At 60.5% G+C, this 115343-nt stretch carries 99 protein-coding genes and 1 riboswitch (1 of these 100 running past the window's edge); of the genes, 44 read left to right on the plus strand and 55 right to left on the minus strand.

Annotated features, from left to right (window positions below; translation table 11 throughout):
• Positions 1-179 (plus strand): winged helix-turn-helix domain-containing protein (locus AB4Y97_RS09055; RefSeq protein ID WP_441998885.1); only part of this gene is annotated, 179 nt, incomplete at its 5' end.
• Positions 180-970: 791 nt separating this feature from the next.
• Here AB4Y97_RS09055 and AB4Y97_RS09060 read toward each other — a convergent pair.
• Both AB4Y97_RS09060 and AB4Y97_RS09065 read right to left on the minus strand, forming a co-directional pair.
• Positions 971-1222: a BON domain-containing protein gene (locus AB4Y97_RS09060; RefSeq protein WP_441998707.1), complete on the minus strand. Its 252-nt coding sequence runs from the start codon at positions 1220-1222 to the stop codon at positions 971-973.
• A gap of 95 nt (positions 1223-1317) precedes the next feature.
• Complete coding sequence (locus AB4Y97_RS09065) at positions 1318-2157, minus strand: universal stress protein (protein WP_441998708.1); 840 nt, start codon at positions 2155-2157, stop codon at positions 1318-1320.
• Between the two features lie 612 nt (positions 2158-2769).
• Between AB4Y97_RS09065 and AB4Y97_RS09070 the strand changes: the two genes are divergently transcribed.
• Positions 2770-5037 (plus strand): PAS domain S-box protein, encoded by a 2268-nt coding sequence (locus AB4Y97_RS09070; protein WP_441998709.1) that lies wholly within the window; start codon positions 2770-2772, stop codon positions 5035-5037.
• Here AB4Y97_RS09070 and AB4Y97_RS09075 read toward each other — a convergent pair.
• On the minus strand, positions 5034-5768 hold the full coding sequence (locus AB4Y97_RS09075; protein ID WP_441998710.1) for a response regulator: 735 nt from the start codon (positions 5766-5768) through the stop codon (positions 5034-5036). The two genes, AB4Y97_RS09070 and AB4Y97_RS09075, sit on opposite strands and share 4 nt — an antisense overlap.
• 140 nt (positions 5769-5908) lie before the next feature.
• Between AB4Y97_RS09075 and AB4Y97_RS09080 the strand changes: the two genes are divergently transcribed.
• Positions 5909-6676, plus strand: a complete 768-nt coding sequence (locus tag AB4Y97_RS09080) for a helix-turn-helix domain-containing protein (RefSeq protein WP_441998711.1) — start codon at positions 5909-5911, stop codon at positions 6674-6676.
• 267 nt (positions 6677-6943) lie between these two features.
• Here AB4Y97_RS09080 and AB4Y97_RS09085 read toward each other — a convergent pair whose 3' ends face one another.
• The 6 genes from AB4Y97_RS09085 to AB4Y97_RS09110 are packed head-to-tail and all read right to left on the minus strand — an operon-like array spanning position 6944 to position 13531.
• Entirely contained in the window at positions 6944-7891 is a 948-nt protein-coding gene (locus tag AB4Y97_RS09085; RefSeq protein ID WP_441998712.1) for a carbohydrate kinase family protein, read from the minus strand.
• Positions 7879-8973 (minus strand): ABC transporter ATP-binding protein, encoded by a 1095-nt coding sequence (locus AB4Y97_RS09090; RefSeq protein WP_441998713.1) that lies wholly within the window; start codon positions 8971-8973, stop codon positions 7879-7881. The genes AB4Y97_RS09085 and AB4Y97_RS09090 overlap by 13 nt, the downstream gene beginning before the upstream one ends.
• On the minus strand, positions 8973-10490 hold the full coding sequence (argH, locus tag AB4Y97_RS09095) for an argininosuccinate lyase (protein WP_441998714.1): 1518 nt from the start codon (positions 10488-10490) through the stop codon (positions 8973-8975). Before argH ends, AB4Y97_RS09090 begins: the two co-directional genes overlap by 1 nt.
• Positions 10491-10492: 2 nt before the next feature.
• Positions 10493-11350 carry a carbohydrate ABC transporter permease gene (locus AB4Y97_RS09100; protein WP_441998715.1) on the minus strand — a complete coding sequence of 286 codons (858 nt, stop codon included), beginning with the start codon at positions 11348-11350 and terminating at the stop codon, positions 10493-10495.
• 2 nt (positions 11351-11352) lie between these two features.
• Positions 11353-12273, minus strand: coding sequence for a carbohydrate ABC transporter permease (locus tag AB4Y97_RS09105; RefSeq protein WP_441998716.1), 921 nt, complete (start codon positions 12271-12273; stop codon positions 11353-11355).
• 7 nt (positions 12274-12280) lie between these two features.
• Positions 12281-13531: an extracellular solute-binding protein gene (locus AB4Y97_RS09110; RefSeq protein WP_441998717.1), complete on the minus strand. Its 1251-nt coding sequence runs from the start codon at positions 13529-13531 to the stop codon at positions 12281-12283.
• A gap of 185 nt (positions 13532-13716) precedes the next feature.
• Here AB4Y97_RS09110 and AB4Y97_RS09115 point away from each other — a divergent pair, with 185 nt between their 5' ends.
• Entirely contained in the window at positions 13717-14943 is a 1227-nt protein-coding gene (locus AB4Y97_RS09115) for an ROK family protein (protein ID WP_441998718.1), read from the plus strand.
• A 26-nt stretch (positions 14944-14969) separates the two neighbouring features.
• Positions 14970-17381 carry a PIG-L family deacetylase gene (locus AB4Y97_RS09120; RefSeq protein ID WP_441998719.1) on the plus strand — a complete coding sequence of 804 codons (2412 nt, stop codon included), beginning with the start codon at positions 14970-14972 and terminating at the stop codon, positions 17379-17381.
• Positions 17382-17512: 131 nt separating this feature from the next.
• Here AB4Y97_RS09120 and AB4Y97_RS09125 read toward each other — a convergent pair whose 3' ends face one another.
• From AB4Y97_RS09125 to argE, 6 genes are all read right to left on the minus strand, one after another.
• On the minus strand, positions 17513-18517 hold the full coding sequence (locus AB4Y97_RS09125) for an ABC transporter ATP-binding protein (RefSeq protein ID WP_441998720.1): 1005 nt from the start codon (positions 18515-18517) through the stop codon (positions 17513-17515).
• Positions 18514-19506: an ABC transporter ATP-binding protein gene (locus AB4Y97_RS09130; RefSeq protein WP_441998721.1), complete on the minus strand. Its 993-nt coding sequence runs from the start codon at positions 19504-19506 to the stop codon at positions 18514-18516. Before AB4Y97_RS09130 ends, AB4Y97_RS09125 begins: the two co-directional genes overlap by 4 nt.
• A 14-nt stretch (positions 19507-19520) precedes the next feature.
• The gene (locus AB4Y97_RS09135) at positions 19521-20483 is read right to left on the minus strand and encodes an ABC transporter permease (protein ID WP_441998722.1); all 963 of its coding nucleotides are present in this window, start codon (positions 20481-20483) and stop codon (positions 19521-19523) included.
• A gap of 5 nt (positions 20484-20488) precedes the next feature.
• Positions 20489-21469, minus strand: coding sequence for an ABC transporter permease (locus AB4Y97_RS09140; protein WP_441998723.1), 981 nt, complete (start codon positions 21467-21469; stop codon positions 20489-20491).
• A 119-nt stretch (positions 21470-21588) separates the two neighbouring features.
• A complete protein-coding gene (locus tag AB4Y97_RS09145; RefSeq protein WP_441998724.1) occupies positions 21589-23184 on the minus strand; it encodes an ABC transporter substrate-binding protein in 1596 nt (531 codons plus the stop codon).
• Positions 23185-23339: 155 nt separating this feature from the next.
• On the minus strand, positions 23340-24494 hold the full coding sequence (gene argE / locus AB4Y97_RS09150; RefSeq protein WP_441998725.1) for an acetylornithine deacetylase: 1155 nt from the start codon (positions 24492-24494) through the stop codon (positions 23340-23342).
• 144 nt (positions 24495-24638) lie between these two features.
• Here argE and AB4Y97_RS09155 point away from each other — a divergent pair, with 144 nt between their 5' ends.
• The 4 genes from AB4Y97_RS09155 to AB4Y97_RS09170 all read left to right on the plus strand — a co-directional run bounded on the left by AB4Y97_RS09155 (position 24639) and on the right by AB4Y97_RS09170 (position 27791).
• On the plus strand, positions 24639-25019 hold the full coding sequence (locus AB4Y97_RS09155) for a RidA family protein (RefSeq protein WP_441998726.1): 381 nt from the start codon (positions 24639-24641) through the stop codon (positions 25017-25019).
• A 13-nt stretch (positions 25020-25032) separates the two neighbouring features.
• Positions 25033-26004: a threonine ammonia-lyase gene (locus AB4Y97_RS09160; RefSeq protein ID WP_441998727.1), complete on the plus strand. Its 972-nt coding sequence runs from the start codon at positions 25033-25035 to the stop codon at positions 26002-26004.
• 80 nt (positions 26005-26084) lie between these two features.
• On the plus strand, positions 26085-26849 hold the full coding sequence (locus AB4Y97_RS09165) for an LOG family protein (protein WP_441998728.1): 765 nt from the start codon (positions 26085-26087) through the stop codon (positions 26847-26849).
• A gap of 102 nt (positions 26850-26951) precedes the next feature.
• Positions 26952-27791 carry a universal stress protein gene (locus tag AB4Y97_RS09170; RefSeq protein ID WP_441998729.1) on the plus strand — a complete coding sequence of 280 codons (840 nt, stop codon included), beginning with the start codon at positions 26952-26954 and terminating at the stop codon, positions 27789-27791.
• A gap of 85 nt (positions 27792-27876) precedes the next feature.
• On the opposite strand, the gene AB4Y97_RS09175 is transcribed toward AB4Y97_RS09170, so the two are convergent.
• The 12 genes from AB4Y97_RS09175 to AB4Y97_RS09230 form a co-directional block, all read right to left on the minus strand.
• The gene (locus AB4Y97_RS09175) at positions 27877-28155 is read right to left on the minus strand and encodes a c-type cytochrome (protein ID WP_441998886.1); all 279 of its coding nucleotides are present in this window, start codon (positions 28153-28155) and stop codon (positions 27877-27879) included.
• Positions 28156-28190: 35 nt separating this feature from the next.
• Entirely contained in the window at positions 28191-28595 is a 405-nt protein-coding gene (locus tag AB4Y97_RS09180) for a hypothetical protein (protein ID WP_441998730.1), read from the minus strand.
• Positions 28596-29110: 515 nt separating this feature from the next.
• On the minus strand, positions 29111-29881 hold the full coding sequence (locus AB4Y97_RS09185; protein WP_441998731.1) for an SDR family oxidoreductase: 771 nt from the start codon (positions 29879-29881) through the stop codon (positions 29111-29113).
• Between the two features lie 4 nt (positions 29882-29885).
• Positions 29886-30812 carry a dihydrodipicolinate synthase family protein gene (locus AB4Y97_RS09190; protein ID WP_441998732.1) on the minus strand — a complete coding sequence of 309 codons (927 nt, stop codon included), beginning with the start codon at positions 30810-30812 and terminating at the stop codon, positions 29886-29888.
• Between the two features lie 365 nt (positions 30813-31177).
• Complete coding sequence (locus tag AB4Y97_RS09195; protein ID WP_441998733.1) at positions 31178-31813, minus strand: nucleotidyltransferase family protein; 636 nt, start codon at positions 31811-31813, stop codon at positions 31178-31180.
• Between the two features lie 4 nt (positions 31814-31817).
• Complete coding sequence (locus AB4Y97_RS09200; RefSeq protein WP_441998734.1) at positions 31818-32864, minus strand: XdhC family protein; 1047 nt, start codon at positions 32862-32864, stop codon at positions 31818-31820.
• 21 nt (positions 32865-32885) lie between these two features.
• Positions 32886-35180: a xanthine dehydrogenase family protein molybdopterin-binding subunit gene (locus AB4Y97_RS09205; RefSeq protein ID WP_441998735.1), complete on the minus strand. Its 2295-nt coding sequence runs from the start codon at positions 35178-35180 to the stop codon at positions 32886-32888.
• A complete protein-coding gene (locus AB4Y97_RS09210; protein ID WP_441998736.1) occupies positions 35177-36196 on the minus strand; it encodes an FAD binding domain-containing protein in 1020 nt (339 codons plus the stop codon). Before AB4Y97_RS09210 ends, AB4Y97_RS09205 begins: the two co-directional genes overlap by 4 nt.
• Positions 36193-36732, minus strand: a complete 540-nt coding sequence (locus tag AB4Y97_RS09215) for a (2Fe-2S)-binding protein (RefSeq protein WP_441998737.1) — start codon at positions 36730-36732, stop codon at positions 36193-36195. Before AB4Y97_RS09215 ends, AB4Y97_RS09210 begins: the two co-directional genes overlap by 4 nt.
• A 235-nt stretch (positions 36733-36967) precedes the next feature.
• Positions 36968-37270 (minus strand): plasmid stabilization protein, encoded by a 303-nt coding sequence (locus tag AB4Y97_RS09220; RefSeq protein ID WP_441998738.1) that lies wholly within the window; start codon positions 37268-37270, stop codon positions 36968-36970.
• Between the two features lie 198 nt (positions 37271-37468).
• Positions 37469-40246: a phosphoenolpyruvate carboxylase gene (gene ppc, locus AB4Y97_RS09225; RefSeq protein WP_441998739.1), complete on the minus strand. Its 2778-nt coding sequence runs from the start codon at positions 40244-40246 to the stop codon at positions 37469-37471.
• A gap of 53 nt (positions 40247-40299) precedes the next feature.
• Positions 40300-41649, minus strand: a complete 1350-nt coding sequence (locus tag AB4Y97_RS09230; RefSeq protein ID WP_441998740.1) for an Hsp70 family protein — start codon at positions 41647-41649, stop codon at positions 40300-40302.
• A 174-nt stretch (positions 41650-41823) separates the two neighbouring features.
• Between AB4Y97_RS09230 and AB4Y97_RS09235 the strand changes: the two genes are divergently transcribed.
• The gene (locus tag AB4Y97_RS09235; protein ID WP_441998741.1) at positions 41824-44190 is read left to right on the plus strand and encodes a Tex family protein; all 2367 of its coding nucleotides are present in this window, start codon (positions 41824-41826) and stop codon (positions 44188-44190) included.
• Positions 44191-44443: 253 nt separating this feature from the next.
• On the opposite strand, the gene AB4Y97_RS09240 is transcribed toward AB4Y97_RS09235, so the two are convergent.
• The 3 genes from AB4Y97_RS09240 to solA all read right to left on the minus strand — a co-directional run bounded on the left by AB4Y97_RS09240 (position 44444) and on the right by solA (position 48507).
• On the minus strand, positions 44444-45049 hold the full coding sequence (locus AB4Y97_RS09240; protein ID WP_441998742.1) for a cysteine hydrolase family protein: 606 nt from the start codon (positions 45047-45049) through the stop codon (positions 44444-44446).
• Between the two features lie 105 nt (positions 45050-45154).
• Complete coding sequence (locus tag AB4Y97_RS09245) at positions 45155-46939, minus strand: HWE histidine kinase domain-containing protein (protein WP_441998743.1); 1785 nt, start codon at positions 46937-46939, stop codon at positions 45155-45157.
• Between the two features lie 371 nt (positions 46940-47310).
• The gene (gene solA, locus AB4Y97_RS09250) at positions 47311-48507 is read right to left on the minus strand and encodes an N-methyl-L-tryptophan oxidase (protein WP_441998744.1); all 1197 of its coding nucleotides are present in this window, start codon (positions 48505-48507) and stop codon (positions 47311-47313) included.
• A 143-nt stretch (positions 48508-48650) separates the two neighbouring features.
• A riboswitch (TPP riboswitch) is annotated at positions 48651-48758 on the plus strand.
• A 68-nt stretch (positions 48759-48826) separates the two neighbouring features.
• Between solA and thiB the strand changes: the two genes are divergently transcribed.
• From thiB to AB4Y97_RS09275, 5 genes are all read left to right on the plus strand, one after another.
• On the plus strand, positions 48827-49831 hold the full coding sequence (gene thiB, locus AB4Y97_RS09255) for a thiamine ABC transporter substrate binding subunit (protein WP_441998745.1): 1005 nt from the start codon (positions 48827-48829) through the stop codon (positions 49829-49831).
• A gap of 43 nt (positions 49832-49874) precedes the next feature.
• Positions 49875-51416 carry an ABC transporter permease subunit gene (locus AB4Y97_RS09260; RefSeq protein WP_441998746.1) on the plus strand — a complete coding sequence of 514 codons (1542 nt, stop codon included), beginning with the start codon at positions 49875-49877 and terminating at the stop codon, positions 51414-51416.
• Positions 51403-52104 (plus strand): thiamine ABC transporter ATP-binding protein, encoded by a 702-nt coding sequence (locus AB4Y97_RS09265; protein WP_441998747.1) that lies wholly within the window; start codon positions 51403-51405, stop codon positions 52102-52104. The genes AB4Y97_RS09260 and AB4Y97_RS09265 overlap by 14 nt, the downstream gene beginning before the upstream one ends.
• Positions 52105-52336: 232 nt before the next feature.
• The gene (locus AB4Y97_RS09270; protein WP_441998748.1) at positions 52337-54628 is read left to right on the plus strand and encodes a putative bifunctional diguanylate cyclase/phosphodiesterase; all 2292 of its coding nucleotides are present in this window, start codon (positions 52337-52339) and stop codon (positions 54626-54628) included.
• Positions 54629-54826: 198 nt separating this feature from the next.
• Positions 54827-55120, plus strand: a complete 294-nt coding sequence (locus tag AB4Y97_RS09275) for a DUF2218 domain-containing protein (protein WP_441998749.1) — start codon at positions 54827-54829, stop codon at positions 55118-55120.
• Positions 55121-55153: 33 nt separating this feature from the next.
• On the opposite strand, the gene AB4Y97_RS09280 is transcribed toward AB4Y97_RS09275, so the two are convergent.
• From AB4Y97_RS09280 to AB4Y97_RS09295, 4 genes are all read right to left on the minus strand, one after another.
• Positions 55154-56251 (minus strand): ABC transporter ATP-binding protein, encoded by a 1098-nt coding sequence (locus AB4Y97_RS09280; RefSeq protein ID WP_441998750.1) that lies wholly within the window; start codon positions 56249-56251, stop codon positions 55154-55156.
• A 29-nt stretch (positions 56252-56280) separates the two neighbouring features.
• Positions 56281-57114 carry a carbohydrate ABC transporter permease gene (locus AB4Y97_RS09285; RefSeq protein WP_441998751.1) on the minus strand — a complete coding sequence of 278 codons (834 nt, stop codon included), beginning with the start codon at positions 57112-57114 and terminating at the stop codon, positions 56281-56283.
• A 7-nt stretch (positions 57115-57121) separates the two neighbouring features.
• Positions 57122-58018 (minus strand): carbohydrate ABC transporter permease, encoded by an 897-nt coding sequence (locus tag AB4Y97_RS09290; RefSeq protein ID WP_441998887.1) that lies wholly within the window; start codon positions 58016-58018, stop codon positions 57122-57124.
• A gap of 136 nt (positions 58019-58154) precedes the next feature.
• Positions 58155-59444 carry an ABC transporter substrate-binding protein gene (locus AB4Y97_RS09295; RefSeq protein ID WP_441998752.1) on the minus strand — a complete coding sequence of 430 codons (1290 nt, stop codon included), beginning with the start codon at positions 59442-59444 and terminating at the stop codon, positions 58155-58157.
• Between the two features lie 386 nt (positions 59445-59830).
• Here AB4Y97_RS09295 and AB4Y97_RS09300 point away from each other — a divergent pair, with 386 nt between their 5' ends.
• The 5 genes from AB4Y97_RS09300 to AB4Y97_RS09320 are packed head-to-tail and all read left to right on the plus strand — an operon-like array spanning position 59831 to position 64752.
• Positions 59831-60712 (plus strand): BadF/BadG/BcrA/BcrD ATPase family protein, encoded by an 882-nt coding sequence (locus tag AB4Y97_RS09300; RefSeq protein ID WP_441998753.1) that lies wholly within the window; start codon positions 59831-59833, stop codon positions 60710-60712.
• On the plus strand, positions 60709-61491 hold the full coding sequence (locus AB4Y97_RS09305; RefSeq protein WP_441998754.1) for a GntR family transcriptional regulator: 783 nt from the start codon (positions 60709-60711) through the stop codon (positions 61489-61491). Before AB4Y97_RS09300 ends, AB4Y97_RS09305 begins: the two co-directional genes overlap by 4 nt.
• Positions 61481-62536 (plus strand): SIS domain-containing protein, encoded by a 1056-nt coding sequence (locus AB4Y97_RS09310; RefSeq protein ID WP_441998755.1) that lies wholly within the window; start codon positions 61481-61483, stop codon positions 62534-62536. Before AB4Y97_RS09305 ends, AB4Y97_RS09310 begins: the two co-directional genes overlap by 11 nt.
• Positions 62536-63663 (plus strand): N-acetylglucosamine-6-phosphate deacetylase, encoded by a 1128-nt coding sequence (gene nagA, locus AB4Y97_RS09315; protein WP_441998756.1) that lies wholly within the window; start codon positions 62536-62538, stop codon positions 63661-63663. The genes AB4Y97_RS09310 and nagA overlap by 1 nt, the downstream gene beginning before the upstream one ends.
• Positions 63664-63684: 21 nt before the next feature.
• The gene (locus tag AB4Y97_RS09320; protein WP_441998757.1) at positions 63685-64752 is read left to right on the plus strand and encodes a Gfo/Idh/MocA family protein; all 1068 of its coding nucleotides are present in this window, start codon (positions 63685-63687) and stop codon (positions 64750-64752) included.
• A 3-nt stretch (positions 64753-64755) separates the two neighbouring features.
• Here AB4Y97_RS09320 and AB4Y97_RS09325 read toward each other — a convergent pair whose 3' ends face one another.
• From AB4Y97_RS09325 to AB4Y97_RS09340, 4 genes are all read right to left on the minus strand, one after another.
• Complete coding sequence (locus tag AB4Y97_RS09325; protein ID WP_441998758.1) at positions 64756-65196, minus strand: GNAT family N-acetyltransferase; 441 nt, start codon at positions 65194-65196, stop codon at positions 64756-64758.
• The gene (locus tag AB4Y97_RS09330; protein ID WP_441998759.1) at positions 65196-66020 is read right to left on the minus strand and encodes an ABC transporter permease; all 825 of its coding nucleotides are present in this window, start codon (positions 66018-66020) and stop codon (positions 65196-65198) included. Before AB4Y97_RS09330 ends, AB4Y97_RS09325 begins: the two co-directional genes overlap by 1 nt.
• A 3-nt stretch (positions 66021-66023) precedes the next feature.
• Positions 66024-66971 (minus strand): ABC transporter permease, encoded by a 948-nt coding sequence (locus tag AB4Y97_RS09335; RefSeq protein WP_441998760.1) that lies wholly within the window; start codon positions 66969-66971, stop codon positions 66024-66026.
• A 185-nt stretch (positions 66972-67156) separates the two neighbouring features.
• Entirely contained in the window at positions 67157-68656 is a 1500-nt protein-coding gene (locus AB4Y97_RS09340) for an ABC transporter substrate-binding protein (RefSeq protein WP_441998761.1), read from the minus strand.
• Positions 68657-68850: 194 nt separating this feature from the next.
• Between AB4Y97_RS09340 and AB4Y97_RS09345 the strand changes: the two genes are divergently transcribed.
• From AB4Y97_RS09345 to AB4Y97_RS09375, 7 genes are all read left to right on the plus strand, one after another.
• Positions 68851-69114: a hypothetical protein gene (locus AB4Y97_RS09345; protein ID WP_441998762.1), complete on the plus strand. Its 264-nt coding sequence runs from the start codon at positions 68851-68853 to the stop codon at positions 69112-69114.
• A gap of 13 nt (positions 69115-69127) precedes the next feature.
• The gene (locus AB4Y97_RS09350; RefSeq protein WP_441998763.1) at positions 69128-70171 is read left to right on the plus strand and encodes a serine hydrolase domain-containing protein; all 1044 of its coding nucleotides are present in this window, start codon (positions 69128-69130) and stop codon (positions 70169-70171) included.
• 75 nt (positions 70172-70246) lie between these two features.
• On the plus strand, positions 70247-71173 hold the full coding sequence (locus AB4Y97_RS09355) for an N-acetylmuramic acid 6-phosphate etherase (protein WP_441998764.1): 927 nt from the start codon (positions 70247-70249) through the stop codon (positions 71171-71173).
• A gap of 21 nt (positions 71174-71194) precedes the next feature.
• Positions 71195-72097, plus strand: a complete 903-nt coding sequence (locus tag AB4Y97_RS09360) for an N-acetylglucosamine kinase (protein WP_441998765.1) — start codon at positions 71195-71197, stop codon at positions 72095-72097.
• Positions 72098-72358: 261 nt separating this feature from the next.
• Positions 72359-72907: a bestrophin-like domain gene (locus AB4Y97_RS09365; protein WP_441998766.1), complete on the plus strand. Its 549-nt coding sequence runs from the start codon at positions 72359-72361 to the stop codon at positions 72905-72907.
• A 177-nt stretch (positions 72908-73084) separates the two neighbouring features.
• Complete coding sequence (locus AB4Y97_RS09370) at positions 73085-74035, plus strand: sugar kinase (RefSeq protein ID WP_441998767.1); 951 nt, start codon at positions 73085-73087, stop codon at positions 74033-74035.
• A 73-nt stretch (positions 74036-74108) separates the two neighbouring features.
• Positions 74109-75581 carry a sensor histidine kinase gene (locus AB4Y97_RS09375; RefSeq protein ID WP_441998768.1) on the plus strand — a complete coding sequence of 491 codons (1473 nt, stop codon included), beginning with the start codon at positions 74109-74111 and terminating at the stop codon, positions 75579-75581.
• Between the two features lie 16 nt (positions 75582-75597).
• Here the strand turns inward: AB4Y97_RS09375 and AB4Y97_RS09380 are convergent, their stop codons facing one another.
• The 11 genes from AB4Y97_RS09380 to AB4Y97_RS09430 all read right to left on the minus strand — a co-directional run bounded on the left by AB4Y97_RS09380 (position 75598) and on the right by AB4Y97_RS09430 (position 90390).
• Positions 75598-77178, minus strand: coding sequence for a peptide chain release factor 3 (locus AB4Y97_RS09380; protein WP_441998769.1), 1581 nt, complete (start codon positions 77176-77178; stop codon positions 75598-75600).
• Positions 77179-77517: 339 nt separating this feature from the next.
• Positions 77518-78633, minus strand: coding sequence for a deacylase (locus AB4Y97_RS09385; protein WP_441998770.1), 1116 nt, complete (start codon positions 78631-78633; stop codon positions 77518-77520).
• Between the two features lie 94 nt (positions 78634-78727).
• Positions 78728-79708, minus strand: a complete 981-nt coding sequence (locus AB4Y97_RS09390; protein WP_441998888.1) for a glucokinase — start codon at positions 79706-79708, stop codon at positions 78728-78730.
• A 63-nt stretch (positions 79709-79771) separates the two neighbouring features.
• The gene (locus tag AB4Y97_RS09395) at positions 79772-81580 is read right to left on the minus strand and encodes a glycoside hydrolase family 15 protein (protein WP_441998771.1); all 1809 of its coding nucleotides are present in this window, start codon (positions 81578-81580) and stop codon (positions 79772-79774) included.
• A 4-nt stretch (positions 81581-81584) separates the two neighbouring features.
• Complete coding sequence (gene otsB / locus AB4Y97_RS09400; protein WP_441998772.1) at positions 81585-82349, minus strand: trehalose-phosphatase; 765 nt, start codon at positions 82347-82349, stop codon at positions 81585-81587.
• A 522-nt stretch (positions 82350-82871) separates the two neighbouring features.
• Positions 82872-84197 carry an HlyD family type I secretion periplasmic adaptor subunit gene (locus AB4Y97_RS09405; protein ID WP_441998773.1) on the minus strand — a complete coding sequence of 442 codons (1326 nt, stop codon included), beginning with the start codon at positions 84195-84197 and terminating at the stop codon, positions 82872-82874.
• Position 84198: 1 nt separating this feature from the next.
• Positions 84199-85971, minus strand: coding sequence for a type I secretion system permease/ATPase (locus AB4Y97_RS09410; protein WP_441998774.1), 1773 nt, complete (start codon positions 85969-85971; stop codon positions 84199-84201).
• Positions 85972-86484: 513 nt separating this feature from the next.
• Positions 86485-86616, minus strand: coding sequence for a hypothetical protein (locus AB4Y97_RS09415; RefSeq protein WP_441998775.1), 132 nt, complete (start codon positions 86614-86616; stop codon positions 86485-86487).
• A 1-nt stretch (position 86617) separates the two neighbouring features.
• Positions 86618-87667: a cytochrome d ubiquinol oxidase subunit II gene (gene cydB, locus AB4Y97_RS09420; protein WP_441998776.1), complete on the minus strand. Its 1050-nt coding sequence runs from the start codon at positions 87665-87667 to the stop codon at positions 86618-86620.
• A gap of 9 nt (positions 87668-87676) precedes the next feature.
• On the minus strand, positions 87677-89110 hold the full coding sequence (locus AB4Y97_RS09425) for a cytochrome ubiquinol oxidase subunit I (protein WP_441998777.1): 1434 nt from the start codon (positions 89108-89110) through the stop codon (positions 87677-87679).
• A gap of 107 nt (positions 89111-89217) precedes the next feature.
• On the minus strand, positions 89218-90390 hold the full coding sequence (locus tag AB4Y97_RS09430) for a DNA topoisomerase IB (protein ID WP_441998778.1): 1173 nt from the start codon (positions 90388-90390) through the stop codon (positions 89218-89220).
• 330 nt (positions 90391-90720) lie between these two features.
• On the opposite strand from AB4Y97_RS09430, the gene AB4Y97_RS09435 reads away from it, so the two are divergent.
• The 6 genes from AB4Y97_RS09435 to AB4Y97_RS09460 all read left to right on the plus strand — a co-directional run bounded on the left by AB4Y97_RS09435 (position 90721) and on the right by AB4Y97_RS09460 (position 97902).
• The gene (locus AB4Y97_RS09435) at positions 90721-91887 is read left to right on the plus strand and encodes a glycosyltransferase family 4 protein (RefSeq protein ID WP_441998779.1); all 1167 of its coding nucleotides are present in this window, start codon (positions 90721-90723) and stop codon (positions 91885-91887) included.
• Complete coding sequence (locus tag AB4Y97_RS09440) at positions 91884-92537, plus strand: class I SAM-dependent methyltransferase (RefSeq protein WP_441998780.1); 654 nt, start codon at positions 91884-91886, stop codon at positions 92535-92537. The genes AB4Y97_RS09435 and AB4Y97_RS09440 overlap by 4 nt, the downstream gene beginning before the upstream one ends.
• Before the next feature lie 192 nt (positions 92538-92729).
• Positions 92730-94019 (plus strand): flavodoxin-dependent (E)-4-hydroxy-3-methylbut-2-enyl-diphosphate synthase, encoded by a 1290-nt coding sequence (gene ispG / locus AB4Y97_RS09445; protein WP_441998781.1) that lies wholly within the window; start codon positions 92730-92732, stop codon positions 94017-94019.
• A 193-nt stretch (positions 94020-94212) separates the two neighbouring features.
• A complete protein-coding gene (locus AB4Y97_RS09450; protein WP_441998782.1) occupies positions 94213-96141 on the plus strand; it encodes a potassium transporter Kup in 1929 nt (642 codons plus the stop codon).
• A 107-nt stretch (positions 96142-96248) separates the two neighbouring features.
• Entirely contained in the window at positions 96249-96803 is a 555-nt protein-coding gene (locus tag AB4Y97_RS09455) for a GNAT family N-acetyltransferase (protein ID WP_441998783.1), read from the plus strand.
• A gap of 181 nt (positions 96804-96984) precedes the next feature.
• The gene (locus AB4Y97_RS09460) at positions 96985-97902 is read left to right on the plus strand and encodes a DMT family transporter (RefSeq protein ID WP_441998784.1); all 918 of its coding nucleotides are present in this window, start codon (positions 96985-96987) and stop codon (positions 97900-97902) included.
• 62 nt (positions 97903-97964) lie between these two features.
• Here AB4Y97_RS09460 and AB4Y97_RS09465 read toward each other — a convergent pair whose 3' ends face one another.
• Entirely contained in the window at positions 97965-98891 is a 927-nt protein-coding gene (locus tag AB4Y97_RS09465; RefSeq protein ID WP_441998785.1) for a polyprenyl synthetase family protein, read from the minus strand.
• Between AB4Y97_RS09465 and mtgA the strand changes: the two genes are divergently transcribed.
• The 3 genes from mtgA to AB4Y97_RS09480 all read left to right on the plus strand — a co-directional run bounded on the left by mtgA (position 98878) and on the right by AB4Y97_RS09480 (position 101927).
• Positions 98878-99669, plus strand: a complete 792-nt coding sequence (gene mtgA, locus AB4Y97_RS09470) for a monofunctional biosynthetic peptidoglycan transglycosylase (RefSeq protein WP_441998786.1) — start codon at positions 98878-98880, stop codon at positions 99667-99669. The two genes, AB4Y97_RS09465 and mtgA, sit on opposite strands and share 14 nt — an antisense overlap.
• A 226-nt stretch (positions 99670-99895) precedes the next feature.
• On the plus strand, positions 99896-100081 hold the full coding sequence (rpmF, locus tag AB4Y97_RS09475; RefSeq protein WP_441998787.1) for a 50S ribosomal protein L32: 186 nt from the start codon (positions 99896-99898) through the stop codon (positions 100079-100081).
• A 211-nt stretch (positions 100082-100292) separates the two neighbouring features.
• Positions 100293-101927, plus strand: coding sequence for an EAL domain-containing protein (locus tag AB4Y97_RS09480; protein WP_441998788.1), 1635 nt, complete (start codon positions 100293-100295; stop codon positions 101925-101927).
• Positions 101928-101959: 32 nt separating this feature from the next.
• Here AB4Y97_RS09480 and phaR read toward each other — a convergent pair whose 3' ends face one another.
• Complete coding sequence (gene phaR / locus AB4Y97_RS09485; protein WP_441998789.1) at positions 101960-102535, minus strand: polyhydroxyalkanoate synthesis repressor PhaR; 576 nt, start codon at positions 102533-102535, stop codon at positions 101960-101962.
• 249 nt (positions 102536-102784) lie between these two features.
• Here phaR and AB4Y97_RS09490 point away from each other — a divergent pair, with 249 nt between their 5' ends.
• From AB4Y97_RS09490 to yddG, 3 genes are all read left to right on the plus strand, one after another.
• Positions 102785-103963 carry an acetyl-CoA C-acetyltransferase gene (locus AB4Y97_RS09490; protein WP_441998790.1) on the plus strand — a complete coding sequence of 393 codons (1179 nt, stop codon included), beginning with the start codon at positions 102785-102787 and terminating at the stop codon, positions 103961-103963.
• Positions 103964-104139: 176 nt separating this feature from the next.
• On the plus strand, positions 104140-104865 hold the full coding sequence (gene phbB / locus AB4Y97_RS09495) for an acetoacetyl-CoA reductase (RefSeq protein WP_441998791.1): 726 nt from the start codon (positions 104140-104142) through the stop codon (positions 104863-104865).
• A gap of 134 nt (positions 104866-104999) precedes the next feature.
• Complete coding sequence (gene yddG, locus AB4Y97_RS09500; RefSeq protein WP_441998792.1) at positions 105000-105872, plus strand: aromatic amino acid exporter YddG; 873 nt, start codon at positions 105000-105002, stop codon at positions 105870-105872.
• On the opposite strand, the gene AB4Y97_RS09505 is transcribed toward yddG, so the two are convergent.
• Both AB4Y97_RS09505 and gloB read right to left on the minus strand, forming a co-directional pair.
• On the minus strand, positions 105847-106605 hold the full coding sequence (locus tag AB4Y97_RS09505) for a GNAT family N-acetyltransferase (protein WP_441998793.1): 759 nt from the start codon (positions 106603-106605) through the stop codon (positions 105847-105849). The two genes, yddG and AB4Y97_RS09505, sit on opposite strands and share 26 nt — an antisense overlap.
• Positions 106606-106715: 110 nt before the next feature.
• A complete protein-coding gene (gene gloB, locus AB4Y97_RS09510; protein WP_441998794.1) occupies positions 106716-107483 on the minus strand; it encodes a hydroxyacylglutathione hydrolase in 768 nt (255 codons plus the stop codon).
• Positions 107484-107601: 118 nt separating this feature from the next.
• Between gloB and AB4Y97_RS09515 the strand changes: the two genes are divergently transcribed.
• The gene (locus tag AB4Y97_RS09515; RefSeq protein ID WP_441998795.1) at positions 107602-108351 is read left to right on the plus strand and encodes a class I SAM-dependent methyltransferase; all 750 of its coding nucleotides are present in this window, start codon (positions 107602-107604) and stop codon (positions 108349-108351) included.
• Here AB4Y97_RS09515 and AB4Y97_RS09520 read toward each other — a convergent pair.
• Positions 108336-108917: a TetR/AcrR family transcriptional regulator gene (locus AB4Y97_RS09520; RefSeq protein ID WP_441998796.1), complete on the minus strand. Its 582-nt coding sequence runs from the start codon at positions 108915-108917 to the stop codon at positions 108336-108338. The genes AB4Y97_RS09515 and AB4Y97_RS09520 overlap by 16 nt on opposite strands.
• 71 nt (positions 108918-108988) lie before the next feature.
• On the opposite strand from AB4Y97_RS09520, the gene AB4Y97_RS09525 reads away from it, so the two are divergent.
• The 4 genes from AB4Y97_RS09525 to AB4Y97_RS09540 all read left to right on the plus strand — a co-directional run bounded on the left by AB4Y97_RS09525 (position 108989) and on the right by AB4Y97_RS09540 (position 113811).
• Positions 108989-109390, plus strand: a complete 402-nt coding sequence (locus AB4Y97_RS09525; RefSeq protein WP_441998797.1) for a DUF2306 domain-containing protein — start codon at positions 108989-108991, stop codon at positions 109388-109390.
• A gap of 102 nt (positions 109391-109492) precedes the next feature.
• Positions 109493-110446: an acetyl-CoA carboxylase carboxyltransferase subunit alpha gene (locus AB4Y97_RS09530; protein WP_441998798.1), complete on the plus strand. Its 954-nt coding sequence runs from the start codon at positions 109493-109495 to the stop codon at positions 110444-110446.
• Positions 110447-110611: 165 nt separating this feature from the next.
• Positions 110612-111907, plus strand: a complete 1296-nt coding sequence (locus tag AB4Y97_RS09535) for a L,D-transpeptidase family protein (protein ID WP_441998799.1) — start codon at positions 110612-110614, stop codon at positions 111905-111907.
• 350 nt (positions 111908-112257) lie between these two features.
• A complete protein-coding gene (locus tag AB4Y97_RS09540; protein WP_441998800.1) occupies positions 112258-113811 on the plus strand; it encodes a P-loop ATPase, Sll1717 family in 1554 nt (517 codons plus the stop codon).
• 96 nt (positions 113812-113907) lie between these two features.
• Here AB4Y97_RS09540 and secA read toward each other — a convergent pair whose 3' ends face one another.
• On the minus strand, positions 113908-115343 hold the 3' portion of the coding sequence (secA, locus tag AB4Y97_RS09545; RefSeq protein WP_441998801.1) for a preprotein translocase subunit SecA. It continues 1378 nt past the right edge of the window; only the last 1436 of its 2814 coding nucleotides appear in the window; its start codon lies off the right edge, out of view; its stop codon occupies positions 113908-113910.

Here is a 115343-nt window from a genome sequence, read left to right on the forward strand (position 1 = left end):
GACGTCTGACCAAGACCCAGATCTTCAACGCCATCTACGGCCTCTACAGCAACGAGGTCGAGGAGAGCGTCGTCGAGGGCCATGTCAGCAAGCTGCGCAAGAAGCTCCGCGCCCGCCTCGGATACGATCCCATCGAAGCTAAACGCTATGTTGGTTATAAGTATGTCGGACAAACCTGACAGCGCTGTATTGCTCTTGGAGATGCGTACTCTAAAAACGGCGTGATCCTTGAACACAAATCCTCGCGCCCATGGAAGAAAGTAGTCAGAGCGTCGGCACGGTTTCGGTAGAGCGCGATCAACGTCATTTAAAGCCAAGCAGGCTCATCGATAATCCAGCAACGAACAGCGAACAGAACACGTTACATCATCGGCAAGGAAACTTGCGCAGCAACAGTATTCGCCCGAGAGCCGCAACCCTTCCGCAAGAGCGTGTACGCAGAGTAGCGAGAAATTTCTTACCCCAAGAAGATGAGCCTCCCTGCATCGGCATAGCCTCATTCCGTGAGACAATTCTCGGTAAAATCACGGCCTTGTTCGGCCCTATTTGCGGACCTCCCAGGACCTACCAATCCATGCAGTGTCAACCAACCTGTCGTCAATCGCCTTCACTCCCCGGCTGACCATGGAGCACGCTCGATCACGACGCGCTCATAATAATCATGTACTTTTCCTTCGAGGGCGACTTTATCAGCATCTACGATTACCTGAATTGCGCTTGTCTCGATTTCAACGCTACCCTTCAGGACTTGTAAAGTTTTTTACCTTATGTCCGAAGTCTGGGTATATGCCTTGACCTCAATGAGGTTTGAGACCCACCGATTCCGGAGAGTTTCTTCACAGCCGTCTCATCCGCCAGTTTTTGATATTGCCAATCAACCACTCTTGATAGGGTTATCCAGCCCTTTTTGTACCTTAACGTTAAGGAGATCGCTGGAAACTCGTGCATTCCAGGCGATGACGCTTGGTGCTCACTTAGCAATCTCGTCATCCGATGTTTCCTTATCGTTTGGATACCGTACTTCGATCTCTCGAGCGAAGGCGCGTACGCCGCACACACGTCGCACAGCGTGCTCGATTGCAACCTTTTCTGCATAGCTTTTCACATGACCGCTACGGATTACGATTCCTTCGTCGACGGCAATTCTGATGCTGGCAGCATCGATGCTCGGTTCAAACTTAAGCTCGTCTATGCCAAGTTTGCGCAGGAGCTTGCCATCCATGGAATCCTCGCTCGCTGGTAACATTCGCAATAAAACTCGAATACTTCATGACGATGAAACGGCCCTCAAGCTGTGCCTATCATCCTCTGTACCCATCAATGTGCCATGAGAAGGGGAAATGGCGATTGGTGCAGCAGCTCGCGCGTCACACCGCCGAGGGCCCATTCCCGTAGCCGGGAATGTCCATAGCCGCCTGCCACGATGAGATCAGCTTCCTGACTTTGAGCTTCATTCAAGATGGCGTTGGCGACGTTACTATTATTGCTGCGCAGATTGTGGAGGCTGACTTTCACACCATGTCGATCAAGATGACTGGTTAAATCCGCACCAGGCTTTCTCTCTTCATCCGAGGGAGCCTCCTCGCTGACGGTTACTAATGCGACCTCCCGAGCTTTCCTCAGGAAAGGCATCGCTTCATCGACCGCATGCGCCGCCTCGCGGCTAGAATTCCAGGCAACTAGAATACGATCGAAACCATCGCTTGCGGGCCGCATGTCAGGGACGAGAAGAATGCTTCGCCCCGACCCGAAAAGAACACCTTGCATCAATTCAGGCCAACGGCTGATCCCATTGGGTCCAAAGGGCCGAAGCAAAACAGCGATATCAGCCCACCGCGCCTCTACAGTAGCCACGTTCGCAATCTCATCTGCAAACACATCAAAACGGCGGATTTCATGAGGCGCTTCTAATTTATCAAGCTTGACCTTGAGGCTATGCTCAAGGCGATCTCCCTCCTTTCGCGCTTGCTTCATAATCTCAGCATAGAACTCGGCGCCACCATAACCCGTTTCGACAGGAGCGACCGTGTAGGGCAGAGTATTCAAGAAAAGGCCCGTAATATAGGCCTTAAAAAGCTTGGCAAGCATATAAGAATAAGCGATCCTCGTCTCATCATCCGGCGTCCCATCGAGATGAACGAGAATATCTTTGATCATATCGGTCCTCGCGACCTCTCCCGGGCCAATATTCTCGTCCTGCCCTTCCAATTTGTTTCATTCATCTTACGGATCCCGGGACGAGCGCCGAGCGTACCCCCTTCATGATATTGTTGGCCTCGGCAATGTAATCCGATATAGCGGCCTGGGCGAACGTCGTTTGTTTCTGAAGCGTCACCAGCATTGTTTGGCATCTGGCAAGCGCAGAGGGATGATTGGCTTGGACCTGCAATCGGCGACTTGCGAAGGACAACTTTTCGCTTGTCACGATAAGCGAGAGGTCGATTGTCGATCTCCATGCTTTTGTAAAAGCCTTTAATTCGTCAGAGTTCGGGCGATGTGAGACAATTTTCTGGGATGTCATAGCCTACCCTCGACGCGATTGGCGGTCAGGCATGATCGACAGGCCATCGTTCAAGACATTGACAAATATCAGTTTCTTCCACGCCACCGCCCTACAGATAGCGATACTCGCAAGACTTTTTCTGATCAAAATCATTTTCCTTTGGCTCTGAGAATGTCTATTCTTCCGCTTCCTCTTTAATAGAGGACACGAAGTAGTTAATCGCATGACGCGTCAATGAGGAAGCTTTTCTATAAGCGGGTCTGCCTATGAAGGCCTCTGTAATTCTTCCAAAGATAGGCGCAAAAGCAGATCGCTTATTGCCGATCACCTTTGCCTTAGTCGCAATATTTTTTGTCTTCGACACCCTGCTGCCGGCAGAATTAGCAGCCGGTTTCCTTTACATCCCCATTGTTCTCCTGAGCTTTTGGATCGAACAAAAACGTTCAATCCTCATCATTGCAGCGCTCACAACACTGCTCGCCGTCGTTGGGTATATCGCATCGCCGCCAAGCCCCGGCTATGGCGATTTCTTCACGATTCTGAATCGCGGCTTGGCAATTGCAATCATCTGGTGGGCCGCCCTTCTTGCCTTAGCCCACAGAGAGGCAAGGCGCGCTCTTGTAGCAAGCGAGCAGGATCTTCTGGATGCGCAGAGACTCGCCCGCCTCGGGCGCCTTGAGATCCGCGATAAAGCAGGCGCCACAGGCTTCCTCTCAAAAGAAACGTTGGATGTGCTGGGAATACCCAACGATGGCTATGCCATACCCTGGCAGGGCTTTCTGGATAATTATGTCCATGAGGACGACCGATCCCAGGTGAAGGCACTAGTCTCCAGAGCCTATCAGCACGGTCTCTCATTCGAATTTGAGTTTAGGATCGTTCAGTCGAATGGATCAATGCGCAAGATCAGATGCATCGGAGAACGGAGAAGCGAAAGCACCATACGCGTCGTAGCGACTCTCTTTGACATGACGGCTCTCAGATCCGCAGAGGAATTGGCCCTTCAAAAGGAGATGCGCCTCCGGTCCATTCTGGAGACTATACCCGAGGCCCTAGTGACGATCGGCGAGACAGGATGCATCGAATCCTTCAGTCGATCGGCGGAAGAACTTTTCGGCTATAAAGCTAGCGAGGTTTTAGGAGAAAATGTCAGAATGCTTATGCCCGCTCCTCGTAATGAGCAGCATGATCAGTATATTCAACGCGTCCTGACGACGCGCAATCCAAAGATTATCGGAATCGGCACGTTAGTCATGGGACTTCGCCGAGATGGCACAACCTTTCCCATGGATCTTGCTGTCGGCGAGGCAATGGTTGGAGGTCAACGCATCTTTACTTGCTTCATCCGCGATCTTACCAGCCGACAAAAGATCGAGCAGGAGTTGCGCCAATCCCAAAAGATGGAAGCTATCGGTCAACTGACCGGCGGTATCGCGCACGATTTCAATAATCTACTGACTGTAGCAATCGGCAACCTCGAAATGATCGAGGCCTCCCCCAACCTGGGAGCAGAGGATCGAGCGATCCTATCCGAAGTTCAGGATGCTGCTCAGCAAGGGGCCAACCTCACTGAGCGTCTATTAGCCTTTGGTCGTCGGCAACCACTCAACCCAATCTTGGTCGATATTGGTGAGCTCGTTTCCGATTTTTCACGCCTTTTACGCAGAACCCTTGGCGAAGCGATAGACATGCGATTGATAGTCAGCGGAGATAGATATTTCGCTTTCGTCGACAGTGTGCAATTCCAAAACGCCCTTCTCAACCTCGCTCTCAATGCCCGAGATGCCATGCCTCAAGGAGGGTCGCTCACGCTCGAAGTATCGTACGCTGAAATCGAAGAGGATTATGCTCAAATATATCCTGAAGCCAAAGCTGGTCGTTTTGTGCTTTTGAGCGTGACCGATACCGGTATCGGGATGTCACAGGAGGTGAAGCAGAAGGCTTTTGAACCTTTCTTCACGACGAAGCCAATCGGAACTGGAACCGGACTAGGCCTCTGCATGGTCTACGGTTTCATCAAACAGTCGGGTGGGCTGATTCATCTCTATAGCGAGACTGGAAAGGGCACGACAGTTCAAGTCTTCCTGCCTCTTGCGGAGAATGAGAAGCTGGAGGACGAAGTCGATCCGATTCTCACATCGCAGGACTTTCCCGCACGCGGCGAGACAATTCTCCTGACAGAAGACGATGCACAGGTTCGCCGTGTCACGGTCGCGCGCCTCAAAGCCCTAGGATATACCGTTGTTGAGGCCGCAAATGGGCTTGAGGCTTTAAAAATCCTGAAAGGGAACCAGCACATCGACCTACTCTTTACCGATATCGTGATGTCTGAAGGCATGACAGGCGGCGAACTCGCACAGGTGGTTAGGCGGGCCTATCCAAAGATTCGCATTCTTCTGACTACAGGCTATACCGAGCCGGACATCATCAAGCAGGAAATCATCGGCGGATCATTGTGGCTGAAGAAGCCCTATACGGCGCTTGATCTAGCCCGCAAAACTCGAGAGGCTCTGGGCGACGGAGTACGGGCTTAAGGTTCGATATCCCCCGTAAAAACATAGCCTACATTACGGACGGACTTGATGAAGATCGGGTGTCGAGGATCGATCTCTATCTTCTTTCGCAATCGCGCCACTTGGGCATCAATTGTCCGATCAAGGGCATCATGGGCTCGCCCTCGCGTCAAGTTCATCAAGCGGTCACGGTGCAGGACACGCCCGGAATGACTAATCAAGATTTGAAGAAGCTCAAACTCGCCCGTCGTCAAAGCAACGTTCTGGCCAGTAGGTGTAGTCAATTGGCGGCGCTGAAGATCAAATTGCCACCCTTCGAAGCGAATGATTGGACGTTCCGCCTTTTCATGATCGCGCACCGCACGTGCTTGTTGAACGCGGCGCAGGACGCTGCGGATACGAGCGAGAACTTCGCGAAGGTGGAAGGGTTTCGCGACATAGTCATCGGCCCCAACTTCGAGGCCGACCACCCTGTCGACCATATCACTGCGTCCTGTAAGCATCACGATTCCGATGTGCGGGTAGTCCCTCCGAATATCGCGAGCAAGAACGAGGCCGTCCTCCCGCGGGAGAATGAGATCGAGAAGGATGAGATCTATGGCCTCTTTGGCGAGCACATCCTTCATGACATCGCCATTCTCAGCCAAGCTAACGCGAAATCCCTCCCCTGAGAGGTATCGGGCAAGCATAGTCCTAATCCTGGCGTCATCATCGACAACGAGAATATGCGACTCATTCGGCCCTGTAGCCATCACACAATCCGCTTAAAGGCTAAGCTTAGGTGCTATTACAAACCGTCATATAACGTATCTAAACATTACTGCCACAACACGAAGCTGCAAAGTTTATCAGCCAATGCATAGGGCTTTCCTTGCCCTTAAGGAGAGCTGATATGTCTTTCTCGGTCGCTACGACGGGCAGAATGGAATCCCTCGCGGAGCTTTTCACATCTCGGGCAACAGATTCATGCCACCCCGGACAAGCCATATTCTGGGAAGGAGATCCCGCTACAGGCACCTTCCGAATCCACGAAGGCGTGCTTCGCCTTTACAGAATTCTACCTGATGGATGCCGTGCGGTCACTGGATTCGCCTTTGCCGGAGATGTTCTTGGCATCGCTTTCCATGACAGATATTCCTATACTGCCGAGGCCGTAACCAATGTTCGATACTCTCGTTTTTCGCGCGAGCGTTTGCGAAAGCTCGCCTCCGAGTCCCCTGCCCTTCAGCACGAACTTTTCGAAGTGGTCGCAGATGAGCTAAGCGCTGCGCAAGAGCAAATGATTCTGCTCGGGCAGAAGAGTTCAGAGGAGCGCGTCGCCAGCTTCTTGCTGAAAAATGGCCTGAGAGTATATGGGAGCGATAAGAAAACGATTGACTTCGAACTGCCGATGACGCGCCTCGACATGGCTGATTATCTGGGCCTCACGATTGAAACTGTATGCCGCTCTCTAACGAAACTGAAACAAGCGAAGTTAGTATCCTTCCGGGGACGTCACCGGGTCACCTTGCATAAGTTGGCGGAATTGGCGCGCTTCGCCGGCGAGGAGGAGCTGGAAATTCTGAGGGACCCTGATCATCATGACCCTGTTGTGAGGTCTGAGCCGATGCCCTTACCATTCCAGAACGATAAGTCTGGCCGGATGCACCTTGTGATCTGACGTGTATCTCGATAGCGGCAAAGGCCTTCCTAAAGCAAAGCTGCAAGCAGTTGAAGGAAAGAAAGGAGGATGAGCTCAATCTAAATTCTGATTGTCAGGCGTGCCGTTTCTTGGATGAGTTATTCTGCAACGCATCGTTTTGCTCTCTGATTTAGTCTGGCAATGATATTGAAAGTTCAGCGAGAAATCCTCGCTCTTAAAGAACGGTCAGCGCCAAGACCTAGAGCAACAATCAGAGCTTTGTGTAGGGCCACTCTGTATCGTTTCTTACAAAAAGTGAGCTTTCTGCAACGTACTGCCTGTAGCAGCGCTCAGCGCTCTCAATGCTGTCGTGCCCCCCGCCGCTTGCACGGATAGGCTGCCCGCGGCAATGGCTGCGGCGAGAGAGGCACGATCGCTCTCCCCCTTCAACCAATGGTGAAGAAAGCCCGCATTGAATGCATCGCCCGCACCCGTCGTATCAACAACGCGGACCTGCGGAGCAGGGAGCGAGATATGTCCGCCGGCTCTGGCAAGAGTAGCCCCCGCAGATCCTCTCTTCAGGACCATAATTGGAAAATATTGGGATAAATATGCGAGCGCTTGGTCTATGTCGCTCGTGCGAGCGACGGCTTTCGCCTCTTCAACATTAGGCAAGAAAAGATCGATCCCGCGGCAGTTTTCGAGAAAACCGGGGTCGTGAATCAGCGTATCGTCCCAACTGGGGTCCAGTGAAATCGTCAGGCCTTTGGCCTTGGCCTGATCCACGAGTCCAGGGATTTCGGCCAACGTCGCATATTCTGCAATATGGATATGCCGGGCCTCTGGTGATGAAAGTGCGGCCTTGAGTGTTGCGGGGCGCCCATGTCCTGCGCGTCGAGATAGGAAAGCCCGATCCTGAGACTGGACGATGGCGACCGTCAACTGCGGGCCCGCATCAGCAGAGCGTTCGGCAAAAGCGAGTCCAACACCGCTCTCTACGAGTTCGCCTTCCATACCGAGCGACAAAGGGTCCGTACCCAAGCGCGTCACAAGTGACGCCGAACGCCCCAGGCTGACAAGATGGGCAGCCGTGATGAAGGCACCACCACCTGGAACTACGGCGACATTGTCCGCAAATAATTCACGACCAAGGACAGGAAGTCCGCCTAAGCCTGTGAAAACTAAATCGCAATAAGTGCGCCCGAGGCACAGAACATTATTTTTGTACTCGGGTGTGATCGTTACATCCGGCATAGGGCCCGTTCGGATTTAGCGTCAAACAAATAAAGGCTGCCAGGCGATGCATGAACCGAGATTTGCTCGCTCACTTTTGGGATCGTCTTGCCGGGTGCACTAGCAATAATGGACGTACCACCGACATCGAGATGAACCAGCGTCTCAGAGCCAAGGGGCTCGACAACAGCAACTTGACCCTTCAGGGTCAGTCCGCCCTCACCCGCCAGACCGACAACGAGATCGTGCGGACGGACGCCCACAAGAACGTCAGCTCCGATCATGCCCGCAGGGTTGGACGTTGCAAGGGATACAGTCGCGCCCACTCCCTTGAGTTCGGCGCTGTAGTGCCCAGCCCTTTCTGCAAGCCGGGCGGACAGGATATTCATGGTCGGACTTCCAATGAAACGCGCGGTGAAGACGTCGGCCGGATTATCGTAGAGCTCCATGGGCGTGCCGACCTGGAGAATACGCCCGTCTCGCATGACAACGATTCGGTCGGCCATGGTCATGGCTTCAACTTGGTCGTGCGTAACGAATACGATGGTAGTCCCAAGCCTCTGATGCAGCTTCTTGATCTCAAGACGCATCTGAGTGCGTAGCTGTGCATCCAGATTCGAGAGAGGCTCATCGAACAGAAAGGCCGCCGGATTGCGCACCATGGCACGGCCGATGGCAACACGCTGACGCTGCCCACCCGACAACTGCGATGGGCGCCGGTCAAGTAGGCTTTCAAGTCCGAGGATCCGCGCCGTTTCTGCGATCCGCTTCTTTTTCTCAACCTCCGGAAGTTTCGAGGTATAGAGCCCGAAGCCAATATTTTGCGCCACACTCATATGCGGATAAATGGCGTAATTTTGGAACACCATGGCGATGTTCCTGTCTTTGGGCTCGGCCTCATTGACCACGCGACCATCGATCTTGATCGTGCCTCCGGAAATATCTTCCAACCCCGCGATCATACGCAGCGTCGTCGATTTGCCGCAGCCCGATGGGCCGACGAGCACGACGAACTCACCGTCGCTGACATGCAGATCAATGCCGTGAACGACAGTGGCCTTGCCATATTGTTTAACGAGGCCGTCAAGGGCAATGGTTGCCATCAGGCTTCTCCCAGAAGCGAACGGAATTTCGAGTCGAGTTCGGACGATGCAGTTACTTCTCGCGCAGCCGTGGCACGCGCTTGATCCGTCAAAGCGTCAAGCTGATCGCGATACCCTTGAAGGGCTTCGCTCAATACTTGCGGCGCAGGTCCGCCAAAACGATTTCGAACTGCGATGAAATGCTCAGGCGCAACCATTTCGACAAAGGTCGCTTCATCAATGCTCGTCTGCCTGCCTGTCGCGTAAGCGAAGGCCTTCAGGAAAGTCGCATAGCCATCTTTGGCGAGGTCACCCTGCACGGCGACGACTGCTCGCGCAACGGCTGCTGCAATCTCATGCGCCTCGCGGAAGGAAAGTCCTTCGCGACGGACAAGGCTGTCGGCAAGCTCCGTGACAGTAATGCAGCTTCGCCGGATATTCTCCCTCACTCGGGTGTCATCGATGCGGATTTCCGACATCAAGGCGGCGAGGAGGTCGAGAACGCGACCTGCGGAGACAAAGGCCTCGTAGCCCATGGCTTGGGTCTCGCCTTCGCTGTCGTTCATGTCTGTGAATGGCGTATTATGCATGATGTCAAGCATCGCCCGCGCACGGCCGAAAGTCTGCGATGCCAGATGGCGCAAATGCTCGATGGGAACTGGATTCCGCTTTTGCGGCATGATTGAAGAGATCTGCACGAAAGCATTCGGCACGTAGATCTGGCCGACCTCGAAACTCGTCCAGAATTGCAGATCCTGGATTGGACGCCCGAGATGCAGGAACATGAGTTCGATGGCGCCATAGGTCGCTGTGACGTAATCAACCGCCGCGATGCAACTATAGGAATTCTGCAACGGTGCCGAAAAGCCTAGCAGCGCCGCCATGCGTTCCCGGTTGATGGGAAAACCGGAGGTGGTGATCGCCGCCGCTCCCATGGGAGAGCGATCGACGATCTCACGGGCCTGAACAAGGCGCTCGATATCCCGCAGCAGAACCTCGATCATCGCGCCAAGATAATGACCGAATGTCGTGGGTTGGGCCGGCTGGCCGTGCGTATAGGCAACAATCAGCGTCGCCTTCTCACGGGCCGCGACCTTGATTAGCGTATCGGCAAGATGGCGGACCTTTATGAGCAGGGTATCGATGCGCTCCTTCAGGCCGAGTTTGAACAGCGTATGATCGATATCGTTGCGGGACCGCGCCGTATGAAGGCGCCCAGCGATATCGGGGCCGAGCCTGCGCTTTAATTCCTTCTCAATGAGAAAGAAAAAGTCTTCGACCTCACCGGTATAGGTGAGTTCCGAAACGTCTATCTCCACATCAATCGCTTCCAACGCTCGAGCGATAGCTCCAGCCTGCTTGCGATCGAGAATCCCGCTCTCGGTGAGCATGACCAAATGCGCGCGATCGATACGGCGAAAGCCGTCCACGTGATGCGCCTTTGCTCCATCGAAGAGAGGTCGCAGCACCGTCTCCTTGTAGACGGGATCTGGGAAGACGCTTTTATCGTCGAGACGAGGGTCATTGACTTTGGACATGATCAACCCTTGAGGCCCGCGAGCATGACTCCACGAACGATATAGCGCTGGAGGAGAAGGAAGACGAACAATGTCGGGATCGTCGCAAGACTCGCACCCGTCATAATCATTTCCCACTGGATCGCCTGCTCTACCGCGAAGCTGGAGAGTCCAACCGGCAACGTGTAAAGCTCGCGGCTGTTGGTAACGATGAGAGGCCAGAAAAAGGCAGTCCAGTTGCCGAGAAAGGTGAAGATCGCCAGCGCCGACAAAGCAGGCGTGACGAGAGGCATTGCCACGCGCCACCAGATCGTGAACTCGTTCAAGCCATCGACACGCGCTGCCTCCAGAAACTCATCCGGCACGGTTTCGAAAAACTGCTTCATCAGGAAAGTGCCGAACGCCGTCATCATGCCGGGGAACATGATGCCCCAATAGGAGTCGATCCAGCCGAAATTGCTCGCCATGAGGTACCATGGAATGACGAGCATCTCGGTCGGGATCATCAGCGTCGACAAGATGGCGATGAAGACGAGGTAGCGGCCCCGAAAGTGAAACTTCGCCAACGTATAACCGACAAGCGAGTCAAAAAAGACATTTGACAGGGTCACACAAACAGCGACCACAAGCGAGTTCATGAACCAGCGCAGAAAACGTCCATCCGAGAGGACAGCCTTATAGTTGTCGAGAGATGGCGATTCCGGAATGAGACGCAGGTCATAGACCTGCGAAGCGTCCTTCAACGAGGTCGACAACATGAAGAGGATCGGGGCCACCATGACGACGCCACCGAGGAAGAGCAGCGTCCAAGCAATGATGCGTCCCGGGCGAGCGGGTAGGCTCTGCCCCACACTCCGCGATGGAAGAGTAGCTGTCGTCATCGTCAGCGGTCCTTGAGCAAGCGAAGCTGAATAAGCGAGACGACGAGCAGGATCAGGAACAGGACTACTGTCTGCGCGGCCGCATAACCCATCTCCAGCGATTTGAAGGCTGTCTGATAGATCATCAACACGATTGGCTTCGTTGTATTGAGTGGCCCACCAGGGTCGTTGAAGGTCATATTATAGACCTGGTCAAAGATCCTTAAGAACCCAATGGACGAGAAGACCACGAGGAAGACGATCGTGGGTTTCAGAAGCGGAATGGTAATCTTCCGCAGGATCGCGAATTCCGACAATCCATCGATGCGTGCCGCCTCGTAATAGGACGACGGAATGGCCCTTAGGCCAGCCATGAAAATGATGACCTGAAAACCAAGCCCTGCCCACACGGCGGGAGCCAGGATTGCAGGCAGCGCTTGCGCTGTAGAGCGCAGGAACGGCTGTTGCGGCAGGCCCAGCCATGTGAACAGGCCGTTGATCACGCCGATAGGAATCGGCTGATAGAACCATCGCCAAACCCAGGCCATAGCGGCCGCGGTCGTCAGAAAAGGCAAGAAGTAAAGCGCACGGATGAAGCCATGCATGAACGTGACGCGGTCGAGATAATAAGCAACCACGAAGGAAATCAGCAGGCTAATCGGCGTGCCTATGACGAGATAGGCAGCCGTGTTGCGGAAGACCTGCCAGAACAGCGGATCTTGCGCAAGGCGAATATAGTTAGCGAGGCCGACAAACGATGCCGGCCTCAGCAGGTTCCAGTCCGTAAAGGACAGCGCAAACGCTTCGAGCGTGGGCCAGAAGCGAATGACACTATAGAAGACGATCGGCACCGCCAGGAAAGACCAAGCCCAGAGCACCCGTTTGTGGCGGAGACTCAACCCATCCCAGGCGCGACTGGATCTCACAGACGATGCCGTCACCATCACATCCTCACTTCGCGGCGCGATCGATGATCGCCTGCTCCGCCTTCGCCGCCTCGGCGAGTGACGCCTTCGGATCCTGATTTTGGATCAGAACGCGATTGACCATGTCGATGGCGACCTGACGCTGAGCGGCCTCGTCCACAAAAAGAGTGGTGTGCGCATATTCAAGGCCTTTGAGGAAGGGACCGTAGATTGGGTGAGCCAGGTTGGCCTGCGTCAAGGCAGCCGAACGCCGGGCTGGGAGTTCACCGACCGTCTGCATCCACAGCTCCATCGCCTCAGGCGAGCTGACATAGGTCAGGAACTTCTTCGCCGCCTCGAGCTTTTCGCCCGTTACCCTGCTGGTGATGGCATTGGCGAAATAGCTCGCGTAGTTGCTGCGCACGCCGTTCGCTGCGGGGAGCTCCGTCACGCCCCACTCGAACGTTTTGATCGAAGAAAACGCACCAAGGCGGAACGTGCCGTCGATCGTCATCGCGGCCAGACCACCTTTGAAGGCGGCCTGCGCCTCATCCATGAAGCCGACCTGACCGACCTTTTGCTTCTTCTGGAGGTCCACATAGAATTGCAGTGCCTTCAGGCCGGCTTCATCGTCATACGCAACCTTGCGGTCGTTGTTGGTGTAGGGAACACCACCGTTCTGACGGATAAGAACCTCGCGCCACCATTGATGATCCTGGCCGGCCATATCCATGGCAAAGCCTTCGGAGAGAATGTTGCCGGCAGCATCACGCTTCACGGTCTTTTCAGCGGCGGCAACGAATTCTTCGATTGTCTGCGGCGGCTTGTTCGGATCGAGTCCGGCGGCCTGGAATGCCTTCTTGTTATAGAACAACGCGAGGGAACGAACCGCCGTCGGCAGGCCGTAATATTCGCCGTTGCGCTTCATGGCGGTGACGATCGGGAAGAATTCTGCCTCGATCTTTTCATGCGGAAACGCATCTTTAGGCAGAGGCTGGATGAGCTTGCCTGCCAGGAAGCCGTCAACCCACCCGTAGAAGAGTTGCACCACATCCGGACCCTGGCCGGCGGTAACGGCCGCGGCAACCTTGGTCTGATACTCCGCATAAGGGAAGGTCGTGTGCTTCACCTTGATATCAGGATTGGCCGCCTGGAATTTCTGGATCAGCTGATCCATGGCCTTGACGCGAGTGTCGAAGACATACTGCCAATATTCGATCTCGACGGCGCTTGCGGCGTTAGCAGCCAGGAAGCTGAAGCCGAAGGCAAGACCAGCGATCATTTTTCGTAAGCGCATGAACGACCCTCCATTTTGCCAGCCGATTGGTTTTTCCCGGCTTGGCGAAAGTTCCCATTGTCCAGAGCGCGACCGAACCCGCTCATCGAAACAAGCTCGCTTGGCGAAAGGATGCTGTCAATAAAATAATTCACTTGAGTTATTCGCAGGTCCTGGGCATCGTCTGGGCGGGAGATAGATTTCAGATGCCGCGACAGAAGCCCTTGCCGCCATCGAAAGTTGCAATCGGCAATAATCCCGAGCGCAACCGCATGCATAATCGCCGAGTTGTGCTGGATGCCGTGCGCCTGCATGGGCCTCTCGGTAGGACGGCTATCGCGCGCTTGGCACACCTGACGCCGCAAGCTGTTTCCAACATCGTCGGCGAACTTCTCGCGGAAGGGCTCCTGCTTGAACGCGGAAGGCTGCGTTCAGGGCGTGGCCTTCCGCCGATTCAAGTCGCGGTCAATCCCGATGGCGGCATGACTGTCGGCATTGAGATCGCAGCCGACCACCTCGTTACGGTTCTCGTCGACCTTACCGGCCGCGTCCGCACCCATCAAACGATTCCCCTAGAGGATACACATCCGGATCACATCATTCCTCTCCTTAAAGTAGAGATCGACAAAGTCTGCAATTCTGTTCCCGGCTCATCCGAAAGATTGCTCGGGATCGGTGTCGTGATGCCGGGGCCGTTTGAGATCGACGGAATGAGCTCGGTGGGGCCGACAACGCTGCCCGGATGGTCGGGCCTGGATGCGTCGGCATTGCTGAGCGCAGCGACAGGCAAGCCCATTCTGGTCGAGAATGACGCGACAGCTGCCGCTGTCGGCGAGCGCCTGCATGGCGTTGCAAGAAACCTCAAGAATTTCTGCCTCGTCTATTTCGGCGCGGGTCTTGGCCTTGGCATCGTCACCGACGGACGTCCTTTGCGCGGCGCCTTCGGCAATGCCGGTGAGATCGGTCACTTCATCGTCACGCCGGGCGGCAAGCCATGCGCCTGCGGCAATCGCGGCTGTCTCGAGCGCTACGCCTCCCTCCATACTCTTAAGGAGCGCATGGCGGCGGAAGGGATTGTCTATCAGAGTCCAACAGATCTCGAGACGCTTCATGCAGCGCAACATCCAATCCTGCGCGAATGGATCAACGAGGCAGCCGCCCATCTGTCTCCCGTCGTCGGGATGCTCGAAAATCTTCTCGATCCTGAGAGTGTCATCTTCGGCGGCGCTTTGCCGGATGCACTTCTCAGTGACTTGATCAAGGCTCTGAACCCGCTGCCTCTATCTGTCGCGAGCCGTCGCCAGCGGATGGTGCCGCGCGTTATCCAGGGAACGACCGGCCTTCTGACCGCAGCGCTAGGCGCCGCCGCCCTGCCGCTTCTCGAAACCATGACGCCAAAGCTCGATACGGCTCCCGCCAAAGCGAGTGGATGATAACCCATACACGAGAGGATGTTTGCATGTTGCGACACCATGAGCGCATCGCAAGAGAGATAGCCGATCCAGCTCTTGTGCGGCTTCATCGCAAGCTCGAAAGGTTATCATCCGTTCTCACCGTTATGAACACCGGTGCCCATCCGGATGATGAAGCAAACGGCATGCTTGCCGCCCTGCGCTTCGGTCTCGGCATGCGCGTCATCGTTGCCTGCTCGACGCGCGGCGAAGGAGGCCAGAATGCCGTCGGGCCCGAGCGCGGAGCAGCGCTCGGCGTGCTCCGTACTCGAGAGATGGAAGTTGCCGCAAAAATTCTCGATGCAGATGTCGTCTGGCTTGGGCATGGGCCGGAAGACCCGGTACACGATTTCGGCTTCTCGAAGAACGGAGACGACACGCTTGCTCGTTGGGGCGAAGATCGCATCGTCGAGCGCTTGGTGCGCGCCTATCGGCAAGAGCGCCCGGATATCGTCATTCCAACTTTCCTCGATGTGCCCGGCCAGCATGGCCATCACCAGGCCATGACGAGAGCTGCGAGAATTGCGGTTGAACGCGCAGCTGATCCTCATGCCTATCCTCAACACCTCGCCGAAGGCTTGAAGCCATGGCGCGTTGCCAAGTTCTACCTTCCCGCCTGGTCCGGCGGCGGAGCAACTTATGACGACGAAGTTCCTCCTCCGGAGCCGACGCTCGTCATTCGGGCTTCAGGCGACGACCTTGCAACCGGTACGCCGTTCGCCAGAATCGGCGAATGGTCGCGCGCTGCTCATCTTTCTCAAGGCATGGGGATCTGGTTGGACAATCCCAAGCGGGTCTGGCCGCTCCACCTTCTCACGAAGGCTAATGGCCCGGCAAAGCATGAAGACGACATCCTCGACGGACTGGATGCGACCATTGGTGCATTGGCGTCATCGGAGGGGCTCTCTCCGAAGGCCTCGGATCTGCTCATCTCGGCACAGCACGACATCAAGCGGGCGCAATCAGCCTTTCCTGATCCGCAAAGTATTCTGGATGCCGCACTTGCGGCCGCTCGCGCTATTAGCGGTGCTCTCGCGGAATGTTCCGGCGCGGTTCGCGATGCGATCGAGCATCGCCTGACACACAAACTTCGTGAACTCGATGCCGTTATACTCGAAGTGCGGGGCGTCCAGGTGCGTGCGTGGACAGAACCAGCTGTCGCGGCTCCTGGCGAAAGGGCCGTGCTGCATGTCACTGTCGATAACTTGGATGGAGACATTGCTATCGAGCCCGTCCTTTCATCCAAGATATCTGTCTCCGGCAGAACGATATCCGGAAACCTTGTCCGTTTTGAACTCGATGTCGCGGAGGACGCTTACTTTACGGCTCCTTATCCGCCACGATACAGCTCCGCCGGCGGAAACGGCGAAGTTGCGATTGCCGTCGAAGCAGAGATGAAGGGGCAAAAAATTCGCGCCTTGGTCGATCTGGAAGAGCCACTTCGTATCGCCCCCCAACATTCCGTTTCCATCGATCCTGAAGTTTTCGTAATCGGCGTGGATAACGCCGACAGCACCTTAAGCGCCAAGGTCAGCATTGAAGGAAGCATGGCTCAAGATCTGGTGACATTTGGGACTGCTCCTCCCGGTTGGGTAGTCACGTACGATGGCAACCATGTCAACATCGAGCCGCCGAGCAATTGCGCACCCGGTCTTTATCGGATCGAGCCGAGCATCAACGAACTTCCGGCATATCGATCGACCCTGATTGCGTATCCTCACATTGGTCGAACTGCGTATCTCAGCCGTGAAGTCTTGAGTATCCTTGCCCTCGACTTGAAGCGTCCCCTTGAGGTGCGCATCGGTTATGTGGGCAGTGGAAACGACCGGGTCGGGCTTTGGCTTGCACGGCTCGGCTTTCCTGTCACGGAGTTGGATACAGAAGCTCTTCGCGGGGATCTGTCTCGCTTCACGACGATCGTCGTTGGCATCTTTGCCTTCGGCAGGCGGCAGGATCTCGCAAGCGCGACCCCGAACCTTCACCGCTTCGTCGATAAAGGCGGACATCTGGTGACACTTTACCATAAGCCGTCGGACGGTTGGGATCCAGCAACGACACCGCCAAGACACATCGAAATCGGTTCTCCATCCGTGCGCTGGCGCGTTACAAACCCGAACGCGCCTGTTGCCATTCTGGATCCGGACCATTCCATCCTTGCCGGTCCCAATAGGATTGGCCTGGAAGACTGGGCGGGATGGGACAAGGAACGCGGAATCTACTTCGCCTCGCGATGGGACGATGCTTATGTGCCGCTTATTGGCATAAGCGATCCGGGCGAAGCTTCTCTTTCAGGTGGATTGCTTTCAGGCAAGATCGGCCAAGGTCGGCATACCCATGTCAGTCTCGTGCTGCACCATCAGCTCGACAAGCTCGTACCAGGCGCGTTTCGCCTTCTCGCCAATCTCGTCCAACCTGCATAGGACTGATACCGGAAACGGAGGGAAGGTAACTCTTTCCCTCCATGATCTGTCATGAGACTCAGAGTGCGATCTGGAACTTTGGAGCGTCACTCAACCGCTCTCTCGCAATCACGAGACCGATCTGCATTAATCTAGGCGGCAACTGGGGATACCAGCCTTCCCTCCTGAACGGCGAAACATGCGACACCTCCGATCAAAGGAGGAATCTCCTTTCGACAGCGATCAGTTGCGAAGGGACACCGGGGATTAAAAGTGCATCCGGTCGGCGGCGTGATAGGATTTGGAATTTCGCCACTGACCGGGACCCTCTGCCGGCCAGTCATGCCCATATCGGGCACCGCATCCAGAAGCATGTGCGTATAGGGATGCTTCGGATTGGAAAAGAGCTCACGTCCGCCCGAAATCTCCACGATACGCCCGAGATACATGACGCCGATACGGGTCGCCATATGTCGCACTACGGCGAGATTGTGGCTGATGAAGAGGTAAGTCAGTCCGAATTGATCCTGCAGGTCGCGCATCAGATTGAGAATCTGCGCCTGCACGGAAACATCGAGTGCGGATGTTGGCTCATCACAGACAATGAACTCGGCATTGGAGGCAAGAGCACGGGCAATCGCGATCCGTTGACGCTGGCCGCCTGAAAATTCGTGCGGGAACTTGACTCCATCGGCGGGATGCAAGCCCACTAATGACAGAAGCTCGCCGACGCGCGCGCGAACACCGCTCTCGTCGTCAATGAGCCTGAAGGCGCGGACAGGTTCCGCCACGATATCCATTACTCGCCAACGTGGATTGAGACTGGCATAGGGGTCCTGAAAGATCATCTGGATGCGCCGCCGCAACCGCTGACGTTCGCCGGACGCCGCACGGCCTACCATCGGCACGCCGTCGATCGTCACACTCCCCTCACTTGGGGGAAGGAGGCCGACGACCATGCGCGCGACCGTCGATTTTCCAGAACCCGATTCCCCTACCAAAGCGAAGGTTTCGCCTTTGGCGATATCGAACGAAACACCGTCGACGGCCTTCAGGATTTGCTTCTCACCCCCCTCGAGGACACGGTTGAGCCAAGGCTTTGAGACATCGAAGACGCGACGAAGGTTCTTGATCTCGGCGTAAGGTTTTTCTGTCACGCAACAACCTCAGCTTTAGCGGGAGCCTGATCGTAGAGGTGGCAGGCGACGGGATGAATGTCGCGCGCAATTGCCTCCGGACGTTCCACGCGGCACCTATCGAACGCGAAGGAGCAACGCGGAGTGAAGGAGCACCCGGAAGGGATGGCGGAAAGCCGGGGCATGGCACCCGGAATCTGCTCGAGTCTATTCGTATCACTCTGGAGCGAAGGTATGGCGCCCATCAGGCCCCTCGCATAAGGATGAAGTGGATGCTGCACCACTTCCTGCACCGGGCCGATCTCTACGATGCGCCCCGCATACATGACTGCAACCCGGTCCGCTGTCTCAGCGATGACACCCATGTCGTGCGTAACAAGCATGATGGCCGTGCCATGCTCGCGCCCGAGACGCTTCAATAGAGATATGATCTGCGCCTGAACCGAAACGTCGAGTGCCGTCGTCGGTTCGTCCGCGATGATGAGTTCAGGCTCTGCGCAAAGGGCGAGTGCGATGACGACACGCTGACGCATCCCGCCGGAAAACTCATGCGGATAGCTGTCGACCCGTCGCTCTGGTGCAGGGATGCCAACCTCAGCCAAAAGATCGATGGCGCGCTTGCGAGCCCCCGATGCCGTCAAGCTCGTATGGGTACGGATCGTCTCGACTAGCTGCTCACCGATGCGATAAAGGGGGTTGAGGCTCGTCAACGGATCCTGAAAGATCATGCCGATCCGCTTGCCGCGGATCCTGCGCATTTCCTGGGGTGGAAGATTGTCGATACGCTGCCCCGAGAGCAGGATTTCCCCACCGGCGAGGCGGCCGGGAGGATCGATAAGGCCAATCACGGCAGAGCCCGTCACCGACTTTCCGGCACCGGATTCACCAACCACGCCGAGAACTTCACCTCGTGCAATATCGAAGGAGATGCCATCGATCGCCTTGAGATTGCCGCGTCTGGTGACAAACTCGACCTTGAGATCGCGGACGGAGAGAACGGGTCGGATCATGTTTTTCTCTCCCTTCATCGCAGTTTCGGATTGAGCGCATCGCGCAACCAATCCCCCAACAGGTTGATGGCCAACACCAGCACGGCAAGGGAAAACCCGGGAAAAGCGACAATCCACCATTCACCGGAAAACAGGTAATTGTTGCCGATCCGGATCAGCGTTCCAAGCGAGGGCATCGTCTCGGGCATGCCTGTTCCTAGGAAGGACAGAGTCGCTTCGGTGATAATCGCCAGGGCAAGGTTGATGGTCGCAATGACGAGAACGGGCCCTGTCACATTCGGCAGAATGTGCTTGAGCATGATGACAGGCGCCGGCAGGCCGATGAGCTTTGCCGCTGCGATATAATCCTTGTTCTTTTCGACCAGAACCGAGCCCCGAACGGTGCGGGCATACTGCACCCAAAAACTCAGTCCGATGGAAAAGACGAGAACGGAAAGAATGGTGGCTGCATCGAGACCGCTGCCCAGAATGGATTTCACGACACCATCGACAAGAAGCGCAATCAGGATGGCCGGGAAGGTGAGCTGCACATCGGCGATACGCATGATGATGGTGTCGATTACGCCACCAAAATATCCGGCCACAAGACCGAGCGTGATGCCGAGTGCCGCCGAGAAGGCGACTCCGAGAAAACCGACGAGAAGCGAGACCCGCAAACCGTAGAGAATGGCAGAGAAGATATCCCGCCCTTGTTCGTCCGTGCCAAGGACGAAGGGGACTTGCCCTTCGGCCTCCCAGAGAGGAGGCAGACGGCTGTTCAGTAATTCGAGCTGCGCGGGATCAAAAGGGTTCTGCGGCGAGAGGACGCCTGCCAGGATCGCAGCAATCAGGAAGATGGCGGTCAGCAAGGCAGCCACCATGGTCAATTTTGAGCGCTTGAAACTGGCCCAGATATCACTATCGAAAAACCGCTCCGCCCAAGAAACATATTCGGTCTTTACGGCGGAAGACACTTGCGAGGAATCCGTCACGTGCATCTCCCTCAAGCCGGCTGTCGGATGGTCGCGCGCAGGCGCGGGTCGACCACGGTATAGAGAATATCAACGGCGAGATTGATGATCACGAAGATCAACGCCACAAGCATGAGATAGGCCGCCATGATCGGAATATCGACATTTTGCACGGCCTGCACGAACAGAAGCCCCATTCCCGGCCATTGGAAAACGGTTTCCGTAATGATCGAGAAGGCGATCACGGAGCCGAGCTGAAGGCCTACGATGGTGATGACGGGGATAAGAGTGTTCTTGAGCGCATGTCCGAAGTGGATGGCGCGTGTCGTCAATCCACGTGCGCGGGCGAACTTGATGTAGTCGGTCCGTAGCACCTCCAGCATCTCCGCGCGCACGATGCGCATGATCAGGGTCATCTGGAACAGGCCGAGTGTGATGGAAGGCATGATCAGGGCCATCAGGCCCGACCCTGTTAGAAACCCGGTTGACCACCAGCCGATGCGAACGGTATCTCCACGCCCATAGGAGGGCAGCCATCCTAACGTCACAGCAAAGAGGTAGATCAGCAAAATGCCGATCAAAAATGTCGGCAGAGAAATCCCGATGAGGGAAATGGTTTGAAAGAGCTTGGCGAGCATGCTTTCCCGCCTCAGGCCTGAATAGACCCCCATCAGGATTCCAAACACGATGGCGAAAACGGTCGCGCAGAAAGCCAGCTCGAGAGTCGCAGGCATGCGCTCAGCAAGGAGATCCGAAACAGGCTGGCGAAACTGATAGGAAACGCCGAAATCCCCTTGAGCGGCGCGCACGAGGTAACGGGCGAACTGAAGGGGGACCGGATCATTGAGGCCAAGCGAACGGCGCACTTCCTCGCGCTGCGCGGCAGGCGTGTCAAGCGACACGATCTGGTTCACCGGGTCTCCGGCAAAACGAAACATCGAAAAAGCGATGATTCCGACGGCTAACAAGACACCAAGGGCCTGAAAAGCGCGACGAATAATAAAAGCAAGCATAAAGCGAACCCATGATCCAGCTATGCCACGTGGCAGGACATGTCCCGTTCAGGCACATTCGAGGAGGGCATCCCGGATACCGCTGACGCGGTATCCGGGAGCTTGCGGATCAGACGGCGTTACTCTTTCTGCGCCCAATAGAGCAGTACCGAGTTATCGGCACGCTGGCTGAGCTTGACCTTCTTCGATACGCCCCAGGCCAGCGACTGCTGATGCAAGGGAATGTAGCCATATTCGCTGGCCGTGAGCTGGAAAGCTTCCTTGATCAACTGATCGCGCTTGGCCTTGTCGTTCTCGACGAGAATCTTGTCCGTCAACTCGTCATGCTTCTTGTTGCAGTAATTGCCGAGATTCGACTCGCCACGCGACGAGCTCGGATTGTCGCGGCAACCTTCAATGTCGAACAACACATTGTGGCTGTCGAAAGTGCCCGGGGTCCAGCCGAGAAGGTAGAATGACGTCTGATAGTTCCCGGACTTCAACACCTTGGCGAAATACTGCGCCTTGGGCTGCGCCATGAGGTTGATCTTCACCCCGACGCGAGCCAGCATGCCGACGACGGCTTGGCAGATCGCCTCGTCATTGACGTAACGATCGTTCGGGCAATCCATGCCGACCTCGAAGCCGTTTGGATATCCGGCCTCTGCCAGAAGCTTCTTGGCGCCGTCCGGATCATATTTCGGACGCTGGAAGTCCTTGGAGAACGTGAAGAGCTCCGGCGCGATCATGAGCGCCGATGGCGTAGAAAGTCCCCGCATGACCCGCGACTTGATTGTCTCGATGTCGATTGCCTTGAAGAAGGCTTCACGAACCTTGGCATCCTTGAATGGGTTCTTGCCCTTCACGTTGGAGAACAACAATTCGTCTCGGGTCTGATCGAAGCCCAGAAAGATGGTACGCAACTCCGGCCCCGTGAGGACCTGGGCATTCGCGCTGCTGTTGACACGCTGGATATCCTGCAACGGAACCGGTTCGATGACATCCACCTCGCCCGACAGGAGAGCCGCAACGCGGGTCGCATCCGACTTGATTGGGGTGAAGACGATTTCATCGAGATTGTGCTCGGCTTTGCCCCACCAATCCGTGTTCTTCTTGAACACCGTTTTGACGCCGGGCTGGTGGCTCTCGATCTTGAACGGGCCCGTGCCGTTTGCATTAAGCGCAGAATAGCTCGGCGAAGTCGCGGCGGCCGGTGTCGGCCCGGCGGTGTTGTTCGCCTCGGCCCATTCCTTATCCATGATGTACCAGGTATCCCACTGGTAGTTCAGGATCGGGTTCGGCGTCTTGAGCTTCACATCGACCGTGTAATCGTCGACTTTCACGAACTCGGCATCGGTCGGCACACGGGTCTGGAAATTGGACCCCTCGGCCCTGACACGCTTGGCGGAGAAGACCACATCGTCGGCGGTGAAGGGATTGCCGTTGTGGAACTTGACTCCCTTGCGCAGGAAGAACCGCCAGGTCAGACCGTCGCTGCTCACTTCCCATTTTTCGGCAAGCCCCGGCTGGACCGCAAGATCCTTGCCGCGCTTCGTCAGACCCTCATAGATATGACCAAGATGAGCGTTCGTGGTCGTTTCGTTGAGGGTGTAGGGATCGAGCGACTTGAGGTCGCCCTGGTTGGCATAACGGAGGGTCACAGCCATCGCCGGCAAGGCCGTGCCGACAAGGAAGGCTGCGGCCGCGGCCGCAAGAACTTTGGTTCGGATGGTCATCTTTCGTTGTTCTCCACTGGAAGTCCCGCGTCGTTGCGCGATGTTTTTCTAGCCGGAAGCCCCGCTTTTCACGGTTATTGCCTCCTCGGGCGCCGAGGTTAGACAGGGAATGGCCTCATGGTCTAGCCCTATATTTTAGCTGCACGGCCGCTCGATCAGGCGGCAAGGTCGGCGATGAGGCGACGCAGGAGGCGCTCTCCGGCCTCGAATTCACTCACTTCGATATACTCGTCAGGTTGGTGCGCCTGGGCGATGTCGCCCGGCCCGCAGACCACGGTCGACCAGCCGTTTTTCTGGAAAAGCCCGGCTTCCGTCCCATAGGCGACCACATGCGTTCCATTATCGCCGGTCAGCCGCCGCATGAGACGTTCCGCCGATCCGTCCTCCTCCGGACGCAAGCCCGGAACGTCGGAGACCAGCTCCACAACGATCCCGGTCTCGGGAAGGACCGCTTTCATGCGCGGCTCGATTACCTCGGCGATGTAGGCCTTGTACTGCTCCAGATAATCCATTGGACTTTCCGTCGGAATCGCTCGGACATCCGTGTAGAACCACGCCGATGACGCAACAATGTTCGCCGCATTACCACCTTCCATCATGCCGCAATGGAGCGTGGTATAGGGTGGCTCAAAGGGATTATTGAGATCGGCTGCCCGCCGATTTTTTTCCATCGCGTCCTCCAGCCATACGACGAGACGGGCGGCGTTCATGACGGCGCTGACGCCTTTATCGATGCGGCTGGAATGGACGGCATATCCCTTCACATGGGTGCGCAGCTGAACGGATGCCTTGTGGCCCGTCACAACGGCATGGCGCGTCGGTTCGCCGACAACCACCGCTGCAGGCGTCGGGATCGTCTCCGCCATGGCGCGTACCATCGATGGGGCGCCCCGGCAGGCCAGCTCCTCGTCGTAGGACAATGCGATATGAATCGGGCGCTTCAAACCCGCCTGCACCATCTCAGGAACGAGGGCAAGAGCGAGCGCATCGAACCCCTTCATATCCGTCGTCCCGCGCCCGTAGAGGCGGCCACCCCGCTCTGTCAGGGTCCAAGGATCGCTCGTCCAGGCTTGCCCTTCGACGGGAACCACATCGGTATGCCCTGAGAGTACGACGCCACCCTCCACACGCGGCCCGATGGTTGCGTAGAGATTGGCCTTGTCGCCTTCGGGACTGTGCACGAGATGACTTTCAATCCCATGGCTTTTCAGCCAATCTCGGGAAAAATGAATGATGTCGAGATTACTGACGGTCGAAACGCTCGGGAAGGCGACCAGGCGCGCAAGCATTTCGCGAGAGGACAGGGACATCGAGCAGGCTCCTTCAATCTGAGCCAGCATCCAGCCCCGCACGGCAAGAGGTCAAGCAGCAATTGGATGCGCGCAAAGTCCATTGGATCAATTGACGGAAGCCTCCTCATCCCGGCATGATCGGGCAATTCCCCGATTCAAATCATGACATTCGATACAATTCTCACCCCCCATGCCCTGCGCCCTCTTGGGCCCTACTCCCAGGCCACGAAGGCTGGCGGCCTGGTTTTCGTCGCGGGTCAATTGCCCCTCGACAGGAACGGCGCCCTGGTCGGAAAGGGTGATATCAAGGCTCAGACCCAAGCCGTTCTTGCTAATATAGCGGCTGTTCTGGATGCGGCGGGGAGCTCTCTCGACAAGGTCGTGAAGACCACCGTTTTCCTCACGAATCTCGATCATTTCACCGCCATGAACGAGGTCTATGCCTCTACTTTTGCCCCCCCCTTTCCAGCGCGCTCAACCGTCGAGATCGGGCGGCTGCCGAACGATATGCTGATCGAGATCGAGTGCATCGCGCTCGCCTGACAAGGACTCTTCCATGACTTCTTTCGATGTGACACTCGCCGATATCGAGGCTGCTCAACGCCGCATTGCGGGACGCATAAGGCGAACACCGGCCTTCGGGAGCCCGGACATATCTGCCCGCCTTGGCCGCCGTACGGCCATAAAGCTGGAGGCACTGCAGATAGCCGGCTCGTTCAAGGTACGCGGTGTATTCAACAAGGTCATGACCTTGAACGACGCCGAACGCAGGCGCGGTCTTGTGACTGTCTCGGGTGGCAATCATGCCATCGCCGTGGCGAAGGTGGCTGGAACGCTCGGGATCGATGCGCTTGTTCTGATGCCGAAGGTGACACCGCGCTTCAACGTCGACCTGACGACGAAGTTCGGTGCCCGTATCGAACTCTGCGATGATGCGGCCGAGGCTTTTGCCAAGGCAGAAGCCTATGCCGGCAAAGGTATGCTGTTCGTCCATCCCTATGACGATCCGGCGATCATCGCCGGGCACGGCACGCTCGGCCTTGAGTTTCTGGAAGATGTGCCTGACCTCACGCATGTCTTCGTATCGATCGGCGGCGGCGGGTTCATGGCCGGCGCTGCGGCAGCATTGAAGGCAAAGCGTCCGGACCTGACGGTATACGGTGTTGAAACGGTGGGCGCACCGACCATGACCGAGGCGTTGAAGGCGAACGAGCCCGTAACGATCCGCGCTACGTCGATTGCACGCACCCTTGGAGCCCCCTTCGTCACGAAACGTACCCTCGCGGCTGCAAAACAGTTTCTGAAGCAAGTGGTTCTGGTGGAAGACAAGCCGGCGATCGCGGATCTGAACTGGCTTCTTCAGACGGAAAAGCTGCTGTGCGAGCCGGCCGCAGCTTGCGTTCTCACCGCGGCAGTGCAAATCGCGCCGTCCCTGCCGGAGGATGCCGTCATTGGCCTCGTGCTTTGTGGCTCGAACGTCTCACTCGACGATCTCGACGCATGGCGTCGGGAATTCGCTCTTTCATGACTGCATCCCAAAACGATATGCGACAGGGCCCATTGCCAGGGGAGAGGACAAAATCGGGCCTCTGCAAGGAGTTTCAGTCCATGAAGGAAGACAAGCCATCGAACGCAGCGCAGCTCGCGTCGCCGTCGTATCGGCTTCCCGCCCTTGACCAGGATTTCCTCCTGGGCGACTCGATGCGCGGCGTTCGGTTCGAGCTGGAATATGCCAAACCGGAACAATATCTGCGTTCCTGGGGCGTGCGCTCCACCATCGTGGTTTTCGGAAGCGCCCGCGTTCAGGAGCACGGGCCAGGACGGCAGGCCTTCTGGTATGGCGAGGCGCGTTCTTTCGGTGCCATCGCCTCGATGCGGGGCGGCGCGATGGCGGAGGGAAACGGCATCCGTGACAATGTGATCGCAACGGGCGGGGGACCGGGCTTGATGGAAGCCGCCAATAGAGGGGCTGCGGATGTCGGGGCTCCCTCAATCGGCTTCAATATCACCTTGCCGAAAGAACAGGGGCCGAACGCATATTCCACGCCGGAACTTACCTTCCGGTTTCATTATTTCGCGATGCGTAAGATGCATCTGGCCATGCGGGCGAACGCCCTCGTGGTTTTTCCGGGCGGATTCGGCACTCTGGACGAAATGTTCGAGATCCTAAACCTGCGCCAGACCGGCAAGGCTCCAGCTCTGCCAATCGTTCTCTTCGACGAAGCATATTGGCGCAGCGTCATCAATTTCGACGCCCTTGTGGAAAGTGGAATGGTCGATCCCATCGACCAGGATCTCTTGCAGTTTGCCGAAAGCGCCGAGGAAATCTGGACAAAGCTTGTGAGCGGCGGCCTCGTGGCCCATCGCGGCTGATCCTATGGGCATTTTTTCAAAATCTTTGAGTAGAATCAAAGACAGGATAGAATAAACTGGACTAATGGCCCCCTTGAATGAAGCTCAATCAAGGAGACAGGCATGACGGTTCAAGACATCAAGAACATATTGATCGGCTTCTCTCCCGAGCAGGAGATGCCCTCTCATGCACTTCGATATGGTCTCTCTCTGGCACGGCAGGCCGAAGCGCACGCGTCCATTTGCGCTCTGTCGCTGGAAATGACGCTAACTCACGCTTTCGTCAGTAGCGTCGCAGCGGGCCTCGTGGCCGACGAGAACCGCCGCCTTCGCGAAGCGGCCCATGCCGCCGCCGAGCAGGTTCGCCAGGATGCCCTTGCCCAGGGATTATCATGCTCTGCCGAAGTGGTTCAGGAACATTATTCAATCCTGACGATCTCCTTCACCAAACGGGCCCGGATTCATGACGTTACGATTTTCGGCGCCGAGCCGGACGCCCTGAGCCTGAGACGCGGCCTGCTTGAAGAACCTCTCTTCAATGGCGGAAGACCCCTGCTCGTCATTCCACAAAGCATCGATACGTTTCGCGCAAGGACGATCATCGTGGCTTGGGACGGTAGCGCCAAGGCGGCTCGCGCGGTGAATGATGCGCTTCCCTTCCTGAAGACCGCCGAGCACGTGGAAATCCTCGGCGTTCTGGGTGAGAAGGATATTTCCAGATCCGTCCACGGTGCAGAGCTCGCGCCCCATCTTTCCCGCCATGGCGTCAACTGTACCGTCAAGGATCTGGTCGCTTCGAACGGGGATGCCGCCGAAACACTCCGATCCCAGGCGCTTCTGCTCAAGGCAGACATGCTCGTCATGGGCTCCTTCGTCCATTCCCGGTTGCGACAGCTGGTGCTTGGCGGCGTGACCCAGTCGATGCTGAAAAACTGCCCTGTTCCACTCCTTCTCTCCTATTGAGAGGGGGAGAACCGGCATATTGGTGCGAGTATCAAGGTGTAGCGGAAGGGGCCGTGACTTCATCCCTGCCTTGCCTGAGCCCCCGTTACTGAATCGACTTGAGATAAGCGATCAGATCATTGATCTGGGCGGCGTCGAGTTGGAATTCCGGCATCGAAGGATGGCCCGTGGTAATTCCTTCCGCAAAGGCCTCAGCCAAGTCCTCCACCGGATATCGAGCCTGCAATGTCCGGAACGGCGGCGCTTCCGCCAGGGGGCTCTCGCCGTAGCGCCCGATGGCATGGCACTGGGAGCAGTTGGTCTGCGCAAAAATGAATCCACGTTGTATGCGCCCTTCTTGAGAGAAGGACGTATGACTCATCATGGTCACGAAACAGAGAACGACCGCGCGCAACATCGTCAGGCGCCCGGCGCTGTTCCGGCCAGTTTGACTTCCTGAACCGTCACGACCTGAAAAGTATGGAGCTTGTCATCCTCATCCTGGATGGAGACATATTCCCCGGGAATGAAGCGATGTTTGCTGAGCCGATACCCTGCTTCATCATCGCTGCTGCGGTTGGGATCATAGTCAATCATCCAAGTGGCCCCGCCGGAGCCGCCAGGGCGATGGACAAGGATGCCGTGCCGATCGACGTCGCTTCCCCAGAACCGTCGTACCCGACAGTGATTTCGCCTGCTGCGCCACTCGACAGGATCCAACAGCCCATTCTGGTCGAGCGGGGCGATGATCTCATAACCATGTCGCGCGCTGCCCTCCGGATATTCGCTACAGCGAGCGAGGTGAAGCGTAATGCGATGAAGCAATTGACCCTCCAGGACAGACCCTAGAAAAGGAATGCGCAGCCGGAAGCTTAACGAGGCACCGCTCCATTGCCTTGATCTTAATCAAAATCGATACGGCCTATAACGCTGTCCGAGACTAGCCCGGAGGTTGTTCCGGTCCACTCGAGGCGCGATGCAGACGTCGAGCGATCCCAGGCTTTTGCACGCTTGTCCGGAGCCTGCTCGACGGCTTCGTTGATGTCGAGGGTCAGCTTTGAAAAATCGTTGTGCCAGTTCTGCCGCCTAGTGCTCGCGGGCAATGGACGGCAGGACTGGCACCTTGTAGGACTTTCTTGGATCTTTCTTGGTGCGCCTATATCGAAACCTTGCGGGCAACTGAGCGCTGAATGGAGCGTTGACAGGGGGCGCCCTCGCCTATCCGTTATCCGACCAGGACGCTTTACTTGCTGACGACGAAGGATATCTGCAAATTGGCAGCGGCCGGGTAACGTATAGCCAGGGTGATGTCTCGTTTGCCCCACCCTGGCTGATGGCCATCAGGTGCAGGAAATCTGCCCGCCATCGACGCGCAGGATCGAACCTGTCACGAAGGCAGCCTTCTCACTGGCAAGGAAGACCGCCGCTGCGCCGAATTCCTCGATCTCTCCATAACGTCCGGCCGGGATGCCCGCACGCGCGGCGGCCGCTACGTCCTCGACAGAACGGCCGGTCCGCTCCGCATTGGCGGCATCGAGCTGCTTCAATCGGTCGGTGGCGATACGGCCCGGTGCGATGGCATTGACGGTTACGCCGGAAGAGGCAACCTCGGCGGCCAGGGTCTTGCCCCAGCCGACCAGCGCAGGCCGGATCGCGTTGGAGATCGCAAGGTTCGGGATCGGCTGAATCACCCCCGACGAGATCACCGAGATGATGCGGCCAAACTTGCGTTCGACCATGCCCGGCAACAGGTGATCCGCCAAACGCACGAGATTGACGAACATCGCCTCGAACGAGTTACGCCATTGCTCGGACGAAACGCCCTGCGCCTTACCGGGCGGCGGGCCGCCACTGTTCAGAACGAGGATGTCGACCCCGCCGAGCGCGGCCGTCACTTCCTTGGCCAGCGCATCGATCTGATCAGGCTTGCCCGTGTCGCAGATGAAAGGAAGGGCGCCGATCTTGTCGGCCGCCGTCTTCGAGCCTTCCATGGTGCGGCTTGCGATGGCGACGCGAGCGCCCTCTTCCGCAAGTCCCTGAGCGATGCCGAAGCCCAATCCTTTGCTTGCACCGAGAACGAGCGCACGCTTCCCCTTTAGACCTGTTTCCATGATGTCAGGCTCCCTCTTGCGAGCGCTCGATGCGCTCCATCATCCAATTGATATCGGCAATCGTTTCCGGGCTCAGTTTCGGACCGGGCTTGCGCAGCGTGTCCGACGCGATGATGCCGCGCCGCTTCAGGACATACTTGCGCACGGCAAGTCCGAGATTGGGCTGTGTTTCATAACGCACAAGCGGTAGGTGCCGATCGAAGAGATCATGAGCTTCCTTGCGCTTGCCCTGCTTGATGAGATTGACGACGCCGACAAGCATTTCCGGATAAGCGTAACCCGTCATCGCCCCGTCGGCGCCGCGCTCCACCTCGAATGGCAGGAACAGGCCGCCATTGCCGCAAAGGATGGACACCCGGCGCGACTGGCCCTCATCGCTGGCGCGGCGCAGGGTCGTGATCTTGTCGAGGCCAGGCCAGTCCTCATGCTTGAGCATGACGCAGGAAGGATTCTGCTCGATGATCCGCATGATCACCTTCGGCGTCATGACGACATTCGTCACGAGCGGGTAATCCTGAATGACGAAAGGCACATCCGGGCCGATGGCCTCGACCGCATCGGCATAATAGGACACGATCTGATCGTCGGTCCGAAGATTCGAGGGCGGTGCGATCATGACGCCGGCGGCCCCAGCATTCATCACCTTGGCGGACAGCGCCGACATGGCGGCAAAGCCGGCCGCCGACACGCCGACGATCACAGGCACGCGCCCCGCAACGGTCGAGATGACCTGCTTGGCGAAAGCCAGCGATTCTTCGGCGGCCAGCTTCGGCGCTTCGCCCATGATGCCGAGGATCGTAAGGCCTGTGGCGCCGGCCTTCAGAAACGCTTCCACCATGATGTCGGTCGAAGCAGTATCCAGGCGCCCGCTATCATCAAAAGGTGTGGGGCAGATCACATAGACGCCGGCTGCGGAACTTGTGAGCAACATGTCCTCCATGACAGGATGTTTAGGATAGAAGGTCGAGTTATAGCGCCCCTCTCCCCGAATGGGCGAGACGATGGGTGTAGCCCGCATCTCTCTTCAGCGTAACGCAGGCCTTATGCTCAAGGGAGCTCATTGCTGCATTCGTCGTTTTCGGTTTGGGATAGCCGATTGCCGTCTCTGATAGTGCTTTCCGCATATCATGCGCCGAATGGGCCGCACAAGGCAAAGCGGAAGTCTCTATGGCATGGGAAACACTCCCGGCCTTATGGGGCCTGCGATTACATCGTCGTAACATATAACGATAAATAGTATTTTGTTTCTAGTCTCGGGATTCGACAAGGAAACTCACCGCGAATTGCGTGATCGCTCTATGTGACGGGCCTCGAAGGCAAATCCATATCTGCGCCAGCCCTTCCCAAATCCTCCGGGACATCGATATCCAGAAGCACACCGGGATCTCCCGTTGGGATCGCCGCAACAGATGGGCCGAGCTGATCGAGAATTTTCCTGGCTCCAACGTCGCCCGTGAGAGCTGCCATCTGGGAGAACACAAGACGGGATATGAGCACGGGATGCCCGCGCCTTCCTGCATGAACGGGGGCGGCAGCCAGGATGCCGGGGGATGACAGGCTATCGGCGAGGACTGGGAGGATCGTCGCTGGGATGAGCGGCATGTCCCCGAGGAAAATGAAGGCGCCGTCCGACGTTTCAGGTAACGCATCAAGACCTGCGCGAAGGGAGGCGGCAAGACCTTCATGGTGATCGAACGCATGGACAATGCACAGCCTGGTTTGCTGATCGCAGCTCTCGACGAAAGCGCGTGCGGCTGCGGCAACATCGTCCGCATCTGCGCCGGTAACGAGCGTTACGCTTTTGACAGGAGCGTGAATGGCGGTTTTAAGAGCTCCATTGAGAAGGACTCCACCTTTCCAGGGCGCGAGGAGCTTGCGTCCGCCGAACCGGGATCCTGCGCCACCCGCCAGCACGAGGGCATGAAGCTCCATCGGGTCAGGCCGCCGCTTGGTCCGGCAGCGACTGCATTGCCCGGACGGCATTGGCGCTCTGGATAACTTCAGCAATCACGCTGATTGCGATTTCCCAAGGCGCATATCCGCCAATATCCAAGCCGATGGGAGCTTTGAGACGAGATAAGTTTTCGGACGAGATGCCCGCTTCTGCAAGGTGTGCAAATATTCGAGGGAGCCGTCGGCTGCTGCCCAGAAGACCGATATAGCCTGCTCTCGATGAAAGAGCGGCAACAAGGGCTTCATGATCGTCGTCCTCCTGATGCATGGCTACAGCCACTGCCGTCCAGGGATCCAGTCCGATCCGTTGCAGAGCCTTAGATGGTGTCTGGCGCAGATAACGGACCCCTAAAAGAGGCAGCGTTGGGGGCCCCTTCGGCCGAACGAGCAGCACCTCCATGCCGACCTGTTGCGCCAGCGTCGCCATGGCTAAAGCGGTCGGATCATGCCCGAGAACGACTAAGCGTTGGCGAGGTTCGAACCAGCGATAAACGACTTCGCTTTGTGCGTATTGGCCAGCTTTCTCTCCTGCGCTTCGGGCAGAGAAACAGGCTGACTGGAAAATGTCGCCCAGGTCGTACGAGGATCCCGCCTGCGATAGGCACGTACGGATATTTCCATCGCTCACCCACAGGGCAGTTTCGCGGTGCGCTGACAGTTCGAGTAGACGATGTGCCGCCTGATCATCGGCCCGAACGCGTTCGACAAGCAGCTCTAGGCGCCCGCCACAAGGCAGGCGAATATCGACAGGTCCACCTTGCCCGTAAACCAATCGGCGCGGCTGACCGTCGCCCAAGACAGCGAGCGCATGATGGGTTACATCCGTCTCAATGCACCCACCGGAAAGATAGCCCGAGATGCTATTTCTCGTGACAAGCATCTGCGCCCCAAGACCACGCGGAGAGCCTCCGATCGCTCCGTAAAGTGTAACGAGTACCGCGTCTTCACCGGCTTGCAGCGCCGACGCAAGCATCGGGCGCATATCGCCGCTCAGTCCGAAATCCGGCCAGTCAGCCTTGGCGATCTCCAACGCTGATTCCATCATGTTGCCTCAGAGAAGGTCTTCGATCCTGATAGGCAGTTCGCGGATTCGCCGCCCCGTTGCATGGTAGACCGCGTTGGCGACAGCTGCGTTGGTGCCGACATTGCCCAGTTCTCCAAGGCCCTTGATGCCAAGCGCGTTCACCTTGCTGTCCTCCTCCGGAACGAAAATAACTTCGACATCGCGAATGTCGGCATTCACGGGGATCAGGTATTCTGCAAGATCGTCATTGACATAACGGGCCGTACGTCTGTCGATCTCCGTTGCCTCGTGAAGAGCCGAGCCAACGCCCCAGATCAGGCCGCCGAGAAGCTGGCTGCGGGCTGTCGTCGGGCTGATGATGCGCCCGGCGGCAAAAGCTCCGACAAGACGCGGAACGCGGATCTCGCGGGTGCGCTTGTGGATACGCACCTCCACGAATTCGGCGCCGAGAGCATATTGAACATGGTCGCCGGCCGATGTGCCGGGCGTCATGACGGGTATCCCTTTGGACAGCAACGTATGCCCCAGCAATTTGATCGCTCCCGAGGCCACTTCAGGGGTATATTTCGAATGCGCTTCGACAGGCCCGAAACCGAGACGCGCGAGCGCATCCTTCAGCGGCTCCTTCTTTCCCTCATCTGTGACGAGCATGCCGTGGCTCAAATGGATCGAGGCCGGATCGACACCCCGCATCGGGCCGTCGGAGTGCACCGCCGCCTGCGCCAGACGCTCCCGAATATCCTCGCAAGCCTCGGCGACGGAATTGCAGATGCTTGCCGTCGCATTGGAGCCTCCTGCAACCGGCGCGGGCGGGAGAGTGCTGTCACCCAACTCGACATTGACGTCTTCCAGTGCAACACCAAGGAACTCCGCCGCCGTGAGGGCAATCGCCGTATAGGCGCCAGTACCGATATCATGGCCTGCTGTTTGAACGCGCACGGTCCCGTTCGGAGCGAGGGTCACACGCGCTTCCGAAGGGGCGACATTCGTTGGATAGCAAGCTGTCGCGCAGCCCCATCCGATGAGCCAGTCGCCATCCTGCATCGAGCCCGGTTCAGGTTTGCGCTTCGACCAGCCGAAAGCCTCGGCAGCCTTGTCGTAACAGGCCATCAGGGAGCGACTCGAATAAGGCTTCTGATTGACCGGATTGACCTTGGTGTCATTGATGCGTCGAAGTTCGACCGGATCCAGGGCGAGCGCGACGGCGAGCTCATCCATGGCGCTTTCCAGGGCGAACATATAGGGCACTTCAGGGGGCGAGCGCATGAATCCCGGCGTACTGCGATCCGCGTGTACCACATTGACCTTGGTATAAACGTTCGGGCAGGCGTAAAGCAAAGACGTGGTTTCCGTACCTGCGACCTTGTAGGAATCAGGACGGGAGGAAACCTCCCAGCCTTCATGCGACAGGGATGTCAGCTTGCCGGCTCGATCGGCACCGAGTTTCATATGATGCTGAGTCTCCGCGCGATAGCTCGACACTGTATATCCCTGCTCGCGCGTCGCCACGAGTTTGACCGGCCTGTTGAGGCGTTTGGCGGCAAGTGCGATGAGGGCCGTGCGCGGCGTGACTGCCGCTTTGGACCCAAAAGCGCCACCAACGAAAGGCGATACTGCACGAACCCTATCCGGATTGATGCCGAGCTGTTTGGCAACGCCGTTTTTCAGCCCATAGACATACTGGCTCGGCTCGTAGACTGTCAGCTGATCGCCGGACCAGACGCAGGTCGTCGTGAACAACTCGATAGAGTTATGGTGTTGTGTAGGCGTCGTGTAATAGACATCGACCTTGACGGCAGCTTCCTCGAAAGCTTTATCCGCATTGCCGACCTTCGGATTTGAACTCGAAAGCGGGTTGGATATCTGGCGCGGTTGCGGCCTGCGCTCGTCAAATCCGGGTGTGGCCTTGCGTTCCACATAATCGACCCGGACCTTGTACGCCGCTTCGCGCGCCGCCTCATAGGTTTCCGCAATGACGATGGCAATGATCTGGCCCTCGTGCCAGATCTTGGGTGAATCCATCGGCATGATCGTCGTGGACGCATGGCCCCCGTTGGAGAAGAAACGTGCCTTGCGCAGTTTTCCCTTGGTATTCTCGTAGGTGAGAATGTCGAGAACCCCATCGACCGCCTGCGCGTCCTCAAGATGAAATTCCTTGATCCGTCCACGCGCAATCGAGCTTGTGACTAGGAAGGCATAGGCCATGTCTTCGAGCGGCACGTCGGAAGGATAGCATGCAGCACCCGTCACCTTCAGCCGGCCGTCGATGCGCGGCACCGGCTTTCCGATCATGCCGCCTTCAATTCGGGTGGGAGCGTTCATGAGCGGACCTCCAGCGATGCCGCAGCAAGAAGGGCGCGGACAATCGTGTTCCGCCCAAGCTCGGGTTTGAAATCATTGTGAGCATGCGTTCGAGCGGAGGCGAAGGCGGCCTCAGCGGCGGCAGTCGCATTGGCTTCATCGAGGGCTTTGCCCATGAGGAAAGCTTCTGCTTCTCCGGCGCGCCAAGGAACGGTGGCGACGCCGCCGAGGGCGATCCTCACATCGCGCACCATCTCATCCTTGAGATCGAGAGCCACGGCCGCAGATGCCAAGGCGAATTCATAGGATTCACGGTCACGCACCTTCAGATAAAGCGAACGCCGCGCCCAAGGCCTTGCCGGGATGTTGAATCCGGTGATGATTTCGCCGGGCCTGAGCGTGGTCTCGATATGCGGCGTATCGCCCGGAAGCCGGTGGAGCTGATGGAACGGCATGCTGTGCTTGCCGTCAGGTCCCATGATCTGCAGGGTGGCATCAAGCACCATGAGAGCCTGCGCAAAATCTCCGGGATAGGTCGCAATGCAGTGATCGCTGACGCCGAGCACCGCATGATTACGGTTGCTTCCTTCCATGGCCGCACAGCCGCTGCCGGGATCGCGCTTGTTGCAGGCTTGCCAGGATACGTCCCGGAAATAATGGCAGCGGGTTCGCTGCAGCACGTTTCCGCCAAGGCTTGCCATGTTGCGCAATTGCGCGCTCGCCCCGAGCTTGAGGGCCTGTGCGATCACTGGATACTCCCGCTCGACATTGGGATGATGCGCTACGGCACTCATGCGGGCGAGTGCCCCTAGGCGAAGCCCGTTGCCATCAAGGGTGATTTCGGAAAGCGACTTTTCGAGAGGATTGATATCGATCAGCCGATCCGGGCTCATCACGTCGATCTTCATGAGATCGAGCAGGGTCGTGCCACCGGCGAGAAATTGAATCGGAGCACGGATATGTGCATCAGCCTGAACCGAGGCGCTTTTGACTGCGCTTTCCAGATCGCGGGCGCGCTCATAAGCAAAGGGCCTCATGAACGCTCTCCCTTCATCTCATCCCTGGTCTGCCTGACGGCTGCGACGATATTCGGATAAGCAGCGCAACGGCAGAGATTGCCGCTCATATATTCACGAATATCATCATCCGTTTCCGCCAACCCCTCGGTCACGCAGGCGACGGCGGACATGATCTGGCCGGGCGTGCAATAGCCGCACTGGAAGGCATCGTGATCCATGAAGGCCTGCTGCATGGGATGGAGTCTTCCCTCGTCAGGCGCCAGCCCTTCGATGGTGGTGACGGCCTTGCCCTCGACGGTGGCGGCAAGCGTCAAGCAGGACAAAACACGCTGCCCGTCCACATGAACGGTGCAGGCGCCACATTGTCCATGATCGCAGCCCTTCTTGGAGCCGGTGAGCGACAGATGCTCCCGAAGAGCGTCGAGCAGCGTTACTCTCGGATCGACGGATAGCCTATGATCGCGTCCGTTGACGGAGAGGACGATGTCAAGCGTTCCAGAAGTGGTTTTGCGCCGGGAGGAAACCGGCGTTTTCAGAGGTGAATATGCATCCATTCTTGTTCCCCAGATTCCTGAAGGGATTAGGGAGGGCTGCAGAAAATCCGGTGCGCGAGCTAATAGAGCCGAGCCTTGCCACCTTCGAATAATGATAACCAAGGGAACTGAGCGAGGTTCCTATGCGCAGCCGTGAATAATCGGTCGTCAGCCACCGGCCAGCATTTCACTTCCTGGACCGTACGGATGCGGCCGATCATGATATCGGCCACATCACAATGAGACGGTCCTTCGATCAACTCGCCTTGCGCTTTCGGGTCTCTGCGGCCTTCTTGGCTGAGGCAGAGCGTGCTGCAGCCGGGCGGGCCGCAGAAGCGGCACCGCCACGCTTGCCGCCGAGCTTCGAGGATGTATGGGTATCCTCCTTACCGCGCCCCGAGCCACTCTTGTTGCCGCCGCCAGTCTCCTTGTTGACGGTCGCCCAGGCGCGCCGTTCGGCTTCTTTTTCGGAAACGCCTCGGCTCTCATAGGAATCTTCGATATGTTCGGCTTGGCGCTTCTGCTTGTCGGTATAAGCCGACTTGCCACCACGAGGCATCTCGTTCTCCTTGTCTGCTCAGGTCCTGAGAAGCCATAATCGATATGGCCTCTGAACGCCTAAACCGAGCGGGACCAGTTTGGTTCCGGGGAGGGCCCCAAACTCCATGTCCGATCATGATTTCTTGAGACAGGTCGCACTCGATTCTGATGCGGCATGGCTATCCGGCAAATCTGGAGCGCCTTACCGGGTCGCGCTCTAGCCACTGTTGCGCAGGCCTGCGGCAATGCCGTTGATCGACAGATGGATGCCCTGCACGACGCGTTCGTCCGCATCGCCCGCGCGATGGCGTTTCAGCAGCTCGATCTGGAGGTGATTCAGCGGGTCGAGATAGGGGAAGCGGTTGCGGATCGAGCGCGCTAGCAGCGGATTGCGGTCGAGCATCGTATTCTGCCCGGTAATCGCCAGAAGCTTAGCGATGGAATCCTCCCATTCTCGCCGAAGACGTGGGAAGATCGCCTCACGCAGGCCCTCATCCTCCACCAGCTTGGCATAGCGGGAGGCGATGGCGATGTTGCTCTTGGCGAGCACCATGTCCATGTTCGACAGAAGCGCCTCGAAAAAAGGCCATTCGCGATACATTTCCTGCAGCAGTGCGAGGCCCGTATCGGGATGCGCCTTAAGCCAGGCATTCACCGCGGAACCGAAGCCATACCATCCCGGCAGCATCAGGCGACACTGGGCCCAGCCGAAGACCCACGGAATGGCGCGCAGATCCTCGATACGGCGGGAATTGGTGCGCGAGGCGGGACGGCTTCCGATGTTCAGATGGGCGATTTCGCCGATGACGGTCGATTCCCAGAAATAGCGCTCGAAGCCTTCGGTCTCGTAGACGAGGTTGCGATAGGCCTTGTAGGCACTGTCGGAAAGCTCCTCCATCGCCTTGAGATATTCCTCGCGCGGCGCGGGCGAGCCGGTATGCAGGAGGGACGCCTCAAGCGTTGCCGCCGCCAGAATTTCGAGATTGCGGCGTCCGAGATCGGGATTGGAATATTTGCCTGCGATCACCTCGCCTTGTTCGGTGATACGGATCGCGCCTTGCACTGCGCCGCCCGGCTGGGCCAAAATAGCCTGATAACTCGGCCCGCCGCCACGTCCGACGGAGCCGCCGCGGCCATGGAACAGGCGCAAGGCTACGCCGTGGCGTTTGAAGACCTCGATGAGCTCGATCTCGGCCTTGTAAAGTTCCCAGCCCGAGGTGAGGAAGCCGCCGTCCTTATTGCTGTCGGAATACCCCAGCATCACTTCCTGCGCCTGATCGCGGCTGCGCAGAAAGCGCATGTAATCCGGCATGGAGAAGAGTTCGTCCATCACGCGGCTACACTGGCGCAGGTCGCCGATGGTTTCGAAAAGCGGGATGATATTGACGCTCATCTCGCCGTCACGCGGGCGCAGCAGGCCGACCTCCTTGAGAAGCAGCGCTACTTCCAGGATGTCCGACGGGGTGCTCGCTTTGGAGATGACGTAGTTCGGCACGGCAGCCCTGCCATAGCGCTTGTGCGCTTCGGCCGCCTCATGAACGATGGCGAGTTCGGAAGCCGTCTCCTGCGAGTAATCGAGATAGGGCGAAGTCAGCGGACGCGGCGTGCGAAGCTCCTCCAGGAGCAGGGCAATGCGGCCTTCTTCCGACAACCCGGCATATCCGATGCCGGGACTGGCCTTTTCGAAAAGCTCGCCGACGACGCGCTCGTGGACATCGGAATTCTGGCGCAGGTCGAGGCTCGCGAGGTGGAAGCCGAACACGTCGACGGCGCGACGCAGCTTGCGCAACCGTCCGCGCGCGAGCGTCCCCGAGCCGTTCGACATGAGCGAGCGGTGCAGGGTCGAAAGGTCTCCCTCGAGTTCATCCACACCCGCATAAGCGGGCGCTTCGCCGACCGCGTGGCGCGCAACCTCGCCATGGCCGAGGGCCGTGGCGGTGGCGGCAAGCCGCGCATAGATGCCCGAGATCGCCCGGCGATAGGGCTCGTCCTGCCGGTGAGGCGAGAGATCGGGGGAGATGTCGGCAAGCTTCTGAAGCTGCTCGGACACGCTGACATAGCGCCCATCCAAGGATAGTTCGCTGCCGAGCAGATTGATTTCTTCGAGATAGAAGCCGAGCGCCTGTCGGCTCTGAAGCAGAAGCGCCTGGCGCAGGGCATCTGCTGTGACGAAGGGATTGCCATCCCGGTCGCCGCCGATCCAGCTTCCCATGCGAAGGAAGGAGGGTAGTTCCAGCGTCGTCCAGAGGGGATCCATGACTGCCAGCTGATCCTCCAGGGAGGCGTAGAAGCGCGGCAACTCCTGGAAGAAAGTGTAGTCGTAATAGGAGAGGCCGTTCATGACCTCGTCGATGACCTTGAGCCGGTTGCGGCGCAGGATACTGGTTTGCCACAGGGTGAGGATCGCCCGGCGCAGGGCCTCTTCGCTCGTGGCTATCTCCTCCGGAGTCAGCCGCTGTCGGTCGCGCTGAGCCAGAATCTGCGCGACCTCCATTTCCCGGTCGATGGTGCTTTTTCGGCGTACCTCAGTGGGATGAGCGGTGAGAACCGGACAGACCAGGGCGGAGCTGAAGAAGCGCTGGAGATCGCTTTGCGTGACGCCCGCCTCCCGAGCAAGCTTCAAGGCCCGCGCAATCGTGCCCTCGCGTGGCGCGGAGGCCGCCATGGCATGGGCGCGGGAACGGCGCACATGGTGCTGGTCCTCTGCAATGTTGGCAAGGTGCGAGAAATAGCTGTAGGCCCGGATGATCTGGTTCGTCCGCCCGTGCGAGAGGCTGTTCAGGGTCGTCTCCAACTCCCGCCGAGCTGCCTCGTCCTCATCCCGGTGGAAGCGGATCGAGGTCTGGCGGATGCGCTCGACGATCTCGAACGCCGCCTCGCCCTCCTGTTCGCGGATCGTGTCCCCGAGGAGACGACCGAGAAGCCGGATATCGTCGCGGAGCGGAAGATCCTTGTCGGGGGTAACGTCGAGATAGGTCGCGGACACGGCAAGCACTCGCTTCGTTTCAGCTTTTTGCTGCACCTGCGAATAAAACGCCTCGTCGGGCCTCACGGCAAGAGCAATGTTGCAGCCCTGTCCGGATCGGCCTCCGCGATGGCCCAGCGCCCCGGATCCTCCGCCTGGCCGATCAGGGCCAAGCCATAGGCGATGGATTCGAACTGATCCGCCGAGGTCAGGCGGCTTTCGCCAAAACGATCCAGGAACAGGCGGCGGATGGCGGGAACGAAAGATGTCCCGCCTGTCAGGAACACCTTATCGATATCATCCGGCCCAACACCCGCCTTGGCGAGCGCCCGATCGATCGTCTCGGCGATCCGCGCTACGTCGTCGCCGATCCAGCCCTCGAATTGCCGTTGCGTAATATCGCCCCGAATGTCGACACCCTCGCCGTGGAAATGGAACTCGGTCTCGTCCTGGGAGGACAAAGCCACCTTCGTGGAAGACACGGAGCGATAGAGAGCAAAACCAAGGTCGTACTCGACGATATCGATGAATTTCTCCAATGGCTCCGGATCGAGAGCGACGCGGGCAAGTTCCCGCAGTTCTTTGAGATCGCCACTACCTTTCATCATCGCCAACTGATTCCAGCGGGCGAAATTGGCGTAATAGTGATTCGGGACCGAGAGGATCTTTCCCATCGAGCGATAGCTTCCACCCTTCCCCAGGCGCGGAGAAACGACGTGATCGACGATGCGGTAGTCGAAGGCGTCGCCGGCAATGCCGATACCCGCATGGCCCAAGGGCTCCGCCCGGAGAATGCCACCCGAGCGCGAGAACCGCATGACGGAGAAATCGCTGGTGCCGCCGCCGAAATCGGCCACGAGCACAGTGGCATCACGCTTAAGCTGTCGGGCGTAGAAGAATGCGGCGCCGACAGGCTCGTAGACGTAATGGGCGTGTTCCGCCCCCAATTTGCCGAAGGCCGCCCGGTAGCGGCGCATGGCGAGTTCGTCGTTCGGGTTGAACCCGGCGAACTGGACGGGTCGGCCGATCACCACATTCCTGGCCGATAGGTCCATCTGCGCGCCGCCATGTCGCAGGAGCGTGCGTACGAACGCGCTCAACAGGTCTTCGAAACGATACCGGTCGCGGAAAATTCGGGTTTCCTGGAAGGTTGCACTTGCGGCGAAGGTCTTGAAGGACTGGATGAAGCGGTGCGCGGTCAATCCTTCAAGAAACTGTTCGATGGCCCAGGGACCACCTTCCACATGGGTGCGCAATCCGTTGCCGTGGCGCTCGTCCCAGAAACAAAGGGCGGTCACGTAGACCTTGAGCTTCGCGCCCCCATGCTCGAAGGTCAGCGCCTCGACCCGTCCTGTGGCGTCGGCAATGGCAACGACCGTATTGCTCGTGCCGAAATCGATGCCGATGGAAATGTTTTGGGAAGCAAGAGACATAGCGAACCCGGGCGGTCTGGCGGACAGGGCCGGACGGTCTATCCTCCAAGTCCCCAGAGGCCAAGCAGAATCTCATTTACCCAACGGAATCCCACCCCATCGCGAAGCGCCGCAAGTTGACCAGAGGATGCGCGGCACCGTAGAAGCCGCGCCTTGTCCCACTCGGAGAGATTCATGCAATCCATCGGTCAGCGCATCGCGAACGAGTTGAACGTTCAGGAATGGCAGGTGAAGGCAGCCGTCGACCTGCTTGATGGCGGCGCGACCGTGCCCTTCATCGCGCGCTACCGAAAGGAAGTTACCGGCACCCTCGACGACGCCCAGCTGCGCACCCTGGAGGAGCGCCTGCGGTATCTGCGTGAGCTGGAAGACCGCCGGAAGGCGATTTTCGACAGCATTCGCGAGCAGGGCAAGCTGACGGACGAGTTGGCGGCTCAGCTCAACAGCGCGGATACGAAAGCCCGCCTCGAAGACCTGTACCTCCCCTACAAGCCGAAACGCCGCACCAAGGCCCAGATCGCAAAGGAAGCGGGACTGGAACCGCTGGCCGACCTGCTGCTCGGCGATCCCAGCCGCGATCCGAAGGAATCCGCAGCCGCCTTCGTCAACGCCGAGAAGGAGATTGCGACATCCGAAGCAGCTCTCGAAGGCGCTCGCGCCATCCTGGGGGAGCGTTTTTCCGAGAATGCCGAGCTTGTCGGAACCCTGCGCGAGACCTACTGGCAGCGCGGTCGTCTGACCTCGACCGTGCGGGAGGGCAAGAAAACCGATGGCGCGAAATTCGCTGATTACTTCGATTTTGCTGAGCCCCTGACCAAGCTTCCCTCGCACCGGATTCTCGCCCTGTTCCGTGGCGAGAAGGAAGAAGTTCTCGACCTGCGGATGGAGGAGGACAAGGACAACAACGAAACAGGTTATGTCAGCCCTTATGAGGGCCGCACGGCTTTGGCTTTCGGCATTTCCGATAAGGGCCGCGCCGGCGACCGCTGGCTTCTCGACACGGTGCGCTGGGCGTGGCGCACGAAACTGCGCTTCTCGATCGAGCTCGACATGAAGATGCGCCTTTGGCAACTGGCCGAGGACGAAGCAGTGAAGGTATTCGCGGGCAATCTGCGCGACCTCCTGCTGGCCGCGCCGGCAGGCACACGTCCGACACTCGGCCTCGATCCCGGCTATCGCACCGGCGTCAAGGTCGCGGTGGTGGATGCCACCGGAAAGGTCGTCGCGACCGACACGATCTATCCGCACGAGCCGAAGCGGCAATGGGATGAATCCATCGCCGTACTGGCAAGGCTCTGCCGCGTCCACAAGGTCGAACTCGTCGCCATCGGGAATGGCACGGCCAGCCGCGAGACCGACAAGCTCGCGGCCGAGCTCGTGTCGAAATATCCCGATCTCAAGCTGACGAAGATCATGGTCTCGGAGGCGGGCGCATCGGTCTATTCGGCCTCGGCCTATGCGAGCCAGGAATTGCCGGATCTCGATGTTTCGCTGCGCGGCGCTGTATCGATCGCGCGTCGCCTGCAGGATCCGCTGGCGGAACTCGTGAAGATCGATCCGAAATCCATCGGCGTCGGCCAATACCAGCACGACCTTGCCGAGCACAAGCTGTCGCGCTCCCTCGACGCGGTGGTGGAGGATTGCGTGAACGCGGTCGGCGTCGATCTCAACACCGCCTCCGCTCCACTCTTGTCCCGTGTCTCGGGCCTTGGCGAATGGGTGGCGCAGAACATCGTGTCCCACCGCAACGCCAATGGCCCGTTCCGGACCCGCAAGACCCTGAGCAACGTCATGGGCCTGGGGCCGAAGACCTTCGAACAGGCGGCGGGCTTCCTGCGCATTCCAAATGGCGACGACCCTCTCGATGCTTCGGGTGTCCATCCGGAAACCTATCCAGTCGTGCGCCGGATTCTTGAAGCGACGAAAAGCGACATCAAGGTCGTGATCGGCAACAGCTCCATCCTGAAGACGCTCAGGCCCGACAGTTTCACCGACGACAAGTTCGGCCTGCCGACCGTGAAGGATATCCTGAGTGAACTGGAAAAGCCGGGCCGTGACCCGCGTCCGGAATTCAAGACTGCAACCTTCATGGATGGTGTCGAAAAGATTGACGACTTGAAGCCTGGCATGATGCTGGAAGGCGTCGTGACGAACGTGGCGGCTTTCGGCGCCTTCGTCGATGTGGGCGTCCATCAGGACGGGCTCGTCCACATCTCGGCCCTGTCCGATACCTTCGTGAAGGATCCGCGCGCGGTCGTGAAACCGGGCGATATCGTGCGCGTCAAGGTGCTTGAAGTCGATAAGGCCCGCAAGCGTATCTCGCTGACGATGCGCATGAACGATCCGGTGGAGAAGAACCCGCCCCCTCGCGGCATGGATAACCGCACGTCCTTCGAGAAGCCGCGCCCTGCGCCAGGATCGGACAGGAAGCCATCCGGCAACGGGGCAAAGGATTCCGGCGGAGCCCTCGCGGATGCCTTGCGGCGCGCGGGCCTGTCGCATGCTCCGGGCGGCGACAAGGGCAAAAATCCGCGCGGCTAGAGCATCGGACCCAAAAGTGGAGTCCACTTTTGGGTCCGATGCTCATTTCCTTAAGCGGCGCATCGTTGTATGCGAAAAACCGGGTCCACTTTTCCGCACGATGCGCCAGACCAATGTCCTCAAAATGGGCAAAAATGGGCACCGACTTTGCGCGAGAGGATGCTGCAAATAAGAATCTGGAATCTGATCGCTTCGATGCTTTGCGATCAGGCCCCTATTCATCTCAGCTCCTGCTGCGTACGGAGAGAAGTGCTCATTTCCTCCAGGATGAGAGAACGGTCTCGCTGTCCGATGTCTCGATCTGCTGACTGAAGCGCTTGCTGTAGAGTGACAGCAAGCTGTCATGCCCTTCGTCCGACGAACTGCACAGGCCGTCGGCCACGATGATCACCCTGTAACCATAATCGACGGCGCCGAGCACGGTTGCGAGCACGCACACATCCGTTTCCGATCCTGTCACGACGAGCGTATCGGCTTCACGATTGCGTAAATGATCTGCGAGCTTGTGCCCCGCGAATGCGGAATAGACGGGCTTGTCAATGACGGTGGCAGGAGGAGTCAGTCTCGCCAGGGGCGGCATCAGCTCTAAAAGACCGGGGTCGAGATATTCGCGGGTCGTCTCACGCCAGCGCTCATAATAGAGGCGCCAAGTGCCCGGCATGTCCTCCGGACGCTCGGGCGTGATGAAACGCGTAAAAACCGTCCGCTCTGGGAAGCGTTCGGCGATCCGTGTCACCGTCGGCAACACGCGCTCCATCCAGGGTGTCGGCCAAGGCCCGTCAGACGAGAAGAGACGTTGCATGTCGATGCAAAGATGGACCGTCCTCTCGGTCAAGGGGCCATGCAGCAACGCAGACATAGAAAACTCCCAATGCGTTCTTCAGAACGAGCAAGGAGCCCCTCTGTTCCGAACGAGCATGTGCCTCGCTCGCAATAGATGGAGAGCTATGCAAAAGATGGAGAGCTAAGCAAAGCTGATGGTCGTATCCAGATTTTCTTGGGCCTCTTGGGCCACGGAAAGAGGAAGGCTGATCGTGCAGAGCAGGCCGGCGGGGCGATAATCCAATACCACCTCCCCTGCTAATTCCCGCGACAGCCCCCGTTCGATCAGCCGCGATCCAAAGCCCTTGTGCGTCGGCGGACTGACATGAGGACCGCCTTCCTCGCGCCAGCTCAGAATCAGAAGCTGCTCGCCTTCTCGCTCGAGAAAATCCCAATGAATGAGCACACGCCCGCCGTCCGAAGAAAACGCGCCATATTTGACGGCGTTGGTGGAGAGCTCATGAAGAGCCATTGCGAGAGGCAGGGCAACCCTGGGCGGAAGCTGCAACGCCGGTCCTGCGATCGTGAATCGCTCGGCCTGATCGCGTCGGTAGGGTGCCATTGCTTCCTCCGCGATATCGCGAAGATTGACGCCTTCCCAATTTTCCCGCGTCAGCACGTCATGCGTCTTCGACAGAGCAAACAGGCGTGCCTCGAACGTTTCTCGGGCTATCCTCGGTTCTCCGGCCTTGAAGCTTTGGGCGGCAATGGACTGGACTGTCGCCAGCGTGTTCTTCACCCGATGGTTGAGTTCATTGATCAGGAGCCGGCGGCGCGCATCCGATTTGGCTCTCTCCACGGCTGCCCATGTCCGTTCGGCCACATCGCGGCAGAGCTCGATTTCGGCCTGCGTCCAACGGCGTGGCGTTTTGCTGTGAATGTAAAGATCGGCGCGCAACTGTCCTTCCTTGACCAGAGGCACGGAGATGGAGGCGCTTCTCTCGAGAGCCGCGTATGTTGCGTGGTACCCTTCAGCCCTGGGGTCAGAAAAGGCATCGTCGAACACGACCGTTCGGCCCGACTTCAGATCCGCGCAGAAATGAGGACCGAACGATGCCAGAGAATACCGACCCGAAACGTCCGGCATGTCGTCCATATGCCAATCGACCAATGTCGATAGAACCATCGTGGCGTCGTACACGTCCCCATAACCGACGCGAGTCACTCCCAGATGCCGGCCAAGGGTCTCCGCTACGGTCATCAGGATTTCATCGGGGCGTCCCAGATCCCTGATTTTGTCGCTCAAGGACAGAAGGAAGCGCTCGCGCACCTCGCTGTCCTTGCTGGATGTGATGTCGAGATTGACGATCACAGTCCGGACAGGCTTAGCGTCACTGTCAGGAAGGGATTGTCCCCGCATGAGCAGCCACCGCACGGACCCGTCTTCCCGCACAATCCGATACTCGGCCGTCAGAGGTTCGAGCGTGCGGGAGAAGCGCCGCACCTCGTTCTCCATCTGCGCTCTGTCATCCGGGTGAATGAGGTGAAGCCAGATCAGGAATGGATTGGCATCGTTCGCTTCAGGATCGAGCCCAGTCAGGCGAAACATCTGAGGCGACCAGGAAATCTTGCCGGTGAGGTGATCCCAGTCCCAGATGCCGAGGCCCGCGACGTCCTGGGCGATCTGAAGTCGCTCCTCCCCTTCCCGCAGCACCCGTAGGACGCTCTCGCGCTCCGCTTCGCGAAGGCTGAGCTTGGTCGCCATATCGTTGAACGCGATGCTCAGATGGCCGATCGGCGTATGGGGATTGACCACCTTGACCCGAGTCTGGAGATCGCCCTGCCGCCACCGGTCCACAGCTTGGTTGAACGCAGCGAGGGGCCGCTGCGCGGAGGCTCGGCCTGCAAGCCAGGCAACGGCGATGGCGAGGCAGCCAATAAATACGTAAAAGAACGCCTGACCACTCTGTATCGGCAGCTCCTCCATAAACTGAACCTGCGATGCCCCTAGCGCCAAATGCCTGCCACCGAAGGATCGATTATAACGAGATCGTTCATCTGAGAACAAGGCAACATGGGCGCCTCGATTCAGGTTTATGGCTTATAGTCAGGATCGCGCCTGCCCATTGTGCCGGATTTCCTGCGAGGCATCCCTATGAGAGGCCATGCCCTGCCGAGGCGAGATATCGACAATCGCGCAAACAACCGCTACAAGTTGCAGAAGACATAACGGCTAGCGCGAAGATAGCATCCGCTCAATGGCAACCTCAGGCTTCGAGGGACAGTATGACCACGAAGAGAAAGGAGCGGGTAGATCAATCACGGCCTTGGCACTGAATTCTCGTTCGCTCTTGGACCTCATGACAGGGCTATGGACGGTTCGAACCGCGAGAGAGCGAATGTGGACAAATCGGTTCCGCTTCGGCCCTCGGTCACGATCTGAGCGGCCGCCTCGCCGATCGCGGCCGAATGCTTGAAGCCGTGTCCAGAGCAGGGCGAAACAACAAGAATGCGCTCATTCTCCGGATGACGATCGATGAGGAAATGCGAATCCGGCGTGATTGTATAAAGACACGTCACGGCCTTCACTGCGTTGGTCCGTATGCCCCGCACCCTTCCGGCCAGATGCATGTCATACATCGCTTGCGACTCCGCCGGATCGATGAACCGTTCGACCAGATCCGGCGCAGTCCCCTCGTCATATTGCTCCCCCGCCGTCTTGATAGCGCTGCTTCCGGGCAGTGATGGAAAACCATAGAAGACGTCTCTCGGATCCGACCCGGGAGCCCAGATGAAAACGGGGCTCCGCGCCCAGAGCAGCGCCATGTCTTCCTTCACCGTAAACCAATGCATGACCTGACGGCTTGGTGAAAGCAGCCTATCGAAGGGCGCGCCGAGCAGGGCTGGGGCCCAAGCGCCCGCGGATACAATAACCTGAGAGGCGAGGATCTCGCCCTGGTCGGTCACGATCCGCACGCCACCGCCAATGGGAGCAGCGGATAACACCTTGGTTCCAAGCTGGATGGATGCGCCCAAATCCTTCGCCCGTGTAAGATGGGCGGCAACGCAGCGCTCGGGGCTCAGATATCCACCGCCGGGCTCGAAATAACCGACCTCGCCGTCCTGCGGCGTGAATTGCGGGTAGCGGTAGCGGATCTCAGCGGCATCCAGAACCTCATGGGGAATGCCATAGGTTTTCGCGGCCGTCAGGGTCGTGGCCAGGAAGCTTTTCCGAATGGGGCCGCTGGAGCCCTCGCCCAATCTGCCGATAATCAGACAGCCGTTCTGGTTCAGCAGGCTCTCGCCGGTTGCTTCCTCGAGTTCCTGCCAGATCTCGTTGGAGCGCAGAGCGAGAGGGACATAGGCCGCCCCCTCGCCGATGGCCTGCCGCGTGATGCGCGTTTCCCCATGGGTCGAGCCGCGGTCGTGGGGCGGCCGGAACCGGTCGATGCCAATGGCCTTCACCCCTCGTTTAGCCAGCTGATAGAGAGTGGCCGCGCCCATCGCACCCAAGCCGATCACGGCAACGTCGTAGGATGAAGCAGGGCCAGCCATCGTCAACTCCTCTCGAATACTTATGGCATTCCAACCAGAAACCCGATGGCACAGCAACAGGGGAATGGACGTAAGGGCCATGCCGCAGCCCTTCCTGCCGGAGCGATGGCGCTTGTTCCGGTCTTCGAACTGTTTTAGAAGCAGGGCGTCTCACGGGGAGCCTCATACGGAGGCTGAGAGGCGGCAGGGCCGTCGACCCGTTGAACCTGATCCGGGTCATACCGGCGGAGGGAATGAGCATGCGCCATCGCAGACGAAACTGCGCCCCGTGCACCTTGTGCCACCGCTCCGGCTTGTCTCATGCATGGGAACTTTCCTGATGTTAAACCGACTTGTCTTCATCGCCCTTTCACTCTGCTTCGCGACGAGCCTTGCTCACGCACAGACGAAACCCGTTCTGACGGCCTATACCTACAGCTCTTTCGCCGGCAAATACGGACCCGGCAAGAACGTGAAGGAACGTTTCGAGGCGATCTGCAACTGCGAGCTCAACTGGGTCACGGCCGAAGATGCCGGCAGCCTCGTCGGCCGTCTGCGCCTGGAAGGCGAAGGGACGAAGGCCGATGTGGTCATAGGTCTCGACATGAACCTCGCCGCCGAAGCCAAGGCGCTCAACCTCTTCGCGTCATACGCGACCGACGTAAAGGATCTGTCGCTGCCCATTCAGTGGACGGACGACACCTTCATCCCCTTCGATTGGGGCTATCTCGCCTTCGTCTACGATTCCGACAAGCTCACCAATCCTCCGAAGAGCCTCAAAGAGCTGGTCGAGAATCCCAATGGCCCGAAGATCGTTCTGCAGGACCCGCGCACCAGTGCGCCGGGCCTCGGCTTCCTGCTCTGGATGCATAAGGTCTATGGCGATCAGGCCGACAAGGCATGGGCGCAGCTGAAACCGCGCATCGTCACCTTCACCAAAGGCTGGTCGGAAGCCTATGGCCTGTTCCTGAAGGGTGAGGCGGACATGGTGATGTCCTATACGACCTCGCCCGCCTATCACATCGCCATCGAGAAGAAGAACAACTACAAGGCCGCGGCTTTCGCTGAGGGCAATTACTTGCACGTTGAACTTGCCGGTATGGTCCGCACCTCGAAGCAGCCTGAACTCGCTAGGAAGTTCATGGCCTTCGTCCTGTCGGAGCCCTTCCAATCGGCGATGCCCGAGGGCAACTGGATGATGCCGGCAAAAATGCCCGCTTCGGGCCTTCCGTCAGCCTTCAAGGACGTGGTGCGACCGAGCACGGCACTTCTCTACACGCCGGAAGAAGTACAGCAGAACCGCCGCGCCTTCACGGACGGCTGGCTCAACGCCACGGCGCGTTAAAGCCACCGGCATGAAATACGGGCCGCCACATTCTGGGAGCTTCGTGGCTTTTGCCATCCTGGCCCTGGTTGCAGGCGGTTTCTTCGCCCTGGCGACAGTTGGCGGAGGGCAGCCTGCGCTTCTCTCCGTCGGCCCCTACCTTCTCCGCGTCCTGACCTTCTCCATCGTTCAGGCCACGCTTTCGACCCTTCTGTCTCTCGTCCTCGGCATCGGTCTGGCGCTCGCGCTCGCGCGCCGCCGCTTTCCGGGACGGGACATCGTTCTCGCGATCCTTGGCACCACGATGGTGACGCCGACCATCGTCGCCGTATTTGCCGTCTTCGCCGTCTATGGCCGGAACGGCTGGCTCGCCGAGGCGCTCGGCATGCTCGACTGGACGGAAAGCTTCAGCATCTTCGGCTATCCCGGCATTCTCATCGCGCATGTGTTCCTGAACGCCCCTTTCGTCGCGCGGATCATGCTGGACGCCTTGAACCTGGTGCCCGCCGAACAATGGCGCCTGGCATCGGCGCTCGGCTTCACCCCAGGCCAGGCTTTTCGCCATCTCGACTGGCCGGTTCTGCGCGCGGAAATCCCGGGCATCGCAAGCCTCGTCTTTCTGCTGTGCTTCAAGAGTTTCGCCATCGTGCTGGCGCTTGGCGGCGGCCCGAGCCGCGCGACGCTGGAAGTGGCGATCTATGAAGCGCTCAAGATCGATCTCGATTTCGGCCGCGCGGCGTGGCTTGCCCTCATCCAGCTCGCGATCTGTCTCTCGATCACGATCATCCTCCACGGGACCTTCACCCGGCCGCCAGTCACCACCACGCTCCGAGCCCCGATCAGCCGGCCGGACGCAGCCGACTATCGCCTGAGAATCATCGATACGCTCATCCTCACGCTCGGCGCTTTTTTCATCGCCCCACTTGCTCTGAGCGTCCTGACCGGTTTCCGGCATATTCCGGATGTTCTGGATGCCGACCTGCTCCAAGCCGCCGTTACAAGCTTCGCGATCGCAGCGGCAGCCGCGACCTTGGCCTGTCTACTGGCTCTTTCTCTTGGTGCCGCAGCCCGATCCATGCGTCTCGTCCAGCGTTCTCCGCGCGTGGCGGCGCTCTACGATCTGTTGCCGAATACCCTGATCGCCGTGCCGCCTTTCGCGCTGGCGGCCGGGCTCTTTCTCATGATCCGTCCCATTGCGGACCCTGCAACGGCAGGGCTGATCCTTCTGCCTCTCATCAACGGCCTCGGCGCTCTTCCCTTCGCCTATCGCTATGTTGCACCAAGGCTGATGCTTGCCGAGGAGAGATACGGCCGCTTGTCCGCATCGCTAGGCATGACCGGCATGGCGAAGCTGACGATCATGGACTGGCCCTTGCTGAAGCGCCCGCTCGGGGCAGCTTTCGCGTTGACCATGGCACTCTCGTTCGGCGATTTCGGCATCATCGCGCTGTTCGGCGGCACGGAACTGCGTACCCTGCCCTATCTTCTTTATGAGCGGCTTGGAGCCTACCGGCTCGAAGAAGCATCGGCGATCGGATTGATCATTCTTTTCGCCGCTTTTCTTCTCGCTCGCGTGTCAGGTCGATTGTCCCATGCTGGTCATTGAGAATTGCCGCCTGTCCTGGCCGGACTTCAAGGCCGACTATTCGCTGAAAGTGAAAAACGGGACACTCTGTGCCGTCGTGGGTCCCTCGGGTGGCGGCAAGACCACCCTTCTGCACATGATCGCTGGGTTCGAAACCCCGAAAAGCGGTCAGCTGACCTTCAACGGGAAAGACTTGCTGTCCCTTCCGCCGGCGGAGCGCCCTGTCGTCATCGTCTTTCAGGACCACAATCTTTTTCCGCATCTGACGGCGGCGGAGAACGTCGCGCTGGGGCTTCGTCCATCATTGCGCCTGACAGGCGCGGAGAAGGCTGTCGTGTCCGAGATGCTGGAGGCCGTAGGCCTGAAGGGCTTCGACCTGCGCAGACCCGGCGACATGTCGGGCGGGCAGCGTCAGCGCGTGGCGCTGGCCCGCGCATTGATGTCCTGCCGCCCACTGATCCTGCTTGATGAGCCCTTCAGCAGTCTCGATCCCCACCTGCGCCGCAGCATGATCCGGCTCGTCGACGAGCTTCGCCGCGAGCGGGCCATAACGATCATCATGTCGATCCACACCCCAGATGATGTAGAGGGCATTGCCGAGCAGATGGCATTCGTGGCGAACGGCAAGGTCATCGCCACGGGGACACCGCCCGAAATTCTGAACGGCCCTTACGCCGTCGACATTGCGGCTCTTGCATCAGATCCATGAGGAAATCCGGGAGAATGAACCCTCGGCAGACGTCCGAAGCGGTGGAAATGGTGCTGGATGAAGCATTTTAAGGTTGTGCAGAGGCCTGCTCAGGGACCTGTTGTCAAGCTTTTCTCATAGTGTATGTAAATTTGTTACGCTTCTTGAGGTTAACCCGATTCCCCCTGAAAGTGGCCTTGCATCCCGGCGAAAAGCGGACGTTAACTGGATCCCCGACCTTCACGTGACATCGATGCTAGAGACGCCCTCCCAATCCCTGACCTCTTTCGGTGGCGAGTTTCGTGCTCCGGAGCGGGAGGCTGCTTTTCAGGCGGAACGTCTCCCCGAAACCCTCCGGCATCTTCGCCTGCTCCTTCTCCTGTCGGCAATCCTCAACACGCTATTCTTCATCAGCGATTGGCGCTTCTACGGCACGCCTCACTTCTATATCGCGATAGCTGCCCGCATGATCGTGGTGCTGATCGCGCTGCTGTGCCTCTGGACGATCAGCCGCGCCACGGGCTTCTGCCAGGCCCAGAAGTCGATGGTAACCTGGGAATGGATCAACGGCGCGGCCGTGGCTCTTCTCGTCAGCTCACACAGCGATCTCGCGCTCTTCATCGTGCTGCTGCTTCCATCGATCTACTATCTGGCCGTCCCCACCGAATTCCGCTGGTCGATGATCTCGGGTGCCGCCTGCAGCGTGATGATGCTGGCCGGCTATATGTATCCGGAGATATTGGGCTCCACCACGATTGGACTCGTGTTGGCCGTGGTCACGCTGAATTTCGCCCTTCTTCTTGTCGTAGCACGGTCGAACAGGCTTCAGCGAACCGAATGGGCGTCAACGCAAGCGGAACGGCGCGCCAAGGAGGAGCTCGTCGAAAGCAGGGCCATGTTCGAGACGATGTTCAAAACCGTGCCGATCCCTCTCGTCGTCGTGCGAATGGATGGTGCGATCGTCGATACGAATGATGCCGCGACCCGCTATTTCGGAGCATCCTGGGAGACGCTCGGCATCCAGTCGATCAACGAGATCTATGTCACTCCGACCGATCGCGAGGCTTTCCTCGCGGCCCTCAGGAAAGACGGTCATGCCGATGATTTCGAGACCATAGTGCGTTTGGCGGACGGTTCGGTTCGCACCGTTCTTCTCGCCGGCACGACGCTTGAGATCGGAGGTATTCCCCACATCATGTCGGCAGTCGTCGACATCACGGAACGCAAGGCCGCAGAGGAGCGCTCCTGGCGCGCGGCGAGCCACGATACGCTGACGGATCTCCCCAACCGCGCCCTCTTTCAAAGCCGCCTCGAACAGGCCCTTGTCCAGGCCGAGCGAAACGGAACCAGCATCAGCCTCATCCTCATCGATCTCGACAATTTCAAGAGCGTCAACGATACCCTCGGTCATGACGCCGGAGACGCTCTTCTCAGGAAAGCCGCAGAGCGCTTGCGCGCCATTGTGCGAGACTGCGACACGGTGGCGAGACTGGGCGGCGACGAATTCGTCCTTATCGTAGGCGAGCCTTTGCTCCTGGACGACGCGGAGGCGCTCGCCGAGCGGATTCTGGCCAGTCTCAAGCAGCCCATTTCCTATAAAGACGATATTCTCTCCGCTCAGGCCAGTATCGGGATCGCAAGTTATCCCGACCATGACAGCAGACCGGCCGAGCTGATGAAGGATGCGGATCTCGCCCTCTATGCCGCAAAAGCACAGGGGCGAAATCGCGCCGTCGTCTATTCGCCGGACATGCGTCTGCATATCGAGCATAAGGCAAGCGTCGCACGTAGCATCAACGAAGCTCTGCGGCGTGGGCAGATCGTTCCATTCTACCAACCAAAGATCGACCTTGCGACCGAACGGGTCATTGGCTTCGAGGCTCTGGCGCGCTGGCATCACCCTGAGCAAGGGCTTCTCACGCCTGCTGCCTTTGCCAGCGCCTTCGAAGACCCGGAACTTTCCATTGCGATCGGCGGAAGCATGATCCGCCAAGTTGCGGCAGATGTCAGATCCTGGCTCGATCAGGGAATCGATTGCGGCCGGATCGCCGTCAACCTTTCGACAGCCCAGTTCAACTGGATCGGTCTCGCCAAACGCTTCCTCGACGTCCTCCATGCTGCCGGTGTTCCGAACGAGCGTCTGGAAGTGGAAATCACGGAAACGGTATTCCTAGGCCGCAGCGCCTCGCATGTGGCGGCCGCCCTGAAGCAATTCCACGACAGCGGAATCAGGATTGCCCTCGACGATTTCGGCACCGGGTATGCCTCGCTGATTCATCTCAAGCAATTTCCCGTCGACGACATCAAGATCGACCGGAGCTTCGTGAAGGATCTGGAAACAGATCCAGACAATGCAGCAATCGTTCTCGCCGTTATCGAACTGGGGATGAGCCTAGGAATGGATGTAATCGCGGAAGGCGTGGAAACGGCCGAGCAGGTTCGATTCCTGCGCGCAAAGGGCTGCAATCAGGTGCAAGGCAACTTCTACGCGATTCCCATGGCAGCTTGCGATGTTCCTCAATTCCTCAGCCAGAAGACAGCGTGAAATCAAAAAGTAATCTGCAGCGGTCTGCCCCTCACGCCCGATCAATCGATACAACAGAGGCAATAGTTATTTCATTGCAAGACCTACTCAAAAATGACCATTGAAATTGACCGCCGAGATGGAGCATTCTCTTGGGTGAGTCGCCATTTCAATGGACCGATCGCTTTAGAGCTGAAAATTTCGTAGGAAAAAAGAGGCATGGCAGCCCTGAGATCAGAGGCCACTGTCGGCACAGAGGTGCCCGATCGCTATCTTGCCCAGCTCTGCAAGCACTTTGCGCACGAAATTCCGATAAGCTGCTCTGGGACCGAAGGTCATGCCGAATTCGGCTTTGGGCATTGCACCATGCAGGCTTCCGAACGCTACCTTGTACTGGTGGTTGAGGCCGAGGACGAGCAGTCCCTCGCCCGCATGCAGCGTCTCATCGGCCTCCGTCTGGAACGCTGCATGTGGCGTGAGAGGCCGGTGATCAACTGGGTCCGAAGCAGTTAATCCGACAGGAGGCAAGAGAGTTCGCCTGGCCTGTCATGACGCGCGCATATGCCCCCGAACCGATCGGCCGGTCGCATCGAAAGCATGCAAGGCCTGACGGGAAAGGTGAGCGGTGAAAGGCTCGCCGGGAAACGCCTCCACATCACCCGTCGCGCGGACGATCACATCGTCCCCGCTCGCCAGTTTCATATAGATATAGCTTGCTTCACCCAACCGCTCCACGGCATCGATCCGGCCATCGAGAGGAATCGTATCGGGTCCCTGATCCGTCATATGTTCCGGCCGGATTCCAACCGTCACCTCATCACCCGCCTCAAGCCCGTCATGCGCAATTTCCACCACGGCCTCGGCTCCCGCGAATCCGATGGCGATACGGTCACCATCCACGACGCGGACCTGCCCCTTGATGAAGTTCATCCGAGGCGAGCCTATGAAACCCGCGACGAAGAGGTTGCAGGGATTGCGGTAAAGCTCAAGCGGCGCGCCGATCTGCTCGATCCGACCATGATTGAGAACGACGATCTTGGAAGCCAAGGTCATTGCCTCAACCTGATCGTGGGTCACGTAGATCATGGTCGCACCGAGGTCCCGATGCAGCTTTGCGATCTCGAGCCGTGTGTTGACGCGCAGGGCGGCATCCAGGTTCGAAAGCGGCTCATCGAACAGGAAGACGCTCGGATTGCGCACGATGGCGCGGCCTATAGCGACCCGCTGTCGCTGACCGCCTGACAGTTCCCGGGGCTTGCGATGGAGGAGTGCGGACAGTTTCAGGATCTCCGCGGCCTGCCGCACGCGGCGATCGACCTCCGCTTTGTCCGTCTTCGCGAATTTGAGGCCGAACGCCATGTTCTTGTAGACCGACATATGCGGATAGAGCGCATAGGATTGGAATACCATGGCGATCTTCCGGTCGGCCGGCGGCAATTCGTTCACGCGCCGCCCGCCGATACGAAGCTCGCCGGCGCTCACATCCTCGAGGCCCGCAATTGTGCGCAAAAGCGTGGACTTGCCGCAGCCCGAAGGACCGACAAAGACGACGAACTCCCCGTCACCGACGGTCAGATCGATATCGCGCAGGATCTCTATCGAGCCGTAGGATTTTGCGACACGATGAAGGGAAACCTCAGCCATCGATCCAACTCCGGGAAAGGAATAGCATGCTACTTGACAGCACCAGCGGTCAGGCCGCGGACGAGGTAGCGCGAGAAGAGAAGATAGAGAACGAGAATCGGCGCAATCGCCAGGGTCAGAGAGGCGAGAACGGCATTCCAATCGGTCACGTACTGGCCGATGAATTGCTGCACGCCGAGCGTGACCGTCTGCTTGCCGTCACCGGGAGCAAGGATCAGCGGAAACCAGAGATCGTTCCAGATCGGTACCATGGTGAAGACGGCAACCGTGGCGATGGCCGGGGTAATGAGGGGCAGGATGATGCTGCCGAAGATCCGATACTCGCTCACGCCATCGCACCGCGCTGCATCGCGCAGGTCCTTCGGGATCTGTTGGATGAACTCGCCAAGAATCAGGATCGCGAGGGGAAGTCCTTGTGCGACATAGACGAGGATCAGCGCGGTCAACGTATTGACCAAATGCAGATCCACCATCATCCGCAGGATGCTGACGCTGCCTAGCCGGATCGGCACCATGATGCCGATGGCCATGTAGAGGGTAATGATCGTGTTTCCGCGAAAACGATATTCCGAGAGCGCCCATGCTGCCATGGCGCCGATGAGAATGATCAGGCCGAGAGAGACCACCGTCACTGTGAGGCTGTTCAGGAAATAGAGCCCGAAATCGGACTTGGCGAAGACCTGATCGAAGCCGATGGTCGTAAACGTGCGTGCATCCGGGAAGCCGAGCGGATCGGAGAAGATCGCACGGCGCGTCTTGAATGCGTTGATCAGGATCAGCACCACCGGCCCGATGGCGAGGGCCGTATAGAGAAGCAGCGCGATGTGAACGGCAATGCGGCCCGGCCTGACATTCAATCTCATGGCGCCCTCAGAAAGTATGCCGTTGCAGCCGTCGCTGCACGCCGAAGAGATAGATCAGGACACCTGTCAGGATGATGATCAGCATCGCCGTCGCCACCGTGGCCCCCATGGTGGGGCTTCCCATCTGAAGCTGGTAGCCGAAGAAGGTGCGGTAGAAGAACGTGCCCAGAATATCCGTCGAGAAGTTCGGTCCCGCGAGTGCGCCTTTGACGGCGTAAATCAGGTCGAAGGCGTTGAAGTTCGCCACGAAGGTCAGAATGGAGACGACGCCGAGCGTCGGCAGGATCAAGGGCAGACGCACGAACCAGAACACGCTGAACGGCCCTGCCCCATCCACTGTCGCAGCATCGAGAAGATCCTCCGGAATGTTCAGGAGCGCCGCATAAATCAGCATCATCGGAATGCCGACGAACTGCCAGACGGAAATGAGGGAGATGGTGAGCAGTGCCGTGGATTCTTGCCCGAGCCATGGACCAAAGAAACTTCCTAGTCCCACGGTGCTCAGAACCTTTTCGGCAATGCCCCAGAGCGGATTGAGCATCAATTGCCAGATGAAGCCGATGATGACGACCGACAACATGGTTGGCAGGAACAGGAGCGTACGATAGATGCTGCCGCCCGTCAGGCGGGGGAGGCTGAGCAGCATGGCAAGCCCCAATCCGATACCGTTCTGCACCACCATGTGAATACCGAAGAAGATCAGATTGTTGCGAAGCGCATTCCAGAACTGGCTCGACCAGACCGGATCGGTCAGAAGGGTATGGAAATTTCCGAGTCCGTTGAATTGGGACACACCGGTCTCGTCACCCGCATAGAAGCTGAGACGGATCGTGTCGATCAGCGGATAGATGGAGAAAAACGTATAAATTACCAGCGCAGGCGCGAGAAACACAGCTATATGCATGGGAAAGCGCGAGCGCGCGGGGGCACTTTCCAGAGGCGCGTCCGAAATCAAGGAACTCGTCGACATCGAAATCTCGCTCGGAGAGTAAAGTTGACGGGCCACCGGTTTCGGGCGACCCGTCTTGTTCGCTGAGCGACTACTTCTTGTGGGGCTCGTACCAGCTCGCGAGCCCATCCTCGGCCTTCTTCGCGGCCTCCTCGGGCTTCATGGTCCCATTGAGAACCTGAGCGCTCACGTTCCAGAGTTCGTTCTCGAGGTTTGGCGTGCCGCGTGACAGGATCTGGTAAGAGTTGCGGATCGAGCTCTCGCAGGTCCCGCGCCAGCCGACGAATTTCGCCGCGACAGGATCCTTCACTGTGACCTTGTCCTTGGAAAGCGGGAAGAAGCCCGGCAGGGCGTTCGCGTAGATATCCGCAAACTCGGACGACGCGATCCAACTCAGAAAGGTCTTGGCCGCTTCCACGTTCTTCGACTTGGCGTTGATGCCGAGCGCGATATCCGTGTGGTCGCTGATATAGCACTTGCCCGTACCTTCGGGTACCGGCGGCGCGAAGGCGTCGAATTCGAAATCGGCCTGCTTGCGGAAAATTGGAACGTCCCAAGATCCCGCAGGATAGATGGCGGCGCGGCCGAGCGTGAACAGGTTCTGCGTATCCGGATATTTCTGGGACTGGTAGCCCTTGCCAAGATAGGGAGCCCAGCTCGCAAGCTCGGTGAAGGTCTGCACATAGGCCGGATCGGTGAACTTCTGCTTGCCCTCGATGAGGGCCTTGCGGCCCTCCTCGCCCTTCCAATAATTCACGCCGATATTCTGGAAGCCCATGGTAGCGGCTTCCCACTGATCGGCGGTTCCCATGGCGATGGGTGTGTATTTGCCATCTGCCTTGATCTTGTCGAGAACCGCATGGAACTCCGCTACCGTCTTCGGCGGTGTCAGCTTCAGCTCGTCGAAAATTGCCTTGTTGTAGATGAAGCCGTGAATCACCGATGCCATCGGCATGCAGAAGGCCGTCTTGCCGTCATCCGTTGACCAGGCGCTCTTGGCGACGTCTGAGAAATTCTCGATCCCCTTCACGTCGTCGACGGGGAGCAGATTCCCCTTCTTGAACAGATCGAGAGAGGCATCGAAGGGTCTGCAGGTGATGAGATCGCCTGCGGTGCCGCCAGCAAGACGCGCATTGAGAGCAGCGTTGTATTCGGTCGGGGGATCGGCTTTGAACTGGACCTTGATATTCGGATATTTCTTGTTGAAAGCCGGAATGATCTGGTTGTTCCAGACATCCGCGTCGTCATTGCGCCAGCTTTCGATGGTCAGGGTCTGAGCCGAGGCGGCGCTGGCGAACGCCATGGTGGCTGCGACCACCGAAGCCGTGGCTAGAAACTGTTCCGCGCAGCGCAGGAGGGCTTTGGTGTGAAGAGGTCTCATCGTCGTGTTTCCTCCGTCAGGCTTTTAGGGCGCCTGGCCATACCCTTCATTAGACCCCTCGTTTCTTCCTGTGCGGCTTTGACCGCATTCTTTCGTTTTCCCGCAAAGGCGGCTTCGACTGTCCCATTTGACGCGGTGACGAACAAGTGACCTTATAGTGGTATCGCTTGCGCCGGGAGCCGCCAAGCTTCTTATCGCCTTGTTATATAGCACCATTGTCCTATTTCCATCGTTCCGCCGTCTTCATCCTATGATCGTGTCTGCTGATATGATCGCCAGGAGAGAAAGGCCGCCCGAAATTGCGCCCTTCACGAACTGGACATTAAGTGGCATGGTAGCCCCCTGAGATCAGATGTTCCTTTTGTGCCACCTGCGATCCATTGACGATGAATGAGTCCCTGTTCCTTGGCATTGATGGCGGCGGCACGAAGTGTCGGGCGCGTCTGCGCGATGCCGAGGGGAATTTTCTCGGCGAAGGAACGGGCGGCCCATCGAATATCCGGCTCGATCCCGATCTGGTCTGGAACTCGATCCTGACCGCCTGTCGCGAAGCCATTGCCCAAGCCGGTCTTCAGGAGGCCGATTTCAAACGCATTCACGCAGGAATGGGCGCAGCCGGCGCGGGGCAGACCAGCGCTGTCGAGCGCCTGATGTCCCGGCCTCATCCCTTCGCATCCTTTTCCATCGATACGGATGCCCACACCGCGTGGCTCGGCGCCTTCGGCGGCGGCGACGGGGCCATCCTGATCGTCGGGACCGGCTCGTGCGGTTATGGCGGCGTCGGTGGGCGACGCTACTATGTCGGCGGCTGGGGCTATGAAATTTCCGATGAAGGCAGCGGGGCTGCGATCGGACGCGAAGCCCTGCGCCGCGCCATCTGGGCTTATGATGGGCGCATGGCCTCAAGCCCGCTCTCCGATGCGATTTTGTCCGAGTTCGGCAACAATCCCGAGGCTCTTGTGGATTGGGTCGGCAAGGCCCGTCCCAGCGATTATGCACGCTATGCGCCGCTTGTTCTCCAGCATGCGCTTCAGCGCGATCCTCTCGGTATCAGGCTGATTCAGGATGCGGCAGCAGGCATGGCGCAGATCGCCACCCGCCTACTCGATCTCGGCGCACCAGCCATATGTCTGTTCGGCGGGCTTAGCGAACCCTTACGGCCATGGCTGCCGCCGCCGTTGCAACAGGCTGTTACGCAGCCCAAAGCGGACGCCTTGGACGGCGCTATTCTTCTGGGGCGGGAAGCCTCACCGCGGAGGCCCCGATGACTGACCAAGCCTCCGATGCGCTGGAGCTGATTCCTCTCGACGAGAGTAATCCCACCCCGCTTTATCTTCAGCTGCAGCAATCCATCGAAGAAGCGGTCCGAAAGGGCGCGATCAAGGCGGATGATGCGCTTCCCGGCGAGCGGGACCTGGCGAAGCAACTCGGCGTCTCCCGCGTCACGGTGCGCAAGGCGATTACGGGTCTCGTCAAGAAAGGTGTGCTCGTCCAGCGCTGGGGATCCGGCACTTTCATCGCGCCACAGATGCGGCTCGAGCAGCCCCTGTCGCGCCTGTCAAGCTTCACCGACGACATGTCGGCCCGCGGCCTGCCCTCTTCCGCGCTTCTCCTGAGCCAGTCGGTCGGGCAGGCTTCGCCCAACGAGCTGATGGCGCTCGGCCTTTCGCCCGGCGACCAGGTGAGCCGCGTCAATCGCTTGCGCCTCGCCAACGGCATTCCCATGGCCATCGAACATGCCGTCATTCCAAGCCGGTTTCTGCCCGACCCGTCCCTCGTCAAGCAATCCCTCTATGCGGTGCTGCACGAGCAAGGCGTGATGCCGAGCCGGGCCCTGCAACGGCTTCACGCGGTGCTGTTGTCCGACGAGCAGGCCTCCCTGCTCCAGGTGCCTCCCCGAAGCCCCGCGCTTTACATCGAACGCCGCTCGTTCACCGGAACGGGCGAGGCGGTCGAATTCACCTCGTCCTATTACCGGGGCGATGCCTATGACTTCGTGGCAGAGCTAACCATCAGCCAGCCAGACCGGACCCATCATGATGCCTGAGCAAAACCGTTCCGAACCCACCGTCACAGCCATGTTGCGCGAGGCCTGCGAGGCACCGCAGGTTGTGGCACGCCTTCTTGAGAGCAACGCCGCCTTGTGCCGCGACCTCGGCGCGCGCCTGCGTGCCGCGCCACCGCCCTTCGCGGTGACCTGCGCGCGCGGCAGCTCGGACAATGCGGCAACCTTCGCCAAGTATCTGCTCGAGATCCATTCGGGCCTGGTGACGGCCTCCGTCGGCCCTTCCGTGACATCGGTCTATGCCGCGCGGCCGCGCATGCGCGATGCGCTGTTTCTCGCCGTCTCGCAATCGGGCCGCAGCCCGGACATCCTCCACCTCGCCCAGGCGGGGCGGGACGACGGCGCGCTGACCGTCGCTCTCGTCAACGACACGACCTCCCCTCTGGCTTCGACCTGCGAGGTCGTGCTGCCGCTGCATGCGGGACCGGAAAAGAGCGTCGCGGCGACGAAATCATTCATCGCTGCGCTCGCGGCCTCCCTGCAGCTCGTCGCGCATTGGTCGCAGGATCGCAATCTGCTGACAGCGCTCGACCAACTGCCGGAAGCGCTGGACAAAGCAGCCGCGCTGGACTGGTCCACAGCGCTTCCGCTGCTAACGCAGGCGGACGACCTCTTCGTCGTCGGGCGAGGCGTCGGCTTTGCGATGGCGCAGGAAGCAGCGCTCAAGCTGAAGGAGACATCGGGTATTCACGCGGAGGCCATGAGCTCGGCCGAGCTGATGCACGGTCCTTGGACACTCGCAGGCGATCATTTCCCGATCTTGATTCTGAGCCAGCACGACGAAACCTTGAGCGGCGTCAACGATCTCGTGACGAAGCTGAACGACCAGAACGTTCCCGTCATCGTCGCCGGCGCCGCGGAAGGGCCCGCGAAGGTCATGCTGCCATCGGTCGAGGGCATTCATCCCTTCATTGCACCGATCACGCTGATCCAGAGCTTCTATCCGCTCGTGAACGCCATCGCCCAGGCGCGCGGCCGCGACCCCGACAATCCTCCGCGCCTGCGCAAAGTGACGGAGACGGTGTGATGGCTTTCGCGCTCACTGGAGCCCGCATCTTCGACGGCAACCACATTCTGGAAGGCCGCGCGGTCGTGATCGAAAACGGCCGCATCGTCGGCGTGCCGCATGAGAAGGATCTCTCCCCCGGAATCGAGCGCCGTGGGATCGAGGGGCTGCTCGCGCCCGGTTTCATCGACGTGCAGGTCAATGGCGGCGGCGGCGTTCTCTTCAACGACGTGCGAAGCCTGGAAGGTCTCAGGACCATCGCGGCGGCGCACCGGGCCTTTGGCACAGTCGGTTTGCTGCCGACCTTCATCACCGATACGCGCGAGCGGATGGCGGGAGCGATGGACGCGATGCGCCAAGCGCTCGCCGCCCGCGTTCCCGGCGTCCTCGGCATTCATGTGGAGGGGCCCTTCATCAATCCCGAGCGCAAGGGGGTGCACAACCCCGCCTATATGCGCCCGATGGAGGATGAGGATATCGCCATCCTGACGTCCCTGACCGAGGGGCGAACGCTTGTGACCCTTGCGCCTGAAAAGAACGGCCTGGACGCCATTACGCGCCTTGCCGCGGTAGGCGTGCTGATCTGCGCGGGCCACACGGCGGGCGATTATGCCACGATCATGGAAGCCTGCCGCCACGGCCTGCGGGGGTTCACCCATCTCTTCAACGCCATGCCGCCGCTGGTGGGACGCGATCCCGGCCCGGTCGGCGCGGCCCTCGACAGCAACGGCACATGGTGCGGCCTGATCGTCGACGGCCATCATGTGGACGATGCCTCCTTGCGCGTCGCCATCGCGGCGAAAGGTACCGAGCGGATGATGCTCGTGACCGACGCCATGTCCGTCACCGGCACGAATCTCGAAAGCTTCGACCTTCACGGCCGCACGATCTATCGCCGGGACGGGAAGCTGACGACGGCCGACGGCACGCTTGCCGGTTCCGATCTCGACATGGCGAGTGCCGTCCGCAACAGCGTGCAACGCCTAGGCCTGTCCCTGCCCGATGTGCTGCGCATGGCCTCCCTGGCGCCCGCGTCCTTCCTGAGGCTCGACCATGAACTCGGGCGTATCGCCCCCGGCTATCGCGCAAGCCTCGTGCTTCTCGACGACGGCCTCAACGTGCGGCAAACTTGGATCGATGGCGAATAGAACGATGGCATAGGTGTCTCGATGGGCGCGAAGAGGGTTCTCGTTGTTGGGCTCGGCAATATGGGAATGTCCCACGCCCTCGCCTATGACCGGATCGAGGGCTTCGAGGTCACAGGCCTCTGCACGCGCAACATCGACGACGTCGCGATTCCCGCCTCCTTGCAGAAGGCCCGACGCTTCACGCAGTTCGAAGAGGCGCTCACGGCCCTTGCACCGGACGTGGTTTCGATCAACACGTGGTCGGACACCCATGCGGCCTACGCCATCCAAGCGATGGAAGCGGGCGCCCACGTCTTCGTGGAGAAGCCGCTTGCCGATACGGTTGTCGATGCGGAGCGCGTGATCGAGACCGCTATCAGGACCGGGCGCAAGCTCGTCGTCGGTTATATCCTGCGGCATCATCCGTCCTGGATCAGATTCATCGAGATCGCCAGAACCCTCGGTACGCCTCATGTCTTTCGGATGAACCTCAATCAGCAATCGAGCGGGGCGGCTTGGGAGGCTCACAAGCGGCTGCTGCAATCCCTCTCGCCGATCGTCGATTGCGGCGTGCATTATGTAGACGTCATGTGCCAGGTCACGCGCGCGAAGCCTGTGCAGGTTCACGCCATCGGCACGCGCCTGACGGACGACATGCCGGAGGGCATGTACAATTATGGCCACCTGCATGTGACTTTCGACGACGGGTCAGTCGGCTGGTACGAAGCGGGCTGGGGGCCGATGATGAGCGAGACGGCCTATTTCGTGAAGGACGTCATCGGCCCGAAAGGCAGCGTCAGCATCGTCATGGCCGAGACCTCGGGCGACATCAAATCGGCCGACATCAACGCCCATACGAAGACAAACCAGATCCTGCTCCATCATGCTGCGCTGAAGCCCGATGGAACGCTCGCGAAAGCCGACGAGCGTATCGACACGGCGGACGAGCCGGATCATGACGCCCTGTGCGAGCGCGAGCAGCGTTTCCTGCTCCGCGCGATCGATGAAGATCTCGATCTTTCGGATCACATGAACGATGCGGTCAGATCCTTGCGGATCGTTCTTGCCGCCGATGAAGCTGTTCGCACCGGATGCGTTATAGCGCTCTGAGAGCTACGCGCCGCCTTTGACGTAGAAGACGAAGTTGCGGACTTTCCCCGCGAAGTCGCGCTCATATTCCCGCTCGATGCGCCAGCCGTGCCGCTCGTAGAACCGGCGCGCGCCGTGGTTGTCGCGGAAACATTCGAGACTTCTGGCGCGTTGCTCCTCCGCCTGGCGCAGCAGCAACGCGCCGCCTCCCCGCCCGCTGGCGGCGGGGTCCATGAACAGCATGTCGATATGCCCGTCGGTCATGAGCAAGAAACCGATGGGCTTCCCATTGGAGAGAGCAATCAGCATTCGCTCCCAGGATGTCTTGAAACGCTCCGCGAAGAAGGCTGCATCGCGGCTCGCGAGAACATTCTCTTCGAGGATGTCCTTGAAAGCTGCCCTATAGGATGCCTCGGCAATGGCTGCCAGCGCCGGGATATCCTCAGCGCCCGCCCTTCGCACCATCACGGCTGCCCCCGCAGGCGCGGATCGAGGGTGTCGCGCAACGCATCGCCGAGCAGGTTGAACCCGAAAGACAGGAACAGGATCGCGAATCCTGCGAAGATGGCGCTCCAGGGCGAGAGCAGGAGGAAATTGCGTCCTTCCGACAGCATCAGCCCGAGGGATGGCGTCGGCGGCTGCGTGCCGAGGCCGAGGAAGGATAGCGAGGCTTCGACGAGGATCGCAGCGGAGAGCAGAAGGCTCGTCTGGACGAGGATGACCGACGCCAGATTCGGCAGAATGTGCAGGAAGATGATGCGCGCATCCGACGCGCCGATGGCCTTCGCGCCCGCCACATATTCGCTTTCGCACAGAACCAGGGCCGGCCCGCGCAGGAGCCGCGCGAAGATCGGCGTATAGACGATGGCGATGGCCGCCGCCGCGCTGTAAGTGTGCGGCCCGAGAACGGCGATGATGCCGATGGCAAGCAGCATGACCGGGAACGCGAACAGCACGTCCATCATGCGCATGATGATCCGGTCGAGCCAGCCGCGATAATAAGCGGAGATCAGCCCGAGCGTACCGCCCGCCAGCAGAGCGACGCCGACGGCGAGCAGGCAGGCGATGAGCGAGGTGCGATAGCCGTAGAGAATGCGCGCCAGCACATCGCGGCCCAACTGGTCCGTTCCGAGCCAGTTGAGGACTGTGGGCCCCTTGAGCCGCCGCGCAACGCTCTGCGCCATGGGATCATAGGGCGCGAACCAGGGCGCTCCGACAGCGAGGATGACCTGAACCGCCACGAGAATCAGGGCGAAGGTCAGGAGCTTGTTCTTGGCCAGACGCGACACGGCTCAGGCCCTCACACGCGGATCGACGACCATGTAGAGAAAATCGACGAGGAAATTCACGAGAACGAATCCTGCGGTCACCACGAGGATGGTGGCCTGGATGAGCGGATAATTGCGCTCGGCAATCGCCCCGAGAATGAGGCGTCCGAGACCCGGAATGGCGAAGACCTGCTCGACCACGATGGCGCCGCCGAGAAGATAGCCCGTCATGATACCGACGCTGGTGAGGAACGGAATCAGCGCATTACGCAGGGCATGCTTGTAGACCACGCGCCGCTCGCTCAGGCCCTTGGCGCGGGCGGTGCGGATGTAATCCTGACCGAGCGCATCGAGCATCGCCGAGCGCACGAGGCGCGACAGGTTGGCGAGGATCGGCAACGCCAGCGCGAAGGCCGGGAGCATCATCCGCTGAAGATTCCCTAGAGGGTCCTCCAAAAACGGCACGTAACCAAGAGACGAGAAACCGGGCGCGAGTGAGGAAAGAAGAAGGATGAGCACGATGCCGAGCCAGAAGGACGGAATCGTCAGGCCGGCAATGGCGCCGATGCGCATGGCGACATCCGCGCCGCCGCCGTGGGTCTGCGCCATCAGGCAGCCGACGGGGACCGCGAGAACCGCACCGACGATGAGTGAAAGCAGCGTCAGTTCCAAGGTCGGCCAGAGATGCGTCATGATCTCGGTCGAGACGGGCCGTCCCGTCCAGAGCGAGGTTCCGAAATCCCCACGAAGCGCGGCTCCTGCCCAGATCAGATATTGCTCGACGATCGGCCGGTCGAGGCCGACGCGGCTGTTGAGCTCCGCCATGCGCTCGGGCGTGATTTCCGTATTGGCCCCGAGCATGATCGCGACCGCATCGCCGGGGATGAGGCGGATCATCAGAAACACGATGATGGAGACGCCGAAGAGAACGACGACCAGATCAATCAGGCGCGAGAGCAGAACGCGGTTCATCTTGAAAACAGGATTTTCTTGCAAAAGCCCCGGCGCCGCAGGCTAAAGCATCGGGTGGTCCCAAAAGTGGATTCCAGTTTTGGGACCACCCGATGCTTTTTCCTTAGCGAGAGCGCATCGTCCGGGGCGGAAAACCGGGTCCGCTTTTCCGCACGATGCGCTAACGACGCCGGAGAGGATCGGGATCAGAAGCTCGCGCCCCTCAAGGTCGAGAGCGAGCGATTCGGCATGACCTCATAGCCCTGCAGCTTGTCGCGCATGGCCGAGAAGAGCGTGCCGTAGGTCAGATGCGCCACCGGGCCCGAGCAGGCGAGCTTTTTCTGCACCTGGTCGTAGGCGATCTTGCGCGCTGACTGATCCTGCAATGTCCGCGCCTTGTCGAGGAGTTGATCGATTTCCTGATCGGAGTACTTGAACACGTTGGTCGAGCCTCCGGTGCGGAACGTGCGGTAGAAATATTCGTCCGGATCGGGGCTACCGGCATTGATCGAGGCGAAGAGATCGAAGTTGCTGTTGCGCCAATCCTGGATGAACTGACCCTGCTCCTGGTTCTTCAGCTCCACCTTGAAGCCGGCCTTGTTGAGCTGCTCCTGCACGACCTGCGCGACGTCCTTGACGTCCTGGCGCGGCAGAACGTTCATCGTGACGGATACGGGCGTGGCGACGCCGGCTTCCTTGAGCAGCGCCTGCGCCTTGGCCGGATCGGGCTTGTAGCAGGAGAACTCCTTCACATCGAGCGCCCATGATTTCAGCGCAGGCGACAGCGGCCCGCCGGGCACGCCCGCGCCGAAGAGCGCGGCATCGACGATCTCCTGTCGGTTGATGGCGTAGTTCAGCGCCTCGCGCACCTTCGGATTGTCGAAGGGCGGCTTCGACACGTTCATGCCGACGAGCATATAGGCGAGCTCGAGCGTCTCGGAGAGTTTCACGTTCGGCTTGCCCTTGAGCTGAAGGGCCGTCGCCGCATCGATATTCGGCAGGAGCGAATACTGGCCATTGGCCAGTCCGACCTGACGAGTCGCCGATTCAGGTACAATGTTGAACTTCAGGCCAGAGAGCTTCGGCAGGCCCTGCTGCCAATAGGCATCGTTCTTCGCCAGCAGGATGAAACCGTTCGGCTGCCATTCCTTGAACTTGAACGGGCCAGTGCCGACCGGGACCTTCTGCAAGGCATCCTTGTTGGTCTCGACCTCGCTCGGAACGATGGCGATGGTGGCGAGAGAGGCGAGAAGCGGAGCGGAGGGCTCCTTCAGCGTCAGCTCGACGGTCAGCGGGTCGACCGCCTTGGCGCCCTCGACAGAAGAGAGGCGGCTTGCGAGCGGCGAGGCGATTTCCTTGCTCTGCACACGCCGGATCGTGGAGGCCACGTCCTCGGCATTCATGTCCGAGCCGTCGTGGAATTTCACCCCGGAGCGCAGCTTGAACGTATAGGTCTTGCCGTCAGGCGAAACGGTCCAAGACTCCGCGAGGCCGGGGACGACCTTCAGGTCCTTGTCCACGGAGGTCAGACCCTCGTAGATATTGCCGTTCACCACCATGAAACTCGGAAAAGCGGTGATGAGATGAGGGTCGAGACCGGTCGGACTATTATCCGCCCCGATTTCCAGAACCTGAGCCGAGGCGGAGGCCATCGCCGCCACGACAAAACCTGCGCCTATGGCGCCGCGCAGTACCGACCTGATCATGCGTCTTATCTCCCTTGCAAGCCGCAGCGAAATTTATAGGCGATCCTTGCGGGCCTGTCATGGTCCAATATCATACCACTCTAGACCGCCTCGCGGCGTATGCTATGGTCCCCGCGCACCAAGAAAATCGCCGGAGATTCCCAATGTTGCAACATTCGCCAATGAAAGCGATTGGCATCATCAGCGGAACATCGATGGATACCCTGGTCCGTCCCGGGCCGGGGCAGACCTTTTCCTGTCCCGATGATCTGGACCGGTACCTCCAGCAGTTGATTTCCAAGCCGACTCGCGCCCAAAGTGCCTCGCTCGGAGCCGTAGGCTGGAACGGCGACTTCCTCGATGCGCGGGCCTTCGGCCATCTCGCCGTTCGGTCGGTGCGGCACCTGCCGCTCAGCCTTCCGACAACCATCGGCGTTCCCCATCCGATGCGAGGCGATGAATTGCACCGCGCAGCCTGACTTTCACGGAACCATGACCCTGACAAATCTGATCGAGCAGGCATTTGAGCCGGCAGCCGCCTCCCTTCGCAGCAACGCTATTCCCGGCGCGGTGCTCGGCATCGTGACGGCGGATGGCGAGCGCGCCGTTCGCTGGGACGGCGCGGCGCAGATCGAGCCGGAACGGGAGAACTTTTCCCGCGACACGTGGTTCGATCTGGCATCCCTGACCAAGGTCATCTTCACCACGACGCGCGTTCTGCAACTGGTCGATGAGGGCCGGTTCGGTCTCGACGATCCTCTGGTGAAGGTCATTCCGGACCTGCGCCAATATGACATGAACGCTGTCGAGCGGCGCCTCACCTTCCGGCAATGCCTCGCCCATCAGACCCATCTGCCCGCCGTCGAACCGCTCTATACCTACGGCCAGGATCCCCAGACGCTGCGTGCCTTCATTCTCCAGCGCGTATGGCAGAGTGGTCCGCCGGTCTATTCCGACATCAACTTCATGCTGCTCGGCATCGCCATCGAGCGCATCACCGGGCAGGCGCTGATCGACCAGCCGCTCCCGCCTCGGCTGACCTTCAGGCCCGATCCGCGCCAATGCGCGGCAACCGAGCGATGCACTTGGCGCGGGCGTGTGATCCGTGGCGAGGTGCATGACGAGAACGCCTTCGCTTTTGGCGGAGCCTCGGGCCATGCGGGCCTGTTCGGCACCATCGACGGAGTGCTGGATTTCGCCCGGTCGATTCTCGACGGGTCGGCTCTGTCGGCCAAATCCATCAAAGCCCTCCGCACCCGGGAATCCGACAAGCGCACGGTCGGTTGGGAGGGTGCCTATGCCGGCTGGCATGGCGGCGATGCCTGTTCTCCTTCAGCCATCGGACATACGGGCTTTACCGGCACCGGCCTCTGGCTCGATTTCGATCGCGGGATCGGCTGGTCGCTTCTGACCAACCGGGTCCACCCCTCCCGCCATACCGACAGCGGCATCCTGCCCCTGCGGCGCGCCACCGGGGAGCGGGTGATCGCTCTGTTCGATGCACTACGGAAGCCGCAGGCGAAAGCCGGGGAATGACGACCTGAAGCGCCGCAAGGCCGATTGCTGACGAATTGAACTGGACCTATATTGGTCTGCAAGAAAGAACATGTGATGGCGACCGAAAACTTCAGCACCCGTTTCCAGGAACTCGATGCCTGGCCGAACCTCGATATTCTCTCCGCTTTCTATGAGGGACAGCTCACCGCCGTCGCGGCGGTGCGGTCTTCGCTCCCGGCCATTGCCGCGGCTGCGGAGGAAGCGGTCGCCAGGCTGCGCCGCGGCGGGCGCCTCGTCTATGTGGGCGCAGGCACATCGGGCCGAATCGGCGTGCAGGACGGCACCGAATTGCCGCCGACTTTCAACTGGCCCGACGACAAGCTCGTCTACCTGATCGCGGGCGGCGAAGGCGCGCTCCTGAAGGCCGTCGAGAATGCGGAGGATTCCGTCGAGCAGGGCATCGCGGGCATCCGGGATTCAGGCATCGGCCCTAACGACGTCGTCATCGGCGTTGCCGCCAGCGGCCGCACTCCCTTCACCATCGCCGCCCTCGAAGAAGCGAAGGCGCGCGGTGCGCAGACGATCGGCATCTCCAACAATGCGGGCGCGCCGATCCTCGATGTCTGCTCGCACCCTATCCTTGCCGATACGGGCGAGGAGGTCATCGCCGGCTCGACCCGCATGAAGGCGGGCACGGCGCAGAAGGTCATCCTCAATCTGCTTTCCACCCTTATCATGGTTCGCCTCGGCCGCGTCTATCGCGGTCTCATGGTCCATATGCGCGCCACGAACGCGAAATTGCGTCGCCGCAGCGAGATCATGGTGTCCCAGATCACCGGCTGCGACGACGCCAGCGCCATCGCCGCGCTCCGGCAGGCCGATGGCGACATGAAGCTTGCATCCCTGATCGCGCTCGGCATCGATTCTTCCGATGCTGAAGCGGCCCTGACACGCAGCGATGGCAATCTGCGCGAAGCCCTGTCAGACTTCCCCACATCAAATGTTGAGCGCAGTCCGACGCCGGTAAACCGGCGCGACTGACAACGAGGAAAGCGAAATGTCATGGCGCTGGGGCTTGGCATCGACGCAGGGGGAACGGCAACACGGTGGCGGCTCGTCGAGTCCGCCGGCCGATGTGTTGCACAAGGCTCCGTCGAGCCCCTGACGGGCCATCTTTTCTCGGCCGCGGCCGAGGAGCGCGCGAAGCGGATCGTCGCCGAGATGGCGCAGGCCGTGACGCAGACCGGCGCTCCCGCCAGCATCGTCGCCGGCATCACCGGCCTGACGCGGGATACACCGGCCGAGGCGACCATGCGCAACATCTTCTCCGAGGCTTTCAAGCTGCCCGGAGCCAAGATCTTCGTCGCGGAGGACATGTGGATCGCCTACCTGTCCTATTTCGCGCTCGGCGAGGGTATCCTCGTCTATAGCGGCACGGGTTCCATCGGCTATTATCTGTCGCAGACCAAGGAAGTGATCCGGGTCGGCGGGCGAGGCAACCTGATCGATGACGGCGGCTCCGGCTTCTGGATCGCGCGGGAAGCGTTGAAGGCCGTGCTACGCAAGGAGGAGGAGAGTCCCGGCGAAGGCTGGACAAGCCCTCTCGGCGCCTCGCTTGCGAAAGCCCTCGGCGGCACGGAGTGGGATATCGTGCGGACCTTCGTCTATGGCGGCGATCGGGGCAGGATCGGCCAGCTCGCCCGCGCCGTTGGTGAAGCCGCGCAGCAAGGCGATGAGATTTCCTTGAGCATCCTGCGCAATGCGGGACAGGAACTGTCCCGGCTTGCCAACAGCCTCATCAAACGGGTCGGCTCTCGCCCTGTCGCCCTGGTCGGAGGAGGGTCGCGGTTGCATCCGATCATCGCCGAGGCTTTTCGGCATGAACTTCCGACCTCCGTCGAGGTGATCAGCAACGACGTGGATGCCGCCATGACGGCGGCGCGGCTTGCAGCGACTGTCGATTGAGATAGAACCCGCCCGTCGTCCCTGCTGGAGCAGGAAGTCTTTCCCGAGGCTCAACTGGTCAGGCCGTTCTGAAATCGCATAGGTTCGTCTTGTTGGGCGCCCTGGGAGACTTTCGCGTGATTTTCGATCAATGGCTCGATATGCCGGTTTGGGGGATCTTCTCTTCCCTGATCGTGGCTTTCGCCCTTTCAGCCTACACCATCTTCTGGCTCAGTTTCAGCGAGTGCACCCGGGCGCATTCCTCAAGCTTCAGCGGCGTGGTTGCACCCTTCTTCGGCGCGGTCGCGGTGCTGTTCGCCCTTCCTGACAGGTTTTCTCGCCAACGAGGTCTGGGAGCGCAACAGGCAGGCCCTTCGCGCCGTGCTCGCGGAGCGTGAAGCGTTGCAGGCCATCCAGGCCATCAGCATCGCGACGGTGACCGATATGGAGGATATCCGGGCTGCCGTGCGCCTCTATGCGGAAACACTGGTTCAGGACGAATGGCCGCGCATGAGAGATCAGGAGAGCTCCGCCAAGGCCGGCCAGGCGTTGTTGTCGCTGCTTGGCAGGATCTCGAATCCCCAGATCTCCTCCAATGCCGGACAGGCCGCTCAGACTGCCCTTCTCGACGCGGTTCTCAAGCTTCGCAGCGCCCGCGACGACCGCCTCGCCTTGAGCGGTGACCAGACCGATCGCACGAAATGGGCAGCCGTTCTCTTTCTTGCGCTCATCACCCAGGTCGCCATCGGGATCGTGCATCTGGAGCGCCCGCGGGCGCAACTGGCTGCCCTTTCGATCTTTTCCACCGCCGTCGTCATTACATTGGGCTGATCGCCGTTCGCGAAAGGCCCTTCGATGGCCCCTTGTACATTTCCTCCGAACCCATCGAGGAGGCGCTGCTGATCATGACAAGGCTCTCGTCGCCTTAAGCTTGCCCGGGAGAGGTTGCACAATCACACTCTCTCGGGCAAACCTAACACTCCGCCACCTCATTGATGATCGTTTACGATGCAAGCTCTTTTTGTCGGCCAGACCTATATCGATGTAACTTTCCTGGCGGACGAGATTCCGACCGGCGACGACAAGACCGTGGCGCGGGACTATGCCATCTCGTTTGGCGGCAATGCGGTCACGGCAGCCTTCGCCTGCGCCAAGCTCGGCATTGCGCCGGATCTGCTGACGTCGATCGCGGACGATTATCTCGGGCGCATGTTCATTGATATGGCCGCGAAATACGCCATTCCGGTCCATCACCGGAAGGTGAAGGAATCCTCGCTTTCCTTCATCATGCCGCGCGGCGGCAAGCGCGCCATCGTGCGCTGCCGTGACGATCATTACCTTCATCCTGTTCCGCCCCTCAACCTGACGGGATGCAGGGCGCTACATCTCGACGGCCACCAGGCGGATGCCGCGATGCATTATGCCCGCATCTGCCGCGAGACGGGGATCCTCACCTCTCTCGATGGTGGCGGCCTGCGCTCCAACACGCATGAGCTTCTCGAATTCATCGACGTCGCCATCGTCGCCGAACGTCTGTGCGAGCAGATGAACCTGACCCCGGTGGAAATGCTCGCTTATCTCAAGAGCCGAGGCTGCAGGATCGGCGGCGTGACCATGGGTGAGCGCGGCCTTCTCTGGTATGACGAGACCGGCGCGGAGGCCGTCCTGCCCGCGCTCGCGGTGCCGCCGGAAGCGGTGGTCGATACGAATGGCGCGGGCGACATCTTCCACGGCGCTTATGTCTATTCCGCTATTGCGCGGCCCGGACTGCCATGGCGCGAACACTTCACCCTTGCCCGCGCGGCATCGGCTTATGCCATTCAGCACTTGGGTAACGAGGCCAGCCTGCCGGCTCTTGCCGACATTGCCCGAACTCAGGAAACGTTCCCGGAGAATCGGGCATTAGCCTTCGATCTTCAGGGTCCTCCACGAAAAGCCGATTTGAAGAGTGCCATCTAAAGCTTAATATCGTAACCTTCACTCGAAGGCGTCCGACTGCTATCGGTCAGACGTCTCGAAGGAGGATATGCTTTTGAGCCCTCTCACGTCCTGGGCAGATGGACTTAGCGAGATCCGCTTTCAGGCGGAAACTCAGGGCTTTAGCCATGAGGCGCTGGCCGGACTTCTGGAGAACATGCCCCTGGCGATCGCCGTCACCGTGGGACCTGAGCATCGCTTCAACTTCGCCAACCGCTTGTTCCGCACGGCGCTCTCCGCCCGAACCGACAATTTGGTCGGCAGGACCATCGGCGAAGTGCTCAGCGATCTTTACACACCAGAGATGCTGGCGCTGCGCACAGGCCTGCTCGAAACCGGCAAGTCTTACGAAGCAATGGAGGTGCCCATCGCCCCCGCCCCGGGCCAGGAACCGGCCTACTGGGACCTCAAGCTGCTGCCGGTTCACGACGCCACCGGCAAGGTCATCGGCATCCTGACCTTGGGCGCCAACGTCACCGAGCGAGTCAAGGCGCGTGAAGAGGCCGTTCAGAAGAGCCGCCAAGCCGCCATCGACAGCGAACGCCTGTCACTGGCTGTCGAAGCGACGGAACTCGGCCTGTGGGAATGGGATGCGCAGACGGGGCAGACCTATTGGTCGGACCGGCAGAAAGAAATCTTCGGTCTCTCCAAGGAGAGACTTGGAACGTATGAATATTGGGTTTCCGCCCTCCATCCCGAAGATCGGGATCGTGTCATCGCCTGCGTCTCCGCATTGCTTGATCCCGCGTCCGGAGGCCAGTTGCGTCTCGAGCATCGCGTCGTCCATGCCAATGGCGATGTCCGCTGGATTCTCTCACGGGGCCGCATGCTCTATGAACTGAATGACGGCACGCTCAAACCCGCCCGTCTTCTCGGGACGGTTCTCGACATCACGGATCGCCGCGAGAGCGAAGAAACCCGGCGGCTTCTCGTGAGCGAGCTGAACCACCGCGTGAAGAACCTTTTCGCCATGGCGAGCGGCATGGTGGCGCTGACGGCGCGAACGGCGAAGACGCCGAAGGAGATGGCGACATCCCTTCGCGGACGTCTCGAAGCTCTTGCACGTGCCCATGAACTGATACGCCCCGCCATCAAGGAAGACGCGCCGCAGGCCGGGGAAACCTCGATTGGTGAGATCACGCGGGCCATCCTGGCCCCTCATACGGATCGAGAAGATCGGTCCCGTCTGTCCATTGAAGGACCGCATATCCCCGTAGGCGCAAGCGCCGCGACCGGACTCACTCTCGTGCTGCACGAGCTTGCCACCAACGCCTCCAAATACGGTGCCCTTTCTGTCCATGACGGACAGATCGCGATCGATTGGACGGCGAAGGATACTGAACTCCTCCTCACGTGGCGGGAAGCGAACGGCCCGGCCATTGCCTGCGCGCCGGCATCCGAAGGATTCGGCTCGCAATTGGCGCGCAAGAGCATAGCGGACCAGCTCGGCGGAGAGATCGCCTACGACTGGCTCGAGGAGGGCCTGTGCGTTCGCATCCGGCTGCCCCTCGACCGGCTTTCCCGCTGACGAAGAAGGCGCGGCGTCACGCCTTCTTCTGGTAATCCTTCACATCTGAGAACTGGATCGCCTTGTAGCGGTCCTGCTCGTATTGCAGGTTGAAGGTATTCGCCGCCATGAAGACAGGCGCGTCGTCGAGATCACGCGCCATCGCGGACAGGTGGCTGTCGATGAACTTGTCGAGTTCGGCCCGGTCATTCGCCGTGATCCAGCGGCAGATGGAGAAGCGTGTCGGCTCGTAATCGATCGGCAGGCCGTATTCGCCGAGCAGACGCTCTTTGAGCACGTCGAGCTGCAACGCGCCGACGACGCCGACGATGGCGCCCGAGCCGTCCTGCGGCACGAAGAGCTGCACGACGCCCTCCTCCGCCATCTGCTGCAAGGCCTCGCGCAGCTTCTTCGCCTTCATGGCGTCCTGCAGCTTGATGCGGCGCAGGATTTCCGGCGCGAAGCTCGGCACGCCGCGGAACACGATATCCTCACCCTCGGTGAGCGTATCGCCGATGCGCAAGGTGCCGTGGTTCGGCAGGCCGACCACGTCGCCGGCCCAGGCCTCGTCCGCGATGGCGCGATCCTGCGCGAAGAAGAATTGCGGCGTGTTCAGGCTCATGGGCTTGCCCGTGCGCACGAGCTTCGCCTTCATGCCGCGCGAAAGCTTGCCCGAGCAGATGCGCATGAAGGCGATGCGATCGCGGTGGTTCGGATCCATGTTGGCCTGGATCTTGAACACGAAGCCGGTCATCTTCGGCTCGCCCGCTTCGACGAGGCGCTTGTCGGCCTCCTGCCCACGCGGCGGCGGCGCATATTCGGCCATGGCGTCGATGAGATCGCGCACGCCGAAATTGCGCAGGGCGCTGCCGAAGAAGACAGGCGTGAGATGGCCTTCGCGGAAAGCCGCAAGGTCGAAGGGCTTGCAGGCCTCCTGCGCCAACATGACTTCTTCCTGCCATGCCTCGACTTCCTCCGGCGGAAGCAGGCTTGCGACCGCAGAATCCTCAGGGCCCGACACCTTGATCGGCTCCTCGTCCGTATCGATGCGCCGCACGACATTGCGGCGCAGGTCGAAGGTGCCCGCGAAGCTGCGGCCCTGGCTGATCGGCCAGGTGACGGGCGCCGTGTCGAGGGCGAGCGTCTTCTCGATCTCGTCGAGAATATCGAAGGAGCTGCGCGCCTCGCGGTCCATCTTGTTGATGAAGGTGACGATGGGGATGTCGCGCATCCGGCATACTTCGAACAGCTTGCGGGTGCGCGCCTCGATGCCTTTCGCCGCGTCGATCACCATGATGGCGGAATCGACGGCAGTGAGCGTGCGATAGGTATCCTCCGAGAAATCCTCGTGGCCCGGCGTATCAAGCAGGTTGAAGACGCAGTCGCCATATTCGAAGGTCATGACCGAAGTCACGACGGAGATGCCGCGCTCCTTCTCGATGCCCATCCAGTCGGAACGGGTGGAGACGCGGTTTTTCTTCGCCTTCACCTCGCCCGCGAGCTGGATCGCGCCTCCGAACAGCAGCAGCTTCTCGGTCAGCGTGGTCTTGCCCGCGTCAGGGTGGGAGATGATCGCAAAGGTACGGCGGCGACCCACAGGGGTCGGAAGATCGGTCATTGTTCTCAAATTCTCTGGGTTCAGAGGTGGGGGCAAGACGCCGCAGTACCAGCCTCTTACGTCATGGACTTCTCAACCTATATTGGGCTTTCCCGTCAACAACGAAAGGAGGTGATCAAGTGTCTCATTGTCATACCCTGCGGTCCCCGGTTGCTGCGACCTTGATCCTGGCCTCTGCCGAGATCGGTGCGTAACGCACGAAAAAGGCGCGGTCCATCGGACCGCGGACCCGACAATGGAAAGGCCGCCTCAAGGGGCGGCCTTTCTTTTGAACATGATTCGGCAAAGGGGAACCCGTTCTGCCGAAAAGCGCGTGCGGCACCAGATCTTGGAGCCTGGTCACGCACCCAGGAGCTTGCCCGTGCGCTGGACCTTGGTGCCCGCGACCTTGGCGAGGCGCTGACCTTCGGTTGCGAAACGGAGCAGGATCCGGGCGAACATCACCCCATCCGTCGGCGCGCAGGCCGGAGCTACGACTCCCGTCAGGGGATCGACGATCTCGGCGATCACGTCGCCGGCCTTCACCCTGTCACCGACCTCAGCCTTGAACACGACGATACCGTAGGCGGGCGAGGGCACCGGCTCCGAGGCTGCAAGCGGCGTCGGGGCGCAGAGGGCTTGCGGCAGCGTCTTATGATCTCCCGCAATCGCGCCGCGCAGGATCAGGTAATCGACCAGAGCCGCAGCATCGGCCCGGGCGAGATCATGGGTCACGTCGCCCTCGCCCCGGAACTCCAGGGTCGTGGAGTGACAGCCGAAGGGTATGGGATGATCCGGGAACCGGTCCGCAAGCTCGGCCCAGGGGCGGCTGCAGGCCTCATCGAACGGGTCGTCCCCCGATTCGTCGGCGAGCAGAAAGGCATGAGAGCCGAGGAGCGCCGAGAGCGGCGCGAATTCCTCGGCCGAGCGGGTATGGGTATAGAGGTGCACCACGGCCTCGGAATCGCAGTGCATGTCGAGCACGATATCCGCGTCGATGGCGAGGCCGAGCAGGGTCTTCTTCAGCACATCGGCGGGATTGTTCGTCTTACAGACTACCAGCTCCGCTCGAAGCGCTTCGCGGATCAGGTGCAGATTCGCCTCGCCGTCCTTCGTCAGCTTGCCCTCGATGCGCTTGGCGACCTGAGGGACGAGGTAGGGATAGCCGCGATTGAAATTGATGCCGTTCGAGAGATCGAAGCGGCCGACCGGTTCTCCCAACACCTTTTGCGCCAGCCCGATGGGATTGGCCGAGGGCACGAGAACGATCTCGCCTTTGATCCGGCCCTCGGCCTCGAGGGCGATGAGGCGCTCGCGCAGATGATGAGCCGCGATCATGCCGGGGATCTCGTCCGCATGCAAAGCCGCCTGAACATAGATCCGCGGTCGCGCACCGGCCTCGCCGAAGCGATGGACGGTCAGGGAGAGATTGGCACCAGGCGCGAGCGGTGAGAGGGCGATCTGTTCTGTTCTCATGATAACCGGGATAAGGCGTGAGCCACGGGAGGAAGATGCTGGGTTATCAGCGCTCGCGCCGCTTGAACAGGGCAGGAAGGGCCGCAGCCCTCCTCTAGGCCCGGGCCCAGCCCTGCGATTGGAAGACGAAGCGGCCCGGATTCGTCACCAGAGCCGCAAGCCCCTGCAAGGCAGGTTCCGGATTGACGATGACGAAGGCCGGCACGCTTCGCGCCCAGGCATCGTGCGGCGCCTTGTAATCGAAGGCCTGCCGGAAACAGCCCTTCTGCAACACATCGACCATGCGCGGGGCGATGCCGCCGGCGATGAAGACACCGCCGGTCGCCTCGAAGGTCAGGGCGAGATCGCCCGCGAAGCGACCGAGGAACCGGGCGAAGAAATCGAGAGTTTCGAGAGCGAGCCTATTGCCCCCCCTCGCCGCGGTGAGAATGTCGTTCGGCATCGTGAAGGGGCATTCCGTTCCGTGATGCGCCGCCAGGGCCTTGGACAGGCGGAAAAGGCCGGGACCGGACAGGATGACCTCCGCCGTCACCCGCCCGCCGACACGCTCCATATGCGGCCAGAGCGCCATCTCGTCGTCGGCCATGGGGCCGAACTCCACATGCCCGGCTTCCGTCGCGAGGATGGCGAAGCGGTCCTCGACGGGGACCAGGGCCGCCACCCCAAAGCCGGTTCCGGGCCCGAGCACGAGTCGCGCGCCTGATCCGGCGGGCACGATATTGCCCAAGGGTGCGAGGTCGCCGCGCGCCGCATCGAGCACCGTCACCGAGGCGGCGACAGGGGTATAATCGTTGACGAGAGTCACCCGCTCGAGCCCGAAGGCCGTGCCGATCTCTTGAGCATCGATGGTCCATTGAGCGTTCGTGAGCCGGATCGCAGGCCGGTCCACCCGGGTCGCCACGGCGATCATGGCGGAACGGGGAGCCGGCCCTTCATAGCCCTTGAGGGCGATCTTGATCGCCTCGACGGGGTCCGGGGTCTGCGCGGTCAAAGTCCGCGGCAGCAGCCGAACAGGTTCTTCGGGCGCAGGCAGGACGGCGAAACGGGCATTGGTGCCGCCGATATCGCCGAGCAGAACGGGAAACGCGAACATCGAACCTTATCGACCTTTCTGCTCTTGTGCGCCGGAGGTGAGGATTTAGAACGCTTGCTCCCAGCTCCGGCTTAGGCGTACGGCAGAATTGATGAGACCCACCATGGAGTAGGTTTGCGGAAAATTGCCCCATAACTCCCCGGTCGTGAAGTCCGCATCTTCGGAAAAAAGGCCGAACGAGTTGCGCAAGTTGAGGATTTTCTCGAACAATTCACAGGCTTCCTGCTTGCGGCCGATGGCGTTGAGGGCGTCCACATACCAGAAGCCGCAGATCATGAAGGCCGTATGCATGAGGCCGAAATCATCCTCCACATCGTAGCGCATGAGAAGATCGCCCCGGCGCAGGGTCTGCCCCACGGCATCGACCGTTGCGATGAAGCGCGGATCGTCCGGCTTCACGAAGTTCAGCTCGGCGAGCAGCAGCAGCGTCGCATCGAGATGACTCCCGTCGAAGGACGAGACGAAAGTGCCCTTTTCCTTGTTGAAGGCGCGCGTGTCGATGATGGCATGCATCCGGTCGGCCTGCGCGCGCCAGAACGCGGCTCTGTCTTCGCGCTTGATGGCATGGGCGATCTTGGCAAGACGGTCGCAGGCCGCCCAGCACATCACGCTTGGAAAAGTATGGATCGCCGCTTTCGTGCGGAGTTCCCAGGGGCCGGCATCGGGCTGGTCGAACACTTCGATGGCGCGCTGCCCCAGTTTTTCCAGATGGTCGAACAGGGCCTTGTTGCCCGTGCGGATGAGGCGCTTGTCGAGGAAGGCGTGGGTCGAGGCGAGCACGATGCTGCCATAGGCGTCGTTCTGGATCTGCGTATAGGCGGCATTGCCTACGCGCACCGGGCCCATGCCGCGATAACCGGCAAGCTCACTCGCCTCCCGCTCTTCGAGATAGGGCGACCGGGTGATGCTGAAGAGCGGCGGCATGTCCCGCAATTCGGGCTTGGCCTCGGCATCGTCGACGATGTTGGTGATGTAGGTGAGGTATTCCTCCATCGTCTTGGTGGTGCCGAGGCGGTTGAGCGCCTGGATGACGAAATAGGCGTCCCGCAGCCAACAATAGCGGTAATCCCAGTTGCGCTTCGTGTGTGGAGCTTCCGGAATCGAGGTCGTCAGCGCCGCGACGATGGCGCCCGTTTCCTCGTAGTTGCAGAGCTTCAGAGTGATCGCCGCGCGGATCACGGCCTCCTGCCAATCGAAGGGGATCGACAGGGAGCGGACCCAGTCGCGCCAGAAATCAACGGTCTTGTCGAGGAACTCGCGGGCCGTGGCATCAGCCTCGGAGCGCAGCGGCTCATCCTCGCCGAAGAAGAACGAGATCGGCCGGTCCACCACGAAAGGCCGCTCCTCGTCCACATATGTGATCGGCGCGTCGGTGGTCAGCCGAAGCGAGCGATGGGGACCGACGAAACGCAGATGGTTGCTGCCGCGCGTCGTGCTCGGAGGATGAGATCCCCACTCGTAGTGCGGGCGAAGCCTCACGCGGATGCGCGGGCGGCCCTTGACCGGGCGGACGCGGCGGATCAGCAACGGCGGGCGGAAGGTGCGATCGAAATGCGTGAATCGCGGAGCGAAATCCGTGACCTCGACGATGTTGCCGAAGGAATCGGTCATGGTCGAAACCAGCACGGCGGTATTTTCGAGATAGCTTTGCTCGCAGGACTGCAAGCCAACCAGATCGATGGCGAAAACGCCCTTTTGTTCGGTATCGGGCCGTCCTTCGGCACAATCGAGAAGGGCCGAGAAGACAGGATCGGCGTCGAACCGTGGGAAACAGCTCCAGACGATCTGTGCGCGGCGATCCACCAGGGCCGCGATCATGCAATTGCCGATGACGGCAAGGTCGAGCGAACTCATGTCTTCACCGATTCCAATGGAAAGGAAGGGAGCCCCCGGCAGCCCACTGGGACAAGCAATGCCTCAAATCGGCAGGCGTTCCAAGGCGCTCTTGTGCGACCGTTTCGCCCGCACCGATGCGGATGGACACTCCGCCCAGAGCATTCACCGCCTTGAACCCATTCTCGTCGGTGAGATCGTCGCCGATGAAGATCGGCTGGCGTCCTCGATACGGGGCCTGCTGCAGGAACTTTTCGATGACCTTGCCCTTCCCTGCTGCGGAGGGGAGAATTTCAGCTACGGCCTTGCCGAACTGAACCCGGTAATCGCTTCCGAGCGCTTCGATCGCCGCATGGACGGTCGCGTGCACGAAGTCTCTCTCCAGAGGAGCAAGCCGCCAGTGAACGGCAACTGAACAACCCTTGTCCTCGATCAGAATTCCGGGTCTCGCCTTGAAAATCTCTTCAAGCCGGTCGACCATGTCGCGCAGTTGCGGATGATCGTCCGGATCGCACAGGAACAGAGCGCCGCCGATGCGATGCTCAAGTCCATGAAGACCGGCGATATCGAAGCGATTATCGCCGAAGCGCTCGTCGAGAAAGGCGATGGGTCGCCCGCTGATGATGGCGAGCGCCCCACCAAAACGGTTTTGCAGATCCTTCAGGATACCAGGTAAGCCGGGATCGACTGCCACGGCATCGGGCCGCTCGACGATATCGACGAGCGTTCCGTCGAAATCGAGAAAGAGCGCCCAGTTTTCATTCGGGTCGGGAAATACGGATCGTGTCAAAAGTGCCTCATGCATCCACGGACGTGCGCTTCCGGATGGCCTGATCAGGCGCTGGAGAAAGCGCTAGGGCATACGGGACGCGGCCAAAAGCATCTGTCCGGCCCATCGGTAAACGTTGCGTTCCCTCACTTGCTCGCGCATGAACCGCATGCGCTCGTCGGGGCGATCCGATCGAACGGATCGCCCATCTGTGCCACCGGGAGGGCAATACTGCCACGGCGGAAGACGATTCTCGAAAGCCCGCTTCCCTGCCGACATTCGCCGAAGCCGAATGGCCAAGCTTCAACTCTCGGAAACCCGCAAAGTTTCACCCCACACCGGAACGTGAGGGAGAGAGACGCCCTCGCGTCACTGGTAGCTTACGGCAGAATGACCGGACCTGACCATTCCGCCATAAAAAAATCCGCGGCCGGATGGTTCATCCGGCCGCGGATCGTGCTTCTTACTTCAAGGCAAGGCTTAAAGCATCAGATGAGAGCATCGTGTGACCGCAAAACCGGGTCCACTTTTACGCACGATGCTCTAGTGCTCGCGGAAGGCTCGCGCGATCTGCTCTTCCATGGGCTTGAAGAAATATTCCAAAGGCGTGCGCTTATTGACCTCGACGAAGACCTCGGCCTGCATGCCGGCGATCAGACGCAGATTTTCCAGACGCTTGATCTCCGTCGGAGGGAGGTCGACCCGGATCGTATAGAAGGACGCGCCGCTCTGCTGGTCCTTCGAGACATCCGCCGAGATACGGCTGACGGTGCCGTGCAATTCGGGAATCATGCGCTGGTTCGAGGCATGAACGCGGATGGTGGCGCTCTGGCCGATTGCGAGCTGATCGATCTCGTTCGGCAGAACGCGGGCTTCGAGTTCGAGTTTGTCGTTCGTGGGGACAATGAGCATCACGGGCTCGGCCGGCGAGATGACGCCGCCGATCGTGTGCACGTTGAGCTGGTGTACGAAGCCGGCACTGGGCGAGCGGATATCGATACGCTTGAGCTGATCCTCAGCCGCGACGCGACGTTCCGTGTATTCGGCAATGCGCCCTTGAATCTCGCGCAGCTCCTTGAGAGCCTCCGCCCGCATCTCCTCGTCGATCTGGATGATCTGGAACGATGTTTCGGCGATGCGTCCCTCGGCCTGTGCCACAGCGGCGATGAGCTGACCACGCTGCCCCTCGATGCTGGCTGCATCGCGCTCGAGCGCATTGAGGCGCGGAAGCTGGACGAGATTCTTCTGGTAGAGATCGCGGACGCCCTTGAGCTCATCGACGATCAGCTCGGCCTCGCGGGATTTCGAAGCCTGCTGGGCCTTGAGGCCGATGATCTCGTCCTGGGACTGGGAGATGCGCTTCCTGAGCTGATCCTTCTGCGCATCGCGGGCAGAACGGCGCGCTTCGAACAGGGTTCGCTCAGACGCCATCATGGTCTTGATGCCGGACTCGTTAAGACGGCTGGCAAACTCCTCCGGATCCTTGACCGCTGCGGCGACGTCACGCTCGGCCTCAAGACGGGCGCGACGGGCAATGAACTCGTCGAGCTGCTTCGTAACCAGTTGGAGATTGGCCTGGGTCACCGTTTCGTCCAGACGGACCAGGAGATCGCCCGCGTCGACGCGATCTCCTTCCTTGACCTTCAGCTCGCCGACGATGCCGCCGGTTGCATGCTGAACTTTCTTGACGCTGGTATCGACCACAAACTGGCCGGCGGCGACGACGGCGCCCGACAGGGTCGCGGTCGCGGCCCAGAGCCCGATCGTGCCGCCGAAGAGGGCAATCATGGCCGTGCCCGTGATAGCGGCCCGGCGCAATGCCGCCTGATGGATGGACGGCTTCTGTTTCTTGGTTTCGACGATCATCATTTTAAACAACCTCTCGCAGAGTGCCGGCCTGCGCCGTGCCCTGCTGCGGCCGGGCAGCAGGCGCCGGCGTCGTATTGCGTTTCATGACGGATTGCAGAACCTCGTCCCGTGGGCCCATGGCTCTGATCCGCCCCTCTTCCATGATGGCGACCTGATCGACTTGGCCGAGAGCGGCCGGACGGTGCGTGATGACGATGACAATGCCGCCGCGCTGCCGAACCGAAAGGATGGCCTGGTTCAAGGCATCGTCGCCCGCGCCGTCGAGGCTGGCATTGGGCTCGTCGAGAACGACCAGGAACGGGTTGCCGTAAAGGGCCCGTGCCAGGGCAACGCGCTGACGCTGGCCGCCCGACAGAGCGGCTCCGCCCTCGCCGATGCGGGTGTTGTAGCCTTCCGACAAGCCGAGGATCAGCTCGTGCGCGCCCGCCATCTGGGCGGCCGAGATAATGTCGTCGGGCTTCGCGTTGGGCTGGAAGCGGGCGATGTTCTCGGCCACCGTGCCGTCGAACAGCTCCACATCCTGAGGCAGGTAGCCGATGTGGCGACCCAGCGCATCGGATTCCCACTGATCGAGTGCCGCCCCATCGAGGCGGATTTCGCCGCGTACGGTCGGCCAGACACCGACAAGAGCGCGGGCAAGAGTCGATTTGCCCGAAGCGCTGGGGCCGATCAGGCCCAAGCCCTGACCCGCCTTGAGCTGCAGGGAGGCAGCTTGTACGATCGGCACCTGCGCACCGGGAGCGGTCACGAAGATCTCCTCGACGGCCAGATGAGCCTCCGGAGTCGGCAGGCCCATGAGCCGATCCTGAGGCGGGATCAGGGTCATGACGTGCTGAAGGCGGCGATAGCCCTGACGCGCGGCCGTAAAGCCTTTCCAGTGCGCGACGGCGATTTCGATAGGCGCCAGAGCGCGGGACATCATGATCGAGGCCGCGATCATAAGACCGCCCGACATCTCTCCCTTGATCACGAAATAAGCGCCGAGGCCCAGGATGGCCGACTGGAGCACCATGCGGAACACCTTCGCGAATGCGCTGATGCCCGAGGATGCTTCGCTGGCGCGAAGACCGTCATTGACGTGGCGGCAATGAACCTCGTCATAGCGGGTGGCGAGGAAGCCCATCATCCCGAGCGCGCGAATGGCTTCCGCGTTGCGGCGGCTGGTTTCCGCCATGGCATGACGCTCGGCGGAGCTTTTCGTGAGCTCGTAGGAAGGACCCTTGCTCTTGGCGTCCGTATAGAGGGTCAGGACGATGATGCCGATGCCGCCGACGACCGACATGACGCCGAGCCAGGGATGGATCATGAAGCAGCCCAGGAAGAAGATCGGCATGAAGGGCATGTCGAACAGGGCTGTGGGGCCCAGACTGGAGAGGAAGCCGCGGATCTGATCGAGATCGCGGACCGGCTGCAGGCTCTCGGTCTGCTTCGCGCCCTTGAGCGGCATCGTCGAGACGAGGTCGAACACGCGGGTCGATAGCTGTTCGTCGAAACGAGCGCCGATCCGCGCCAGCATCTTTCCGCGAAGCATATCGAGGCTGCCTTGCAGCGCGTAGGCTGCCAGCACGATCAAGGAGAGACCGATGAGGGTGGGGATGCTCCGGCTCGACAGAACCCGATCGTAAATCTGGAGCATGTAGAGGGAGCCCGTGAGGGCCAGAAGGTTGACTACCGCCGAGAATGCGGCAACGCCGATGAATGAGGGGCTGCAAGCTTTTAGAGCGTCATAGACCTCTGTGCTGTCTTCCCTGTGCCTTTTCGAAGCCTGAGTCATGTGTCGTCCCATTGGGCGGACCGGAAAAACCGGAACCGCGCCTTTTCGTTGCGGTACCCCTCAAGCGGAACAGAAACATTCAGCTTGAGGATATAGCCATCTCCCAATGGCTGCAAATTCGGGCTGGAACCATGAAAGCCCTCGTGAGCGCCGTTGGATGGCGTTCTTGGTCGATTGCTTTCATAAATTGAGGAAGCCCCCGGCATGGTAATTACCTTACGCCATGCCTTTTGTAACCCTATTCCATGTAATTATGTCAACGAAAAGGCGCGCAACCCGAGCGACCAAGGGCGCCCAGGAGACCGAAAATCAGGGTATTTTCGTTTCAATTTAATAACTTAGTGAATATTCATGGTTAAAACACAAGACCTGACATGTGGTCGCATCCGGAGGGTGCAGAAGCGCGTTCCGGCCTGTTTCGTTGCCGCCGGGATTTTCGAATCTCGGTTTCCGGCCGGAAACCCGCGGAGGAGAGATCCGTTCGTCTACCACCGAAGATGATGCGACCTACCTCTAATGCCGTATCAGGCCCCGCAAGGCATAGACGATCGCCGCGAAGGCGCCGAGGCTCGCCGCATAGATGAGACAGAACCAGAGGACGCGCTTGTAAAGCCGCCCCGGCTTACGGCGCGGTTCCGTCCGCATCTCAGTGGTACCCGTAGCCGCCGCCCTGGATCTCCTCGGAGACCTTGCCGCGGAAGACGTAATAAGCATAAGCCGTGTAGGCGAAGGTCATCGGCATGACGATGACAAAGCCGACAAGGGCGAAGAGCTGCGAGCTGACCGTATTGGCCGCCTGCCAAATCGTGAGCATCGGCGGCACGATATAGGGGAAGAGGCTGACCCCAAGGCCGAGATAGCCGAGCAGGAACAGCCCGATTGCCAGGAAGAACGGCCGCACATGCCGGCCGAGTTCCAGATCGCGAAAGAGCCGATAGGCCACGAAAGCCGTGATCAAGGGGATCGGCGCCAGGAAGGCGATATTGGGCCAGGAGAACCAGCGCGCCTCGATTTGCCGGCCGAGGAAGGGCACCCAGATCGAGACGAGTACCATGGCGATGATGGTCGCGATCAGGAAGCGAACCGCCATGCGCCGGGCCCAGAGCTCGAGTTCGCCGGTGGTCTTCATCACGCACCAGGTGGCGCCGAGCAACCCGTAACCGCAGATGAGGCCGATGCCGGTCAGCACGCTGAAGGGCGTCAGAAAATCGAAAGTGCCGCCCGTGAACTGGTGCCCGTCGTGGGAGAAGCCCTGGACGAAGGCGCCAAGCACGACGCCCTGGGCGAACGTGGCCACCAGCGATCCGTAATGGAACGCATTGTCCCAGAGGAACTTCGATCGCTCCGACTTGAAGCGGAACTCGAAGGCGACACCGCGAAAGATCAGGGCGATGAGCATGATGATGATCGGCACATAGAGGGCCGGCATCAGGATCGCATAGGCGATGTGAAAGACCGCGAAGAGGCCGCCGCCGCCGAGGATGAGCCAGGTTTCGTTGCCGTCCCAGATCGGAGCGACGGAAAACATCATCCGGTCGCGCCAGTTCTCGTCCCCTGCGCTCTTGAAGAGAATGCCGATGCCGAGATCGAAGCCGTCGACGATCACATACATGGCGACGGCCACCGCGATGAGCCACGCCCAGATCAAGGGCAGCCAGAAAGCGAGGCCCTGATATTCCATGCCGAACCCGAACATGATCGCCTCCTATTCGGCCGGTTGGGGCCGGTGACCGTTTTCGCCTTCCAGTCCTTCGTCAGGTACCGAGAAGGGTCGCTTGGGTTGCTTGGACATGTCCTCGCCGTGAATGCCCTCGACGGGCTCCGGACCTCTTCGCAGCAGCTTCGCGAGATAGTAGGAGCCGAAACCGAAGATGAAGGCATAGACGACGATGAAGGTGATCAGGGAGGCGGTCACGGCTTGCGTCGTCACGGGCGAGACCGCGTCGGCGGTCCGCAGCAGCCCATAGACCACATAGGGCTGACGCCCGATCTCGGCGGTGAACCATCCGAAGAGGATTGCGCCGAATCCCGAGGGCGTCATGAGCATGGTCGCGGTCAGAAAGAGTCTGTTTGAAAACAGCGTTCCCTTCCAGCGCAGATAGAGGCTCCACAATCCGAGAGCCAGCATCACAAAGCCGATGCCGACCATGATGCGGAAGGAAAAGAACACGGGCAGGACCGGCGGTCGGTCGGCGGGCGGCACGTCCTTCAGACCCGGCACGACGCCGTCGAAGGAATGGGTGAGGATAAGGCTCCCGACCTTCGGAACGTTGACCTCGTAGTGGTTCGTCTCGGCCTCATCATCCGGAATGGCGAAGAGGCGCAGGGGCATTCCGCTCTGCCGCTGCCAATTGCCTTCGATGGCTGCCAGCTTGGTCGGCTGACGCTCCAGGACGACGATACCGTGAAGGTCTCCGATGAAGATCTGAATGGGTACGAAGATGGCGGCGAACCAGAGCGCCATGGACATGGAGAGTCTTGCGCCGACAAGCCTCGCCTCCGGCTCGTGCCGCGAGCGCAGCAGCATCCACGCGGACATTCCCGCGACCGCGAAGGCCGTCGTCAGGTAGCAGGCCATCACCATATGCGCATAGCGATAGGCGAAGGACGGATTGAAGACGATCTTGAACCAGTCGACCGGCACCGCCTTGCCGTTTTCGATCGCGAAGCCGTCGGGCGTCTGCATCCAGGAATTGGCGGAGAGGATCCAGAAGGCGGAGATCAGGGTTCCGAGCGCCACCATGCAGGTGGCGAAGAAATGCAGGCGGTCGCCGACCTTCTCCCAGCCGAACAGCATGATGCCGAGAAAGGCCGCTTCCAGGAAGAAGGCCGTAATCACCTCATAGGCGATGACGGGCCCCACGACATTGCCGGCGAATTCGGAGAAGCGGGACCAGTTGGTGCCGAACTGGTAGCTCATTACGATACCCGACACGACACCGAGGCCGAAGGAGATGGCAAAGATCTTCACCCAGAACCGGAAGAGGTTGCGGTAGAGCGGATTCCCCGTGCGCAGCCAGTTGAATTCCAGCGCGACAAGCCAGCTCGCGAGGCCGATGGTGAAGGCGGGAAAGATGATGTGAAAGGAAATGGTGAAGGCAAACTGGATCCGAGACAACATCAATGCGTCGAGTTCCATTGCCGTTCTCCTTCCTGCAAACCTTTCTTGCTTCTAGGGCGGTGAGCGGGAGAAAACAGGGTCGAGGCGGCATTGATGATCGACAGCGACTTTAGGCCTTGAATGGATCAGGCATGCAGGCCGGCGGCGTTCCCGGCGGAACGCGCCCTACGGCGCTTGGCGGCCTGGGGCTTCGGCGCCTGCTGGCTTGCCGCCTTCATCTCCTCGGCGAGCCGGCTTTGCAGAAGCGATAAGACCGCAGCCTCTTCCGGCCTGAGGCCGGCCAGGTCCTCCCGAAGCTCGGCCTCCACCTCGCGGCCGATTTCGAGGAGCAGCGCCCCTTCGAGATAGCAGTTGAACACCTCGGGATGGACATAGCATTTGCGGCAGATGGTCGGCGTATTGCCGAGCCGCGACGACACCGTTTCGATGGCGGCGCGGATGTTCTTCTTTGCCCTGGCTTCGCTGTCGAATTCCTCGAATTCTGCCAGCGCCAGGGCGGCGAGCACCGTTCCTGCCCAGGTCCGGAAATCCTTGGCCGTGATGTCGCGTCCGGTGATTTCCCTGAGATAGGCGTTCACGTCGGACGAGGAGACCGATTGCCGCTCACCGGCCTCGTCCAGATATTGGAACAGGTCCTGCCCCGGCAAGTCCTGGCAGGCCTTCACGACCCTGGCGATGCGCCGGTCCTTGACCTTGAGGCTCCACGTCTTGCCGCTCTTGCCCTTGAACTGGAAACGCAACTCCGCTCCCTCCACCTTCACATGCGGATCGCGCAAGGTGGTGAGACCATAGCTCTTGTTGTGCTTCGCATAATCTGAATTGCCGACGCGGATGAGCGTATTTTCGAGAAGATGCACGACGGTGGCCAGCACCTTCTCGCGCGGCAATCCGCGCAAGGACATATGCTCGTCGATCACTTTGCGGATCGACGGCAGAGCCCGCGCGAATGCGAGCATGTGCTCGTATTTCGTGCTCTCGCGGACTTCGCGGAAGGCCGGATGATAGCGGTATTGCTTACGTCCCTTGGCATCGCGCCCGGTGGCCTGAATATGGCCATTGGCCTTCGGGCAGATCCACACATCCGTATAGGCGGGCGGGATGGCAAGCGACCGGATGCGGTCGAGCGTCGCCTTGTCCTCGACCTTTCCGCCGCCCGGCCGCGTATAGGTAAAGCCTTTGCCGGCCCTCCTGCGCAGAATGCCCGGAATGTCATCCGACACATAGGCGAGCCCTGCCGTTTCGGCGGCATCGCGGGGATCGACGATGTTGTCGTTGGTGGAGTTCGGGTCCAGCAGCATGATACGCCTTGGCTTGAGGGCGGAACGTCAACCGGAACGCACCGCCTCCGGTTCCCGGTACGAGATTTGCTAAGAATTTGCGGAGATTTGCGTTTGTACAGCGCCGCTGTATCGCACTCCCGGCCCCTCCTTTTTCTCCGAGCAGCGGGGATGAGCTGACGAAATGGGAGGTTCCCTCACCACCTCGCCACGTCTAGAACCTGTTTCGTGAACCGGAGTTCACGAAACAGGTTCTATCGTTCTGAAAAGGCCGCATTTTCTGCCGCAAAACCGGATCCACTTTTGCGAAAAATGCTCTAGAAGAACCGCAATCCCTCTATTGGAATGACCGTGTCCCAGCCGCTTTCCTCCAACCTTCCCTCATCGGCTCTCCAAGGTCGCAAGCTCGTCTTCGTCGTCACCGAGGACTGGTTCTTCGCGTCACATTTTCTCCCCATGGCCCGCGCCGCGCGTGAGCTGGGGCTCGATGTCGCCGTCGTGACGCGGGTGCGGTCACACCGGGATATCATCGAGGCCACGGGCGCGCGCGTGATTCCGCTTCAGGCGGAGCGCCGGAGCCTGAACCCGATGGCAGCAGGTTATGCGGCGGGCCAGCTTGCCTCCATCCTCAAGGCGGAAAAGGCGGACCTCGTCCATTGCATCGCGCTGAGAAGCATCCTGATCGGCGGATTTGCGGCCGCCATGGCCGGGATCAGCGAGCGGGTCTATGCATTGACCGGCCTCGGCTTCCTCGGCGCCCGCATGGACATGATCGGGCGCCTCGCGCAGCGGGCGGTGCGCCTGCTCGTGCGGGGGCTTGAGACGGCCAAGACCCGCTATCTGTTCGAGAACACCGACGATCCCAAGCTCCTCGGCCTCGATCCCGCGGATCCCCGCGTCACCATCGTCGGCGGTGCCGGGATCGATCCGAAAGCGCTGCATCCTGAGCCCCTGCCCGCCCAGCCCCCCCTGAAGGTAGCCGTCGTCGCACGGATGCTCTGGTCCAAGGGCATCGACCTTGCCGTCGAAGCCGTGCAAGCGGCGCGGGCGCAGGGCGCAGCCATCGAGCTTTCGCTCTATGGTGCGCCGGATCCCTCCAACCCCAAGGCCATTCCGGAAGCGACCCTCAGGACCTGGAGCGCCGAGCCCGGGATCACTTGGCATGGCGCAACGCGGAACATCGCCGCCGTCTGGCGCGATCATCACGTGGCTTGCCTGCCCTCGCGCGGCGGCGAAGGTTTGCCGCGCACCCTTCTGGAGGCCGCCGCCTGCGGGCGTGCCATCGTGACTTCCGACGTACCAGGCTGCCGCACGCTGGTGCGGGATAACATCGAGGGAAGGATCGTGCCGCCCGACGATGCCGCGAGCCTCACCGAGGTCCTTGTCCTGCTTGCCGGTCGGCCCGATCTCGTGGCGCGCATGGGAGATGCCGCCCGCGCCCGCGTTCTCGACGGATTTACGGAGCGGGACGTGATGGATGCCGTCAAGCGGCTCTACAGCGCGGTCCTTGCCCCATGATCACGGACCGCGCCGCCTTCATCCATGCGGAGACGCGCCTGCGGCCGGTGCCTCATGCTCCGGAAATTGCTCTCCACGTGGCCGACGAGGCGACGGAACTCTGGCAGAAGACCGAGGAGGAACTCGGGGAGATCGGCCTGCCCCCGCCCTTCTGGGCTTTCGCCTGGGCCGGCGGTCAGGCGCTTGCCCGCTACATCCTCGATCATCCGGAAACCGTGCGCGGGCGGCGCGTTCTGGATTTCGCCTCCGGGTCCGGCCTCGTCGCCATCGCGGCCATGAAGGCGGGAGCGGCCGAGGTGACGGCCTGCGACATCGACGCCTTCGCCGTCACCGCCATCAGCCTCAATGCCGAGGCGAACGAAGTGGCCCTGACGCCGATCCAGGCCGATCTCGTCGGGCAGGACCGGGGCTGGGATGTCGTGCTTGCCGGGGACATCTGCTACGAACGGGACCTCGCCGCCCGGGTGGCGGACTGGCTTTTCGGCCTGAGTGAACGCGGCGCCACCGTTCTCATCGGCGATCCGGGACGCAGCTATCTTCCCAAGAGCCGCCTCGAAATGCTGGCTCAATACGAAATTCCCGTCACGCGCACGCTCGAGGATTCCGATATCAAGAAGACCAGCGTCTGGCGCTTCCGGCCAGCGGGGTAGGAAACGAACCCACGATGCCGCGAGGGCGCCAGGCGTATCGTGCGGAAAAGTGGACTCGGTTTTTCGCTGACGCGGACCTTCGGTTCGCAAAGAACGATGCGCTCATCCGATGCTCTAGGCCACGCTTGACGGATGGGGGTTTTGGCCTCAGCTAATCGACGACCATCCGGAACCGCCGCATCAGGATAAGCGATGTCTTCCTCACTCACGCCTTCCGACGCATCAACTCCCGCTGACGATCTGGCGGGCCCGGCTCTGCGCCACCACACAATCGGGGTACGCGTCGGCTCCGTCATGGTCGGCGGCGGGGCTCCGGTGGTGGTCCAATCGATGACCAATACCGACACGGCGGATGTGGATGCTACCGTGGCGCAAGTAGCGGCCCTGGCGCGGGCGGGCTCCGAGCTCGTGCGCATCACCGTCGACCGGGACGAGGCCGCCGCCGCCGTCCCGAAAATCCGCGAGCGTCTCGACCGGCTCGGCGTGACCGTGCCTCTCGTCGGCGATTTCCACTACATCGGCCACCAGCTTCTCGCCGATCACCCGGGCTGTGCCGAGGCCCTCGACAAGTACCGCATCAATCCCGGCAATGTCGGCTTCAAGGAAAAGAAGGACCGGCAATTCGGCGCGATCGTCGAAATGGCGATCAAACACGGCAAGGCCGTGCGCATCGGCGCGAACTGGGGCTCGCTCGACCAGGAACTCCTGACCCACCTGATGAACGAGAACGCCACCTCGGAGCGCCCCAGAGACGCCCGCTGGGTGACGCGGGAGGCCATGATCCAGTCGGCTTTGCTCTCGGCCGCCCGAGCCGAGGAGATTGGCTTAGGGAGGGATCGGATCATCCTTTCAGCCAAGGTATCCGCGGTTCAGGACCTGATCGCGGTCTACCAGGATCTCGCCCGCCGGTCGGACTACGCCATCCATCTCGGACTGACCGAGGCGGGGATGGGCTCGAAGGGCATCGTCTCCTCCTCTGCCGCGATCGGCATCCTGCTCCAGCAGGGAATCGGCGACACGATCCGCTTTTCCCTGACCCCCGAGCCCGGAGGAGACCGGACCCTGGAGGTGAAGACCGCCCAGGAGCTGCTCCAGACGATGGGCTTTCGCACCTTCGTGCCGCTCGTCGCCGCCTGCCCCGGCTGCGGGCGCACCACATCGTCCGTCTTCCAGGAGCTGGCACGAGACATCCAGAACTGGATTTCGACCTCCATGCCCGAATGGCGCAAGCAATATGCCGGCGTCGAGAACCTGAACGTGGCGGTCATGGGCTGCATCGTGAACGGGCCGGGCGAGTCGAAGCATGCGAATATCGGCATTTCGCTTCCCGGCACCGGCGAGCAGCCTGCGGCGCCGGTTTTCATCGACGGACGCAAGGCCATGACCCTGCGCGGGCCGACGCTCGCCAAGGATTTCCAGAAGATCGTCCTCGACTATATCGAGCGGAATTACGGCCAGCCTGGGCGTGACGCAGCCGAGTAGACGCGCTACAAGCCTTCCGGTCTCGATGGAACCGTAACCTAAATTCCGTTTTACGCTTGGGCGCGATGTGCTAGAGAGCCCGCCGCGCCGGCACCGACGGCCGCCGCATCCGATGAGGAAGGCCGCCTTTCTTTCTTCGCAGAGAGCAGTTCACCAAGGGCCGTCAGCGGGCAACTCCGCAAAGAACATTCATATGGCACAGCACGCTGTCGCCCCCGGTCACGCCGATTCTCCGGCGCCGGAGGCCTCCCTTCCCGAAACACACTCCAAGGTCAGCGTCTGGACGCTCATGCTTGGCGCCATCGGCGTGGTTTTCGGCGATATCGGTACAAGTCCTCTCTACGCCTTCAAGGAATCCGTCGCAGCCGCCGCAGCCGGCGGGCCGGTGACGCGCGACATCATCCTGGGCGTTCTGTCCCTGATTCTGTGGTCGCTCGTGCTGGTCGTGACGGTGAAATACGTCTTCATCCTGCTGCGCGCCGACAACCGCGGCGAAGGCGGAACGCTGACCCTGGTGGCCCTGGCGCAGCGAGCCCTGGGCAAAAGGCGGGGCATCGTTCTCATCCTCGGCATTGCCGGTGCGGGCCTGTTCTACGGCGACGCGGTGCTCACGCCCGCCATCTCCGTGCTCTCCGCCGTTGAAGGTTTGAAGCTCGCGACACCCGCACTCGATCCCTATGTGGTGCCGATCACACTCGTGATTCTCGCCGCCCTTTTTATGGTGCAGAGCCGGGGCACGGGAAGCGTCGCGGCCTTTTTCGGGCCGGTCATGCTGGTTTGGTTCGCAACCCTGGCGCTCGCAGGGGCGCTTCACATCGCCGATGACCCGACCGTGATGTTCGCGATCAACCCGATCCAGGCGGTGCTGTTCTTCGTCAATCACCCCACCGTCTCGCTGGCGGTTCTGGGCGCCGTCTGTCTGTCGGTGACAGGAGCCGAGGCGCTCTATGCGGATCTCGGCCATTTCGGCGCCAAGCCGATCCGAAGGGCTTGGCTCTACCTGATCTTTCCAGCGCTGGTGATCAACTATTTCGGTCAGGGCGCCCTCGTCCTCTCCCATCCCGACACGGCCGAATCACCGCTTTTCCATCTCGTGCCCGAATGGGCGCTGCTGCCCATGATCGGGCTTGCGACGCTGGCCACCATCATCGCCAGCCAATCCGTGATCACCGGCGCGTTCTCCCTGACCCGGCAGGCGGTGCAGCTGGGGCTTTTGCCCCGGCTCGAGATCCGCTTCACCTCGGAAACGCATCAGGGACAGATCTATCTGCCGCGCGTGAACATGATGCTGCTCTTCGGCGTGGTCGTGCTCGTACTGATCTTCGGCTCGTCGAGCAACCTGTCCCACGCATACGGCGTGTCCGTGTTCGGTGCGATGGCGGTCGATGCAATCCTCGCGATCCTCGTGATCTGGAAGGGCTGGCGCTGGTCGCTGGCGCTGACGCTCGCCGTGATGCTTCCCTTCCTCTTTATCGATCTCGCCTTCTTCGGCGCCAACCTGCTGAAGCTCTTCACGGGCGGCTATGTCCCGGTCATCCTCGCCGCGATCCTCATGACGCTGATGTGGACCTGGGTGAAGGGCACGACCATCCTCTTCGAGAAGACCCGCAAGGTCGATGTACCGCTGCTCGAACTGGTGAAGATGCTGGAGAAGAGCCCGCCGCACCGGGTCAAGGGCACCGCCGTCTTCCTGACGAGCGATCCCGATACAGCTCCGGCCGCCCTGCTTCACAACCTTAAGCACAACAAGGTTCTGCACGAAAAGAACGTGATTCTCACCGTGCGCAGCGAGGACGTCCCGCGGCTGGAGGACGAGGACCGCGTGCAGATCGAGCATGTGGGCGACTCGTTCTGGCGTGTCCAGATCGCCTACGGCTACATGGAAACGCCCAACATCCCGCGCGGCCTCGCGATCCTGCGCAAGCAGGGCTTCAAGTTCGACATCATGGCGACGTCGTTCTTCCTGTCCCGCCGCTCGATCCGTCCCGCCGCGCAGTCCGGCATGCCGCTCTGGCAGGACAAGCTGTTCATCAGCCTCGCCAAATCGGCCAGCGACGCCACGGACTTCTTCCAGATCCCGACCGGGCGCGTGGTCGAGGTCGGTACTCAAGTCACCGTGTAGGCATTTACGGCAAACAGAACCTGGAACATCGCCGATGAATTCCGATTCATCGGCGATGTTCCAGGCATGTTGCCATTCCGGCGGCCCGGTGTCAGTCTCGAGCCACCATGACGACGACGATAGCCCTCATCCGCCCGAGCCTCGACTGGCTGCCCGCCTACGAACATGCCCTCGCCCAAGGCTGGTCTCCCAATACGGACCAGGATGTAAGCCGCGAGCAGCTCGAACAGCTCCGGCGCGGCCCTGAGCAATTCCTGCACGATCTCTACAACAGCCCGACGATCCGCCTGCCCGACGGTCGGGAGGTGCCGCGCCTGCCTGCGCATGATTTCTGGATCAGCGACGGCGAGTTCTGCGGACGGGTCGGCCTGCGCTTCCAGCGCGGTACGGAGGAGTTGCCGCCGACATCCCTCGGCCATATCGGCTACGCGATCGTTCCCTGGAAGCGCCGGCGCGGCTACGCCACTCAGGCACTCCGGCTGATCCTGCCTGTCGCCCGAACCGAGGGCCTCTCCCGCGTCCTGATCACCTGCGACGACGACAACGAGGCTTCGCGCAAGGTCATCCTCGCCAATGGCGGCGTTCCGGCAGGGACCATCCCCCACAAGGCCCGCCCCGGCCATATGAAACTCAGCTTCTGGGTCCCGACGCCAGAGGGCTAGAGTTTTTGAGGTAACGCGGAGCGGTTCCATTCACGCCCGTCATTCCGGGGCCGCGTAGCGGCGCCCGGAACAACAGTTGCGGGCGTCCGCGCAATCGGATTTCGGATGAGCGCGAACCGCCCCTCGTCTTGACCGCGCGCGCAGTTACCCATACCCAGCGCCATTCGCGTGAGGACAAATCGTGGTCGCCACTTCCGCCCCTGCCTCCAAGGCCCGCTTCTTCTTCAGCCGAAGCGAGGCTGTGCTGATCGGCATCACCATGATCTGGGGCGCGACGTTCCTGACCGTCCAGAACGCGCTGGCGGTAAGCGGGCCGCTGTTCTTCGTCGGCCTGCGCTTCGGCACCGCCGCGCTGATCATGGCGATGATTTCCGCTCCCGTCCTGCGCGGTTTGACCCGCGCCGAACTGAAGGCCGGGATTCTGATCGGCATCTGCATCTTCCTCGGCTACACGCTGCAGACCTACGGGCTTCGGACCATTCCGAGCAGCAAATCCGCGTTCATCACGGCCCTTTACGTCCCCATCGTCCCATTGCTGCAATGGCTGGTTCTGCGCCGGCCGCCGGGTCTCATGTCCTGGCTCGGCATCGCGCTGGCCTTCGGCGGCCTCATGCTGCTCGCAGGTCCGGAGGGAACCTCGATTGGCCTCGGGCTCGGGGAAATGCTGACCCTGATCAGCGCCATCGCCATCGCGGCTGAAATCATCCTGATCGGCGGCTACGCCGGTCGTGTCGATGTCCGCCGGGTCACCGTGGTTCAGCTTGCCACCGCCTCACTGCTGGCGCTCGGTGGGATGGCGCCGATGGGCGAGCCCATACCCGACATGTCGTGGCTGCTGATCCTCAGCGCCGTCGGCCTCGGCATCGCCAGCGCCGGGATCCAGCTCGCGATGAACTGGGCGCAGAGGACCGTCTCGCCGACCCGCGCGACCGTGATCTATGCCGGTGAGCCGGTTTGGGCCGGCATCGTCGGCCGGATGGCCGGTGAACGCCTGCCAGCCGCCGCCCTCATCGGCGCGGCCCTGATCGTCGCCGGGGTGATCGTGAGCGAGCTGAAGCCGCCCCGCTGGGCGAAAGACCGGAGCTCGGCTGAGATTTAGAGCCGTTCCCCTTGCATGGAAACGGCCCTTTCCCCGTGATTGATCGGGAAGGAGGCCACAAGTCAGACCTGCCGCTCAACGACGAAACGGACCGCCTCGCGCAACATGTCGGCCCGGGAGCCGAAGGAATCGAGCGCCGCCTCGGCCTGCGCGACAAGGCGGCGGCATTCCTGGTGGGCGCCTTCGAGGCCGAGATGGTCGACCAGGGTCGCCTTGCCCTTTTCCTGATCCTTGCCCGTACGCTTGCCGAGCGCTTCCGCCGACGCCTCCCGGTCGAGAATATCGTCGGCCACCTGAAAGGCCGCGCCGAGCGCCCGGCCATAGGCTCTCAGATTCTCCCGCGCCGTGGCGTCGGCGCGGCCGAGAATGGCGCCGGCCTCGACGGAAAAGGTCAGAAGCGCCCCCGTCTTCATCATCTGGAGCCGCCGGATATCGGCTTCGGTGAGGGCGGCCTCGCCATAGCGGCCCTCCGCGGCGAGGTCGAACATCTGCCCGCCGACCATGCCGCCTAGCCCGGAAGCCCGCGCGAGGCCCAGCACGAGATCCGATCGCACGGCGGCGTCCGCGTCCGTCTCGGGACTGGCCAGGACCTCGAAAGCCAGCGTCTGAAGGGCATCGCCCGCGAGGATCGCCGTCGCTTCGTCGAAGGCCTTGTGAACGGTCGGACGGCCGCGCCGCAGGTCGTCATCGTCCATGGAGGGCAGATCGTCATGAACGAGGGAATAGCAATGCAAAAACTCGATCGCGCTTCCCGCCCGCAACGGGCCGACGCCCTCGCGGGCGAACAGGCGGGCCGTCTCGATCGTCAGGAAGGGCCGAAGCCGCTTGCCGCCCCCTAAGGCCGCATGACGCATGGCTAAAATCAGGCGCGAAGGCCTTGCAATCTCGCCTGACCGCGCTTCGTCTGATAGCAACGCTTCGAGACTGGTCTCGATCTCCTCCGCGACTTCGGACAGTCGCGTCATGAAAGAGCTGGTGAGTGACATCATGTTCAGCCTGAATTCGGGCGCAGCGAGCGGCCGGTCCGAAGGAAACGAGGATGTGGAACCCATGCAGGAACCGGCATCGCGGAGAAAACCGTCGGCCGTCTTCCTCTGGCTTCGCCGCCTCGTCCGGATCGGCCTGGGGCTTATTCTCTTATGGGTGGCGGCGGTCTTTTGGCTAGGCCTTTTGTACTGGGCCGTCCCACCGGTTTCGTCCCTGATGCTGGGCCGGTGGCTGAGCCTGCAGCCCGCCGAGCGCGAATTCGTCAGCCTCGATGAGATCTCACCCGCCCTGCCGCTTGCCGTCATGACTTCGGAAGACAGCCGCTTCTGCGACCATCACGGGGTCGATTGGGATGCTCTGCGCGATGTGGTGGAGGCAGCGGACGAGGACGGGCCGTCCCGCGGAGCCTCGACCATCCCCATGCAGACGGCCAAGAACCTCTTCCTCTGGCCGAGCCGCTCCTATATCCGCAAGGGGCTGGAATTGCCGGTCGCGCTCTATCTCGATCTGATCTGGTCGAAGCGGAAAATGATGGAGAATTATCTCAATATCGTCGAATGGGGCGAAGGCGTTTTCGGGGCCGAGGCCGCCGCGCAGAAATATTTCCGCAAGTCCGCCAGGAACCTCTCCCGTCGGGAGGCCGCCCTCCTGGCGACGGCTCTTCCCAACCCTCTGGTTCGCAATCCCGGCCGGCCGAGGCCCCGCCATCAGGCCTTGGCAGTGCGGCTGATGGGACGTATGGAGGTTGCCGCGCCCTATAGCGACTGCCTCAAAGACTGAGCATTTTCCGCAAAAGTGGATACCGGTTTTGCGCGAGAAAATGCGGTCGGACAAAAATTTCCGGAATGCGCTCCGACCCGGCAGGATCGGAAAGCTTCTGGAAACGGCGTGGTTTTGGGGCTAGATATTTCCCCAAATACCTTGTATGAGGCGCAACCTTATCGAGATTGAGATGTGAGCGTTCCCCGGTTTGAGCGGGCGCTCCGCTGTTGACCGGAGACGAGAAATGGCCGTTCCAAAGAGAAAAACGTCGCCCTCGCGGCGCGGCATGCGTCGCTCCGCCGATGCCTTGCAGGCCCCGACCTATATCGAGGACAAGGATTCCGGCGAGCTGCGCCGTCCTCACCATATCGACCTGAAGTCCGGCATGTACCGGGGCCGTCAGGTTCTGAAGGTGAAGTCGGACGCGTAATAAGCGCGGCATGCGACAATGATGAGAACCGGCGCCGCAAGCGCCGGTTTTTTATTGGCTCCAGGCCAGTGGAAGCCTGTGGCTAATGGGGATTTTTACACTTCGTTAAACCTCAAGCCCGATCCTGCATCCTGTTTCCGGGCAGTCGACCGGGCCGCCGCGCGCCGCCCCCTCCTGCCCTCCAAGTATTTGCGTTTCGAGGACAGGTGTCATGACGAGGAAGCGGCAGGGCCGGGCTGGGATTTTCAAGGGCGCGGCCCAGGCCCGGCACTCACGGACGATGCCGGTCGACCCGCCATCCGCCCTCGCGGCCCTCCAGGGCGTCGTCTATGACTGGGATATCGCCAGCGATACCCTGTCCTGGGGCCCGAACGCCTCCGAACTCCTCGGCATCGCTCCCGATTCCCTGCCGCGAACGGGCGCGGCTTTTGCCCATCTGATCGAGCCCGGAAGCGGGCTTCTCGACCGCAACAGGATCTTCACCGACGAAGCCTCGGAAACGACCTACGATCTCCGCTACGCCCTGCGCTTCGGGCCCGATCATGTCACGATGGTGCAGGATATGGGCCGCCGGCGGCCAGATGGCCGGAGGGGTCCCGGTTCGGTGCGCGGCCTGTTGCGGGCCGACCGGGCCGCCAGGGATCTGCTGCCGGGCGCCATCAAGACCCGCTCCGCTCTGCTCCTTCGCCTGAACGACGACATCGCCGAGGCCCTGCGGTTCTCCCATACCGTCACGCTCATCCTCGGCTCGGTGGACAGCGAGGACGATGCGGATGCCATGGAAGAGGTCGCGCGCCTCGTCCGCCCGATGATGCGCCGGCGCGACCATTTCACGATTCTGGCTCCGAACCGTTTCGCGCTGGCCCTCACCTCCTGCCTCGCCTGGGACGCGATGAGCGCGATGAAGCGCTTGGCGGGCCTTGTCGCCTCCCGTCCTTTGCAGGTCCATCTCGGCGCTGCCTGCGCGCCGGACCATGCGTTCGAGGCCACCGGATTGCTGCGGCTCGCCGAGCAGGCGCTGGAAACGGCCGCCGCGGGCCCGGAGAAAGCCGTTCTTCACGACCCGCGTAAAACCCATGCGCGACCCGCCTCGGCGACGGCCGATCCTCTCGACATCGTCCGCGCCCTCAACGAGCGCCGCCTGACCCTGGCCCTGCAGCCGGTGGTGGATGCGCGGACGCGCGAGCCGGCGCTGGCTCAAGCCTGCCTCTCCCTCCCATCGACACAGGGCGGCCCCGACACTCTCGGCGCCGTGCCGGTCTTCGACGAGGCCGACCTGTCCCTTCTGGTCGATGGACGCATGCTGGAGCTCTCTGCGGATCATCTCGCCCGGCACGCGGATTCCCGGATCATCCTCCCCATCGCCCCCGCGACCTTCAAGGACGACGAATGGCTGACCATGCTCGCGGCCCATCTCGGAGCGCGCCCCGGCATCGAATCGCGCCTCATGATTGAAATTCCGGAGGCTATCCTGTCGGATCCGGGTGCGACGAGGGGGCGCCTGGATGCCATGAAGGCCTTGGGAATAGGCACCGTCCTGTCCGGCTTCGGAAGCGGATATGCCTCGTTCGCGCATCTGCGGAACCTGCCCATCGACCTCATCAAGATCGACGGCATCTTCATCCAATCCCTCAAGCGCTCGACCGACGACAGGCTTTTCGTGCATCGGCTGATCGACATCGCCCTGCATCTCGGCATCGCGACGGCCGCGGACTGGGTCGACGACGAGCCGACGGCGCAGAAGCTTGCCGAATGGGGTGTCGATTACCTGCAGGGCGGACTGCCCGGTGAAGCCGAGCCCGTGCCGCTGCCGCGCCTCATGCCGCAGAGGGCCAAGCGCGCCTGACACGAGGCGATATCGGCACCCTCGCGGAAGGTTTATTTGCGGGAGAGCTGATCGAGTTTGGCCTGCATCTCGGCCATCTGGCGCTTCAGGGCATCGAGGTCGTCCGCGCTTTCGCCTGGCGCTCCGGTCTTCGCTTCGGAAGAGCCGGTGCCGCGCTGGGCGAAGGGAGAGAACATGCGCATCGCCTCCGAGAAGAAGGTCATGTTCTTGCGCACCTGCTCCTCCATGGTCTGGAAGGCCGTGGGCCCGAAGGCCTGGGTCATCTGCTCGCGTAGCTTCTGCTGCTCGCGCGAGAGATTCTCCATGGAGAATTCGAGATAGCTCGGCACCAGCGATTGCAGGCTGTCGCCATAGAAGCGGATGAGCTGGCGCAGGACCGTCACGGGGAGCAGGTTCTGCCCCTCCTTGTTCTCCTGCTCGAAGATGATCTGCGTCAGGACGGAACGGGTGATCTCCTCGCCCGATTTGGCGTCGTAGACGACGAAATCCTCGCCCTGGCGCACCATCCCGGCGAGATCCTCGAGCGTCACATAGGTGGAAGTGCCGGTGTGATAGAGGCGGCGGTTCGCATATTTCTTGATGACAGTCGGTTGTTTATCCGTCGCCATGGGGCCTGATATGTCCTGATATAATCCGAAAAATCCCGCGAACGAGCATCCTTCATCCCAGTTCGCCCGGAACGTCAGCCATTCCATCAGCTTATAAGTCTTCCGGCGTGCGATCAAAGCCCTAAAAGTCTAAGGCGAACGCGGAGCCGCCACCCTATATACAGGGAAACGGCGCTTGACTTCCCCTGGTCCGGCGCTTTGATCGCATCATCAAAAGCTGCTCTTCGCCCATCAGCACAGGAGGTCGGAATGGCCCGGGACAACATCGTCATCGTCGGCGCGGCACGCACTGCCGTCGGTTCGTTCAACGGAGCTTTCGGCAACACTCCCGCCCATGAATTGGGAGCCGTGGCCATCAAGGCGGCGCTCGAGCGCGCCAAGGTCGACGGCTCGGAGGTCGACGAGGTGATCCTCGGTCAGATTCTCACTGCCGCACAAGGACAGAACCCGGCCCGCCAGGCCGCCATGGCCGCGGGAATCCCGGCGGAAAAGACCGCCTGGGGCCTGAACCAGCTCTGCGGCTCGGGCCTGCGCACCGTCGCCATCGGCCTGCAGCAGATCGCCAACGGCGATGCCGACATCATCGTGGCGGGCGGACAGGAATCCATGTCCCAGGCTCCGCACGCCGCCTATATGCGCAGCGGCACCAAGATGGGCGATTTCAAGCTCGTCGACACGATGCTGAAAGACGGCCTGATGGACGCCTTCCACGGCTATCACATGGGCAACACCGCCGAGAACGTGGCCCAGCGCTGGCAATTGACCCGTGAGGAGCAGGATCAGTTCGCGGTCTCCTCCCAGAACAAGGCCGAGGCCGCACAGAAGGCAGGCCGCTTCAAGGACGAGATCGTGCCGGTGACCATTTCGACCCGCAAGGGCGATGTCGTCGTGGATCAGGACGAATATATCCGCCCCGGCACCACCATCGAGGGGATCGCCAAACTGAAGCCGGCTTTCTCGAAGGATGGCACCGTGACAGCCGGAAACGCCTCGGGCATCAATGACGGTGCAGCCGCCATCGTTCTCATGACGGAAGCGGAAGCCGAAAAGCGCGGCCTGACGCCTCTCGCCCGCATCGCCTCCTGGGCGACGGCCGGCGTCGATCCAGCAGTCATGGGAACGGGCCCCATTCCCTCGTCCCGCAAGGCTTTGGAAAAGGCCGGCTGGAAAGTGTCCGACCTCGACCTCATCGAGGCGAATGAGGCCTTCGCGGCCCAGGCGCTTGCGGTCAACAAGGACATGGGCTGGGACCCCGCGATCGTGAACGTCAATGGCGGCGCCATCGCCATCGGGCATCCCATCGGCGCTTCGGGCGGCCGCGTGCTCGTCACGCTGCTTCACGAGATGGGCCGCCGCAATGCCAAGAAGGGTCTCGCGACCCTGTGCATCGGCGGCGGTATGGGCATCGCCATGTGCGTCGAGCGTTGAAAGTCGCGATCCCTCCAAAGAGAAGCGCGCCTTGCAAATTAAGGTGGTCCTCCCTTCTAGGCTCGGTCAGGAGTCCTAAGCTATGATTTAAGGCGGCTCGGCTCGACCCGGGCCGCCTTAACGAGACAGGTCCTACAGAGACCTCTTTGGGAACGGCTTATGGGAAGGAGACGAGGATGGCGCGTGTCACATTGGTCACGGGCGGCACTCGTGGCATTGGAGCCGCGATCTCGCGGAGACTGAAAGAGGCGGGCTACACGGTCGTCGCGAGTTATGGCGGCAACGACGAGGCCGCGAGCAAGTTCAAGGCAGAGACAGGCATCCCCGTCTACAAGTTCGACGTGTCGGATCATGCCGCCTGCGAGGCGGGCATCAGAACGATCGAGTCGGAATTCGGGCCCGTCGAGATCCTGGTCAACAACGCGGGCATCACACGCGACGGCATGTTTCACCGCATGACCTTCGATCAATGGTCCGCCGTGATCCGCACCAATCTCGATTCCATGTTCACCTGCACACGCCCGGTCATCGAAGGCATGCGCGAGCGGGGTTTCGGACGGATCATCCTCATCTCCTCCATCAATGGGCAGAAGGGACAAGTCGGGCAGGTCAATTATTCGGCTGCGAAAGCCGGCGTGATCGGCTTCGCCAAGGCCCTGGCCCAGGAGAATGCCAGCCGTGGCATCACCGTCAACGTGATCGCGCCCGGCTATATTGCGACCGAGATGGTTCGGGCCGTGCCGGAAGAGGTTCTGAAGTCGAAGATCCTGCCGCTCATCCCCGTCGGGCGGCTCGGCGAGGCGGAGGAAATCGCGCGCAGCGTGCTCTTCCTCGCAGGTGAGGATGCAGGCTTCATCACCGGCTCGACGCTCACGGTGAACGGCGGGCAATATATGACCTGACGACGCCCCGCGCAAAACAGCGAAAGCCGCTCGAAGGCTCTCCGCTCAGGAGGGTTTCGTCCGGAGTTCGATGGCGCATGATCTGCTCGGAAAATCGGATTCCACTTTTCCGGATCATGCTCTATGCGAACGTCATGACGATACGCACCGCCACCTCGATCGGCTTCACCGCAATCCTTTTCTGGTCTCTTCTCGCTCTCTTGACGGCAGCGACCGGTAAGGTTCCGCCATTTCAGCTCGCCGCGATGACCTTTCTCATCGGCGGGCTCGTCGGCGTGACGAGCTGGTCGAAGCGGAAGCAGGGATTGAAGGCCCTTCACCAGAAACCGGCGGTCTGGGCGCTGGGGATCGGTGGCCTGTTCGGCTATCACGCCCTGTATTTCGCCGCCCTGCGGCTGGCGCCGCCGGCGGAGGCGGGACTCCTCAACTATCTCTGGCCGCTCCTGATCGTGCTGTTCTCGTCCCTGCTGCCGGGCGAGCATCTCCGGCGCGCCCATGTGGCGGGCGCGCTTCTCGGTTTTGCCGGCGTCGTCGTGCTCATCGCCGGGCGCGGGTCGCTCGATGCGCGGGCGGAGTACATACCGGGTTATCTCTGCTCCTTCATCGCCGCCTTCGTCTGGGCCGCCTACTCGGTCCTGTCGCGCCGTTTCGGCGAAGTGCCGACGGATGCGGTGGCGGGTTTCTGCCTGATGACCGCGCTTTTGAGCCTGATCTGCCATTGGCTCTTCGAGACGACGATCTGGCCGGATACGCCCACGCAATGGCTTGCACTCATAGGGCTCGGGCTCGGGCCCGTGGGTGCGGCCTTCTATGTGTGGGATATCGGCATGAAGCGGGGCGACATCCGCCTGCTCGGCGTCGCGTCCTACGCGACGCCGGTTCTCTCGACCTTAATCCTGGTCTTCACCGGCTATGCCGAGCCGACCCTGACCCTCGCCGCGTCCTGCGCCCTGATCGTGCTCGGTGCGCTGGTGGCCACGCTCATTCCGCGGCGCCGCCAGGCATGACCCTATGCGTGTAGCGATAGGCCGGCTTGAAGCCGAAGGCCTCGTAAAGCGCGCGCGCGATCTCGTTTTCCTCGCGCACCTGAAGATAGACCGTATGCGCGCCCTCGCGGCAGCCCCAGGCCATGAGGCTCGACACGACCCTGCGGCCGAGCCCGATCCCTCTCAGATCCGGCGCGACGACGATGTCATAGAGGCCGACATGGCCGCGTTCCGCCACGCCTAGTCCCCATGCGACAGGCCTGTCGTCGAGGTTCAGCGTCGCGAAGGCGACCTTCTGACGGATTCGGGAAACAATCTGAATGAGGGTCGCGTCGTCCGCCTTGGCGCCGCCATAGGATTGCGCGGCCTCCCGCACCCACTGCTTCGACACCTGAGGCTCGATCGTCACCTCCGGGTCGGTCTCGCAATCGCCGGCGATCGGCGCGGTCAGCACGAAGGTCGGCTCGATCTCGGTGAATCCGCGCGCCTTCAGCATCGCGTCCACCTCGGGAGCCTGCAGCCCCGTCAGCCGGAAGGTCGGACGCACATTGGCGTCGAGGAAGCGCAGGATCATGTGGTCGACCAGCGCCTCGTCGAGGCTGGCGCCGGGCATGACCGGCGTCGCGGAATTGGCGCGCTTGGTATATCCGCTGGCAATCCTCAGGATCCAGCCGTCATAGGCCTGATAGTCGAATGACGGCCAGGCATTCATGAGACGGCTCTCGAGACCGAGAATAAGGCTGTGGTCGCTCATGTGCTCATCCTCTGGGCTTCCTCTCCCGGCCTCGAATCGCATCGCGTTGCTGCGCACCGGATATCGGGGTCTGTCCAGCCGCATTCTAAACGCCGATCATGCCCTGCGCATCAGAACCTGTTCTTCCATTCGCGCAGCGCCTGGAACACCTCCGCCGGGGCCGCGCCCTCCCGCTGGACAGACTTGGCGAGCGCGGGCGTTCCCGCACGCAGGAAGGGATTGGTCGCCTTTTCCGCCCCGATGGTCGACGGGATCAGAAAACGTCCTTCGGCCTTGGCGGTTTCCGCCTCCGCCATCCGCGCCTTCAGGTCCGCATTGTCCGGATCCGCCGCCAGGGCGAAACGACCGTTCGAGAGGGTGTAATCGTGTCCGCTATAGACACGCGCCTCGTCCGGCAGGGCCGCAAGCCGCTGGAGGGACGACCACAGATCCGCGTAGGAGCCTTCCAGAACCCGGCCGCAGCCGAGCGTGAAAAGGGTATCGCCCGCGAAAAGCGCCCGGTCGGCCGCGAACCAGTAGGAGACGTGATCGTTGCAATGGCCCGGCGTCTCCCACACATGGGCCTGAAGATCGCCCACATGCACCGTATCGCCCTCGCGGACGAAGGCATCGGCGAGGGGAACCTGTTCCTCCGCCTTGAGGGGCGCAACGACCCGGCAGCCGAAGCGCTGCTTCAAGGGCTCGATCGCCTGCACGTGATCGCCATGGCGATGGGTGACGAGGATATCCGACAATTGCCAGCCGGTTTCCTCGAGAGCCTTCAGGATCGGCCCCTCCTCCGGCGCGTCGATGGCTGCGCAGGCTCCCGTATTGGGATCATGGATGAGGGCACCGATATTGTCGTCGAGGCAGCGGAAGACATGGATCTGGGCTGGCATTGAAAAACCTTGGCTTGATGCGTCACGGGTTATCATGGGACAGTTCCGGTGTGAAACCAGACCTTGACCGGCTACATGGCATTTCGTCCGGAGTATGGGAAAGGCAAGCAGGCAGGGCATGAGCATCGACATCACCGACCTGCGCAGCTTCTATGCGAGCCCGCTCGGCAGCGTGACCCGCCGCTTCGTCGGGCGGGCCATCGGCCGGTTCTGGGGACCGCTGACGGGCCTGCGCGTGCTCGGGCTCGGCTATGCCTCACCCTATCTCACAACCGTTCGGGCCGATTGCGAGCGGGCGCTGGCCTTCATGCCCGCAAGTCAGGGCGTGGTGAACTGGCCGAGCACCGGCGCCTCGGCCTCCGCCCTCGTCGACCCGCTCATGATGCCCCTGCCCGATGCCTCGATCGACCGCGTGCTGGTGGTGCACGCCCTGGAAACGGTGGAGAGTCCGAGCGAGCTGCTGCACGAAATCTGGCGCATCCTGACTCCGGGCGGACGGATCATCCTGGTGGCGCCCAACCGGCGCGGACTCTGGGCGCGGATGGATACGACCCCCTTCGGCTACGGCCAGCCCTACAGCCGTTCCCAGCTCAAGAGCCTCATGCGGCAGACCTGGTTTTCTCCCGAGGGCTGGGCCGAAACCCTCTATGTACCGCCCTTGAGCAATCGTTTCCTGCTCCGGACGGCCCAGGCCTGGGAGCAGATCGGCATCAGCTTCTCCCTGCCTTTCGCGGGGCTCCACGTGGTCGAGGCGACCAAGCAGCTCTACCGGCCGGGCGCCGTTCGCGCCGTGCGCCGTTCAAGCCGCTTCGCCCCAATCTTCGTTCCCGCCCCAGCCTCGCGGGTTTCCGCTCAACCGGACCCCTGAGACGGCCCGGCCGCATCGAGAACCGCGAAGGCGCGTTCCAGTGGCAACTGCCCGTTGGCGACGAGATTCGCCAATCCGTGGGCGATGGCCCAGGCTCTGAGCGTCTGGATTTCCTGATTGCCCGAAGTGTTCACGGCCACATTCCGGCGTAGGACATCGTAGGCAGCGTCCGCAGCCTCGTTCAGTTCCGGATAATCGGACTTGCTGATCGCCACGCCGAACATCAGGAGAAAATCCGCGCCGTGCTCCAGGGCGAAGCGGACATAGGCCTTTCCCAATTCCCGGAGACGCTCCTGAGGTTGCGTCGACATCGCGGCGAGAAGGGCTGCCCTGAGCGTCATGAAGCCCTCGGCGGCAATAGCCACGAGAAGCGCCTCACGGCTCGCGAAATGGCGGTAGGGCGCATTGTGGGAAACCCCGGCCGCCCGCGCGACCTCGCGCAGACTCAGTGCTGCCGGTCCCTTTCGCGCGACAAGCTCGCGCCCGGCCTCGATCAGGACCCGTCGCAGATCGCCATGGTGATAAGGCTTGTTCTCGGAGGTTTCTTCCGACTTCGATGTTGACATCGTCAACATTTTCTCCATGTTGCGCCTGTCAACATATCTCAATCCGCAGATTCCGGAAGATGGATAACGCCATGTCTCTGGCTCCCCTGCTCGCCGCACCCGTTCTGATTCAGGTTCATGCCGGGGCCGCGACGGCGGCGTTTCTGCTCGGCGGCTACCAGATGCTTGCCGTCAAAGGCACCATAGCCCATCGCCGCCTTGGCTGGGTCTGGGCCGTCCTGATGGCGATCGTGGCGTTGAGTTCGCTCGGGATTGTCTCGAATTGGCCGATGGTCGGGCCTTTCGGACCGATCCACGGCCTGTCGGCCTTCACCCTCGTCACGCTCCCCCTCGCCGTCCTGCACGCGAGGCGAGGCCGCATCGCCTCGCATCGCGCGGCGATGAAGGGCCTGTTCTTCGGCGGCCTCGTGATCGCCGGATTGTTCACCCTCATGCCCGGACGCCTCATATACCAAGCGGTCTTCGGGGGGTAATGCCGGCTCCAACTTGACTTGAAGCCGCCAAGTCGCCAGTGTCCGCGCGGTCCGGCGGGGGCCGATGAGGTCGGCGCCGGTTTTTCATTTTCATAGAGTCTGATGCGCAGTTACCTCGATTTCGAAAAACCTGTCGCCGAACTGGAAGCCAAGGTCGAAGAACTGAAGGCGCTCGGTGAGAACCGGGACGCCGTCTCCATTTCCGACGACATCAACCGCCTGGAAGCCAAGGCGGCGGAGGCCCTGAAGGACCTTTATGCCAAGCTTACCCCCTGGCAGAAGACCCTTGTCGCGCGCCACCCGCAGCGGCCCCATTTCGTCGATTACTGCGCCGGGCTGATCACCGATTTCACGCCGCTCGCCGGCGACCGCAAGTTCTCCGAGGACGAGGCCATTGTAGGCGGGTTCGGCCGCTTCCGGGGCCAGGCGGTCTGCGTGCTGGGCCAGGAAAAGGGCTACAACACGGAAACCCGCATCCGGCACAATTTCGGCATGGCCCGCCCCGAGGGCTACCGGAAGGCCGTGCGCCTGATGGAGCTGGCGGACCGGTTCGGGCTGCCCGTCCTGTGCTTTGTGGACACGGCTGGTGCCTATCCCGGCATCGAGGCTGAGGAACGCGGCCAGGCTGAAGCCATCGCCCGCTCGACCGAGATGCAGCTTTCCCTCGGCGTGCCGAACGTGTCCCTCGTCATCGGCGAGGGCGGCTCCGGCGGGGCGATCGCCATCGCCACCGCCAACAAGGTTCTCATGATGGAGCACGCGATCTACAGCGTGATCTCCCCCGAGGGCGCGGCTTCGATCCTCTGGCGCGATTCGGCCCGCGCCCAGGATGCCGCCACCAACATGAAGATCACGGCCCAGGATCTCCTGCGCCTCGGCGTCATCGACGGCATCGTCACCGAACCGATGGGCGGCGCGCATCGCGATGCGCAGACGGCCATCGCCGCCGCCGGCAACGCCATCGAGGAAGCCCTGCAGGACCTCGGCAACATGGGCCCTGCGGAACTGCGTGACCACCGGGCGGAAAAATTCCTTAATATCGGGCGTAAACTCTAAGGTGTTAGGACTTTTCACCCGTTATAGCCGTAAGTCCTAACCCATTATTAACCATAACTTCATAACGGCGCAGCTTGCGATAAGCTTGAGTTAAGGCTAACGATTTAAGCAGGTTGGGGAACTGGCCGGCGCAAGACCGGACAGATCAAGAATGCGGGGTTCCCTATGATGAAGCGTATCGCATTGGCTGCGAGCCTCGCGCTCGCGCTTGCCGCCTGTCAGGATGAGAGCTTCTCGCGAAGCTCCACGCGCCATCTCTCGCCGATCCCGGCGGCCACGATGTCGCTCATGGCCCAGAAAGGAATGTCGAAGGACGATCCCATCCTGATCCGCTCCTACAAGAAGGAGTCGGAGATGGAGGTGTGGAAGCGTGGCTCCGACGGCCGTTACGCCCTTCTCAAGACCTATCCCATCTGCCGCTGGTCCGGCCAGCTCGGCCCGAAGGTCCGCGAAGGCGACCGTCAGGCGCCGGAAGGCTTCTACACGATCACCCCGGCGCAGATGAACCCGAACTCGGCCTATTATCTGTCCTTCAATACCGGCTTCCCCAACGCCTATGACCGGTCCTTCGGCCGCACTGGCGGGGACCTGATGGTGCACGGCTCGTGCTCGTCGCGCGGCTGCTTCGCCATGACGGACCAGAACATCGCGGAAATCTACGCCATCGCGCGCGAAGCCCTGGCCAGCGGCCAGCGCGGCTTCCAGTTCCAGTCCTTTCCATTCCGGATGACGGCGCAGAATCTGGCCGAGCACCGCCTCGACCCGAACATGCCTTTCTGGAAGAACCTGAAGGAAGGCTCGGACTATTTCGAGATCACGAAGGAAGAGCCGCGCGTCGCGGTGGCCAACCACCGCTATCAGTTCAACACGACCGAGAGCGACGCCGTTGCCGCCGTGTCGCGGAAGCAGCAGCAGGACGAGCAGGAAACGGCCAATCTGGTTGCTCGCGGCGTCCAGCCGGTCAAGCTCGTCTATCATGACGGCGATTCGCACGAATCCTTCCGCCAGGCTCTCGCCGGTTCGACAGGCGTCGACGGCTCCCTCGTGGTCGACAGCCGCATGCGCGACAAGTTCGGCGATGTCAGCCGCCCCGAGGGCCTCTCTTCCGGTCCGCAGCGGATCGCTCTCGACGCCTCCGGCAAGCCGAAGGCGGAAGCCCCGTCGACGGCGCTTGCCTTCGCCTCCATGAACCAGGCTCCGCCTCCTGCTCCGGCCTCCGCGCCGGCGGCGAAAGTCGCCGTGGCCGCCCCGGTCCCTGCCCCGCAGGTGGCTCAGGCCGCGGCAGCTCCTGCGGAGACGCCGTTCTACAAGAAGATGTTCAACGGCATCGGCGACCTGTTCAGCACATCCTCAACGTCGCAGCCCGCGGCGGAAACGGCTGCAACGCCGGCCGCCAAGGCCGTGGCGCCGCAGCGCAAGGCCCAAGGGCCGAGCGCGATCAATGTGGCCGCCGCGAACTGAGCGGCTCGAACGATAGATCCGACGATAAAAGCCCGCCTCATCGGCGGGCTTTTTGTTGGCACGAATGGGAAGGCATCGTTGCGGCCGATACAGGACTGCTACCGGGCAGGGGCGTTACGCCCTAGAGCCGCGTGTCTCGGCTCCTGAGTAAAGGCTACAACGGTGGGAAGCTGAGGGGCAAAACGTTGGGGTGGGAGACAGCAATATATCCCTATATGCTGATAAGTGCTCACGTGAAAATTCATTGAAATATACTGCCGCGGACTCTCCGGAAGAGGGGGGCCTTAGCTTATGGCGGCGAGACAAGGTATTGTGCTGCGGCATCTCGACGAATCAGGATCAATATATTCATGCAAAACTCCGCCTCCCTCTTGGACTGGATTGATTTTGGCAAGGTATCAGCCGAACGAGATGATTTATTATCAAGATATTTCGTCGATAACGGCGTTCTACAAAAAATAACAACAAGCCCCTCATCATTTTTAGTACTGGGCCGAAAGGGAGCAGGAAAAACTGCTGTATTTAAGTATCTTAAGGAGAATAGCAGACAGTTCATTGGCAATGACGATATTCTTGTACCACTATCATTTGAAGATTATAATTGGAGCGTTCACTCTCTGCTCGTAAATCAAAATAAGGCTGAGTCCATGCTGTATAAGCAGTCATGGCGCTTTATTATTTTAGTCGAATGTATCAAAGCGTACCGTACTTGGTTCGAAGAGAGGAACAACGGAGTTCCCAAAGGCATCGCGACATCCAGCAAGCTCTTGGAAAAGGTCTTCGCCTCACCGATTCCGTCCATCTCTCAAATTGTAGGACGCAAACTTCTGTCTCTATCAGCATTTAAGCTCCCCAAGGGAGGATTTGACCTAGAGAGTGGAGAACTTGATTCACTTAACTTGGAAGGTGGGGAAATAACTTTTGACCAAGTTCAAAAGAACAATGATCTAAAGACAATCCTTTCAGAGAACATAGAAAATCTTACTGCACACCTGGAGAGAGCCGTAGCTTTCGCGGATAAAACCTGGCCGACAATTTATGTATGCTTTGATAGAGTCGACGAGGCCTGGGACGATGTTTCTTTCGAGTCGTCGCGAAGAGTCATTGCAGGACTTGTAGCTGCCTGCGACGCGATCAACTCGCAGTATAAAGAAAAAATTCGACCAATTGTATTTTTAAGAGAAGACATATTTGACGTATTAAGTATTAATGACTCCAATAAACTGCGCGAAGATTGTGGGTCTCTCTTGCACTGGGACAAAAATTCGCTTTCAAACATGATACTCAAGCGCATAAATTACTTTGGGAGCGTGCGCAACTTAGATCCGATTAGCAGCATTGACTCCATTTTTGATAAATCAGAAATGCGGCAGCGAGCAAAACCCTCGAATTATCTCCTACGTCGGACGATGATGAGACCTCGAGACTTGATCTCACTTCTCAGTCGAGTGGTCGACGCAATGAAAGAAAAAGCAAATGACCCGTTCGCAGATGAAGAAATAGCATTTGAAAAACTTGAATGCGAGTCTGTATATAGCGCTGAGCCGGGATATTCGGAGTGGTTAAAGCAAGAAATACTCGACGAATGGAAGGTACAAAAGCCTGAAATATCAGATCTATTTGCTTCCATTCAGAACAACGGCTCAACAAATATCACACGTTTTGCTATAGAAGAGCAGATGAGAAAGCTTGGAAAAGAAACGTCTAGCGCTGATGTGCTTTCGCATTTGCGCTTTCTTTTTGACAATTCAATTATAGGCTTCAAGCTTGGCTCATCTACAGAGTGGCGTTTCAAATGCTTTTACCCGTCGCAGGGCTTCGTTGAGTCAGACGAATACCGAGTACACGAAGGTCTTGTTCGCGCATTAAATTTAACTGAGCCAAGAGGTCGAGAATCTAGCTAATCGTGAAATATACACTTCTGCCTTGACCTCATCAGCATGCAAACAAAAAGCCCGGCACATGGCCGGGCTTTTTCTTAATCCGTCTGTTGCTCAGCCTTAAGCCACGAACTGCCCGTGACAGTGCTTGAACTTCTTGCCCGAGCCGCAGGGGCAGGGCTCGTTGCGGCCGACACGGCCCCAGGATGAGGGATCGTTCGGATCGCGCTTCTCGACCGGTGATGTGCCGGCCGAGGCGGCGGCGAAGCCCAGAGCCGGGCCTGCGCCGAAACCGGCGCCCTGCGGCATGTCGAGTTCGTTCTCGCCGGTGGCCGGGTCGAGATGCTGCGCGAACATGGGTGGCAGCGGCGCCGGTTCCGGCTGCTGGAACACCACCTGGATGCGCATGAGCTGGCCCGTAACCTGCTCGCGCAGATGCCCGACGAGGTTGTTGAAGAGTTCGAAGGCTTCCGACTTGTACTCGTTGAGCGGGTCGCGCTGGGCATAGCCGCGCCAGCCGATCACCTGCCGCAGGTGGTCGAGGGTGACGAGATGCTCGCGCCAGAGATGATCGAGGCTCTGCAGGAGAACCTGCTTCTCCACGTAGTTCATCACCTCGGGCGAATTCTCCTCGATGCGCCGGGCATAAGCCTCGTCGGCCGCCTTGCGGATGCGCTCGCGGATCTCGTCGTCGGCGATGCCCTCCTCCTTCGCCCATTCCTCGACCGGCAGGTCGAGGTTGAGGAAGTTCGCGACGCTCTGTTTCAGGCCGGCCACATCCCATTGCTCGGCATAGGCATGTTCCGGAATGGCGCTGGCCACCATGTCGTCGATGACGCCGTTGCGCATGTCGTCGATGGTCTCGCGCACGCTTTCTTCCGCCATGAACTCCTTGCGCTGCTCGAACACGACCTTGCGCTGGTCGTTCATGACGTTGTCGTATTTCAGGATGTTCTTGCGGATGTCGAAGTTGCGCGCCTCGACCTTCGCCTGCGCCCGCTCGATCGCCTTGTTGATCCAGGGGTGGATGATCGCCTCGTTCTCCTGCAGTCCGAGCTTGGACAGCATGCCGTCCATGCGGTCGGAGCCGAAGATGCGCATCAGGTCGTCCTGAAGCGACAGGTAGAACTTGGAGCGGCCCGGATCGCCCTGGCGGCCGGAACGGCCGCGCAGCTGGTTGTCGATGCGGCGGGATTCGTGGCGCTCGGTGCCGAGCACGTAGAGGCCGCCGGCAGCCAATGCCTTTTCCTTGAAGGATGCGATCTCGTCGAGGATCGCCTTCTCCTTCGCCGCACGTTCCTCACCCTCGATTCCGGCAAGCTCGCGCTCGATGCGCATCTTGGCGTTACCGCCGAGCTGAATGTCGGTGCCGCGGCCCGCCATGTTGGTGGCGATGGTGATCGCGCCCGGCACGCCGGCCTGGGCGACGATGAAGGCCTCCTGCTCGTGGAAGCGGGCGTTCAGCACCGCGAAGTGCTTGGTCGCCTTGCCTTCCCGCGCCGCCTTGTAGAGCGGCTCGAGCGCCTGCGGATTCTCGAAATCGATGAGGGTGAAGC

This window comes from Microvirga sp. 2TAF3 (assembly GCF_052114965.1).
Classification (GTDB): domain Bacteria; phylum Pseudomonadota; class Alphaproteobacteria; order Rhizobiales; family Beijerinckiaceae; genus Microvirga.

Coding starts and splice junctions, on each gene's coding strand:
- AB4Y97_RS09490 (WP_441998790.1), top strand. CDS start 102,785: ATGGCCCGGGACAACATCGTCATCGTCGGCGCGGCACGCACTGCCGTC.
- AB4Y97_RS09105 (WP_441998716.1), bottom strand. CDS start 12,273: ATGGTGACGGCATCGTCTGTGAGATCCAGTCGCGCCTGGGATGGGTTG.
- ispG (WP_441998781.1), top strand. CDS start 92,730: ATGTCTTCCTCACTCACGCCTTCCGACGCATCAACTCCCGCTGACGAT.
- AB4Y97_RS09270 (WP_441998748.1), top strand. CDS start 52,337: ATGCTAGAGACGCCCTCCCAATCCCTGACCTCTTTCGGTGGCGAGTTT.
- AB4Y97_RS09450 (WP_441998782.1), top strand. CDS start 94,213: ATGGCACAGCACGCTGTCGCCCCCGGTCACGCCGATTCTCCGGCGCCG.
- AB4Y97_RS09405 (WP_441998773.1), bottom strand. CDS start 84,197: ATGATGATCGTCGAAACCAAGAAACAGAAGCCGTCCATCCATCAGGCG.
- AB4Y97_RS09325 (WP_441998758.1), bottom strand. CDS start 65,196: ATGGTGCGAAGGGCGGGCGCTGAGGATATCCCGGCGCTGGCAGCCATT.
- AB4Y97_RS09455 (WP_441998783.1), top strand. CDS start 96,249: ATGACGACGACGATAGCCCTCATCCGCCCGAGCCTCGACTGGCTGCCC.
- AB4Y97_RS09160 (WP_441998727.1), top strand. CDS start 25,033: ATGACTTCTTTCGATGTGACACTCGCCGATATCGAGGCTGCTCAACGC.
- AB4Y97_RS09305 (WP_441998754.1), top strand. CDS start 60,709: ATGACTGACCAAGCCTCCGATGCGCTGGAGCTGATTCCTCTCGACGAG.
- AB4Y97_RS09145 (WP_441998724.1), bottom strand. CDS start 23,184: ATGACCATCCGAACCAAAGTTCTTGCGGCCGCGGCCGCAGCCTTCCTT.
- AB4Y97_RS09115 (WP_441998718.1), top strand. CDS start 13,717: ATGCCGCGACAGAAGCCCTTGCCGCCATCGAAAGTTGCAATCGGCAAT.
- AB4Y97_RS09060 (WP_441998707.1), bottom strand. CDS start 1,222: ATGGATGGCAAGCTCCTGCGCAAACTTGGCATAGACGAGCTTAAGTTT.
- AB4Y97_RS09385 (WP_441998770.1), bottom strand. CDS start 78,633: ATGAGAACAGAACAGATCGCCCTCTCACCGCTCGCGCCTGGTGCCAAT.
- AB4Y97_RS09185 (WP_441998731.1), bottom strand. CDS start 29,881: ATGGAAACAGGTCTAAAGGGGAAGCGTGCGCTCGTTCTCGGTGCAAGC.
- AB4Y97_RS09230 (WP_441998740.1), bottom strand. CDS start 41,649: ATGTCTCTTGCTTCCCAAAACATTTCCATCGGCATCGATTTCGGCACG.
- AB4Y97_RS09100 (WP_441998715.1), bottom strand. CDS start 11,350: ATGACGACAGCTACTCTTCCATCGCGGAGTGTGGGGCAGAGCCTACCC.
- AB4Y97_RS09525 (WP_441998797.1), top strand. CDS start 108,989: ATGTCTCTGGCTCCCCTGCTCGCCGCACCCGTTCTGATTCAGGTTCAT.
- yddG (WP_441998792.1), top strand. CDS start 105,000: ATGACGATACGCACCGCCACCTCGATCGGCTTCACCGCAATCCTTTTC.
- AB4Y97_RS09075 (WP_441998710.1), bottom strand. CDS start 5,768: ATGGCTACAGGGCCGAATGAGTCGCATATTCTCGTTGTCGATGATGAC.
- nagA (WP_441998756.1), top strand. CDS start 62,536: ATGGCTTTCGCGCTCACTGGAGCCCGCATCTTCGACGGCAACCACATT.
- phbB (WP_441998791.1), top strand. CDS start 104,140: ATGGCGCGTGTCACATTGGTCACGGGCGGCACTCGTGGCATTGGAGCC.
- AB4Y97_RS09380 (WP_441998769.1), bottom strand. CDS start 77,178: ATGACCGATCTTCCGACCCCTGTGGGTCGCCGCCGTACCTTTGCGATC.
- AB4Y97_RS09350 (WP_441998763.1), top strand. CDS start 69,128: ATGACCCTGACAAATCTGATCGAGCAGGCATTTGAGCCGGCAGCCGCC.
- AB4Y97_RS09480 (WP_441998788.1), top strand. CDS start 100,293: ATGACGAGGAAGCGGCAGGGCCGGGCTGGGATTTTCAAGGGCGCGGCC.
- AB4Y97_RS09515 (WP_441998795.1), top strand. CDS start 107,602: ATGAGCATCGACATCACCGACCTGCGCAGCTTCTATGCGAGCCCGCTC.
- cydB (WP_441998776.1), bottom strand. CDS start 87,667: ATGTTCGGGTTCGGCATGGAATATCAGGGCCTCGCTTTCTGGCTGCCC.
- AB4Y97_RS09410 (WP_441998774.1), bottom strand. CDS start 85,971: ATGACTCAGGCTTCGAAAAGGCACAGGGAAGACAGCACAGAGGTCTAT.
- rpmF (WP_441998787.1), top strand. CDS start 99,896: ATGGCCGTTCCAAAGAGAAAAACGTCGCCCTCGCGGCGCGGCATGCGT.
- AB4Y97_RS09280 (WP_441998750.1), bottom strand. CDS start 56,251: ATGGCTGAGGTTTCCCTTCATCGTGTCGCAAAATCCTACGGCTCGATA.
- AB4Y97_RS09265 (WP_441998747.1), top strand. CDS start 51,403: ATGCTGGTCATTGAGAATTGCCGCCTGTCCTGGCCGGACTTCAAGGCC.
- AB4Y97_RS09425 (WP_441998777.1), bottom strand. CDS start 89,110: ATGGAACTCGACGCATTGATGTTGTCTCGGATCCAGTTTGCCTTCACC.
- AB4Y97_RS09370 (WP_441998767.1), top strand. CDS start 73,085: ATGCAAGCTCTTTTTGTCGGCCAGACCTATATCGATGTAACTTTCCTG.
- AB4Y97_RS09310 (WP_441998755.1), top strand. CDS start 61,481: ATGATGCCTGAGCAAAACCGTTCCGAACCCACCGTCACAGCCATGTTG.
- gloB (WP_441998794.1), bottom strand. CDS start 107,483: ATGCCAGCCCAGATCCATGTCTTCCGCTGCCTCGACGACAATATCGGT.
- AB4Y97_RS09430 (WP_441998778.1), bottom strand. CDS start 90,390: ATGCTGCTGGACCCGAACTCCACCAACGACAACATCGTCGATCCCCGC.
- phaR (WP_441998789.1), bottom strand. CDS start 102,535: ATGGCGACGGATAAACAACCGACTGTCATCAAGAAATATGCGAACCGC.
- AB4Y97_RS09080 (WP_441998711.1), top strand. CDS start 5,909: ATGTCTTTCTCGGTCGCTACGACGGGCAGAATGGAATCCCTCGCGGAG.
- AB4Y97_RS09140 (WP_441998723.1), bottom strand. CDS start 21,469: ATGCTTGCTTTTATTATTCGTCGCGCTTTTCAGGCCCTTGGTGTCTTG.
- AB4Y97_RS09170 (WP_441998729.1), top strand. CDS start 26,952: ATGACGGTTCAAGACATCAAGAACATATTGATCGGCTTCTCTCCCGAG.
- thiB (WP_441998745.1), top strand. CDS start 48,827: ATGTTAAACCGACTTGTCTTCATCGCCCTTTCACTCTGCTTCGCGACG.
- AB4Y97_RS09120 (WP_441998719.1), top strand. CDS start 14,970: ATGTTGCGACACCATGAGCGCATCGCAAGAGAGATAGCCGATCCAGCT.
- AB4Y97_RS09465 (WP_441998785.1), bottom strand. CDS start 98,891: ATGATGTCACTCACCAGCTCTTTCATGACGCGACTGTCCGAAGTCGCG.
- AB4Y97_RS09205 (WP_441998735.1), bottom strand. CDS start 35,180: ATGAACGCTCCCACCCGAATTGAAGGCGGCATGATCGGAAAGCCGGTG.
- AB4Y97_RS09530 (WP_441998798.1), top strand. CDS start 109,493: ATGCGCAGTTACCTCGATTTCGAAAAACCTGTCGCCGAACTGGAAGCC.
- AB4Y97_RS09210 (WP_441998736.1), bottom strand. CDS start 36,196: ATGAGGCCCTTTGCTTATGAGCGCGCCCGCGATCTGGAAAGCGCAGTC.
- AB4Y97_RS09335 (WP_441998760.1), bottom strand. CDS start 66,971: ATGAACCGCGTTCTGCTCTCGCGCCTGATTGATCTGGTCGTCGTTCTC.
- AB4Y97_RS09300 (WP_441998753.1), top strand. CDS start 59,831: ATGAATGAGTCCCTGTTCCTTGGCATTGATGGCGGCGGCACGAAGTGT.
- AB4Y97_RS09355 (WP_441998764.1), top strand. CDS start 70,247: ATGGCGACCGAAAACTTCAGCACCCGTTTCCAGGAACTCGATGCCTGG.
- AB4Y97_RS09285 (WP_441998751.1), bottom strand. CDS start 57,114: ATGAGATTGAATGTCAGGCCGGGCCGCATTGCCGTTCACATCGCGCTG.
- AB4Y97_RS09395 (WP_441998771.1), bottom strand. CDS start 81,580: ATGAGTTCGCTCGACCTTGCCGTCATCGGCAATTGCATGATCGCGGCC.
- AB4Y97_RS09235 (WP_441998741.1), top strand. CDS start 41,824: ATGCAATCCATCGGTCAGCGCATCGCGAACGAGTTGAACGTTCAGGAA.
- AB4Y97_RS09135 (WP_441998722.1), bottom strand. CDS start 20,483: ATGCACGTGACGGATTCCTCGCAAGTGTCTTCCGCCGTAAAGACCGAA.
- AB4Y97_RS09155 (WP_441998726.1), top strand. CDS start 24,639: ATGACATTCGATACAATTCTCACCCCCCATGCCCTGCGCCCTCTTGGG.
- AB4Y97_RS09320 (WP_441998757.1), top strand. CDS start 63,685: ATGGGCGCGAAGAGGGTTCTCGTTGTTGGGCTCGGCAATATGGGAATG.
- solA (WP_441998744.1), bottom strand. CDS start 48,507: ATGGCTGGCCCTGCTTCATCCTACGACGTTGCCGTGATCGGCTTGGGT.
- AB4Y97_RS09190 (WP_441998732.1), bottom strand. CDS start 30,812: ATGTTGCTCACAAGTTCCGCAGCCGGCGTCTATGTGATCTGCCCCACA.
- AB4Y97_RS09215 (WP_441998737.1), bottom strand. CDS start 36,732: ATGGATGCATATTCACCTCTGAAAACGCCGGTTTCCTCCCGGCGCAAA.
- argE (WP_441998725.1), bottom strand. CDS start 24,494: ATGTCCCTGTCCTCTCGCGAAATGCTTGCGCGCCTGGTCGCCTTCCCG.
- AB4Y97_RS09440 (WP_441998780.1), top strand. CDS start 91,884: ATGATCACGGACCGCGCCGCCTTCATCCATGCGGAGACGCGCCTGCGG.
- AB4Y97_RS09415 (WP_441998775.1), bottom strand. CDS start 86,616: ATGCGGACGGAACCGCGCCGTAAGCCGGGGCGGCTTTACAAGCGCGTC.
- AB4Y97_RS09245 (WP_441998743.1), bottom strand. CDS start 46,939: ATGGAGGAGCTGCCGATACAGAGTGGTCAGGCGTTCTTTTACGTATTT.
- AB4Y97_RS09295 (WP_441998752.1), bottom strand. CDS start 59,444: ATGAGACCTCTTCACACCAAAGCCCTCCTGCGCTGCGCGGAACAGTTT.
- argH (WP_441998714.1), bottom strand. CDS start 10,490: ATGTCCAAAGTCAATGACCCTCGTCTCGACGATAAAAGCGTCTTCCCA.
- AB4Y97_RS09220 (WP_441998738.1), bottom strand. CDS start 37,270: ATGCCTCGTGGTGGCAAGTCGGCTTATACCGACAAGCAGAAGCGCCAA.
- AB4Y97_RS09090 (WP_441998713.1), bottom strand. CDS start 8,973: ATGGCAACCATTGCCCTTGACGGCCTCGTTAAACAATATGGCAAGGCC.
- AB4Y97_RS09290 (WP_441998887.1), bottom strand. CDS start 58,018: ATGCATATAGCTGTGTTTCTCGCGCCTGCGCTGGTAATTTATACGTTT.
- AB4Y97_RS09175 (WP_441998886.1), bottom strand. CDS start 28,155: ATGATGAGTCATACGTCCTTCTCTCAAGAAGGGCGCATACAACGTGGA.
- AB4Y97_RS09340 (WP_441998761.1), bottom strand. CDS start 68,656: ATGATCAGGTCGGTACTGCGCGGCGCCATAGGCGCAGGTTTTGTCGTG.
- AB4Y97_RS09275 (WP_441998749.1), top strand. CDS start 54,827: ATGGCAGCCCTGAGATCAGAGGCCACTGTCGGCACAGAGGTGCCCGAT.
- AB4Y97_RS09065 (WP_441998708.1), bottom strand. CDS start 2,157: ATGATCAAAGATATTCTCGTTCATCTCGATGGGACGCCGGATGATGAG.
- AB4Y97_RS09130 (WP_441998721.1), bottom strand. CDS start 19,506: ATGATCCGACCCGTTCTCTCCGTCCGCGATCTCAAGGTCGAGTTTGTC.
- AB4Y97_RS09195 (WP_441998733.1), bottom strand. CDS start 31,813: ATGGAGCTTCATGCCCTCGTGCTGGCGGGTGGCGCAGGATCCCGGTTC.
- AB4Y97_RS09520 (WP_441998796.1), bottom strand. CDS start 108,917: ATGTCAACATCGAAGTCGGAAGAAACCTCCGAGAACAAGCCTTATCAC.
- AB4Y97_RS09165 (WP_441998728.1), top strand. CDS start 26,085: ATGAAGGAAGACAAGCCATCGAACGCAGCGCAGCTCGCGTCGCCGTCG.
- AB4Y97_RS09110 (WP_441998717.1), bottom strand. CDS start 13,531: ATGCGCTTACGAAAAATGATCGCTGGTCTTGCCTTCGGCTTCAGCTTC.
- AB4Y97_RS09535 (WP_441998799.1), top strand. CDS start 110,612: ATGATGAAGCGTATCGCATTGGCTGCGAGCCTCGCGCTCGCGCTTGCC.
- AB4Y97_RS09070 (WP_441998709.1), top strand. CDS start 2,770: ATGAAGGCCTCTGTAATTCTTCCAAAGATAGGCGCAAAAGCAGATCGC.
- AB4Y97_RS09505 (WP_441998793.1), bottom strand. CDS start 106,605: ATGAGCGACCACAGCCTTATTCTCGGTCTCGAGAGCCGTCTCATGAAT.
- AB4Y97_RS09240 (WP_441998742.1), bottom strand. CDS start 45,049: ATGTCTGCGTTGCTGCATGGCCCCTTGACCGAGAGGACGGTCCATCTT.
- AB4Y97_RS09360 (WP_441998765.1), top strand. CDS start 71,195: ATGGCGCTGGGGCTTGGCATCGACGCAGGGGGAACGGCAACACGGTGG.
- AB4Y97_RS09085 (WP_441998712.1), bottom strand. CDS start 7,891: ATGCCGGATGTAACGATCACACCCGAGTACAAAAATAATGTTCTGTGC.
- AB4Y97_RS09540 (WP_441998800.1), top strand. CDS start 112,258: ATGCAAAACTCCGCCTCCCTCTTGGACTGGATTGATTTTGGCAAGGTA.
- AB4Y97_RS09345 (WP_441998762.1), top strand. CDS start 68,851: ATGGATACCCTGGTCCGTCCCGGGCCGGGGCAGACCTTTTCCTGTCCC.